Raw genomic sequence first — 113,429 nt, 5'->3', positions numbered from 1 at the left:
TCCCGCCATATGTGTGGACCGGCGACTTCATGCGCGCGTGGCCGGACTGCTACCTCGACTGGTGCGCGGGCGGCTGGGAGGGCGTCGTACCGCTGCGGCCACTCTCGCCGCCGGACGCGCCCCGGGTGAAGGCCCATCGGAAGCACGCGCGCGAGGGAAACCTGGCGCCCGTCCTCCTGTGGAGGAGTGGCGGGGGGAGTCGGAGGGGCCGGCGGCCCGGCTGCTGGAGTGGTCGGCCACAGAGCAGCACCGGCGGCGCGTGGTCCAGGGGCTCAATGACACTCTCGCCGGACTGCCGTACGAGGGGGCCCGCACGCGCTCCTGGCCGCTCCCCGGCGGCGCCCCCGCCTGGGACGCTCTGGCCGCCACTGTGATGTTTCAATGCCCTGGTGACTGACTACGACGTGCTGCGCGTCTTCTGCGCGGCCAACGGCGGATACGGCACCGAGCTCGGCGTCGTCCGCAACGGCTCACGGGTCCCCGGCCCGGACGACCGGCAGGCGTTCGCCGCGAAGCTCGGCTTCAGCGAGACGGTGTTCGTGGACGACCCCGAGCGCGGGATCATCGACATCTACACGCCCACCCTGCGCCTGCCCTTCGCCGGTCACCCCTGCGTCGGCGTGGGCTGGCTGCTGGACGTGCCCGAACTGGTCACCCCGGCCGGAGTCGTCGGCGTCCGCCTGGACGGCGAGTTCAGCTGGATCGAGGCCCGTCCCGAGTGGGCACCGCCGCACACCCTGCGACACTACGCAACCGCCGCCGAGGTCGACGCGCTGCCCGTGCCGTCGCCTGGCATGGGGGCACCTCCCACGCCTTTCGGGCAGTGGGGGAGGATCTACGCCTGGGCGTGGGAGGACGAGGCCGCCGGCCGGATCCGCGCCCGCGCCTTCCCCGGCCGGGACGACGGCATCGAGGAGGACGAGGCGACGGGCGCGGCGGCACTGCTGCTCACGGACCGGCTGGGCCGCGCCCTCAACATCACCCAGGGCTCCGGCTCCCAGATCCTCACGGCCCCGCAGCCCGGCGGCTGGGTGGAGATCGGTGGCCGCGTGTTCCTGGAACGCCAGCCGGAGCGGCCCTAGCGGGCAAGCGGCCCTAGGGCAGGGTGAGGATCTCCGTCCCCGTCTCGGTCACCACCAGCGTGTGCTCGAACTGTGCCGTCCGCTTGCGGTCCTTGGTGACCACGGTCCAGCCGTCGTCCCACATGTCGTACTCGTGCGTGCCCAGCGTCAGCATCGGCTCGATCGTGAAGGTCATCCCCGGCTGCATGACCGTCGTGGCCTGCGGGCTGTCATAGTGCGGGATGATCAGCCCGGAGTGGAACGACGAGTTGATGCCGTGCCCGGTGAAGTCCCGGACCACCCCGTACCCGAAGCGCTTGGCGTAGGACTCGATGACCCGGCCGATGATGTTGATCTGCCGGCCGGGCTTCACGGCCTTGATCGCCCGGTTGAGGGACTCCCGGGTCCGCTCGACCAGCAGCCGTGACTCCTCGTCGACGTCACCCACCAGGTAGGTGGCGTTGTTGTCGCCGTGCACCCCGCCGATGTACGCCGTGACGTCCAGGTTGACGATGTCGCCGTCCCTGAGCACCGTCGAGTCCGGGATGCCGTGGCAGATGACCTCGTTGACGCTGGTGCACAGCGACTTGGGGAAGCCGCGGTAGCCGAGCGTGGACGGGTAGGCGCCGTAGTCGCACATGTACTCGTGGGCGACCTTGTCCAGCTGGTCCGTGGTCACGCCCGGCGCGATCAGCTTGGCGGCCTCCTCCATGGCCCGCGCGGCGATGCGCCCCGCACGCCGCATCGCCTCGATGGTCTCGGGCGTCTGCACCTCCGGCCCGGTGTACGGCGTCGGCGCGGGCTTGCCGACGTACTCGGGGCGCCGGATGTTGCCGGGGACCGAACGGGTGGGAGACAGCTCCCCTGGAACGAGCAGCGACTGGCCAGACATGCCAGCGAGTCTAACCAGCGGGTGTGGGGGAACATGTCGGTGGCGAGAGGAGCTGGTCATGGCCCTGTTCAAGAAGCGGACGGCCGGGAAGCCCGGCGAGTGGTACTACTGCCTGCACCACAAGAAGGTCGAGGAGGGCCCGGAGTGCCCGGCCAAGGACCGCTTCGGCCCGTACTCCACCCGCGCGGAGGCCGAACACGCGATGCAGACCGCCCGTGAGCGCAACCTCGAATGGGAGAACGACCCGCGCTGGCACGACGCGGCGGCGGGCGGCAGCGCTGACGAGGACTGATCACGCCTGGGCAGGTGTGGCGGCCCGCCGCTCGCGCATCCGCACCGCGTGCTTGTTCGTCCGGGCGTCGTACGTCATCAGCCCCGGCAGGCACAGCGCGAGCAGCCCGACCGCGCCCGCGCACGCCAGCCCGCCGGACCAGACGGAGGTACGCACCCCCGCCCATGCGGCGAGGCCGCCGGCCCGGACCTGACCGAGCTGCGGCCCCACCGAGTACGACAGCAGTTCGATCCCGGCGAGCCGCCCGCGCAGCTCGTCCGGGATCGTCTGGTTCCACATGGCGGCCCGGAAGATCCCGCTGACCATGTCGAAGCCGCCGCCGAGGGTGAGGAACAGCAGCACCGTCCAGACGTTCCCCGAGGCGCCCGCGGCGGCCACGGCAAGGCCCCACAGCGCCGCCGACGGCACCACCATCAGCCCGTGCCGGTGGATCCGCGAGGTCCAGCCGCTGGTCAGACTCACCAGCAGGGCCCCGGCCGGGACGGTGGCGTACTCCCCCATTGCCTTAAGGGCATGGGGGGACCCCCATCGCCGTACAGCCCGAACACCACCAGCGGCACCAGTTGGACCGCGCCGATCGCACCGACCGCCGCCGCCGACCCGGTGAGGTCCTTCAGCTGCACGGGCAGCGCCACGAAGGTGAGGAAGCTGCCGAAGTTGCTGACCAGCCCCGATATTCAGAGCTTGCGGAAGTCGGCGGAGGCCCGCCAGGGGGCGAGGTCCGGGAGCAGGGCGCGGATGCCCGCGGGGCGCTTGCCGGTGGGGGGTGTTTCGACGGGGGATGTGTCGGAGGCGTCGGTCACGAGGGCGCGGCAACCGCTTTTCGCCGGGAAGCTCACCAGGGCGCGGGCGGGGGTGCGGTCAGGGCCTCCGCCAGTCTCGACAGGCGGTCGCGGAAGCGGCGGCGGGATCTCGGGGGACCGGCGTTCTCACCGGCGGCCGCGCTGACCAGGTGCTGGACGCTGTCCAGGTCCAGCTCGGCGCCCTGCGGTACGGCCAGGGTCTCGTGGGCCATGGATTCCAGCTCGCCCCCGCCGGCGCCCAGGGCCAGGACCGTCACCCCGGCCCGCCGGGCGTCGTGGACCCGCTGGAGCAGGGGGGCGGGCTCGGCCGGGGCCACGACGAGCAGGGTCTCGCCGCGCCGGGCCGCCTCGAGCCGGCCGGGGCCGACGGCGAGGTGCGCCGGGTCCGAGGGGCGCGCGTCGTGGCGCACGAGGGTCGGGGCCAGCTCGGGCGTGCCGGACCAGGCGGCCTCGTCCACCAGGTGGGCCGCCAGGTGCCAGGGCTCGTACTGAGGGGTGCCCACCAGCAGCAGCCCGCCGCCGTGCGTCACCACGGACCCGCGCAGTACGCCCGCGAACCGCCGGGTGGCGCCCAGCCACTCGGTCCCGGCGAGCACTTCGCGCAGCAGCGCGACCCGTACGGCGTCCATACGACCGCATGGTGCCGCAACCGGTCACTCGTGACGCGGAGTTCACTCCGAATTCGCTCGATTCGGGGACAGTGTCCGGTCAGCACAGGTCCGCACAGGTCCGCGCCCGCCCGAGGAGCCGCCCGATGACCGACGCCACCGTCCCCTTCCGCGCGGGCCGCGAGGGTCACGCCAGTTACCGGATCCCGGCGGTGGTGGCCACCAGGTCGGGAAGGCTGCTCGCCTTCTGCGAGGGGCGGGTCGACTCCGCGCGGGACCACGGCCACATCCGGATCGTGCTGAAGCGGTCCGCCGACGGCGGCCGCACCTGGGGCCCGCTCCAGGTCGTCGCCGACAACGGCGGCGACCTGGCCGGCAACCCCGCCCCCGTCGTCCTCGACACCGGCCGGGTCCTGCTCGTCCACGTCCGCTCCGCCGCCACCGCCTCCGAGGACGCCCTGCTGCGCGGCAAGGTCAAGGACGCCGCCGGCCGCCGGGTGTGGGTGCAGCACAGCGACGACGAGGGCGCCACCTGGTCCGCGCCCCGGGAGATCACCCGGCAGGTGAAGAAGACGGGCTGGCGCTGGTACGCCACCACCCCCGGCCACGCGATCCAGCTGAGCTCCGGCCGGGTCGTCGTCCCCGGCAACCACACGCTGCCGCCCACCGGCTCCGACAACGGCACGGAGGCCAAGTACAACAGCGGCCACTGCCTGCTCAGCGACGACCGGGGCGAGAACTGGTACCTCGGGTACGTCGACGAGAACACCAACGGCTACGTCAATGTGAACGAGACCACCGCCGCCGAACTCCCCGACGGGCGCGTCTACTTCAACACCCGCAACGACTCGCCCTCCCCGGGCAACCGGGCCGACGCCCACTCCGGGGACGGCGGGAGGACCCTGCACACCCCCTTCCGTCCGCAGGCCGGACTGGACGGGCCCGTCTGCCAGGGCAGCGTGCTCCAGCTCCGCGACCCCGACGTGCTGCTCTTCTCCGGCCCCGCCTTCCCCGGCGGCCGGGCCCTGATGACCGTCCGCGCCTCCGCGGACGCCGGCAGGACCTGGCGGCCCGTGCACACGGTCGACGGCCTGCCCGCCGCCTACTCCGACCTGGTGCGGATCGACGCCCGCACGATCGGACTCCTGTACGAAACCGGTGACTTCGGCGCCTATGAACGGATCGTGTTCCGGCGGGTGCCCGTGCCGGGGACCACCTGAGCCGGTGGGGTCCGGGCGGCGGACGTAGAGTCGGCGCATGACCTCTAGCGACAGCGCACAGAAGGCCCCCGCCAAGGACCCCTGGGACCTGCCCGACGTCTCCGGACTGGTCGTCGGCGTGCTCGGCGGCACCGGTCCGCAGGGCAAGGGCCTCGCCTACCGGCTCGCCAGGGCCGGACAGAAGGTGATCATCGGCTCGCGGGCCGCCGAGCGCGCGCAGGCCGCCGCCGACGAGCTCGGGCACGGCGTCGAGGGCGCCGACAACGCCGAGACCGCGCGGCGCAGCGACATCGTGATCGTCGCGGTGCCCTGGGAGGGGCACGGGAAGACCCTGGAGTCCCTGCGCGAGGAACTGGCCGGGAAGCTGGTCGTGGACTGCGTCAACCCGCTCGGCTTCGACAAGCAGGGCGCCTACGCGCTGAAGCCGGAGGAGGGCAGCGCCGCCGAGCAGGCCGCCGCGCTCCTGCCGGACTCCCGGGTGGCCGCCGCCTTCCACCACCTCTCGGCGGTCCTCCTCCAGGACCCGGAGATCGAGGAGATCGACACCGATGTGATGGTGCTGGGCGAGGAGCGGGCCGACGTGGAGACCGTCCAGGCGCTGGCCGGGCGCATCCCCGGCATGCGCGGGATCTTCGCCGGGCGGCTGCGCAACGCCCACCAGGTGGAGTCCCTGGTCGCGAACCTGATCTCCGTCAACCGCCGGTACAAGGCGCACGCGGGGCTCCGCATCACGGACGTCTGACCGGATGGGGGACACTGGTCGCCGAAGCAGTGTCCCCCGACAGGAGCCTCCCGAAATGCCCCCCTTGTCCCCGCCCGGCCCGACCCCGCGACTTGCCCTCTACGCCCTGGTCGTGTGCCTCCTCGCCGTGGCCGCGGCCGTCGTCTCCTTCGTTCAGGGCAGCTGGCTGGTGGGGGTCGTCTGGGTGCTGCTCGCCGGTCTGTCGTCCAACATGACCTGGTACTACCTGCGGCGGGGCCGGGCCGGCTACTCCCAGAAGCGGTAGAGGCTCCAGCCGTACGAGGTGTCGAACTCGCTCACCCCGAGCCCCCGCAGGATCGCGTCGATCACGTCGAAGAACACGTGGTTGACCGACGGCAGCCACAGCAGCGCGAACACGAACAGCAGCCCGAACGGGGCGAACGGCTCCACCTGCCGCTTGACGCCGTCCGACAGCCAGGGCTCGATCACGCCGTAGCCGTCCAGGCCGGGGACCGGCAGGAAGTTCAGGACCGCGGCCGTCACCTGGAGCAGCCCGAGGAAGGCGAGGGCGAAGCGGAACTCCAGGGGCACCCCGTCCAGCGCGTGCAGCCAGAACGGGGCCGTGCACACCGCCGCGAACAGCACGTTCGTCAGCGGGCCGGCCGCCGATATCAGGCTGTGCCGCCAGCGGCCCCGGATCCGGCCGCGCTCGATGAACACCGCGCCGCCCGGGAGCCCGATCCCGCCCATCATCACGAACACCACCGGCAGCACGATGCTGAGCAGGGCGTGCGTGTACTTCAGCGGGTTCAGCGTCAGATAGCCCTTCGCGCCGACCGAGACGTCACCGCTGTGCAGGGCCGTGCGCGCGTGCGCGTACTCGTGCAGGCACAGGGAGACGATCCAGGCGGCCGTCACGAACAGGAACACGGCGACGCCCGGCTGGTCGGCGAACCCCGTCCAGGTGGCCCATCCCGTGACCGCGGTGACGGCCAGGATCCCGAGGAACACGGGACTGATCCGCCGCTCGCTGTGGCGGGTGGTGGCGGTGGTCATGCGGCGGACTCCTGTGGTTCGGGGCTGGGTCTGGGACCGTGGACGGGTCGATCGGCGAGCCCGACCGTACCGGGCGTACGGGGAAAACGTCTCGCGGACGGGTGCCGGTTCCTAGGAAGGTGGGGGAATGGTTCTGAGGCGAGCGCTGTACGAGAGCTGGCAGATGGAGTGCTGCGGCAGGACGTTCTCGGTCGGGGACGAGGTGACCTGGCAAGTGATGCCCATGGAATCCGACGACATGCGGACCTGGGGCTGGGACGAGGAGGAGTACGCGGGACTGCTGCGGGTCGAGCACCACAGCGACGGCTGGCCCACGGCCACGGGCCGGGTCCGCGCCATCCACCTCGTCCACCAGGAGTACGCGGAGACCGCCCCCGGCTCGCGCTCCTTCACACCTGTGCCCGGCCGGCGGACCCTCGAACCGGTCGACAGCTGCCCGAAGTGGTTCGGCTGCGGCGAACCCGCCGACGGGCCGGGCCCCCGGCGCCGGCGGAACACGGACGGCGTCCTCGTCACCCTCGACGTCACCGACCTCCCGGAAGCCGTCCCCGGGAGGGGCCACCGCCGACAGCCGTCCGTCACGAGCGCCATGCCCGCCGCCCCGCCGCGTGAACCCCGTGACCGGCGGCGAGGCCGGCGGGGACAATAGAGCCCGTGCGCCATCGCATTCCCAGTGCCAACCCGGGCCTGGAGGCCGCGGGCGCCCCGCCGCGTGAACCCCGTGACCGGCGGTGAGTGCAGCGGGGAGAATAGGGCCCGTGCGCTATCGCATTCTCGGTACCACCCAGGTTCTCCGTCCCGACGGTACGTCCGTCCCCGTGGGCGGGGCGCGGTTGCGCGCGCTGCTGACCGTGCTCGCGCTCAGACCCGGCCGGACGGTGCCGGTCGGGGTGCTGGTCGACGAGGTGTGGGACGGGGATTCGCCCGCCGACGCCACCGCCGCCGTGCAGGCGCTGGTCGGGCGGCTCCGGCGGGCCCTGGGGGCCGACGCGGTCGCCTCGGCGGAGGGCGGGTACCGGCTCGCCGCCGCGCCCGACGACATCGACCTGCACCGCTTCGAACGCCTGACCGGGGAAGGGCTGCGCGCCCTGGCCGACGGCGACGCGGCGAAGGCGGCCACCGTCCTCGACGACGCCCTCGCGCTGTGGCACGGCCCCGCCCTCGCCGACCTGCCCGACCGCACCGCCGAGGCCGCCCGCTGCGACACCCGCCGCCTGGACGCCCTGCGGGCCCGGCACACCGCCGCCCTCGCCCTCGGCCACGCCGAAGGGGCGCTGCCCGAGCTGATCGCTCTGTGCGACACCCACCCCCTGGACGAGCCCCTCCAGACCCTGCGGCTGCGCGCCCTGCGCGACGCGGGCCGCACGGCGGAGGCACTGGCCGCCTACGAGGACGTACGACAGCTCCTCGCCGAGCGGCTCGGCTCCGACCCCGGGCCCGAACTACGGGCGCTGCACGTCGAGTTGCTGACCCCACGGACGGCGCCGCCGGCGGCGCGCCCGGCCGGGCCGGCCCTGGGCAACCTCCCCGCCCGCCTCACCTCCTTCGTCGGCCGGGAGGCCGACATCGAGGCACTCAGGTCGGACCTCGCGACGGCCCGGCTGGTCACCCTGCTCGGGCCCGGCGGAGCGGGGAAGACCCGGCTGTCGCAGGAGGCCGCCGAAGCCGTGCGGGGCGCGACCCGGGACGGGGTGTGGCTGGCCGAGCTGGCGCCCGTCGACGACCCGGAAGCCGTACCGGAGGCCGTGCTCACCGCGATCGGCGCCCGCGAGACCGTGCTGCACGGCGCCGGCGCCGAGGGCATGCGGGCCGTCGCCGACCGGTACGACGACCCCGTCGAGCGGCTCGTCGAGCACTGCGGCCGGCGCCGCATGCTGCTCGTCCTGGACAACTGCGAGCACGTGGTGGAGGGGGCGGCCCGTCTCGCGGAGCGGCTGCTGGCCCGCTGCCCGGAGGTCACCGTGCTCGCCACCAGCCGGGAACCCCTCGGCGTCCCCGGCGAGCTGCTGCGCCCCGTGGAACCGCTGCCCGAGCCGGTCGCGCTGCGGCTGCTCGCCGACCGGGGCGCGGCCGCCCGGCCCGGCTTCCGCACCGAGGACGACCCGGAGGCGTGCGCCGAGATCTGCCGGCGCCTCGACGGCCTGCCCCTGGCCATCGAACTCGCCGCCGCCCGGCTCCGGATGCTCACGCCCCGCCAGATCGTCGCCCGGCTCGACGACCGCTTCCGGCTGCTCACCTCCGGCAGCCGCACCGTGCTGCCCCGCCAGCAGACCCTGCGGGCCGTCGTCGACTGGTCCTGGGACCTGCTCGACGAGGGCGAACGCGAGGTGCTGCGCGGCCTGTCGGTCTTCGCGGGCGGCTGCGACCTCGCCGCCGCCGAGGCCGTGTGCGGACCGTACGCCTTCGACGCGCTGGGCTCCCTGGTCGACAAGTCGCTCGTCGTCGCCGCTCCCGCTCCCGACGGCGGGATGCGCTACCGGCTCCTGGAGACCGTCGCCGAGTACGCGGGCGAACGGCTCGACGAGTCCGGCCGGCGCAAGGAGGCCGAGCGCGCCCATCTGACGTACTTCCGCGAACTCGCCCGCACCACCGATGCGTTGCTGCGCGGCACCGGCCAGCGCACCGCCATCGAGCGGTTCCAGCAGGAGTACGAGAACCTGCGCACCGCCCTGCGCCGCGCCATCGCCGAGCAGGACGAGCAGGAGGCGCTGTGCCTGCTGCTCTCGCTGGTCTGGTACTGGCAGATGCGCGACCTGCGCATCGAGGCCCGCAATCTGTGCACCGAGGTCATGGCGCTCGGCCCCGACCCGTTCGCCGAGCCCGTCCGCCGCGCCGCACCGGTGTGGCAGCGCTGCACGGACGTACCGCCCCCGTACACCGGCGAACTGCTCGACGAGGCCCGGCGCGGTCTGCACCTGGCCCATCTCGCCTGCATAGACACCGAGCTGGACGCCTGGCAGACCCCCGAGGCCCAGGCGAAGCTCCGCGTCATCACCCAGGTGTACGAACCCGGCCTGCCGCAGACCTGCCGTCCCCCCGGCATGCTGTGGTTCTACGCCGTGCTGCTGACCGGGGGCATGGAGGAACTGCGCGACATCCTCGACGCCTGTGTGCGGACCTGCCGTCGGACACCGGGCTTCGAGTGGGAACTGGCCTCCACCCTCCAGATGCGGGCCAACATCCTCGCCAACCGCAGCGAGTGGGCGGGCGACGCCAAGCGCGACGCCGACGAGGCACTGGAGATGTTCGAGCGTCTCGGGGACGCCTGGGGCGCGGCCGAGGCGCTCGCCGCGCGCGGAGAGTCCCACGAGCGCAAGGGCGAGTACGAGTCGGCCGCCGCCGACTTCCGGGCGGCCATCGAGCAGGCCGACCGCCTCGGCGCCCGCGCCCAGACGGCGGTGCTCGGCGTCCGCCTGGCCGCCGTGGTCCTGGAGACCGGCGAGCCGGGGCTCGGCGAGCGCATGCTGCGCGAGATCATCGCCCGCCACGACGGCAGCAACAACGAGGCGAGGCCCATGGCCCGGCTCTTCCTCGCCGGCTGGCTCTCGCTCACCGACCGCGTCGCGGAGGCCCGCGAGGAACTCCGCCTGCTCCGCCAGGACTTCAGCATCGCGCACTTCGTCGTCTTCGACGCCTTCATCCTCGGCCAGGAGGCCTGGGTGGACGCCGTCGACGGCCGCCCGGACGAAGCCCTGGACAAGATCCGGAGCGCGCTGGAGCGCGCCGAGGACCCGCTGGCCCGGGCCATCGCCCCGCACCTGCGGCCCCTGTACCTGACCATCGCCGCGACGGCCCTCGCCGAGGTCGACGGCGGTGCCCGTGCCCGCGACGCCGCCCGCTGCCTGGGCGCCGCCGCCGCGCTGCTGCCGTCCGGCCATGTCGAGGTGACGCTCGAACGCGCGGTGCGCAAGCGCACCGAGGCGGCCGTCCGGGCCGTGCTCGACGAGGAGGCGTACGACTCCGCGTACGCGGAAGGCGGTGGCCTCTCCCTCGTGGAGGCCACCGCCCTGGTCTGACGTATCCAGCCGTGCCGCGTCAGCTCTTGGTACGGAACTTGTGGATCGCGACCGGGGCCATCACCGCGGTGATCGCCACCGACCAGCCCAGCGTCACCCACAGGTCGTGCGCGACCGGGCCGCCGATCATCAGTCCGCGCGCCGCGTCCGCGAGCGTGGACAGGGGGTTGTAGTCGGTGAAGGCCTGAAGCCAGCCCGGCATCGACTTCGTCGGGGCGAAGATCGACGAGCCGAACTGCAACGGGAACAGCACCAGGAAGCCCATCGCCTGCACCGACTGCGCGTTCTTCAGGATCACCCCCAGGGTGAGGAACACCCACATGATCGACGAGGCGAACACCGTGGCCAGGCCCACGGCCGCGAACAGCCCGCCCCAGTGGTGGATGTCGAAACCGACCAGCACGGCGACGACCATCAGCACGGCCGTCGCGAAAAGCATCCGCGCCAGCTCCACCGTGATCTTCGCGAAGAGCACCGAGCCGCGTCCGATCGGCAGGGAGCGGAAGCGGTCCATGACCCCGGAGTTGAAGTCCTGGCTGAAGCCGGTGCCGACGCCCTGGGACAGCGTCATGCTCATCATCGCGATCATGCCGGGGATCACGTACTGCACGTACCCGTCCTGCCCGCCGCCCAGTGCCTGCCCGATCGAGCCGCCGAAGACGTACACGAACAGCAGGGTGAAGATGACCGGCATCAGGACCGCGTCCATCATCGACTCGGGGTCCTGCTTGATCCACAGCAGGTTGCGGCGGATCAGGGCGCCGGTGTGGCGAAGGTGGCCGCGCAGCGGAATGCGTACGTCGTCGGTGCCGGCGGTGGCGGTTGCGGCGCTCATGCGGCGACCTCCTGGCGGGTGTCGGTGGGCGTGGTGTCCTGGGGGGCACTGGCGCGGTGGCCGGTGAGGGACAGGAACACCTCGTCCAGGCTGGGCAGTTCGGTGGTGATGGAGGTGATCGTGATGCCGCGCGCGGTGACCGCGCCGACCACGGCGGTCAGCTGCTCGTCGCTGAGGATCGGCACCAGCAGGGTGCCGCCGGCGCTGTCCACGGTGGTGGCGGCGAGCCCGGTGATGCCGAGCTCGTCGAGCATGCGGGCGAGCGGGCGCAGCTCCAGCGGATCGGCCGGCCGCACCCGCAGGGTGCGTCCGCCGACCTTGGCCTTCAGCTCCTCGATGCCGCCCTTGGCGATGACCTGGCCGCGGTCCACCACGGTCAGCTCCGAGGCCAGATGCTCGGCCTCCTCCATGTACTGGGTGGTCAGCAGGACGGTGACCCCGCCCCCGACCATGGCCTTGACCTCGTCCCACACCTCGTTGCGGGTACGGGGGTCGAGTCCCGTCGTCGGCTCGTCGAGGAACAGCACCTGGGGCCGGCCGATCATGGAAGCGGCGAGGTCGAGCCTGCGTCGCATACCGCCGGAGTAGGTGCTCGCCGGCCGCTTGGCGGCGTCCATGAGGGAGAACCGCTCCAGCAGTTCGTCGGCGCGGGCGCGGGCGACCTTGCGCGGCAGATCGAGCAGCCGTCCGATCATGTAGAGGTTCTCCCAGCCGGGGAGCTTCTCGTCCACCGAGGCGTACTGCCCGGTGAGCCCGATCACCCGGCGCAGCTGCCGGGGCTGCCGTACGACGTCGTAGCCGGCGACGGTCGCCGCTCCGGCGTCGGGGGCCAGCAGGGTGGACAGGATCCTTACGAGGGTGGTCTTCCCGGCTCCGTTCGGCCCGAGCACACCCATCACGGTGCCCTCGCGCACGTCCAGGTCCACCCCGTCCAGCGCCTTGGTCTCGCCGTAGTGCTTGACCAGCCCCCGCACGGTGACGGCGTGGCCCGCGCCGCTGGGGTCGTTGTCGATTCGCGTCATGCCCACGACCGTGCCACCCCCCACCGACAAACCACCGACAAGCCGCCGACAACCACCGACACCTCCCCGACACCACGCTGGGGGCTCCGCCCAGGGGGCGCGGCCTCCTGGCGACGGTGGGCAAACGCGGCGGCAGCCCGCCGACGGGGGAAGATCGGCGGGCTGCCAGTGGTGCGGGCGATGGTCCTAGTGGACGGAGTGCTCCTCCAGCGGGAACGTTCCGCCGACGACGTCCTCCGCGAACGCCTTCGCCGCGCCGCTCATGACCTCACGCAGATCGGCGTACTTCTTGACGAACTTCGGCACCCGCCCGGACGTCAGCCCGAGCATGTCGGTCCACACCAGGACCTGCGCGTCCGTCTCCGGCCCGGCCCCGATACCGACGGTGGGAATGTGCAGCACCCGCGTCACCTCGGCCGCCAGCTCCGCCGGCACCAGCTCCAGCACCACCGCGAAAGCGCCCGCGTCCTGCACGGCCTTCGCGTCCCGCAGCAGCTGCGCCGCCGCCTCCTCGCCACGCCCCTGCACGCGGTAGCCCATGGCGTTGACGGACTGCGGGGTCAGGCCGATGTGGGCCATGACCGGGATGCCGGACTCCACCAGCAGCCGGATCTGCTCGTGCGAGCGCTCGCCGCCCTCCAGCTTCACGGCGCCGACACCCGCCTCCTTGACCAGCCGGGTCGCCGAGCGCAGCGCCTGCACCGGACCCTCCTGGTAGGAGCCGAAGGGCAGGTCGCCGACGATCAGGGCACGGTTCGTCCCCCGTACGACGGCCGCCGACAGCATGGTCATCTCGTCGAGGGTGACGGGCACGGTCGACTCGTACCCGAGGTGGCAGTTGCCGGCGGAGTCGCCGACCAGCATGACCGGGATGCCCGCCTCGTCGAACACGGACGCGGTCATCGCGTCGTAGGCGGTGAGCATGGGCCACTTCTCGCCGCGTTCCTTGGCGAGGGCGATGTCGCGGACGGTGATACGGCGTGTGCCCTTGCCCCCGTACAGCGCCTTGCTGCCGTCGGAGGGCTTCGTCTGGGCAGCCGAAAGCTGCGTCATTGCAACGGCTCCTAACGTCATCTCGAGGCGCCCTTACGGCGTCCCCGGACCGCCTCCATGGTGGCACCTCGTGCCAGTCAGGGCCAGGGGGACCCCGCGTGATCCCTCGCGCACGGCTTGCGCCCCGCTTGTGGGGAGCGCCGCATTTGTATGGTGTCGGTAAAGGAATTCAGATACGAGACGGTGCCGTATTGGAATTGCCCTAGGCTCAGCCGCATGACTACTCCTGCCGTGCCTGCGCGCCGGATACCGGAAGAGGTCCACCGGCGCCGCTGGGCGATTCTCGGCGTGCTGATGCTGAGCCTGCTCATCGTGGTGCTGGACAACTCGATCCTGAACGTCGCCATCAAGACGATCTCCACCCCGGCGCCGACCGGTCTGGGCGCCACCCAGAGCGAGATCGAGTGGGCGATCAACTCCTACACCCTCGTCTTCGCGGGCCTCCTCTTCACCTCCGGTCTCATCGGCGACCGGCTCGGCCGCAAGAAGGTGCTGCTCGGCGGGCTCGTGGTGTTCGGCATCGGCTCGGCCCTGGCCGCCGAGTCCGGCTCACCGGACCAGCTCATCGCCTACCGCGCCCTGATGGCCCTCGGTGCCGCGTTCGTCATGCCCGCCACCCTCGCCGTCCTGATGAACGTCTTCGAACGCGAGGAGCAGCCCAAGGCCATCGGCATCTGGGCGGGCGGCGTCGGCCTCGCCATCGCCATCGGCCCGATCACCGGCGGCGTGCTGCTCGACCACTTCTGGTGGGGCTCGGTCTTCCTCATCAACGTGCCGATCGTGATCCTCGCGCTGGCGCTGATGGTGTGGCTGGTGCCCGACTCCCGTGACCCGAACCCCGGCCGCCTCGACCCCGTCGGCGTCGTGCTGTCCGTCGTCGGCCTGGTCCTGCTCGTCTACGGCATCATCAAGGGCGGCGAGCTGGCCGACTTCACGGACGCCAAGGTGCTGGCCACCATCGCGGCCGGCCTGGCCGTGCTCACCGGCTTCGTGATCTTCGAGAAGCGCAGCGACCACCCGTCCCTGGACGTCTCCTACTTCAAGAACAAGGTCTTCTCGGCCGCGATGAGCGCCATCGCGCTGGTCTTCTTCGCGCTGATGGGCGTGACCTTCTTCTCGGTCTTCTACACCCAGAGCGTGCGCGGCTACTCGCCGCTCCAGTCCGGTCTGCTGATGCTGCCGCTGGCCGCCGCCCAGATGATCTTCGCGCCGCGCGCCCGGCTGGTGGTCGACCGGTTCGGCAACAAGGCCACCACCACGGCGGGCCTGGTGGTGATCGCGGGTACGCTGGCCGCCTTCGCCACCTTCGAGGTCGACACGCCGATCTGGCTGCTGGAGGTCGTCTTCTTCCTCATGGGCACCGGCATGGCGCACATCATGACGCCGACCTCCGTCGTCATCATGCAGGCCCTGCCGCGGGAGAAGGCCGGTTCGGCCTCCGCCCTCAGCAACACCTTCCGCCAGGTCGGCGGCGCCCTCGGCATCGCCGTGCTCGGCTCGGTCCTGTCCACCGCCTACCGCACCGGCATCGAGGACAAGCTGAGCCTGCTGCCGGCCGGCCTCAGGGGAACGGCGGCCGAGTCCATCGAGGCCACCCTCGGTGTCGCCGAGAAGCTCGGCCCCCAGGGCAAGGCGCTCGTCGACCCGGCCAACGACGCCTTCCTGCACGCCATGCACATCACCGCGCTGTGCGGCACCGGCGTCGCGCTCATCGGCGCGGTCGTGGTGGCCCTCTTCCTGCCCGGCAGGCCGCCGGCGCGTCAGGAGGGCAAGGAGGAGCCGCAGTTGGTGGCGGCCGGAGAATAGCCCGGACACGGGGGAGACTCGATCAGCGGGGGAGGAGGCAGCTGCGTCACAATCGGCGCAGCAGGCGAAAGGACGGAACGACGTGAGCCTTGCCGACAGCCGGCCCCGGCCGTGCACCACCCCCACCCGGGGCCGCCCCCGCAGTGAGGCGGTGGAACAGGCCATCATCGAGGGGGTGATGCAGCTCCTGGAGGAGGGCGTGTCGCTGGCCGAACTCTCCATCGAGCGCATCGCCCGCACCGCCGGGGTGGGCAAGGCGACCATCTACCGCCGCTGGAGCGGCAAGGAAGAGCTGTTCGTCGACGTCATGCGCGCCGCCGAACCCGAGGACCCCGAGCTCCCCGGCACCTCGATGCGGGACGACCTGGTGGTGCTGCTGGAGGCGCTGCGTCGGCGCGGCCTGGTCAGCCGGTCCTCGGCGATCCTGCACAACGTGCACGCCCAGATGAAGAGCAGCCCCAAGATCTGGGCCGCGTACCACGCCAGTGTGATAACTCCCCGGCGCAACCTCGGACTCGAGGTCCTGCGCCGGGGGCAGCGCAACGGCGAGCTCCGCGCGGACGTCGACCTCGAACTGGTCAACGACATGTTCGTCGGCCCGATGCTCACCCGCTCCGTCCTGCGCCCCGACGCCGACCTCCCCGAGGGACTCGCGGAACAGATCGTCGACGCGGTCCTCGAAGGCCTACGGCCCGTCAGCTCGCCGGACCTCTGAAGCCGCGCCGGAATGTGCGCGTTTCGTCACAGTCCGGGTCCGTCACCCCCGTAACCGGAACTCCCCGCGCCGACTTGTTCGTCCTCGTGCCCGTACGGCCGTCATGGACGGCGGGACCGGAGCCGATCATCCCCTAGGGTCGGAAGAACACATGGGGACGACGGTGTGCACGGCAGGCAGTGAGGCAGACGGTATGGCGCAGCAGGCGTACGTGACGGAGACGGACAACGGCGGCTCGGGGCCCGAGCGTCGGGGATCTCGGCTTCGGCGCCTGGCGACCGGGTTCCTCGAAGGCTGGCGAGGTGACCCGCACGTCTGGCGCCGGGGCATCGTCCTCGCGGTGCTCGCGCTGCTGCTCGCCCTGGTGATGCTGCTGCACTCGCGCATCCCCAACCGGATCGGCAACCTCGGCAGCCTCACGGAGACCTTCCTGCCCTGGCTGGGGCTGGCCATCCCGGTACTGCTGGTCCTGGGGCTGGTGCGGAAGTCGGCGACGGCGCTGATCGCCGTGCTGCTGCCGACGATCGTATGGCTGAACCTCTTCGGGGGGCTGCTCACCGACAAGTCGGGCGGCGGCGGCGATCTGGTGGTGGCCACGCACAACGTCAACGCCGACAACCCGGACCCGTCCGGCACCGCTCGGGACGTGGCCTCCTCCGGCGCGGACGTGCTGGCGCTGGAGGAACTGAAGGCGTCCGCCGTGCCGGTGTACGAGAAGGCGCTGGCGTCGACGTACAAGTACCACTCGGTGCAGGGCACGGTCGGGCTGTGGAGCAAGTACCCGCTGAGCGACGCGCGGGCCGTGGACATCAAGCTGGGCTGGACCAGGGCCATGCGCGCCACGGTGGCGACCCCGGAGGGCCCGGTCGCGGTGTACGTCGCCCATATGCCGTCGGTACGGGTGAAGATGGAGGCCGGGTTCACCGCCCGGCAGCGCGACACGAGCGCCGACGCGCTGGGCGAGGCGATCGCCGACGAGACGGACAAGCAGATCGTGCTGCTCGGCGACCTGAACGGCACGATGAACGACCGCGCGCTCAACGCCGTCACCTCCCAGATGCGTTCGACGCAGGGCGCGGCGGGCAGCGGCTTCGGCTTCAGCTGGCCAGCGTCGTTCCCGATGGCCCGGATCGACCAGATCATGGTCAAGGGCATCGAGCCGGAGAGCTCCTGGACCCTCCCGCGAACGGGCAGCGACCATCTGCCGGTGGCGGCGCGTGTGAAGGTCACCACATCGGCAACCGGTTCTTAACCTGCTGGAATACTGGGCCTGAGCGCGTTTGTTCCGTACTTGAACATAGTGATACGACTGAGAGTACGACTGCGAAGTCGAGTCGCTGTACGGAACTGCACGGAACGCTCTGAAAGGTCCCCTCATGCCCCTGGCCCTGCTCGCCCTTGCCGTGGGCGCCTTCGGCATCGGTACGACCGAGTTCGTGATGATGGGCCTGCTGCCCGAGGTCGCGGACGACCTGAACATCTCGATCCCCACCGCCGGGCACCTGGTCTCGGCCTACGCGCTGGGCGTCGTCATCGGCGCCCCGCTGCTCGCCGCCGTCACCGCGCGGATGTCCCGCCGCACGGTGCTGATCGGCCTGATGGCCCTGTTCGTCGCGGGCAACGCGCTCTCCGCGTTCGCCCCCGGCAACGAGTCGCTGCTGGCCGCCCGCTTCCTCAGCGGTCTGCCGCACGGCGCCTTCTTCGGCGTGGGCGCGGTGGTCGCGACGACCATGGTGCCGCCGGAGCGCAAGGCCCGCTCCGTGTCCCTGATGTTCCTGGGGCTGACGGTGGCGAACATCGCCGGTGTCCCCGTCGCCACCCTCATGGGCCAGCACCTGGGCTGGCGGGCGACGTTCCTGGGCGTCAGCGTGATCGGCCTGGCGGCGATAGCCTCGCTCGCCGCGCTGATCCCCCACGACCACACCCACGCGACCGCGACGGGCGTGCGCGGCGAACTGGCCGCACTGCGCTCCCTGCCGGTCTGGCTGGCCCTCGGCACGACGGTGGCCGGCTTCGGCGCCCTGTTCTCCGCGTACAGCTACGTCACGCCGATGCTGACGGACGCCGCCGGGTTCGCCGAGTCCAACGTGACGCTCCTCCTCGCCCTGTTCGGCGTCGGCGCCACCGCCGGCAACCTGCTCGGCGGCCGTCTGGCCGACCACTCCCTGCGCGGCACCCTGTTCGGCGGCCTCACCTCCCTGGCCGCGGTGCTGCTGCTGTTCCCGGTCCTCATGCGGGCGCAGTGGAGCGCGGCCCTCGCGATCGCCCTCCTCGGCATGGCCGCGTTCATCACCGGCTCCCCGCTCCAGCTCATGGTCATGGAGAAGGCCTCCGCCGCTCCCTCTCTGGCCTCCTCCGCCAACCAGGCCGCCTTCAACCTGGCGAACGCCGGCGGCGCCTGGATCGGCGGCCTGGCCCTGGCGGCCGGTTTCGGCGCAACGTCCCCGGCGCTGGCCGGCGCGGCGCTGGCCGTACTCGGCCTGGGCGTGGCGAGCGTGGCGTACGCGGTGGACCGCCGCCGGGTCCCTGCCGGGGGGCGGAAGCGGCTGGTGGCCTCCCACGTCCCCCAGGAAGCGGAGGCGCTGCACCGCTGAGGGCGGCGACCGTCGGGCGGCGGGGGCGGGGGTGCCGCCCTTACCCTCTCCCATCCCCAGGGGCTCCGCCCCTTCGACCCTGGCAGGGGCTGCGCCCCCTGCACTCCCGGGGATCCCTGCGGCTCAGTCCCGCCCCGTCGGGCCGGCCCGCGACCGGGTGCCGCTTCGACGGAGGATGGGGGAAGAGGGCGGGTCTGCGTGGTGAAGTGTGGGCCTCTGGCAACTCCGACAGCAGGGAGCGTTTCTTCCGATGACCGCACAGCCCGCACGCCCTGAGCGCCGCGGTCCCGAGACCGCCTCGATCATGGATGTCCCGCCGTTCAAGCCTTCTCTCGTCAAAGCGGTGTTCAGGGACGTGACCCCGATGCACGTCTCTCGGTCGGCCGCATGGGCCGCCGCGGCGGTGACGCGGACAGTGCTGACGGAGATCATCGAAGGCGCGAGGAGAGCGGCGGCGGAGGAGGCCCGGAAGAAGCTGATTCCCGGGGACCTGCTCTCGGCGATCGACCGGAACGTCGAGCTCGAGGTGGGGCACAAGTGGTACGACCACAGCCCGACGTTTCGAGGTCTGACCGGTGTCCTGTACGACGCCGAGGGTGTCATTGTGCCTTCTCGTAAGCGCGGCAGGTCGCGCAGACCGAGTGCTGTGGTCGGCGCCCACAGGTTCGAGGCCGGGGTCAAGAAGCTGCTGCGGAGCCAGGGGGCGACGGCCGTCCCAGCGATGGTCCGCGACCTGGACGGAATCGCGAGCGTGTTCCTGACGGACCTCGCCCGGGACGCGGCCATGGTCGTCCGCGAGGGCGGGGTCAAACGTTTCGGTACGGTCACCCTGGTGATGTCGGACGAACCGGCCCCGCCCCCGTTCCCCGAGGATTCCCTCCGGGCCCCGTCCGCCCGCAGGGGGGACGGGCGGACCATCGGCAGGGATGACATCCTGGCCGCCACCACGATGCAGTTGTTCGGCGGCAACCTCAGGCAGCGAGCCCTCACCTCCGCCGTTGTCTCCGCGTCGGCGTCCAGCTCTTGAAGGCCTTGAACGCGTCGGTGACCGGTAGCCTTCGTCTTCGTGATGCGCGCTTGGATCCTGCCGATGCTGTTCGTGCTCTGCGGCTCAGTTGTCGCGATCGCGCTGGTTCTGAAGGGGGATCCTGGCGCTGCCGTCGTGTTCCTTCTGGTGTTCGTGCTGATCGCAGGCCTGAACTCGCCTCTCGTCTTCCCGAGGTCGATCGGAGCCGGGGAGGCGCGACGTCGCAGTGCGGCCGACGGTCGGCCGGTCGTCTTCTGGCGGCCGGGCTGTACGTACTGTCTGCGTCTGCGCGTTCGGCTGGGACGGCGGGGCCGTGAGGTGCACTGGGTCAACATCTGGCGTGATCCGGCCGGAGCCGCGGCGGTGAGGGCGGTCAACGACGGCAACGAGACCGTGCCGACCGTCCTCGTGGACGGCCGGCCTCACGTCAATCCCGACCCCGCGTGGGTGCGCGAGCAGCTCTCTCGCTCCGCGTGACCGATTGCTGCCCCGGTCGGGCCGGCTCGCACCAGACCGTCTTGCGGGCCCCGCCGTCATCCTCAGCGCCGCCGCCTGGGCCCACCGTCACCCTCACGCCTCCGGAAAGTCGAACCGGGCGAGGTCCTGGAGCCAAGCGCGGGCCGAGCTGTCGGACGGTGCCCGCCAGTCGCCGCGCGGTGAGAGCGAACCGCCCGCCGAGACCTTCGGCCCGTTCGGCATGGCCGAGCGTTTGAACTGGGCGAAGGCGAAGAAGCGGCGGCAGAAGACCTCCAGCCAGTGGTGGATCTCCCCGAGGTCGTACGTCGCTCGCTTGGCCTCCGGGAAGCCCGGCGGCCAGGCGCCGGCCTCCGGGTCGTGCCAGGCGTGCCAGGCCAGGAAGGCGATCTTGGAGGGGCGGAAGCCGTAGCGCAGCACGTGGAAGAGGGTGAAGTCGTGCAGCGCGTACGGGCCGATCTTCGACTCGGTGGACTGCATCTCCTCGCCCGGTACGAGCTCCGGGCTGATCTCGGTGTCGAGGATCGCCGCGAGGGTCTTGCCGGTCTCCTCGTCGAACTGGTCGCTGCTGATGACCCAGCGGATCAGGTGCTGGATCAGGGTCTTCGGCACCCCGCCGTTGACGTTGTAGTGGCTCATCTGGTCGCCCACGCCGTACGTGGACCAGCCGAGCGCCAGCTCCGACAGGTCACCGGTGCCGAGCACGATGCCGCCGCGCTGGTTGGCCAGCCGGAAGAGATAGTCCGTGCGCAGGCCCGCCTGCACGTTCTCGAAGGTGACGTCGTACACCGGCTCGCCGGACGCGAACGGGTGGCCCATCTCCGTCAGCATCAGCCGCGCGGTGGGCGTGATGTCCAGCTCGGCCGCGGTGACGCCGAGGGAGTTCATCAGCTTGTGGGCGTTGTCCTTGGTGTGGTCGCTGGTGGCGAAGCCGGGCAGTGTCCAGGCCAGGATGTCGCTGCGCGGGCGGCCCGCGCGGTCCATCGCGCGGGCGGCGACGATCAGCGCGTGCGTGGAGTCGAGGCCGCCGGACACCCCGATGACGACCTTGGGGCCGCCGATCGCCGCGAGCCGCTGCTGGAGGCCCTCCACCTGGATGTTGTACGCCTCGTAGCAGTCCAGGGCGAGCCGGTCGGCGTCGGCCGGCACGAACGGGAAGCGCTCCAGGCGGCGGCGCAGCCCCAGGTCGGTGAGCGGCGGATCGAGCTCGAAGGCGATCGTCCGGAAGTCGGCGGTCCGCGCGCGGTGCGTACGGCGGTTGTCGTCGAACGTGCCCATCCGCTGCCGCTCCTGCCGCAGCAGGTCGAGGTCCACGTCGGCCACCGCGTACTCGTCGCCGAGCGGGAACCGCTCGGTCTCGGCCAGCAGCGCGCCGTTCTCGTAGACCATGGCCTGGCCGTCCCAGGACAGGTCGGTGGTCGACTCGCCGAGGCCGGCCGCCGCGTAGACGTACGCGGCGAGGCAGCGGGCGGACGCCGAGCGGCACAGCAGCTTGCGGTCCTCGGCCCGTCCGACCGTGATCGGGCTGCCCGAGAGGTTGACCAGGACGGTCGCGCCGGCGAGGGCCGCCTCCGCGCTGGGCGGCACCGGCACCCACATGTCCTCGCAGATCTCCGCGTGCAGCACGAGACCCGGGACGTCGTCGGCGGCGAACAGCAGGTCCACGCCGAACGGCACGGTCTCAGCGCCGACGCGGATCGACCCGCCGCGCTCGTCGGCGCCGTCGGCGATCTGCCGGCGCTCGTAGAACTCCCGGTAGTTCGGGGGATACGACTTGGGCACGACACCGAGGACCCGGCCGCGGTGCACGATCACCGCGCAGTTGTAGATCCGGTTGCGGTGGCGCAGCGGGGCACCGACGACCAGGACCGGCAGCAGATCCGCCGATCCGGCCACCACCTCCTTCAGCGCCTCCTCGACCCGGTCGAGGAGCGCGTCCTGGAGCAGCAGGTCCTCGATCGAGTAGCCGCACAGCACCATCTCCGGGAAGACGGCGAGGGCGACCCCCTCCTCGGCGCACCGGCGCGCGTGGCGCAGGACCGCTTCGGCGTTGGCGTGCGGGTCGGCGATGACGGTGTGACCCGTGCACGCGGCGACGCGTGCGAAGCCGTGCTGATAGATCGACCAGAAGTTCAACGGAGGCACCCGCCCAGTGTAATCGTCAGAGCGACACGATGGGGTGGCGGGGCGCCCCGCCCACGCCGAAGGGGCGCGGGATGATCACATCCCGCGCCCCTCAGGTGCCGTTACCGGCGGTGCCTCAGTGCTTCATGTACCTCAGTGCTTCTTGTACGAGTCCACGTAGCCGTTCGCGGGCGTGCCCACGCCGGTCACGTCGTCGTAGCCCTTCACCGCGGACAGCGAGCTGTCCTTGCCGAGGCTGCGGACCGAGGTCAGCAGGCCGCCGGTGGCGTCGTAGCCGTTGGCGAAGTCCACGCGGGCCACGGCCAGGCCCTTGCCGGTCGGGTTGTCGGTGACGTCGTGGTACACCTTCGACCCGTACTTGGCGTAGATCGCCGGGTTGGCGAAGCCGAGCGCCTTGCCGCCGCCCGCCTCCTGGGCCAGGGCCTGGACGGCCGCGATCACCGGCGCGGCCAGCGAGGTGCCGCCGATGCGGTACTCGCTGTACTGCTCCGACCCGTCCGGGAAGGTCTGGGTCTGGCCGACCTTGAAGCCGGTGTTCGGGTCGGCGATCGCCGAGATGTCCGGGACGACACGGTTGCCGGCGGCGCCGTTGGCCTTGGCGAGCGAGTCCGGGACGACGCTCTTCTGGTAGAAGGGCTCGGCCACGGTCTTGCTGGTGCCGCCGCCCGCACCCGAGGTGAAGGCGCCGGGGAAGCCGGTCCAGCTCTTGCCGTCGGCCGACAGCGAGGCCTTCTCGGTGCCCCAGCCGGTCTCCCACTGGTACTTGTCGCCCTTGCCGACCGCCAGCGAGGTACCGCCGACCGCCGTCACCCAGGCCGAGTTGGCCGGGGTGTCGACCTGCTTCGTACCGGTGTTGGCGACCTCGTCGCCGTTGTCACCGGAGGAGAAGTAGAAGCCGATGCCCTCGACCGCGCCGAACTGGAAGACCTGGTCGTAGGCGGCGGCCAGGTCCGGCGTCTGGTTGGCCTCGATGTCGCCCCAGGAGTTGGAGACGATGTCGGCCAGGTGGTTGTCGACGACCTTGCTGAGCGAGTCGAGCAGGTCGTCGTCCATGCAGGACGCGGCGCCCACGTACGTGACGTTGGCGTCCGGCGCGACCGCGTGCACGGCCTCGACGTCGAGGGTCTCCTCGCCGTACCAGCCCGAGGCGTCGCACTCGTCGGCGCCGGTGTGCTGGTAGTTCTTGGGCAGCGACTGCTTCAGCTGGCCGGTCTTCCACGCGGCGTCGCCGTGCTTCTTCGCGTAGGTCTGCGCGTCGAAGGCGATGGTCGGCGAGGCGAACGCGTCCGTGATGGCGACGCGGACACCCTTGCCCGTGTAGCTGCCGGCACCGTAGGCGGCGCGCAGCTGCTTGCCGGTGTAGCCCTCGACGGCGTACGGGATCTTCGAGCCGTACGCGTCGGGCAGCGTGCTCGCGGTGTTCGAGCCGAAGTACGAGGAGAACGGCCCGGAGTTCTTGAACACCGTGCCCGGCCCGGGCAGTTGGTCGTCGTGGGACGCCTTGTGCGGCGCGTTGTCCAGGCCGGTGACGGTCAGGACGGCGCCGTTCAGGCTCTCCGGCGCGGAGGCCGTCTTCGACGGCGCGCGGTACGTCTTGGAGCCCTTGACGTAGTTGTGCAGCTGGGTGCCGAACGCCTTCTCGGCGGCGGCCACGTCACCGGAGACGGTGACGTAGTGCTGCGTGACCCCGGTGACCTTCAGCCCGGCCGACTTCAGCCAGGACTTGACGGCGGCCACCTGGGCCTTGGTGGCGCCGTAGCGGGCCTGGGCCTGCTTGGCGCTGAGGTACTTGCGGTACTGCGGCGAGCTCGGGTCGGACACCGCCTTGGCGTAGGCCGCGAGGCCGGACGCGTCGCGGCCGGCGAAGTAGACCCGGGCGTTGACCTGGGCGCTGTCGGAGGTGGCGCCCTTGTCCGCCTTGGCCGTGGCCCAGGCGGGCTTGGTGCCCGCGAGCGTGTCCCGGCCCGGGTTGTCCGCGGCGTGCGCCGCGGGTATGCCGAGCGCCAGCGCACCGGCGACCATGGGCAGTGTCGCTGCCAGGCTCACGGTGCGCAGGTTGGCGCGGTTGGATCTCATGTAACCCCCTGCGATGCTCCTCGCGATGTGAGGCGCATGTAGGCATGTGTGGTTGGTCATCGGCGATCCGCGCCGGGCCCGCGGCGGTTCGGCCCGATGGATCACACGATGGGGGCCACTCTTTCGATGAACCGTTCATGCCAGGGGAACGCGAAAGTCAAGAGAAACCCAAGTAACCGTAAGGTAGGGCGATTTGCGGCTTTCGTCCGTGCGGGAGCGTTAAGAACGCGCTTGCGCCCCACGCTCCTTGAGCATGTCCGCCATCAGCTGGATCTCCGACTGCTGCGCGTCCACCATGCCCTGCGCGAGCTTCTTCTCCACGCCGACGGTGCACTTCGTCACGCACCCCTCGGCCATGTGGATACCGCCCTTGTGATGGTCCGTCATCAGCTGGAGGTACAAGACCTCGGCCTGCTTGCCGCTGAGGCTCTGGAGCTTCTTCAGATCGGTGTTGGTGGCCATGCCCGGCATCAGCGCGCCGTCCTTGCCGGCGGGCATGTCGCCCATGCCCATCCAGGTCATCGGCGACTTGGCCGACACCTTGGGCAGCTCCCACAGGTCGAGCCAGCCCAGCAGCATGCCGCGCTGGTTGGCCTGTGTCTGCGCGATGTCGTAGGCGAGCCGCCGGACTTCCTCGTTCTTCGTGCGGTCGCGCACGATGTACGACATCTCGACGGCCTGCTGGTGATGGACCGCCATGTCCCGCGCGAACCCGGCGTCCGCCGACTCCGCGCCCGGGGTGCTCGTGGTGGAACCCCCGTCCTCGGCCACCGCGTACGTGATCGCCCCGGCCGCGACGAGCACCGCCGCCGCGGCGCCCGCGACCCAGCCGACGAGCCGCATCACTTCATCGTCCCGCCGGTGCACGAGGCGCCCGGCTCGGGCGTCTGCTTGCCCTGGACGTAGTTGGCGAAGAACTTGTTCACCGCCGGGTCGTCGGCGCTCTTCACGCTCAGCTGGTGGCCCCAGGCCGACAGCATCAGCGGCGCCGCCTGGTTCTCGTACGGGCTCATCAGCGTGTACGGGGTCTTCTTCACCTCCGCGGCGAGGGCGTCGACGTCCGCCTTCTTCGCCTTCGCGGTGTACGTCACCCAGACCGCGCCGTGCTCCAGCGCGTGCACGGCGTTCTCGTCCTTCACCGGCGAGGTGTAGACGTTGCCGTTGCAGTTCAGCCAGACCGGGTTGTGGTTGCCGCCCACGGGCGGGTGCATCGGGTACTTCACGGACGTGGTGACGTGGGTCCGGGACAGCTTGCCCGACCAGGTCCGCACGCCGTCCTTGCCGGTCGTGAAGTGGCCCGAGTCCCCGGAGCTCTTGGAGCCGCTCGCCGCGTCCTTGCCGTTGTCCGACTGCGAGCGCACCAGCACGACACCGCCGACGACGAGACCGGCGACCACCACCACGCTCGCGGCGATCGTGAGCACCCGGTTGCGCCGCTCGCGTGCCTGCTCGGCGCGCCGCATCTCTTCTATTCGCGCCTTGCGCGCGGCGTTGCTGGTGTTCTTCGCGGAACCCATGGCGGTGTCCTTCTGGGGAAAGGAATGGGGACGGGTGGGCTCGCTGATCGTAGTCGGGGCAGGCTCGCCCGCCGTAGGGAGGTCGGCGGAACCGGTAGGGAAACGATAATTTGAACCCTGGATGCGCATTATTTAGGCTGGCTGGTATGCGGCTGCTGCGCTCCACCGACCTCGCCCTGCGGATGCTCATGCGACTCGCCGTCGCCCAGGAGGCCACCCCCACGACCCGGGAGGTCGCGGGGGACATGGACGTGCCCTACACCCACGCGGCGAAGGTCGTCGCCGAGCTCCAGCACATGGGCCTGGTCGACGCCCGGCGCGGCCGGGGCGGCGGGCTCGCGCTGACCGAGAAGGGGCGCAGAGCCTCCGTCGGCGCCGTGGTGCGGGCCTTCGAGGGCCAGGGCGACGTGGTCGACTGCGAGGGCACGAGTGGCACCGCGCCCTGCCCCCTGAGCTCCGGGTGCCGCCTGCGCGGCGCACTGCGGCGGGCCCAGGAGGCGTTCTTCGCCACCCTGGACCCGCTCACCGTGTCGGACATGGTCACCAGCCCCACCGGGCCGCTCCTGCTGGAGATCACCCGGGCGCCGTAGACCCGAGGGGTCCTTCTCAGCCCTGCGCCGCCAGCCACAGGTCCGGGCCGAAGACCTCGTAGTGGATGTCGGCGGGGGCCACACCCTTGTCGATCAGCTGGGTGCGGATCGCGCGCATGAAGGGGAGCGGGCCGCACAGGTACGCGCGCGTGCCCTCCGGTACGGCGATGTCGCCCAGGTCCACCAGCCCGGACCGCCCGTTCGCCGGGGCCTGCTCCTCGTACCAGAAGTGCGCCGCCGCGTCCGGGAGCTTCGCCACGAACGCCTCGTGGTCGGCGCGCAGGGCGTGGTCGGCGGGGGAGCGGTCGCCGTGCACGACGGCGACCGGGGCGCGGTGGCCGGTCTCCGCCAGCCGCGCCAGCATCGCGACCATCGGGGTCACGCCGATGCCGGCGGAGGCGAGCAGCAGGGGCGTGTCCGTGGCGTCGTCCAGGACGAGATCGCCGTACGCCTCGGACAGCTCGAGGACGTCGCCCTCGCGCACGCGCGCGTGGAGGTGGTTGGAGACCTCGCCGTCGGGGGTGGCGCCGTCGCGCACCGCCTTCACGCTGATCTGCCGCACCGTCGAGCCCGGCGCGCCGGAGAGGCTGTACTGCCGGATCTGCCGGGCCCCGTCGGACAGCTCCGTGCGGACGGAGACGTACTGTCCCGCGCGGAAGTCCCGCACCGGTCCGCCGTCCACCGGGCGCAGCCGGAAGGTGACGACGTCGGCGGTCTCGGCGACCCGCTCGACGACCTCCCACTCCCGCCACCCGCGGCTGCCGCTCTCCTCGTACAGCCGCTTCTCGATGGCGATGAGGGCGTTCGCCATCAGCCAGTACACCTCGTCCCAGGCGGCGGCGACCTCCGGCGTGACGGCCTCGCCGAGGACCTCGACGATGGCGGCGAAGAGGTGCTCGTGGACGACCGCGTACTGCTCGGGCGCGATGCCGAGGGAGGCGTGCTTGTGGGCGATGCGGCCCAGCATCGCGTCCGGCCGCTGGTCCGGGTGGTCCACGAGGTACGTGGCGAAGGCGGCGATGGAACCGGCGAGGGCCTGGCGCTGGGTGCCGGCCGCCTGGTTGCCGCGGTTGAACAGGTCGCGCAGCAGTTCGGGGTGGGCGGCGAAGAGCCCGGCGTAGAAGCGCTCGGTGATCTCGCCGATGGCGGCGCCGACGACGGGGAGCGTGGCGCGGACGGTGACTGCGGACTGCTCGGAGAGCATGGCGGACTCCTCGTGGGTCGACGGGCCCGGCACGGGCCCGGCACTGATCAAAACGCTAATAAAACTTGCATCTGAGATGCAAATTTAAGGGACGTGGTGTCGCTCACGGTGGAAGCGGACGGCCCATTACGGATGTCGGTGCGAGCAGGCAAGATGGGCGAAGAGCAGTACATCCGCCGTACGCGAGGCGTTCAGGCCGTGGACGGTCGGACGATCAAGGTCGGCAACACGCGTGAAATGGTGTTGTGGTGGGATGCTCAGGTGCCCGACCGCCTCCCGTGGGACGGGGGACAGGCGGCCTGACCAGCAAGGATGGGGAAGCGGAAGATGGACAAGCAGCAGGAGTTCGTGCTCCGGACCTTGGAGGAGCGCGACATCCGGTTCGTACGCCTGTGGTTCACGGACGTGCTGGGCTTCCTCAAGTCCGTGGCCGTGGCCCCCGCCGAACTGGAGCAGGCCTTCGACGAGGGCATCGGCTTCGACGGCTCCGCCATCGAGGGCTTCGCCCGGGTCTACGAGTCCGACATGATCGCCAAGCCGGACCCCTCCACCTTCCAGGTCCTGCCCTGGCGCGCCGAGGCCCCCGGCACCGCCCGCATGTTCTGCGACATCCTCATGCCGGACGGCTCCCCCTCCTTCGCGGACCCGCGCTACGTCCTCAAGCGCGCCCTCGCCCGCACCTCCGACCTGGGCTTCACCTTCTACACCCACCCCGAGATCGAGTTCTTCCTGCTGAAGGACCGCCCGCTCGACGGCTCCCGCCCGACGCCCGCCGACAACTCGGGCTACTTCGACCACACCCCGCAGAACATCGGCATGGACTTCCGCCGCCAGGCGATCACCATGCTGGAGTCGATGGGCATCTCGGTGGAGTTCTCCCACCACGAGGGCGCCCCGGGCCAGCAGGAGATCGACCTCCGCTACGCCGACGCGCTCTCCACGGCGGACAACATCATGACGTTCCGCCTGGTCATGAAGCAGGTGGCACTGGAGCAGGGCGTCCAGGCCACCTTCATGCCGAAGCCGTTCTCGGAGCACCCGGGCTCCGGCATGCACACGCACCTCTCGCTCTTCGAGGGCGACCGCAACGCGTTCTACGAGTCCGGCGCGGAGTACCAGCTCTCCAAGGTCGGCCGCTCCTTCATCGCGGGCCTGCTCAAGCACGCGGCGGAGATCTCCGCGGTCACCAACCAGTGGGTCAACTCCTACAAGCGCATCTGGGGCGGCTCCGAGCGCACCGCGGGCGCCGGCGGTGAGGCCCCCTCCTACATCTGCTGGGGCCACAACAACCGCTCGGCCCTGGTCCGCGTCCCCATGTACAAGCCCGGCAAGACCGGCTCCGCGCGCGTGGAGGTCCGCTCCCTGGACTCCGGCGCCAACCCCTACCTCGCCTACGCCCTTCTCCTGGCCTCCGGCCTCAAGGGCATCGAGGAGGGTTACGAGCTCCCGCCCGGCGCCGAGGACGACGTCTGGGCCCTCTCCAACGCCGAGCGCCGCGCCATGGGCATCGAGCCCCTCCCGCAGAACCTCGGCGAGGCCCTCACCCTCATGGAGAACAGCGACCTGGTCGCCGAGACCCTCGGCGAACACGTCTTCGACTTCTTCCTCCGTAACAAGAAGTCGGAGTGGGAGGAGTACCGCAGCGAGGTCACGGCGTTCGAGCTGCGGAAGAACCTGCCGGTGCTGTAAGGGCAGGCCACAGCGGTTTTCCGGCTGGAGCGACGCGCGGGGCCGACGGTCGATGACCGTCGGCCCCGCGGTGTCTCACTGTTCTGGGGGACAGCCGACGCGATCAGTAACTCGATTTTGTTGCGGTGCACTGGTCGGGCGTGGCCAGTACGACGATTCCGCCGTTCGTGAGGTGTGGGGAGTCCACCGTGGATCGTGGACGACGCCTTGTGGGCGCTGGTCGAACCTCTTCTGGCGCCCCGTGGAATTGAGTACGACCGCGGATGAATCCGTCGCCGTCTCCTCATATGGTCCGCTTATGACCGTCCTACGGATCATCCTGCTCAGCCTGTGTCTGATAGCGGTGACAGCCCAGGTCGCCCTCAACATTCTCCTGGTCCGGATGGCACGTCACCGGAAGTCCGGCACCGAGATCATTGCGATGGCCTCCACGCCGATCATGCTCGTGGTGTCCTTCGTCGCCGCGCCGGGTGGTGTCTGGCTGGCCTTCGAGCTCGCCGCCGATGCCGGGTCGGCGCCGATCCGGTTCGGTTACGGTGCCGTCGGGTCGGTATTGGCTGCATACCTGGCAGTCACTCTCCTGGCCGCCGCGCTGCGTGCGGCGAGACAGCGCCGGGACCGGCGCGGCTGCGAGCGGGTGATGAGCCGGGAGGAGACCCTCGTTCTCATCAAATCCCAGGTGATCGCCGCTGTGCACCGGTCTCCTGACAGCTCGGTCACAGTCGTCTACGTCGACAACCGTTGGGCCGATGGAGCCTATGACTACCGCCGAGCCGGATATGCCGATCCGGCCGGCTGGCCCGACTATGAGGCGGCGGTCTCCCAGACATCCGGCGCGAAGTCATACCCCGGGGTTCTGCTCTACCGTCCGGACAACGCCAACCGGAACTGAAACACGCCTCAGCGCCGCCGTGTCGCGGTCCCACAAGATAGCTACTGCCCTGAGACTCGGCCTGGTGAAGCCACTTTCGCAGAGCGGCTCGACGCCTGAACCCGCTCGAGCAACCTCGCTCTGGGCCCGCTCGACGGCATCACACGCCTCCCGGTGTACGGCGTCGGCGCACGGGGGCTGGTGACGCGGGCGCTTGCTGCTCTGGACAGCTAGCGCAACAGCTCAATTCGTACGTCCACGCGGATCCGAGGCCGAGATGATCCGCGAGGGAATCCACCGCATCGCCCTGGCGCACCGGGTCTGGGATGAGCTGTTCGTCTCCGACGAGGAGACATGCCATTTCGGTGGGCCCGTCGCCGGGGAGGACGTCCGGGCCGCGGTGACCAAGGGCTACGAGGCGCGGGAACGTCGGAACGGGGGCACGCGGCTTGATCGTCATCGCCGACACCGCCGCACCCCCGGCGCTGACCGAGGTGCACCAGGTGGCCACCGTCCGAGCCGGGCGGGCCGCGGCCCGACGGAGCCTTCGCGACTTCCGTGCCGTCCGGCCGTTGGCGGGCACCCACTTCCGGATCCTCCCGGACGATCTCTGACCCGGCGCTCTCACTCGGCGAAGCGGCCGTCCGCGGCGGAGTACGAGCGGGCGCGCTCGTACTCGGCGCGGTCACGGATCTCCCAGGCCGCCTGGCCGATGGCAAGGACGCCGCGGGCCGGCAGGGCCGCGTTTCCGATACGGGGGCAGTCGGGCAGGTGGGTCGGACGCCCGAGGTCGACACCGTCGAGCACGGGCCGTGAGGTTTCGACGAAGTACATCCGCTGGGGCATGACCGTTCCGGTATGGCCGCTCGGCATGACACCGGAGAAGCGCATGTCGCCCATCCCCAGCGCGCGGGCCAGTCGCTGCCGTGCCCGGAGCCAGGCGGGACTGCGCCAGGTGGAGAGCGGCAGCGCCGCGCTGACGCTGTTCAGGAGGTCCAGGAGCCGGGTCGAGGTGGCGGTGAGGGTCCAGTCCAGAGAGGGAGCATCCATGGTCACCCGCAGGGAGGCCGGGCCGGTCCAGGTCACCTGTATGTGTGCGTATCGCGTGCGGTCGGCCGCGGCGCCGTAGTACCTGGGGCATGCGGTGTCCAGCCGTGCCCCGTCGACGTAGATCGACCAGCTGCCGCCCGGGTCGCGATGCCATACCGTGCTGTACGGGCTGAAGTCGTTCTCCGGGAAGACGCGCAGCGCGAGCACGTGACCGGAGTCGAAGGGCAGCGCGAACACGCCCCAGCCGTTGACGTACTCGTGGCCCGGCCAGGGGGCGCGGCCCCGTACCACCGGGAGGTCCGCCAACCTGGCCGACAAGTCGAGCATCTTGATCACCCCGCGAGGTCGGCTGTGCCGCGGTGGCCCCTACACCAGCGTAGGACCGTCTTCCGTGAGGGGCAGGAAGTCGGCCCAGGCGGCCGGCGTCACGGTGAGTCGGGGGCCCTGGGGATGCTTGGAGTCGCGAACGTGAACCGTGCCAGGGGTCACGGCGACTTCCACGCAGTCACTGGGATTGCTGCTGTCGCTGTAGCTGCTCTTGAACCAGGTCAGATCACGGTTCATGTCTCCCCCAGCACTTGTTCGATGAAGGCCAGTGATTCTCGTGCCGTCAGCGCCTCGGCTCGGATGATGCCATAGCGCAGCTCGAGGATCCGTAGCTGCCGGGGGTCGGAGACCGGACGGCTGCCGAACTCGTCGTCGGCTCGGCCGACCGCTGTGCCGTCTCCGAACTTGAGCACCTGGATCCGCCCTCCCGTACCGGGGTGGTCCCCGCGAGACGTCGGCATCACCTGGACTTCGACGTGCCGCAACTGCGCCACGCCCAGGAGGTGTTCGAGCTGCCTGCGCAGCACCATCCTGCCGCCGACGGGCCGCCTCAGGGTCACTTCTTCCTGTACGAAGCTCAGTTCCGGGGTCGGAGTCCGCTCGAAAATGGCCTTGCGGGCCATCCGGGCAGCGACGGCCCGCTCCAGCTCATCCTCTGACAGTGCCGGCCGGCGCGTGCCCAGCAGGGCGCGTGCGTACTCCTCGGTCTGCATGAGCCCGTGCAGGTTGTGGCTGCCGTAGGAGAGGAGCTCCACCGCTTGGGACTCCAGCTGCGCCAGCTCCCGCACCCTCTTCGGATACCGGACCTTCGCCACGTCCTCCTTCATCGCGGCGAGCAGTCCACCCGCCCCCAGTACCTCGTCCGCCTTCTCCAGGTACTCGGGCCGGGGGATCCGCTTCCCACCCTCGATCTTGTAGACGAGGTCCTCCCCGTACCCGACCGCCGCCCCGAACTCGGCCGCCCGCATCCCCACGGCCTCCCGCCGCAGCTTCAACTGCCGCCCTACCGTGGCTACTACGGCCAAACCCCATTCGTCGTCCGGGTCCACCTCCCAGCCCGGCTCGTCCGCCTCACTCCTGAGCCGTACCGCCTCGCCGTCCACCGACATCCGCACCCCTCCGCCGTACGCGTCGTATCGCGACGTAGCTCACGCTAGGTAGCGGGGAGGCCCCCGGTGACGTGAACGGACCTCTTGCACGCCATCGGGTGACACCGGCCCCGGCCTCACCCCACGTAGGCCGGGGACACCGCCGCCGTGTCGATGCGGCGCGGCTCGCCCGTGCCGTCCGCGGGCATCTCGTACAGGTCGGCGCCGTAGTCGCCGGGCAGGGCGTACACGATCGTGTGGTCGTCGCGCCACACCGCCTGGTCGTCCACGCTGCGGGTCTCGGCGAGCGGGGTCTCGCGCATGGTGCGGAGGTTCAGGACGTACAGGCGCCAAGGGGCGTCCTTGGAGAGGCCGGGGACGCGCTTCTTGTAGGCGATGCGAGTGCCGTCGGGGGAGAGGGAGGGGCATTCCACGTTGGTGTGGAGGGTGGTGACCGTGCGGGCCTTCAGGTCGCCCCGGACCAGGTACGTCTTGCCCTTCGTCGCCAGCGTCGCGTAGAACGTGCGGTCGTCGGCGGCGAACGTGACGCCCCAGAAGTTCACGTCGGAGGCCCGGTAGGCGTGGCCGTCCTTGAGGATGCGGAAGGACTCCAGGGTCGGGGTCAGCTTCCCCGTGCGGGTGTCCACGATCGCCGCGCGGGTCGAGAAGTTCGTGCCGGCGTAGGAGTCGCCTCCGACGAACGCCGTCCAGGCGGCGAAGTGGCCGGACGGCGAGACCCTGGCCCGGGACGGGATGCCTGGTACGTCGTAATGGGCCGTCACCTTCAGGTGCGCGTCCAGGAGCACCGCCCGGTACGTGTCCGAGACCGGGCCGTGCACCGCCTGGAGGCATACGCCGGTGCCGGAAGCGGCGTAGAAGCGCAGGCACTTGACGCCCGAGGCGGTGCGGGGGCCGGACGGGTCGGACGCGGGGACCGTGGTCAGCTCGTCGCGGTGCGGGCCCCAGGCCATGTTGCGGAACACCATGCGGCCGGCCTGCGTGAGGGTCACCGTCCCGGACGTGACCTTCGGGCCGCCCGCCTGCGTGTGGTCGCGGCGGTCCGCGCGCGCCGACGCGTGGAGGATGGAGGCCGCGGCGATCCCCGCCAGCACGGTGAGGGCGAGGAGCAGTACCAGGACGCGGTTCCGTACCGTCATGCCGTCGTCGTGCCTTTCGGGCGGGGAGTGTTCGGGCGAGGAGCGTTCGGGCGGAGGGTGAAGGAGAACGCCGCGCAGACCGCGAGGGCCGCCGTCGCCGTCGCCAGCGCCGTACGGTCGCCCCACAGCGTCCAGGCCGCGCCGAACCCCAGCGAGCAGGCGAAACGGGTCAGTGCCTGGCCCGTCTGGACCAGGGCCAGGCCCGAGGAGCGCAGGGCCTCCGGGACGCTGTCCGAGGCCGCCGCCATGAGGACGCCGTCGGTGGCCGCGTAGAACGCGCCGTGCAGCGTGAGGACCGCGTACGGCAGCACCGTGCCGTGCCACGACGTGAGCAGCAGCGCGTACGCGAGGAGCAGCGCGCCGTGGCCCGCCAGGAAGATCCGCCAGCGGCCCACCCGGTCCGCGAGCCGGCCCAGCGGCACCGCCAGCAGCAGGAACGCCGCCGCCGTGCCCAGCGGGAGCAGCGCGAACCAGCGGTCGGTGACGCCGAGCCTGCGCTGGAGCAGCAGGTAGACGAAGGAGTCGCTGACCGTGGCCAGGCCCAGCAGCAGGGCGCACACCGTGATGCGGCGCAGGTCGCGGTGGCGGAGGAGGGCGAGGGCGGCGCGCAGGGTGGGGCGCTCGGCCGGGGCCGCTCGGTTCCTGCTTCCCGGTACGAACAGCACCAGCACCAGGACGCCCAGCACCGCCACGCAGGAGCTCACCGTGAACACCGCGTCGTAGCCGTCCACCGTCGCCCGCAGGATCAGGAAGGCGACCAGCGGGCCGAGCAGCGCGCCCGCCGTGTCCATCGCGCGGTGCACACCGAAGGCCCGGCCGCGCGTCTCCGGCGTGGACGAGAGGGAGATCAGCGCGTCGCGGGGGGCCGTGCGCAGGCCCTTGCCGGTGCGGTCGGCGGCGAGCACCAGGCCGATGGGGGTGAGGGTGTGGGCGAGCAGAAGCAGCGGCTTGCACAGCGCCGAGATGCCGTAGCCGAGCCCCGCCACCCACTTGTGGCTGCCCCCGCCCCGGTCGGCGAGGTGGCCCCCGGCCAGCCGGACGAGCGCCGAGAAGCCGTTGTAGATGCCGTCCAGGAGACCGAAGCCCAGCGGGGAGAGGCCGAGGCCCGTCACCAGGTACAGCGGCAGCACCGCGGTGACCATCTCGGACGACACGTCGGTGACCAGGCTGACCGTGCCCAGCGCGAGCACCGTGGGGGCGACCGCGGCACGGCGCCGCCCGGCTTCTGGCCGGGCGGCGCCGTTCGCGGACGCCGGCGCGCCGGATGGGGGTCCCCCCGCGCGAGCGCTGTCGCGCGTGGGGGAGCTCGCGCGGCTGTCCGCTACGTACACCTCAGGACGCCCAGATTCCGGTGATGTCCTTGGCCGAGGCGGCGTTGCCCGCGTGCGAGGTCAGGCCCTGGGTGTCCTCCAGGGTGCGCAGCAGGTCGTAGTGGTTGTACGTGGTGGCGGACGACGACCCGGCCGTCACCGGCTGGCCGTACAGGACGGTCGGGATGCGGTTGCCGCTGAGCCGGTTGTCCTCGTCGAAGGTGACGACCAGGAGGCTGTTGTGGGTCTTGGCCCAGGTGGCGTAGGCGCCCAGGTTGTTCTTCAGCCAGGTGTCGCCGGTGGAGACCGAGCAGTCGTGCATGTCGCTGCACAGGTTCGGGACCACGAAGGACAGCTGGGGGAGGGTGGAGTAGTCGGTCGGGAACTGCGCGAAGGTCTTGGCCGACGAGGTGGGTACGTTGCTGAAGCCGAACCAGGGGTTGTGCTTGCGCGCGTAGTTGCCGCTGCTGCACGTGGTCGAGCCCTGGCTGGGCAGGGTCTCGTTGTAGCTGGCCCAGGTGCGGCCCGCGGCGAGCTGCTCGGAGGCCAGGTTGGCGGCCGAGGAGAAGCCGGGGGTGTAGCAGCTGTCGTCGGTGATGCCCTGGGTGGAGCCGGAGAAGAGGGCGAAGTAGTTCGGCTGGCTCGGGTGGGTGATGGCGTAGGACTGGGTGAGGTTTGCGCCGCCCGTCTTGAGCGAGTTGATGTACGGGGCGCTGGAGGAGCCGATGACCTGGTTGTAGGCGTGGTTCTCCATGACCACGACGATCACGTGGTCGGGGGTCGGTACGGCGCTCGCGGCGTGCGCGGAGCCGCCGCCGAGACCGGTCCACAGCCCGATCGCGGCCGCGGTGAAGGCGGTTGCCGACGCCACGGCGGTGCGGGCACGGCGGTACGCGGACTTGGCAGAACTGCCGGACACATCAACCTCCGGAGGGGGGAGCGGGGCTGGCGGTGCGGACAGAGCATGCGCACGCCAACATTACCCCGCGTCACGGCACTCAGCACGGCGAGTGAAGATCGAGTGAACTACTGCCGTGACCCCGCCCCACACGCTCCCGGGCGCCCAACGCGTCCATGGCGGGGCCCGCGTCCTTCTGCTGACGGGGCACCCGACGCGCACGCGGCCGCCCCAAACGTCTCTCGCCCCCGCCGCCCCTACCCATTCCCGTCCCCAGGGGCTCCGCCCCTTCGACCCCGCCGGGGGCTGCCGCCTCCGAACCCCCGCGGGGCTCCGCCCCTGCACCCCGCCGGGGGCTGCGCCCCCTGATCCCCGCGGGGCTGCGGGGCTGCGGGGCTGCGGGGCTGCGGGGGTGCCGGGGTGCGGAGGTGCGGGGCTGCGCCCCCGAAACCCTGGGGCCTCCGCCCCCGAACCCCAGGCGGGGCCGTGCCCCTGCACCCCGTCAGGGAATGTGCTCCCTGTAACCCGGTGAGGTTGCGTCCGGGCTGGTAGGGCCGAGGGATGTGGGTTGCGGTTAGGCTCTGGCCAGTACGAGCGTGAGCCGAGGGAGGCCGGGGATGACGGGGCCGGGACGCAGGAGCAGTACCTTCACTCGGCTGCTGCGGCACGGTTTCACTGATCCGTCGGCCGCCGAGCGGCTGCTGGACAGCGCCGAGCTGGTGCCCGTACGGGACGACCCGGTCCTGCTGGAGGCGCTGGGCGCGACCGCCGACCCCGATCTCGCGCTGCTGGGGCTCGTACGGCTGCTCGAGGCGCAGCCGGGGGCCACCGCCCGCCGGGAGCTGCTGGACACGGTGATAGCCGCCAAGCCGCTGCGCGACCGTCTGCTGGGCGTGCTCGGCGCGTCCGCCGCCCTGGCCGACCACCTGGCCCGGCACCCGCGGGACTGGGAGGCGCTGGTCACCTACGAGCCCCGGGACCTGCACCCCGGGGTGGAGGAGTTCGAACGGGGGCTGGCGGAGGCCAGTGATCTCGTCTCGCTGCGCGTCGCCTACCGGCGCTGTCTGCTCTCCATCGCCGCCCGTGACGTGTGCGGCACGACGGGCATCGCCGAGACCGCCGCCGAACTCGCCGACCTCGCCACCGCCACCCTGCGTGCCGCCCTCGCCCTGGCGGAGGCCGCCGCGCCCGACGACGCCGCCGCGTGCCGGCTCGCGGTGATCGCGATGGGCAAGTGCGGCGGGCACGAGCTGAACTACGTCTCCGATGTCGATGTGATCTTCGTGGGTGAGGCCGCCGACGGGGCCGACGAGAGCAAGGCCCTGAAGTCCGCGACCCGGCTCGCCTCGCACATGATGCGGATCTGCTCCGAGACGACCGTCGAGGGGTCGATCTGGCCCGTCGACGCCAATCTCCGGCCCGAGGGCAGAAACGGCCCGCTGGTGCGGACGCTGAGCAGCCATCTCGCCTACTACCAGCGCTGGGCCAAGACCTGGGAGTTCCAGGCCCTGCTCAAGGCCCGCCCGGTGGCCGGGGACCTGGAGCTGGGCAAGGAGTACGTCGCCGCCGTCGGGCCGCTGGTCTGGAAGGCCGCCGAGCGCGAGAACTTCGTCGCCGACGTGCAGAAGATGCGCCGCCGGGTGGTGGAGAACATCCCCGCCGCCGAGGTCGAGCGCGAACTGAAACTGGGTCCCGGCGGCCTGCGGGACGTCGAGTTCGCCGTGCAGCTGCTGCAACTCGTGCACGGCCGCGCCGACCCGTCGCTGCGCAGCGGCACCACGCTCGACGCCCTCCAGGCGCTCGCCGCCGGCGGCTACGTCGGCCGCGCGGACGCCGTGCAGCTCGACGAGGCCTACCGCTTCCTGCGCTCCATGGAGCACCGGATTCAGCTGTACCGGCTGCGCCGCACCCACCTCGTACCCGAGGACGAGGCCGACGTGCGCCGCCTGGGCCGCTCCCTCGGGCTGCGCGCCGACCCGGTGGCCGAGCTGACCCGGGAGTGGAAGCGGCACGCCGCCGTCGTGCGCCGTCTGCACGAGAAGATCTTCTACCGGCCCCTGCTCGACGCCGTCGCCCAGCTCGCCCCGGGCGAGGCCCGGCTCAGCCCGGAGGCGGCCCGCGAACGCCTGGTCGCCCTCGGCTACGCCGACCCGGCCGCCGCCCTGCGCCACCTGGAGGCCCTCGCCTCCGGCGTCAGCCGCAAGGCCGCCATCCAGCGCACCCTGCTGCCCGTACTGCTCGGCTGGTTCGCCGACTCCGCCGACCCCGACGCGGGCCTGCTCAACTTCCGCAAGGTCTCCGACGCGCTCGGCAAGACCCCCTGGTACCTGCGGCTGCTCAGGGACGAGGGCGCGGCGGCGGAGAACGTCGCCCGCGTGCTGTCGGCCGGGCGCCTCGCCCCCGACCTGCTGATGCGCGCCCCCGAGGCCGTCGCCCTGCTCGGTGACGGCGACGGCGGCGGCCTGGAGCCGCGCGGGCGCGCCCACCTGGAGCAGGAGATCCTCGCCGCCGTCGGCCGCGCAGAGAACGCCGCCCAGGGCGTCACCGCGGCCCGTGGCGTCCGCCGCCGCGAGCTGTTCCGCACGGCCGCCGCGGACATCGTCGACTCCTACGGGACCGAGGCGAACCCGGCCGAGGCCGACCAGGGCGCCCTGGTGGACCGGGTCGGCGGCGCCGTCTCCGACCTGACCGCGGCCACCCTCGCCGGCACGCTGCGCGCGGTGGTCCGGGCCGGCTGGGGCGACACCCTGCCCACCCGCTTCACGATCATCGGCATGGGCCGTTTCGGCGGCCACGAACTGGGCTACGGCTCCGACGCCGACGTGCTCTTCGTGCACGAGCCGCAGGACGGCGTGGAGGAACGGGAGGCCGCCGACGCCGCGAACAAGGTCGTCGCCGAGATGCGCCGCCTGCTCCAGCTGCCCAGCGCCGACCCGCCCCTGCTCATCGACGCCGACCTGCGCCCGGAGGGCAAGTCCGGCCCGCTGGTGCGCACCCTGAAGTCGTACGAGGCCTACTACCGCCGCTGGTCCCTGACCTGGGAGTCGCACGCCCTGCTGCGGGCCGAGCCGGTCGCCGGGGACGAGGACCTGGCCCGCCGCTTCATCGAGCTGATCGACCCGCTGCGCTACCCGGATGGCGGCCTCGGCGACGAGGCGGTGCGCGAGATCCGCCGCCTGAAGGCCCGCATGGAGTCCGAGCGCCTCCCGCGCGGCGCCGACCCCAAGCTGCACACCAAGCTCGGCCCCGGCGGCCTGTCCGACGTCGAGTGGACCGTGCAGCTGCTCCAGCTGCGGCACGGCCGGCGCGAGCCCGGTCTGCGCACCACCCGCACCCGCGAGGCCCTCGCCGCCGCCCGCGACGCCGGTCTCATCTCCGCCGAGGACGCCGCGATCCTCGACGAGGCCTGGGTGCTCGCGACCCGCGTCCGCAACGCCGTCATGCTGGTCCGCGGCCGGGCCGGCGACACCTTCCCCTCCGACGCCCGCGAACTCGCCGCCGTCGGCCGCTACCTCGGCTACGGCCCAGGTCACGCCGGCGACATGCTCGACGCCTACCGCCGCACGACCCGCAGGGCGCGGGGAGTGGTCGAGGAGCTGTTCTACCAGGACTGAAAGCCACCATCGCCGGACGGGCGCCAGGCCGACCGGCCCTCACGCCCGGTCCGCGCGGCGTCTACGCCTCGCTCGGCAGCAGCGCCGTGCCCTTCGCCGGGACCAGGCGGGGGAGGGCGTACGGCAGGGCTCCGTACCACAGCCGCGCCAGCGTGAAGCCGAAGGCCAGGCACAGGACGCCGCCGACCGCGTCGAGCCAGAAGTGGTTGGCGGTGGCCACGATCACCACCAGTGTCGACGCCGGGTACAGCAGCCCCACCACCCGCACCCACGGCACACTCGCCAGCGCGAAGATCGTCAGCCCGCACCACAGGGACCAGCCGATGTGCATCGACGGCATCGCCGCGTACTGGTTCGACATGTGCTTCAGGTCGCCGGAGGCCATCGACCCCCAGGTCTGGTGGACGGTCACCGTGTCCACGAAGTGCCCGCCGCGCATCAGCCGGGGCGGGGCCAGCGGGAACAGGTAGTAGCCGAGCAGGGCCACGCCGGTCGTCGCGAACAGCACCATCCGGGTCGCCGCGTACCGGCCCGGATGGCTGCGGTACAGCCACACCAGCACACCCAGCGTCACCACGAAGTGCAGGGTCGCGTAGTAGTAGTTCATCCCCACGATCAGCCATGTCACCGCGTTCACGGTGTGGTTGACCGACTCCTCGACGGCGACCCCGAGGTGGTGCTCGGCCCGCCAGACCCAGTCGGCGTTGCGCAGGGCGTCACCGCGCTGCTCGGGGACCGCGTTGCGGATGAGCGAGTACGTCCAGTAACTCACCGCGATCAGCAGGATCTCGAACCACAGACGGGGGCGGCGCGGAGTGCGCAGCCGGCGCAGCGCACCGGAGCCCCCTTCATCCGTGACAGGGTGCGGAACGGCCGTCTGCTCGCGACCTTCCGGCTCTGTCACGGTCGAGTCACCCATAGCAACGAAGTCTGCCAGAAAAGCCCTCAAGCCCCGATCATCCCTTGGTCGGGTTCGGGCCGCACGTTCTACTCCCTGGGTACGATCCCGGTACGTTTCCGGTCCCCAGGGGCCGAAGCGGTCGAACCGCGCACCACCAGCTCCGGCATGAACACGAACTCGCTGTGCGGTGCGGGCGTCCCGCCGATCTCCTCCAGCAGCGTGCGCACCGCCGCCTGGCCCATCGCCGGGACCGGCTTGCGGATGGTGGTCAGCGGCGGGTCGGTGAACGCGATCAGCGGGGAGTCGTCGAAGCCCACCACCGAGACGTCCCGGGGGACCTCCAGACCGAGCTGCCGGGCCGCCCGTATCGCACCCAGGGCCATCATGTCGCTGGCGCAGACCACGGCCGTGCAGTTCCGCCCGATCAGCGCGGCGGCGGCCGCCTGGCCGCCCTCCAGGGTGTAGAGGGAGTGCTGCACGAGCTCCGACTCGACGGCCGCCGCGCTCAGACCCAGCTGGTCCTGCACGGCGCGCACGAAGCCCTCGATCTTGCGCTGCACCGGGACGAACCGTTTCGGGCCGAGCGCCAGCCCGATCCGGGTGTGCCCCAGCGAGACCAGGTGCGTCACCGCCAGGGTCATCGCCGCCCGGTCGTCGGGGGAGATGAACGGCGCCTGCACCTTCGGCGAGAAACCGTCGACCAGCACGTACGGCACGCCCTGCGCCCGCAGCCGCTCGTAGCGCTCCATGTCGGCGGTGGTGTCCGCGTGCAGCCCGGAGACGTAGATGATCCCGGCGACCCCCCGGTCGACCAGCATCTCGGTCAGCTCGTCCTCCGTCGACCCGCCCGGGGTCTGCGTGGCCAGCACCGGCGTGTAGCCCTGCCGCGTCAGCGCCTGGCCGATGACCTGCGCGAGGGCGGGGAATATCGGGTTCTCCAGCTCCGGGGTGATCAGGCCCACCAGGCCCTCGCTGCGCTGCCGCAGCCGTACCGGACGCTCGTAGCCGAGCACGTCCAGCGCGGCGAGCACGGACTGGCGGGTGGTGGCGGCGACGCCAGGCTTGCCGTTGAGGACGCGGCTGACGGTCGCTTCGCTCACCCCCGCCTGCGCAGCGATGTCCGCAAGCCGTGTGGTCACAGGGGTGGACTGTACCGGCCGGGAATCGCCTTGCCCACCGATCGGACGCCGTGCGCGGGCGGTAGAACGGCCCGCCGCCGGTTGCTGCGTCATCGCGCTCCCTCGTCCTTCTGGTCGGCCTCGAATAGCAAGAGCTTGCAGAGTCTTGCACAAGTGTCCCTCTGCCCGCTGATCGGCCCCGCAACCCGGTTGCGGGCCGGTCGAGGACTGGTCACGACACGGTAACCCACCTGTTCCCTTGCACTTTTTTTCTGCAAGGTCTTTCGCAACGCTTACAACGCTGTTACGTTCCCACTCGCCCGGCGGACGCAACGGCGCGGTCGGCAAGACAGCACCGGCAAGACAGCGGAGGCGGCGGACGGGACCGCCCTCTGCCTTCCACGGGCTTAACCCTCAAGGAGAACTCATGCGGCGTGGCATAGCGGCCTCCGCGCTGGTGGCGTCCCTCGCCCTCACGGCGACGGCGTGCGGCGGGAGCGACAGCGACAGCGGAAAGTCGGACGGCCCGGTGACCATCACCTGGTGGGACACCTCCAACGCCACCAATGAGGCACCGACGTACCAGGCCCTGATCAAGCAGTTCGAGGCCGCCAACAAGAACATCAAGGTCAAGTACGTCAACGTCCAGTTCGACCAGGCGCAGAACAAGTTCGACACCGCCGCCGGCTCCAAGGGCGCCCCGGACGTGCTGCGCTCCGAGGTCGGCTGGACCCCCGCCTTCGCCAAGAAGAGCTACTTCCTGCCGCTCGACGGCACCGAGGCGCTCGCGGACAAGGACAAGTTCCAGTCCAACCTGATCACCCAGGCCCAGTACGACGGCAAGACCTACGGCGTGCCGCTGGTCACCGACACCCTGGCGCTCGTCTACAACAAGGCCCTGTTCAAGAAGGCCGGCATCACCGAGGCCCCCAAGACCTGGGACGAGCTGAAGGCCGACGCGTCCAAGATCGACGCCAAGGAGAAGGTCTACGGCTACTGGGGCTCCACCCAGGCCTACTACGCCCAGACCTTCCTCTACGGCGAGGGCACCGACACCGTCGACGCCTCCGCCAAGAAGATCACCGTCGACTCCGCCGCCGCGAAGAAGGCCTACGGCACCTGGCTGAGCACGTTCAAGGGACAGGGCCTGCACAAGGCCGACACCACCGCCGACGCCTACGCCCACATCCAGGACGCGTTCGTCAGCGGCAAGGTCGCCGCGATCATCCAGGGCCCCTGGGAGATCACGAACTTCTACAAGGGCTCGGCCTTCAAGGACAAGTCCAACCTCGGCATCGCCACCGTCCCGGCCGGCTCCACCGGCAAGGCGGGCGCCCCGACCGGCGGCCACAACCTCTCGGTCTACGCCGGCTCGGACAAGGCCCACCAGGCGGCGGCGCTGAAGTTCGTCAACTTCATGACCTCGGCGAAGTCCCAGGAGACCATCGCCCTGAAGAACTCCACGCTGCCCACCCGCGACGACGCCTACACCGCCCAGGTCAAGGCCGACCCCGGTATCGCCGGCTACCAGGGCGTCCTGGCCGCCGCCCAGCCGCGCCCGGCGCTGCCCGAGTACAGCTCCCTGTGGGGTCCGCTGGACATCGAGTTGCCCAAGGTCGCCGGCGGCAAGGAATCGCTGGACAAGGGCCTGAGCAACGCCGAGGTCGCCATCAGCAAGCTGGTGCCCGACTTCAGCAAGTGAGCCCGCGTGGCCGCCGGGTCCTCCCTGAGGGGGGAAGGATCCGGCGGCCACCGGCCTGTGCCCAGGCCCGCCCCTCCGATCTGACTTGATCTCCTTGAAGGTGTCGAACCATGACAGTCGCCATCGACCGCGCGACCGGCGAGCGCCGCGGTGACCGCGCGCCGCGGCCCGGCCTGGGCCGGCGCATCAAGAACGGATTCCAGAAACACTGGTACGCCTATGCGATGATCACGCCGGTCGTCGTGGTGCTCGGCGTGATCGTGGGCTATCCGCTGCTGCGCGGCTTCTACCTCACCCTGACCGACGCCAACAGCCTCAACTCGGCGCGCACCATCGGCGTCAACCACATCGACGCCACGTACAAGTTCATCGGGATCGACAACTACAAGGACATCCTGTTCGGCCCGTTGTCGTACGACCGGTTCTGGTCGCACTTCCTGTGGACCGTCGTCTGGACGGCCGCCTGTGTGGCCCTGCACTACACCATCGGCCTGGGCCTCGCGCTCATGCTCAACGAGAAGCTGCGCGGCCGTGTCGTCTACCGGCTGCTGCTGGTCCTGCCCTGGGCCGTGCCGACCTTCGTCACCGTCTTCTCCTGGCGGATCATGCTCTCCGACTCCGGAGTGCTCAACCAGGTCCTCCATTCGCTCCACCTGCCCGAGCCGCAGTGGCTGGAGGACACCTTCTGGCAGCGGTTCGCCGCGATCATGGTCAACACCTGGTGCGGTGTGCCGTTCATGATGCTCTCGCTGCTCGGCGGCCTCCAGTCCATCGACTCCACGCTCTACGAGGCCGCCGAGATGGACGGGGCGAGCGCCTGGCAGCGGTTCCGGTACGTCACGCTGCCGGGTCTGAGGTCCGTCAGCTCCACCGTCGTACTCCTCGGCATCATCTGGACCTTCAACCAGTTCGCCATCATCTTCCTGCTGTTCGGCCCCACCGGCGCGCCCGACGCCCAGATCCTCGTGACCTGGGCCTACTACCTGGGCTTCGGACAGCAGCCGCGCGACTTCGCCCAGTCCGCCGCGTACGGCGTGCTGCTGCTGTCGGTCCTCACCGTCTTCACCTCCTTCTACTTCCGCTGGCTGAAGCGCAATGACCAGCTCGCCGTCTGACGCCGCAGGAGCCGCCGCCATGAGCACCACGACCCTGGAGAAGACCGAGGCCGGGCCCGCCCCGACCGCGCAGTCCCCGCGCCGCACCCGCCGGCGGGGCGAACGCGGCCCGCTCGGCGCCGCCCTCCTGCACGCCGGCCTCGCCCTCGCGAGCCTCATCGCGCTCGCGCCGGTGGCCTGGCTGATCTTCCTGTCCCTCGGCCCGGACAAGGACGACTACCTGCACCCGAGCAAGATCCTGGGCCACCTGACCTTCTCCAACTACAGCTTCGTGCTCCAGCACACCGCCTTCTTCGACTGGTTCAAGTCGACGATGATCGTGGCGCTCGGCACCACCCTGATCGGCGTCTTCGTCGCCGCCACCACCGGCTACGCCGTCTCGCGCATGCGCTTCCCCGGCTACAAGTCGCTGATGTGGGTGCTGCTGCTCACCCAGGCCTTCCCGATCGCCATCCTGATCGTGCCGATGTACGAGATCTTCAGCGAGCTCGGTCTCATCGACACCTACTGGGCCCTGATCGTCATCAACTGCACCACCGCCGTGCCGTACAGCGCCTGGCTGCTCAAGGGGTACTTCGACACCATCCCCTTCGAGATCGACGAGGCGGGCCGGGTGGACGGCCTCACCCCCTTCGGCACGTTCGCCCGGCTGATCCTGCCGCTGGCCCGCCCGGGACTGGCCGTCGCGGCCTTCTACAACTTCATCACGGCCGTCGGCGAGGTGGCGTTCGCGACCACCTTCATGCTGGACGACTCCAAGTACACCTTCGCCGTCGGCCTCCAGAGCTTCGTCAGCGAGCACGACGCACAGTGGAACTACATGGCCGCCACCGCGGTGTTGATCGCGATACCCGTGTCCGTGTTCTTCTACCTTGTCCAGAAAAACCTGGTGACCGGCCTCACCGCCGGCGGCACCAAGGGCTGAATCCCGCCGCACAAGGGCTCCCGCGCGCCTGTCCGCGCGGGTGGCGGCCGCGGTGCCCATCCGACCCCGCCGGCACCGCGGCCGCCTCATCAGCGCACCCCAGAAACCCCATGACCCTGTTACGCACAAGGACGCACAAGGACGCCATGAGCCAGCACTCCGCCGACCCGGCACCGAGCCCCGTTTCCGAGTCAGCTGTCGCCACCGTCGCCCCGCGCCGCGACTGGTGGCGGGACGCGGTGATCTACCAGGTCTATCCGCGCAGCTTCGCCGACAGCAACGGCGACGGCATGGGCGACCTGGAGGGCGTGCGCTCCAGACTCGCCCATCTGCGCGACCTGGGCGTGGACGCCGTCTGGCTCAGCCCGTTCTACGCCTCGCCGCAGGCCGACGCCGGCTACGACGTGGCCGACTACCGCGCCGTCGACCCGATGTTCGGCAACCTGCTGGACGCCGACGCCCTGATCCGCGACGCCCACGGGCACGGCCTCAGGGTCATCGTCGACCTCGTGCCCAACCACTCCTCCGACCAGCACGAGTGGTTCAAGCGGGCGCTCGCCGAGGGTCCCGGCTCGCCGCTGCGGGAGCGTTACCACTTCCGCCCCGGCAAGGGGGAGAACGGCGAGCTGCCCCCCAACGACTGGGAGTCGATCTTCGGCGGCCCCGCCTGGACGCGGGTGACCGAACCGGACGGCTCGCCCGGGGAGTGGTACCTGCACCTCTTCGCCCCCGAGCAGCCCGACTTCGACTGGGAACACCCGGCGGTGGGGGACGAGTTCCGCTCGATCCTCCGCTTCTGGCTGGACATGGGCGTCGACGGCTTCCGCATCGACGTGGCGCACGGCCTGGTCAAGGCCGACGGCCTGCCCGACCTCGGCTCCCACGACCAGCTGAAACTGCTGGGCAACGATGTCATGCCGTTCTTCGACCAGGACGGCGTGCACGAGATCTACCGGCAGTGGCGGCTGATCCTCGACGAGTACTCGAATAAAAAGGGGCCCGAAGGGCCTTCGTCAGAAGGGCGGTGGTGGGAGACGGGTGGGCGGATCTTCGTCGCCGAGGCCTGGACCCCGACCGTCGAGCGCACCGCGAACTACGTCCGGCCCGACGAACTCCACCAGGCCTTCAACTTCCAGTACCTCTCCACCGAGTGGGACGCGAGGGAGCTGCGTACGGTCATCGACCGCACCCTGGAGGCGATGCGCCCGGTCGGCGCCCCCGCCACCTGGGTCCTCTCCAACCACGACGTCACCCGGCACGCCACCCGCTTCGCCAACCCGCCCGGACTCGGCACCCAGATCCGCACGGCCGGCGACCGCGCGCTGGGCCTGCGCAGGGCGCGCGCGGCCACCCTGCTGATGCTCGCCCTGCCCGGCTCGGCGTACATCTACCAGGGCGAGGAGCTCGGTCTGCCCGATGTCGTCGACCTGCCCGACGAGGTGCGCCAGGACCCGGCGTACTTCCGGGGCGCCGGCCAGGACGGCTTCCGCGACGGCTGCCGGGTGCCGATCCCGTGGACCCGCACGGGATCCTCGTACGGCTTCGGCAGCGGCGGCAGCTGGCTTCCCCAGCCGTCGAGCTGGGGGGAGCTGAGCGTCGAGGCGCAGACCGGTGCGCCGGGCTCGACGCTGGAGCTGTACCGCGCCGCGCTCGCCACCCGCCGGGACCACCCCGCGCTCGGCGCGGGCGAAGCGGTGGAGTGGCTGCGCGCCCCCGAGGGCGTCCTCGCCTTCCGGCGCGGGGAGTTCGTGTGCGTCGCGAACACCACGGGGGAGGCGGTGACGACCCCGGCGTACGGCAGGGTGCTGCTCACCAGCGGTGAGGTGACCGAGGCCGGCGGCGAGGCGAAGGTGCCGGCCGACACCACCGTCTGGTGGACGACGGCGGACTGAGGGCCCGTCTGAAAGTTCTTGCATCAACTTCACAACGGCCCGCTGTCTTTCAGACAGCGGGCCTTTAACATCTGCGTCACCGCAAGTTTGCTGAAACATTGCAGCAAGCGCCTTCAACGACGAAGGACCCCCACATGGCACGCAGAACCCTCCCCGCGGGGCTCGCCCTCGCAGCCGCCGTTACGGTTGGCATGTACCCGACTACCGCGCAGGCCTCCCCGCCCGGCACCAAGGACGTCACCGCCGTCCTCTTCGAGTGGAAGTACGCCTCGGTCGCCAAGGAGTGCACCGGCACCCTCGGCCCCGCCGGCTACGGCTACGTCCAGGTCTCCCCGCCCGCCGAGCACATACAGGGCTCGCAGTGGTGGACGTCGTACCAGCCGGTGTCGTACAAGATCGCGGGCCGCCTCGGCGACCGCACCGCCTTCAAGAGCATGGTCGACACCTGCCACGCGGCCGGTGTGAAGGTCGTGGTCGACACGGTGATCAACCACATGTCGGCGGGCTCGGGCACCGGCACGGGCGGCTCCTCGTACACGAAGTACGACTACCCGGGCCTGTATTCGAGCTACGACTTCGACGACTGCACCTCCCAGGTGACCGACTACGCCGACCGCTGGAACGTCCAGCACTGCGAACTCGTCGGCCTGGCCGACCTGGACACGGGCGAGGAGTACGTCCGCAAGACGATCGCCGGCTATATGAACGACCTGCTCACGCTGGGCGTGGACGGCTTCCGCATCGACGCGGCCAAGCACATCCCGGCGGAGGACCTGGCCAACATCAAGTCCCGTCTGACGAATCCTTCCGCCTACTGGAAGCAGGAGGTCATCTACGGCGCGAACGAGGCCGTCCAGCCCACCGAGTACACCGGGAACGGCGACGTCCAGGAGTTCCGCTACGCCTACGACCTCAAGCGCGTCTTCAACAACGAGAAGCTCGCCTACCTGAAGAACTACGGCGAGGGCTGGGGCTACATGAGCAGCTCGGGCGCCGGTGTCTTCGTCGACAACCACGACACCGAGCGCAACGGCTCCACCCTGGACTACAAGGACGGCGCCAACTACACCCTCGCCAACGTCTTCATGCTGGCCTACCCCTACGGCGCCCCGGACATCAACTCCGGCTACGAGTGGACGGACGCCGACGCGGGCCCACCCAACGGCGGCACGGTGAACGCCTGCTGGCAGGACGGCTGGAAGTGCCAGCACGCCTGGCCGGAGATCAAGTCCATGGTGGCCTTCCGCAACACCACCCGCGGCCAGTCGATGACCGACTGGTGGGACGACGGCAACAACGCGATCGCCTTCGGGCGCGGCAGCAAGGGCTATGTGGCCATCAACCACGAGTCCGGCTCGCTGACCCGCACGTACCAGACCTCGCTGTCCGCCGGGACGTACTGCAACGTGCAGAACAACACGACGGTGACGGTGAACTCCAGTGGGCAGTTCACCGCCACCCTGGGCGCCAACACGGCGCTGGCGATCTATTCGGAGAAGTCGGGCTGCTGAGCCCGCTGCCCTACTTCCAGGTGTCGCTCGTCGTGTAGCCGGACGAACTGCCCGTCGTGTACGAGCGGTTCGTCCCGGACTCCCAGGTCACGTTCCCGGAGCCGTCCTTCTTGACGTACTTGTAGGTGAAGGCCGTGCTCTTGGGGACGATGACCGGCTTGCTCCAGGTCGGGTAGGACGCCGAGGAGAGCGGGATGGCGTCGGCCGTGTTCCAGGAGCCGAGGGAGGGGACGGAGCCCACGACGTAGACGTTGGTGCCCCAGTCGGTCGTGGCGGTCTCGTTGAAGGTGACGTCGGTGGCGTCGGCGCCGGCCACGTTCCAGGAGTTGTTCAGCGAGAGCGCCGACGTGGCCGCGGTGGCCGTGCGGTTGGCGTTCGACTCCCAGGTCACATTGCCTGAACCGTCCTTCTTGATGTACTTGAACTCGAACGAGGTGTTGACCGGCACGCTCACCTCCCCCGACCAGATCGGGTAGCCGGACGAGGACAGCTTGACGGCCTTGGACGTGTCCCAGGAGCCCAGCGCCGCGATCGACCCGACGACGTAGACGTTCGTGCCGGAGGCCGTCGGCGCGTACTCGTCGAACGTCGCGTTCACCGTGTCGCCGGAGCCGCCGCCCGGGTCACCGCAGCCCACCGTGCAGGTGTAGGAGGAGTTGTAGAAGGCGACCGCGTCCTTCGCGGGGACGGTGACCGACGCGCTGCCGCCGGAGACGGTCACCGTCGTCCTCCCGCCGTCGATCACGTTCTTGTACGTGCCGTCGGCCATCCCCGTGCTGAACGTGTAGGTCGCGCCGCTCGTGCCGTTGTTCAGGGCGAAGAACCCGGCACCGCCGCGGCCGAAGCCGATCACGGAGGACGACTTGGTCTGCCAGTTCGAGACCGCGGCCGTGTCGGCGGCGTTGTGCCAGGCCACCATGCCGACGACCGCCGTGTCGCGGTCGAGGCAGTACCAGGAGCCACCGGAGCAGTCCGTGTTCGTCACGAAGCCCGAGGAGTTCGGCGGCGCCTGGTCGCTCTGGGTCCACTCCCAGCTGGCGTACACCGTCGGGGTCGCCCACTTGTAGGCCAGCTCGAAGAGGTTGGCGAGCCTGTAGGTGTCGCCGTCCTTGTAGCTCATGTGCAGGCCGTTGCGCTCGGTGTCGTGGTTGGTCACGAAGGACACCGAGTTGGCGGCGGGCAGGATCCCGGAGGAGGACAGCGACTCCAGGTCGCTCACGTTGCCCTGGAACGCCGACTTCAGCCTGCTGGCGTAGGTGAAGTCCAGGACGTCACCCGAGGCGTAGTAGTCCGAGGGCTGCGGGGTCGAGCCCGGGTAGATCTCCTGGAAGACGTACGGGGCCGAGCCGGACGTGGTGCTCGTCAGCTTGGACTCGATCGCCGCCAGGTCGGCCTCGGGGATGTGCTTGGCCGCGTCCACGCGGAAGCCGTCGACGCCCAGGGCCAGCTGGGAGTTCAGGAAGCCCGCGATGCCGGTGCGGACGGTGTCCGTACCCGTCTTGAGGTCGGGCAGGCCCAGCAGCTCGCAGTTCTGCACCTGGGTGAGGTTCGAGTAGTCCTGGATCGTCAGGTCGGAGGTCGGGCAGTCCGACGAGTCGTGGTAGTTCGCCCGGTCCCACTCCGGGGTGTCGTACTTGCTGGTGATCGTGGTGCCGTTGTAGCCGGTGCCGGTCTGCGCGGCCGTGTGGTTGATCACCGCGTCCGTGTAGACCTTCACGCCGGCCTTGTGGCAGGCGGTCACCATCGAGGCGAACTTCGCCGCCGTACCGAAGCGGCTGTCGAGGTTGTACGAGTACGGCTGGTAGACGTCCCACCAGTAGTAGCTGGACTGCTTCAGGGACTCGGCCGGCGGGGCCACCTGCACCGCGCCGTAGCCCGCCGGGCCCAGCACGTCGGTGCACTCCGAGGCGATCGAGTCCCAGTTCCACTCCCACAGGTTGGCGATGACGTCGCCTTTGGCGGTGGTGTCCGCCTGTGCGGGTGTCGCCGGCAGCGCTACGGCTCCGGCCAGCGCGAGGGCGCCCGCGACCGCGGCGGTCGCGGTGCGGCGCACGACACCCGGGGGTCGGTGTCTGCTCATGTGCGGCTCCGAAAGAAGTGACGGGGTCAACAACCCGTGAGCGTGAGGGAGTTGAGAAGGGCACGTCAAGATTGACGCTGAAACTTCTTGCTATGAATTTCAAGGGTCTTGCTGTAAACCTTTCGTCAGCGGTACGGTCGCGCGGGGTCGGACCCAAGAGAGCCGCTATCGCTAGGAGTTCATACCGGTGATACATGTCAGACGGGTCGCGGCCGTCGCCGTCGCCGCCCTCGCCGTCGCGCTGGTGCAGCCTCTCGCCGCACATGCCGACACCCCGCCCGCACCGCCCTCCGACGCGAAGCTGGCCGCCGAGCCCGCCCGGCACGACGACACCCGGGAGCAGTTCTACTTCGTCATGCCGGACCGTTTCGCCAATGGCGACACCGGCAACGACAAGGGCGGGCTGACCGGCTCCCGCCTCTCCACCGGTTACGACCCCACCGACAAGGGCTTCTACCAGGGCGGCGACCTCAAGGGCCTCACCAAGCGGCTCGACTACATCAAGGGACTCGGCACCACCTCCATCTGGATGGCGCCGATCTTCAAGAACCGCCCCGTGCAGGGCACCGGCAGCAACGCCTCCGCCGGGTACCACGGGTACTGGATCACCGACTTCACCCAGGTCGACCCGCACTTCGGCACCAACAAGGACCTCCAGACCCTCATCTCCAAGGCGCAGGCCAAGGGCATGAAGGTCTTCTTCGACGTCATCACCAACCACACCGCCGACGTCGTGAACTACGAGGAGCAGTCCTCCGGCTACCTGTCCAAGGGCGCCTTCCCCTACCTGACCAAGGACGGCAGGCCCTTCGACGACGCCGACTACGCCGACGGGACCAAGAGGTTCCCGGCCGTCTCCGGCGCCTCCTTCCCGTACACCCCGCGGGTCACCAGCCAGGCCAAGGTCCCGTCCTGGCTCAACGACCCGACGATGTACCACAACCGGGGCGACTCGACCTATGCCGGCGAGTCCACCACCTACGGCGACTTCTCCGGCCTCGACGACCTGTGGACCGAGCGTCCCGAGGTCGTCCACGGCATGGAGAAGATCTACCAGCGGTGGGTGCGGGACTTCGGTGTCGACGGCTTCCGGATCGACACCGTCAAGCACGTGAACATGGAGTTCTGGACCCGGTGGGCGACGGCGCTCGACAAGTACGCCGCCGCGCACGGCCGGAAGAACTTCTTCATGTTCGGTGAGGTCTACTCCGCCGACACCTCGATCACGTCCCCGTACGTCACCCAGGGCCGCCTCGACGCCACGCTCGACTTCCCCTTCCAGGACGCGGCCCGCTCCTACGCCTCCCAGGGCGGCAGCGCGCGGAAGCTGGCGTCGGTCTTCGGCGACGACTACAAGTACACGACGGACAAGGCCAACGCCTACGAGCAGGTCACCTTCCTCGGCAACCACGACATGGGCCGGATCGGCTACTTCCTCAAGCAGGACAACCCCAAGGCGTCCGACGCCGAACTGCTCGCCAAGGACAGGCTCGCCAACGAGGTCATGTTCCTCAGCCGCGGCAACCCGGTCGTCTACTACGGCGACGAGCAGGGCTTCACCGGCTCCGGCGGCGACAAGGACGCCCGCCAGACCATGTTCGCCTCCAAGGTCGCCGACTACCTCGACGACGACGAGATCGGCACCTCCCGCACCCACGCGAGCGACTCCTACGACACGAGCGCACCGCTGTACAAGGACATCGCCGCCCTCTCCAGGCTCCGCGAGGCCAACCCGGCCCTGACGGACGGAGTGCAGACCGAGCGGTACGCGGCCGACGGCGCCGGGATCTACGCGTTCACCCGTACGGACTCGAGGACGGGCCAGGAGTACGTCGTCGCCTTCAACAACGCGGACGAGGCGAAGACGGCCACCTTCGCGACCGGCTCGGCGGGCATGCCGTACCGGGGCATCCACGGCGCCGACGGCACCCTGAAGACCGACGGAGACCGCGAGCTCACCGTCACCGTCCCGGCCGGCGCGGCCGTCGTCTACAAGGCGACCGGCCGCCTCGCCAAGCCCGCCACCAAGCCCACGATCACCCTCAGGGCCCCGGACACCGGTGCCACGGGGACCGTCGAACTCTCCGCCGGCGTCACCGGAGGACAGCTCGACCGCGTCGTCTTCGCCGCCCAGACCGGAAACGGCACATGGCGCACCCTCGGCTCCGCCGACCACGCCCCGTACAAGGTCACCCAGACCATCGGCAAGGACGTACCCGCCGGGACCGCCCTGCGCTACAAGGCGGTCGTCGTCGACTCCGCCGGGCACACCGCGAGCGCCACCGCCGGCAGCACCACCGGCACCCCGCCCCCGGCCGAGGTCCCCACGGCCTCCTCCCGGGACTACGCGATCGTCCACTACAAGCGCACCGACGGCGACTACGACAACTGGGGCCTGTACGCCTGGGGCGACATCGCCGACGGCGAGTCCACCACCTGGCCCGCCGGCCACCCCTTCACCGGCCGGGACGCCTACGGAGCCTTCGCCTACGTCAAGCTCAAGCCCGGCGCCTCGAACGTCGGCTTCCTGGTCGTCGACAAGGACGGCAACAAGGACGTCTCCGCCGACCGGTCCGTCGACGTCACCAAGACGGGTGAGGTGTGGGTCGAGCAGGGGAAGACGGACGTACTGACCCAGAGGCCCGACCAACCCGCCCAGGACAAGACCAAGGCCGTCATCCACTACCACCGGGCCGACGGGAACTACGACGGCTGGGGCCTGCACGTCTGGACGGGTGCCGCGAACCCCACCGACTGGTCGAACCCCCTGAAGCCGGTGAAGACTGATGCCTATGGCGCGGTCTTCGAGGTACCGCTCACCGACGGTGCCACCAGTCTCAGCTACATCATCCACAAGGGCGACGACAAGGATCTCCCCACCGACCAGTCCCTGGACCTCAAGAACAACGGCTACGAGGTGTGGCTGTTGAACGGCCAGGAGAAATACCTGCTGCCGCAGCCCGCGGGCAGTGCCGCCGCCCTCGACCTGACCACCTCCAAGGCGATCTGGATCGACCGGAACACGCTCGCCTGGAACGGCGTCGACGGCGCCGTCTCCACCCAGCTGCTGTACTCCCAGGACGGCTCGATCGCCGTCAAGAACGGGGCGCTGACCAGCGACGACGAACGCTGGCTGCGGCTGTCGAAGACCACGCTCACCGACGCCCAGAAGGCGAAGTTCCCGCACCTGAGGAACTACACCGCCTTCTCCGTCGACCCGCGCGACCGGGACCGGGTGCGGCAGGCGCTGAGCGGCCAGCTCGTCGCCTCGCAGCGCGCGGCGAACGGCGCGGTGCTCACCGCGACCGGTGTGCAGATCGCGGGCGTGCTCGACGACCTGTACCCGGGCGCGACCAAGACCAGGCTCGGGCCCACCTTCCACGACGGCAAGCCGACCCTCTCCGTCTGGGCGCCGACCGCCCGGTCCGTCCGCCTCGACCTCGACGGCCGTGCCGTCCCGATGCACCGGGACGCGGCCACCGGCGTCTGGTCCGTCACCGGCCCGGCGTCCTGGAAGGGCAAGCCCTACCGGTACGTCGTGAAGGTCTGGGCGCCCAGCGTCCGGAAGATGGTCACCAACGAGGTCACCGACCCGTACTCGGTCGCCCTCACCGCGAACTCCGAGCGCAGCCTCGTCGTCGACCTGAACGACAAGTCCCTCGCCCCGAGCGGCTGGTCGGGCCTGCGCAAGCCCAAGGCCGTACCGCTGAAGGACGCGCAGATCCAGGAGCTGCACATCCGGGACTTCTCCGTAGCCGACAAGACGGTCCCGGCGAAGGACCAGGGCACCTACCTCGCCTTCACCGACAAGGGCAGCGACGGCTCGAAGCACCTGCGTGAGCTGGCGAAGTCGGGCACGTCGTACGTGCACCTGCTGCCCGCCTTCGACATCGCCGGCATCCCCGAGAAGAGGGCCGACCAGGCGACCCCCGACTGCGACCTGGCCTCCTTCGCGGCCGACTCCGACAAGCAGCAGGAGTGCGTCGCGAAGACCGCCGCGAAGGACGCCTACAACTGGGGCTACGACCCGTTCCACTACACGGTCCCCGAGGGCTCGTACGCCACCGACCCGGACGGCACCGCGCGTACCGTCCAGTTCCGCAAGATGGTCGGGGCGCTCAACGGCGACGGCCTCCGGGTCGTCATGGACGTCGTCTACAACCACACGGCGGCCAGCGGCCAGGCGGACACCAGCGTCCTCGACAAGATCGTGCCCGGCTACTACCAGCGGCTGCTCGCCGACGGAAGCGTGGCCAACAGCACCTGCTGCGCCAACACCGCGCCCGAGAACGCGATGATGGGCAAGCTGGTCGTCGACTCGATCGTCACCTGGGCCAGGGAGTACAAGGTCGACGGGTTCCGCTTCGACCTGATGGGCCACCACCCGAAGGCCAACATCCTCGCCGTCCGCAAGGCCCTCGACGCACTGACCGTCGCGAAGGACGGCGTCGACGGCAAGAAGATCATCCTGTACGGCGAGGGCTGGAACTTCGGCGAGGTCGCCGACGACGCCCGGTTCGTGCAGGCCACCCAGAAGAACATGGCCGGCACCGGCATCGCGACCTTCTCCGACCGCGCCCGGGACGCGGTGCGCGGCGGCAGCCCCTTCGACTCCGACCCCGGCGTCCAGGGCTTCGCGTCCGGGCTGTACACCGACCCCAACTCCTCGACGGCGAACGGGACGAAGGAGGAGCAGAAGGCCCGGCTCCTGCACTACCAGGACCTGATCAAGGTGGGCCTGAGCGGCAACCTCGCCAAGTACCGCTTCACCGACACCGGCGGTAAGGAGGTCACCGGAGCGGAGATCGACTACAACGGCTCACCCGCCGGATACGCGCAGGCGCCGGGCGACGCCCTCGCCTACGTCGACGCGCACGACAACGAGTCCCTGTTCGACGCCCTCGCCTACAAGCTGCCCAAGGACACCTCCGCGTCCGACCGGGCCCGCATGCAGGTCCTCGCGATGGCCACCGCGACCCTCTCGCAGGGCCCGGCGCTCTCCCAGGCCGGCACCGACCTGCTGCGCTCGAAGTCGCTGGACCGCAACTCCTTCGACAGCGGCGACTGGTTCAACGCCATCCACTGGAACTGCGCGGACGGCAACGGCTTCGGCCGGGGCCTGCCGACGGCCGCCGACAACCAGTCCAAGTGGGCTTACGCCAAGCCCTTGTTGAGCACGGTCGGCGTCGGGTGCCCGCAGATCGAGGGCGCCTCGGCCGCCTACCGGGACCTGCTGCGGATCCGTACGACGGAGCAGGCCTTCTCCCTCGGCACGGCCGACCGGGTGCAGTCGCGGCTGTCCTTCCCGCTGTCCGGGAAGGACGAGACACCCGGCGTGATCACCATGCGCCTCGGTGACCTCGTCGTGGTGTTCAACGCGACGCCCCAGAAGCAGGAGCAGCGGATCGCCGCGCTCGCCGGGGAGCACTACCGGCTGCACCCGGTGCAGGCGTCGGGTGCGGACCCTATCGTCAAGTCCTCCGCGTTCGCGGCGGAATCGGGCACGTTCGCCGTTCCGGGTCGTACCGTGGCGGTGTTCACCCGGGGCTGACGCGCGGGCACTAGCGTGGGTGGGGCGGCTTCCGTTCGGGGGCCGCCCCACCTTTCCGTACCGAGGGCCTGGGGAGATGGAAGACAGCGGCCGGCACCCCGAGACCACGATCCTGGTCGTCGACGACGCGGCGGCCAGCCGGTACGCCATGGGCGCGGTGCTGCGCCGGGCCGGGCACCGGGTCGTGCCGGTGGCCAGCGCGGGCGAGGCCCTGGTGGAACTCGACGCACGGCTGCGCGCGGGCACCCTGCCCGACGTGGCCCTGGTGGACGTCGGGCTGCCCGACATGACCGGCTTCGAACTGTGCCGCCGGGTCAAGGCGCGGCCGCCGATGGCCGCGCTGCCCGTGGTGCACTTCTCCGCCGCCGCACTGGCCCCGGGGGACCGGTGCCGCGGGCTGAACGCGGGCGGGGACGCGTATCTGACGATGCCCGCCGAACCGGAGGAGATCCGGGCCGTCGTCCGGGCCGCGGTGCGCGGGGCACGCCGGCACACCGGCGCCGAGTCGCTGGTGCGCCGGATGACGCTGCTGTCCGAGGCCACCGTCGCCGTGCAGGCGGCGCGCTGCGCGCGGGAACTGGCCGACGCGGCGGCCGAGGGCACCGCCCGGCTGACCGGTGCCCCGGCCGTGGCCTTCGTGATCGGTGCCGACGGCGAGCTGTACCGGGGGACGTCCCGTGACCGCAGTGTCCTCGCCCTGCCCGACGCCACCGCGCACGCGGCCGTGGCCCGGCTGATCACCAGGCTCGCCGAGGGGCTGACCGGGACGCACTCCACCGTCGTGCCCGCGCCGCTGTGGCCGGCCGGGTTCTTCCGGCCCGGCGCCGAGGACGACGCCCGGCTCGTGGTGGCCCGGCCCGGGTCGAACCGGACGCCGGTCTGCCTCGCCACACCGGTGTCCCGCGCGCCCGGCACCGACCCGGCGGACGAGGCGCTGCTCGCCCGGCTCGCGCAGAACACCGCCCTGGCCGCCGAGCCGCTGCTGATGTACCAGGTGGAGCGCCATGTCGCCCTCACCCTCCAGCGCAGCTTCCTGCCCCGGCCGGAGAAGCTGCGGCTGCCGGGCCTGGAGATCGTCGTCCGCTATGTGCCCGCGTCCCGGCAGACCGAGATAGGCGGGGACTTCTACGCGGCCCTGCGCACCGACGACGGGATGCTCACCGCGGTCGGGGACGTCGCCGGGCACTCGCTGGAGGCGGCCACCGTCATGGTGGAGATCCGGCACGCGCTGCGCGCCTACTGCGTCGAGGACAGCGATCCGCGGGTGCTGGCCGCGCGGCTCGACCGGATGCTCCAGCACCACCACCCGGACGTCACGGCCACCGCGTGCCTGGTCCTGGCCGACCCCGCGAGCGGGCGCGTCCGGATCGCCAACGCGGGCCACATCCCGCCGCTCCTCGTCCGGGCCGGGGGCGGCGCCGGGTACGTGGCGGCGGACGGGCCGCTGCTCGGCCTCGGCCTGGACCGGCCGCCGCCCACCGAACTGGTGCTGCGGCCCGCCGACCGGCTGCTGATGGTCACCGACGGCCTGATCGAGACCCGCGGCACGGACCTCGCGGTCTCCCTGGCCCACCTCCGCACGGCCGCCGCCGGCGCCCCGCCCGGCGTGGCCCCGCTGTGCGACACCCTGCTCGACTGCTTCGCCCACGACCGGGAGGACGACATCGCGATGCTGGCCCTACGGCTCGCGGATCACGACGACTAGGGTGACACCGTTGCCCTAGAACAGGAGTGCGTGCCCATGCCGCAGATCACCGTCGACTACTCCGCCGGGATGGCCCCGGCCTTCGACCGGGCCGGTTTCGCCCACGCCCTGCACACCGCGACGGTCGAGATCGCGGCCGCGAAGCCGGAGGCGTGCAAGACCCAGTTCCGGCCGAGTGCGTTCACGGCGTTCGGCTACGAGGACCCCGAGGACCAGCACCACGTCATCGTGCACGTGACGATCGGCCTGCTCGTCGGCCGCACCGAGGAGACCAAGGCGAAACTGACCGAGGCCGTCATCGAACTGCTCCGCGAGCACGTGGCGGACGAGGGCTTCGTCCTGCACGCCTCCGCCGAGGTGCGCGACCTCGACGCGTCGTACCGGAAGTTCGAGCGCTGACGGTTCAGGAGGCCAGCGAGATCAGCCGGTTGAGCAGGTCACCGAAGGGACCGCCGGCCGGCTCCTCCTTCAGCATGCCGCGCAGGACGGCGGACATCTCCTCGTCGTAGGCGGCGCTCACGGCGGCCAGGGCGGCGAAGTCGTGGACGAGCTGGACCTCCAGCTCGGCGCGCGGGATGCGGCGGCCGTCCAGCCAGAGCAGGGCGGTCGACTCGGCGAGCGAGATCCAGGAGCGGATGACCAGTTCCAGTCGCGCGGGCGGATCGATGACGCCCAGATGCGAAAGGATCTGGTCATACGCGGCCTGTCGTACGGAGTCGATGAGCGCGTTGGTGGCGGAGGAGCCGACGGCCGGCCCGCCGCGCATCAACGCCGAGAAACCGGGCCCGTGCTCGTCGACGAAGTCGAAGTAGCGGCGCATCACCCGCAGCAGCCGGGCGCCCGGCGGGCCCTCGTGCGGCTCCGCGAACCGGCCCGCCAGATCCTCCGCGGCCCGCTTCAACGCGGCTTCGTACAGGCTGAGTTTGCCGGGGAAGTAGTGGTAGACCAGCGGGCGCGAGATGCCCGCCGCCGAGGCTATCTCGTCGATGGACACATCATCCGGCGAGCGGCGGCTGAACAGCTCGAGGGCGACGCCGATCAGCTGCTGCCGCCGCTCCTCGACGCCCATTCTGCGGCGAACCCCGGTAGTCATACGAACACCTTACCGATCGGATTCAGCCGTCGACGTTCACATGTCGAGCGCCAGACGATCACTCCCGGCGGCGAGAGGTCCTAGTGCAGGCCGCTGATCGGGGTGCCGTCGTCCAGGGTGCCCTTCAGGTCCGCGCGGGCGCCCTCCTTGGCCTTCGCGGCGAGCAGGTTGCCCTTGGCCGAGGCGGTGACCTCGCCGGTCGTGCGGATCGACGCGGTGCCCCAGCTGCCCGCGGCCAGCAGGTACCAGTTCCCCGCGCCGGCCTTCCACAACACCCCGGCCAGCACGTGCGGATCACGCGGACCGCACGCCGTCCCGTCCCTGCCCTTGGCCACGATCACCCCGTGCCGCGAGCCCGCCGTCTGGAACTGGGCCAGGGCCGCCGTCCCGTCGCCGCGCCAGGTCTCGGACCGGGTGCACACCCAGGCGGCCTCCCCGTTCCCGTCGGGCAGCTGCTGGTCGGCGAACGACCAGGCGTTGACGCTGCGCACGCCCGCGGCGCGGTCCTGGGCCAGCGAGCAGGCGAACGGCGCCCAGGTGCGCAGGGCCTGGGCCCCGGGCCCGTCGCCCGTCTTGCCGGGCCGCCCGGAGGTGAGCCGGGCCGGAACCAACTCGCCGAGGTCGGTGGCCAGATGGGTGCCGGAGGTGTCGGTCAGCTGGAGCACGTTCCAGGAGGTGCACCTGCCCGGCCGCAGGACGGGGCTGGCCAGTGGCGCGGTGACCCCGTCGGCCAGGTTCAGGTCCATGGCTCCGGCGGCGGGCTTCATCAGGTCCCGCTCGGCCGCCTTCTCCACCCAGGGGGCGGTCAGGAACCGGACGTTCCCGTCGGACCGGCCCAGCACGAGCGCGCCGGCGTCGGCCTTCCTGGCCCCGTCGACGCGGGCGAAGTCGAGCGCTGCGCCCTGCGTGCCGTCCTTCGGCTCGGCGTAGCGGGCGATGCGCAGACCGTCGTAGAGGATCACCACGCGCGCGTTGTCGACCAGCCCCGCGTACAGCAGTTGGGGCGGTCCGGCCGGGCCGCCGGTCTGGGTGCCGGGGGTCGCCGAGACCTGGACGGTGTCCCCGGGGCGGGCCCAGACGGAGAGGGCACGGCGCAGCAGGGCGCTGTCACGGGTGAGGGCGCCGCGCGTGGGCCAGACGGAGAAGTCGGTGCGGGCGGCGGTCTTCCAGGTGCTGGGGGCGATCCGGACCAGCCGTCCCGGGTCGAGGGCTGCCTCGGCCGCCGGGTTCCGCGCGTACGGTGGGGCGGCGGGGCCGTCGGCGCCCCAGCCGCCGCCCGGGAGGGCGATCAGCGCGCCGCACACCGCGAGCGCGGCCGCCGCGGCGAGCGCCGCCTTGGTGTGCTGTCTGCGCCGCATCAGATCGGTGGGCCGGGCCTGGAGCGAGCAGGGGTCGAACTCGGCGGAGTCGAGCAGCGTGTACTGGGCCGGGATGCCGTCGGCCTCCTTCAGGGCGGTGCCCGGGTCCGGGACGCCGGCCGCCGTCAGCAGGGTCTGCACATCGGCGTCGGGGAGCTTCTCCAGCCCGCGCAGCACGTACGCGGCACGGCCCGGCCCGGACAGGGGGGCCAGCCGCTGGTCGAGCGCGAGCTCGTCGGCGCCGCCCGAGCGTGGGAAGAGGCGCAGTCCCCACACCTGGGGCAGCAGCGGCGGGAGCTGGGAGCGGGTGGGCCATGCCCTCCACTTGAGCGGCAGCCCCGCCTCCAGGGCCGTACGCACCACCTGGAGGCGGACGAAGGCGTATCCGGGGTCGCCGTCGCGGCCGGTCGACTGGGCCGGGATCACGGACGACGACTTGCGGCCCCGGGGCAGGGCGCGCTGGGTGAGCGCGTGCGCGGTCAGGACGCGCCTGCCCCGGCCGAGGCCCGGCGGCAGCACCAGATAGGCGAGCCGGACGAGCCGCGGATAGTGCTCGACGAGGGCGGCCTCGGCCTGCTCGACACCTACGGCCGAGGAGGGGACGGGGGCTTGACGGTTGGCTACATCCTGTGACTGCACGTTCGGGAAAACGAGCGAGTCGTTCGACGGTCACCCGCCGTCCGGGTGATCGGGTTCTCCGGATCGGGTGATTCGATCCGGAGAAGTCCCCCGAACCGGGTGACTCAGTCCTCCGGCTCCACCAGGGCCCGCGCGTAGTTCGCCATCGACCGCTGGTAGCGGGGGAGATGGGGGGCGAGGGCGCCGAGGACGAGGGAGAGGCCTTCGCGGTCCCGGCCGAGGCTGGACAGGCACAGGGCGAGGCAGGCCCGTACCGCGTCGTCCAACTCGTCCGAGGGCGCGTCCAGTTCGGGCGTGAGCAGCTTGACGCCGTCTTCCGCCCGGCCGATGTTGCGCAGGGAGCTGGACAGCTGGATCTTGGCCCGGCGTCCCTTGTAACCGCTGGCCTCGCTGAGACCGAGGGCGAGCGCCTCCCGGTACAGCGGTGCCGCCTTGTCCGAGTGACCGGTGGAGTCCCAGGCGCAGGCCTGCTCGAAGGGGCCCAGCGGGCTGCCCTCGGGCAGTTCGGCGACGAGGGCGTCGATCACGGCCCGGAACTCGGCCGCGCGCTCCTCGGGGTAGTCGTCGAAGGTGGCCCAGGCGGCGGTCACGCGGTCTTCCCAGTCTTGGTTCACCGGCTCACTCTCGCACAGCCGTGCCTGGGGTGACATTCGAATTGAGTGTGGCGCCGGTGAACGCCGTATCGAAGGGCAGGGCCCCGCACCGGGGCTCTCTGCGGCATGCTATTGCCCGACCTGGACCGGAGGAACAGATGAGGTTGACGCGACCGATGCTCGCCCTGACGGGCGCCGTCGCCGTACTGGCGCTCACGGGCTGCGGCTCCGGCGACACCACCGAGTCGGTGCCGCCCACGGCCACCGGCAGCCTGGAGAGCCTGGCCGCCGAGGTGAAGTGCTCGCCGAACATCCAGACGGACGCCGACGAACTCCGCCAGGCCATCTGCAAGAACAGCGCCGGCAAGTTCATCCTGGCCACCTTCGCCACCGACCGCGGCCAGCGCGAGTGGATCAACGACGCCAAGGACTACGGCGGTTACTACCTCGTGGGCCGCAAGTGGGTCGCCGTCGGCGACAACGGGGTGGTCAAGTCGCTGCGCAAGAAGCTCGGCGGCGATGTGGAGATCGGGACGAACCACAGCTCCCACGCAGCCCACAGCGGCTGACGGCAGGTGCACACACGGCGAAGGCCGGTGGCGGGAGGGACCCGCCACCGGCCTTCTTCAATGTCCCACCTCAGTGGGTCACTGGCACTGCTGACCGCTGTTGATGCAGTTGGCGATCTTGTTCGCCAGGCCGCCGGTCGTGACGCTGATGAAGTCGTCGTGGTCGGTGGCCGACTTGTGGAGCTGGTCGGGGAAACCGTCCACCGCGTAGGCGTTCTTCACCACGCCGTTCTGCACGGTCGGCGGGTTGATCTTGTAGACCAGGCGCATCGTCAGCTGCGGGATGGCCTTGAAGCCGTTGCCGCAGGTGCCGCTCGCCGGGTCGGCGAAGGCCACGTGCGTGCGGTGGTTGGCGCTGTCGATGTTCTTGCCGTCCCAGCAGCTCTGGAAGGCGAACGTGCGGACCACGTTGCTGCCCTGCGGGCAGATCGGGTACTGCTCCGTCAGCTGGACCTTGTTCTCGAAGCCGGTGCAGCTCCAGTGCGCGTTGGCGTTCCCCAGACCGTTGGTCGTGGTCTTGGCGTCACCGGTGATGATGCGCAGGAACTGCGGCATCGCGACGACCTTGCTCTGCGGGTTGCCGACGTACTTGATCTCCGCCTGGACGGGGGTCAGGATCTTGCCGACGTTGCCTTCCTTGCCACCGCCGTCCGCGTTCTGGTCGAAGTCCTGCGTACCGTCCTGGATACGCACGACCGGCCAGTAGTACGAGGACAGGTCGTTCTTGTTCTGGCAGCTGGTGCCGCCCTGAAGGAACGTCTGGTTGCTGGAGAAGGCGTTGACCTTCTGGTTGCCGACGTAGTCGTGCAGGTGGTGCGCGCCGTTGGTCACACCGGGCGCCACGATCACGTTGTCGGTGTTGTGGTTCTTGTTGGCGTTCACACCGCACTTGGTGACGAAGGTGCCCTTGGAGGCGTTGCCGCCGGCCACCGGCTTGCCCTGGACGTTCGCCGCGGCCTTCGTGATGTCCACGAAGTCGGCAGCCGTCGGACCGTTGCCGGCCTGGCCGTTGTTGCCCTGCTGCTGGCCGCCGTTGTTCTGGCCGCCGTTCTGCTGCTGGCCGCCATTGTTCTGCTGGCCGCCGTTCTGCTGGCCGCCGTTCTGCTGCTGGCCACCGTTGTTCTGCTGCTGGCCGCCGTTCTGCTGCTGGCCGCCGTTCTGCTGGCCACCGGCGGTGGTCTGGTTGGCGGTCATCGTCGTGCAGGCGGCGAGCTGCGCCAGCGAGGTGTCGAACTTGCCACCGACGCGCTGGACGTCGAGCCTGATCCGGTCGATCGTCGCGGCCCGCTTCTCCTTGAGGGGCCCGACGATCGCGTTCTGGACGAAGCTCGCGTCGTTGGTCTGTGCCTGGCGGGTGGAGGCGAGCCTCGCGTAGGCCTCGGTGACCTGCTTGTCGAGGTTCGCCAGCTCCGCTGCCACGCCCTTCTGGGCGTTTGCCGGCACGCTCGTCAGCTTCTGACCCACATCCGGGCAGGCGATAGTCGCTACCTGCGCGGCTGCGGACTTGACCTGGTTCTGAGCCGAGTTGTTCGACTCATGCGCCGAAGCGTAGAAATTCGCCCAGATCAGCCCGCCCCCACCGAGCGCTAGGGCCGCCGATGCGGCAATGGCCTTGTTGGCCAATGGCGTACGGCGCTTGCGTGTGTTGCGTCCCATGGAACTCCTCTGACTTCCTTGCGGGGCAGCATCGAGGCGCCCGACAGGAGTGAAGCGGCGCCATTTCATACGGAGCCCGCCTCAGGCGTGTTCAGCCGACTCACAAATTCATCAGAGGATCTCTGCGCGATCTGCCCCCAACCTGCTCCTGAGCAGCAGGAGTTGCAGAAAAATTGAATTCGGGTCAGCGGCCGTGGTCCAGATACGCGAGCACCGCCAGGACGCGCCGATTGTCGTCGTCCGACACCTCGAGTCCCAGTTTGCCGAAGATGTTGGCGGTGTGCTTGGCGATGGCCCGTTCCGTGACCACCAGCTGGCCGGCGATCGCCGCGTTCGACCGGCCCTGCGCCATCAGCTCCAGCACCTCCCGCTCACGCGGCGTCAGCCGGCCCAGCGGCTGCTCCTCGGCGGCCGACCGCCGGGACAGCAGCTGCTGGATCACCTGCGGATCCATCGCCGTACCGCCCGCGGCCACCCGTCGTACGGCGTCCACGAACTGCTCCGCGTCGAACACCCGGTCCTTGAGCAGATAGCCGACCCCGCCGCTGCCGTCGGCCAGCAGCTCGCGCGCGTACAGCTGCTCCACGTGCTGGGAGAGGACCAGCACCGGCAGCCCCGGCCGGTCCTGCCGGGCCCGCAGGGCGCACTGGAGGCCCTCGTCGGTGTGGGTGGGCGGAAGCCGGACGTCGACCACGGCGACGTCCGGCTTCAACTCGGCGAAGGCCCGGGTGAGTTCGGGCCCGGACTCCACGGCGGCCGCGATCTCGAAGTCGTAGGCCTCCAGCAGCCGGACCAGCCCGTCGCGCAGCAGGAACAGGTCTTCGGCTAGGACAACACGCACGGAATCTCCATGGTGACCATGGTGGGACCGCCCGCGGGAGAGCTGACGGCCAGGACGCCGTCGAATGTACCCAGTCGCCGCTCGACCCCGGAGAGTCCGGAACCGGCCCCGACCACCGCGCCGCCCTTGCCGTTGTCGGTCACCGTGATCCGCAGCATGTCCTCGGCGTGGTGGACGTCGACCCAGATCCGGTCGGCGCCGGAGTGCTTGACCGCGTTGGTGAGCGCCTCGCTCACCGCGAAGTACGCGGCCGACTCGACCGGGGCGTCCGCACGGGCCGGCATCTCCACCTCCACCTCGGTGGAGACGGGCAGCCGCAGCGCCAACGCCCTGACGGCGTCCCCGAGTCCGCGTTCGGCCAGCACCGGCGGGTGGATGCCGCGGACCAGGTCGCGCAGCTCGCCCAGGGCCTCCACGGACGCCTGCCGGGCCTGCCCGATGAGCTGCTTGGCCTTGGCCGGGTCCTTGTCCATGAGCATCTCGATGGTGCCGAGGTCCATGCCCATGGCGACCAGCCGGGCCTGCGCCCCGTCGTGCAGATCCCGCTCGATGCGGCGCAGTTCCGCGGCGGAGGTGTCGACGGCGTCCCGCCGGGTCTCCGTCAGTACCTTCACCCGCTCGGCCAGTTCGGCCTGGTTCGCGCCGAGCACGGCACGGGTGAGCTTGAAGTGGGCGGTCAGCAGGCGCGGGGCCAGGGGGGCGAGCAGGAGGAGTGCGGCGGCCAGGGCGCCCGCGCCCAGCGCGGAGCCCTGGTCGGTGACGTGCACGAAGCCGTACCAGTACCCGCCGAACTCGGAGAGCGGCCGCCACAGGCCGGCGGCCACCACGAACCCCTCCAGCGGGTACAGGAGGAGCACCGCCGGCAGCAGCGCCGTGACGTATCCCGCCGTCATGTCGACCTGGAGCCACCGCAGGTCCCGCCAGACCGCCGGGTCGCGCAGCAGCGCGTAGGTGCGCGTCCACTGGTTGGCTCCCTCGGGTGCCGGCCGGTACGCCGACGGTATCTGCACCCCGCACCACTCGGCCGCGAGCCGCCGCCGGGTGTCCGCCACGTTCCGGACGCCGCCCAGGATCCACGGGGTGGTGAAGACGCCGACGCCGATCGGGATCAGCGCGACGGAGACCAGGGTCAGGGTGAAGCAGAGAGCCGAGATCGGCAGCGTCACCACGGCCAGCACCAGCCCCCGTACGGCGGCGAGCACGACCTCCCGTGCCCTGGTACGGAAGTCCCCGCCGCTGTGCGTGTTCGTCGTCATGGCGTCAGTCTGGCGGACCGGGTGCGTGACGGGCACTGGTCCGAAGCCCCATGTCAGGGGGTGGTGTCAGGTACACCCCCGGCCGCCGTGTCCCCGGTCGCGGCGAGCACCCTGGCCTCCACCTCCGGGTCCAGGCCCTTGAGTGACCGGTCGGGCCGCAGGGGCGCCGTGCCGCCGATCTCCCGCAGCCACGCCCAGGTGTCCGCCACGGTCTCGTCCACGGGCCGGCACACCAGTCCCGTGGCCAGCGCCCGCGAGACGTCGCTGTGGTGCACCCCCGCGTACAGCTCGCCGTCCGGCGGCACCCACGCCGGCAGCTGGGTCCAGGGTTCGATCCCGGCGTCGAGGATGACCTCCGGGGCGGTCCAGCGCAGTTCGGCCGAGGCTCCGGTGGCCCGCACGCAGGCCTCCAGCAGGGTGGCCATGGTGGCGTGCCCCCGCGGGCTCACCAGGTTGTACGGTCCGCTCGACCCGCGTTCCACCGAGCCCAGGATCCACTCGGCGAGATCGCGTACGTCGATGTACTGGAGCGGCAGGTCACGCGGTCCCGGGGCCAGGACCGGGCCGCCCCGGGCGACGCGGGTCAGCCACCAGGGCAGCCGGCCGACGTTCTCGTACGGGCCGAGGATCAGCCCGGCCCGCACCAGCAGCGACCGGTCGGCGCCGAAGGCCCCCACGGCGGCCAGCTCGCCGCCCAGCTTGTCCTGCGGGTACTCGGTCTGTTCCGCGTCGGCCGAGGCGCCCTCGACGAGGGGTGCGTCCTCGGCGAAGCCGGCGGCCCGGGGCCAGGCGTAGACCGAGATGCTCGACACGTACACATACCGCCCGGCGCGGCCCCGCAGCAGCCGCGCCGTGTCCCGCACCGCGCGGGGAGCGGCCGACCAGGTGTCGACCACCGCGTCCCATTCCCCGTCCCCGGCCAGGGCGGCGAGCCCGTCCGGGTGGGTGCGGTCGCCGTGCAGCGACCGCACCCCCGTGGGAGGCGCCTGCCGCCCCCGGTTGAAGACGGTCACCTCCCAGCCGCGTCCGAGCGCCGCCTCCGCCACGGCCCGCCCCGCGAATTCCGTACCACCCAGCACCAGAAGTCTCATGCCGTGATCGTGCCCGCCGAGGGCGCGGGACGGAACGGGAATCTGCCGTCAGCAGAGGACGGAGGAGGGAGGACGGAGGGCGGGACGGCTCAGCGGCCGGTCGGCGGGGCGTACTTGTAGCCGACCCGGCGCACCGTCTGGATGGTGCCCCGGTGCGCGGCGCCGAGCTTGCGGCGCAGCCGGGCGATGTGGACGTCGACCGTGCGGCCGTCGCCCACGTGGCCGTAGCCCCAGACCGTGGTGACCAGCTGGTCGCGGGTGTGCACCCGGTGCGGGTGCGCCACGAGGTGCGCGAGCAGCTCGAACTCCAGGTAGGTGAGGTCGAGTTCACGCCCGTCCACGCTGGCGGTGCGCTGCACGGCGTCGATCCGCACCAGCTGGTCGGCACCGGTGTCGGTGGCGCTCGCGGCGGTGCCGGCGGGCTGGTCGGGCACCGCGACGGGCAGGAACGGCGGCTGCTGGTCGGCCGGGACGAGCACCAGGTAGCCGATCATCGGCGGCCGGCCCGGCAGGGTGGGCAGGGTGTGCTGCGGGGCGGGCAGCCAGGTGGCGCCCGGCGGCAGGAAGTCCGCGACGTCGACCACCTCCTCCCGGTCGACGGCACGCAGCCGGTGCCGGGAACCCTGGGCGGAGGCAGTGGCGGTGGTGGAGAGAGAACGAGTGGTTGCCATGAGAGGTCAGCTCTTTCGCGCGAGGAGGTCGTCGGGGAGGACGTACGTCGTGTCGCGCTGGCCGAAGGCCGGGTGTACGGCTTTAGAAGGCCCGCGCGTTCGTCGCGCGGCAACACACCCGGTCGAAGTCGTGGTGCTGACGGGAGGGCCAGAAGGGCTCGAGGTCATGGCGACCTGTCGCGGTGTACTTCTGGAAACTGGCCATGTCCTTATTGAAGCAGACATGGGCCCGTGACAGGAGTCTTCTCTCACTCCTCGGACGGCAAGCGGACGGCAGGCGGACGGCAAGCAGCAGGGGCGCCCGCCGTGACGGCGGGCGCCCCTGAAGGGAAGTGCGGCGGATCAGGCCTGGCCGGCCTTCTCCAGCGCGGCGCAGCAGGTGTCGACGATCAGACGGGTCACCACGTACGGGTCGACGTTGGCGTTGGGACGGCGGTCCTCGATGTAGCCCTTGCCGTCCTTCTCGACCTGCCACGGGATGCGGACCGAGGCGCCGCGGTCGGAGACACCGTAGGAGTACTCGTTCCACGGGGCGGTCTCGTGCAGACCGGTGAGGCGGTCGTCGATGCCGGCGCCGTAGTTCTTGACGTGGTCCAGCGGCTTGGAGCCCTCGCCGAGCGACTCGCACGCGGTGATGATCGCGTCGTAACCCTCGCGCATCGCCTTGGTGGAGAAGTTGGTGTGCGCGCCGGCGCCGTTCCAGTCGCCCTTGACCGGCTTGGGGTCGAGGGTGGCGGAGATGCCGAAGTCCTCGGCGGTGCGGTAGAGCAGCCAACGGGCCACCCACAGCTGGTCGGCGACCTCGAGCGGGGACAGCGGGCCGACCTGGAACTCCCACTGGCCCGGCATGACCTCGGCGTTGATGCCGGAGATGCCCAGGCCCGCCTTGAGGCAGTTGTCCAGGTGGGCCTCGACGATCTCGCGGCCGAAGATCTCGTCGGCGCCGACACCGCAGTAGTAGCCGCCCTGCGGGGCCGGGAAGCCGCCCTCGGGGAAGCCCAGCGGGCGGGAACCGTCGAAGAAGGTGTACTCCTGCTCGATGCCGAAGATCGGCTCCTGCGCGGCGAACCGCTCGGCGACCTCGCCCAGCGCGGCGCGTGTGTTGGACGCGTGCGGGGTGAGGTCGATGTTCTGGACCTCGCACAGGACGAGGATGTCGTCACCGCCGCGGATCGGGTCCGGGCAGGAGAAGACCGGCTTGAGCACGCAGTCGGAGGCGTGCCCCTCGGCCTGGTTGGTGGAGGAGCCGTCGAAGCCCCAGATCGGCAGTGCCTCGACCCTGACTCCCTTTTCGGAGTCCCCGAAGATCTTCGTCTTGGAACGCAGCTTGGCCGTCGGCTCGGTGCCGTCGATCCAGATGTACTCAGCCTTGAAGCTCACGGGGCCACATCCTTCGGGGTGTGTCTAGGCGCACTTGCGGGTGCTGCGGCGCTGCGGCACTGGGGCGCCGCCGTTCTTGCCCGGCAGCCTGTCAACAGGCGATTTCCCGATCATTGCCCGAGTGTGAACCCCGTGTTACCTGGTGGTTCTGTGCCCAGGCTCACGTTGTGAGGGCGGCCCGGCGGGGTAGGGGGGTCGCTCACCCGGTCATGCGCCCTGTCATTCACCCCCGGTGGCCGCCTCCCGCACCCCGCCGAGGAAGTCCCGGATCGCGGCCAGCTGGCGTTCGTCGTAGCCGCGCAGCAGCTCCACCGACCGCTCGATCAGCGGCCCGAAGAAGGCCCACCCCAGCTCGACCGCGCGCTCGTCCACCTCGACGGCGACCTTCCGCCGGTCCCGTTCGCCGCGCACCCGCCGCACGTGTCCCGCCCGCTCCAGCCGGTCCAGCAGTGCCGTGGTCCCCGCCGAGTTGAGCCCCAGCGCGGCCCCCAGCCGCCCGGCGGTCATCTCCTCCCCGGCGCGGCGGGCGTCCATCAGGGCGATCAGCGCGCGTACGTCGGTGGGGTGCATGCCGTTGCGGTTCGCGAACCGCGCGCTGTGCAGCCCGAGTTCGACCGCCACCGCGCGCAGCAGGTGGACGATCTCCAGCTCGGGGCCTGGTTCCACGGCCGGCATGCGGTGTCCCTCCGGGGTCCGGCTATCATTTCGTCTCGCTCGGCGAGTATCTCGCTCAACGAGATAATAGGGGAGGTTCGCATGGCCGGACACGACAGTGACGCCTTCCGGGTCGCGTACGACGAGGTCCTGGCGAAGTGGCCGGCGGAGCGGGAGGCCCTGACCGTCGGTACGCCCTTCGGCGACACCCACGTCAACGCCTGCGGTCCGCGTGACGCGCCCCCGTTGCTGCTCCTGCCGGGCGGTGGCGGGGAGACCTCCGCCTCCTGGTACGGCCAGGCGGCCGAGCTGGCCCGCACCCGCCGCGTCCTCGCCGCCGACCTGATCGGAGCCCCCGGCCGCAGCGTGCCGGCCGCCGGCCGTCACCCCCGTACGGTCGCCGACCTGGCGGCGTGGCTGGACGCGCTGCTGGACGGACTCGGTGTGGCGGAGACGGACCTGGGCGGGCATTCGTACGGCGCCTGGATCGCCCTGCACTACGCGCTGCGCGCGCCGGACCGGGTGCGCCGCCTGTTCCTCCTGGACCCGACCCAGTGCTTCGCCGGGTACAAGGCGGCGTACCTGATCCACGCGCTGCCGATGCTGCTGCGGCCCTCACCCCGCCGGGTCCGCGCCTTCCTGGACTGGGAGACCGGGGGAGCGGCCCTGGACGCCGACTGGCTGCGCCTTCAGGAGGCGGCCGCCGGTTTCCCCGCCGTGAAGCCGGTGACGGGGCCGCGTCCGGCGCCGGACGCGCTGCGGGGTCTGGACATGCCGGTCCTGCTGCTCCTGGGCGGGAGCAGCAGGACTCATGACACGTACGAGGTGGCGGACCGGGCCGGCGCGCTGCTGCCGCGCGTCGAGACGGTCGTACTCCCGGAGGTCTCGCACCACGCGCTGCCGCAGGCGGCACCCGCCGGCCTGACCGGTCACCTCACCCGGTTCCTGTCGGCCTGAGCGTCACCCCACCTTCTCGATCACCGCACGGCGGATGAGGAACTTGCCGGACTCGCGGACCTGTTCGAAGGCCGCGTTGTTCAGCAGCACACAGCTGCCGGAGACCGAGGTGACCTTCACCGTCGTGGACTTGTTGTTGTCCAGGTTGGTGACCTTCAGCGTGGTTCCCGCCGGGAACTGGTTGCTGGAGGCCGCCGGGGCGCCGCCCTCGCCGGACAGCGTCACGGTGGAGCCCTTGCAGACCTGCTGGCCGGAGGCCGCGGCGGCACCGCCGGTGTCTCCCGCGGCGGCGCTCTGCGAGGGCTGCGCGGTCTGCTGACCGGCCGCCTGACCCGCCGCCTGACCGGCCTGCTGGTCACCCTGCTGGCCGGCCTGCGCCGACTGCGTCGCCTGGGAGTCCTGAGCCGACTCCCCAACGACGCAACCGGACGCCTTCTGCTGCACCTTGATCTGTTCGATGACCGCCGTGCGGTTGGCGATCCTGGCCTGCGACTGCGCGTCCGGGTTGGCCTTCTGGCCGTCGATGAACTTCTGGTTGTTGCCGAGGGCCGTGGCCAGCCCCTGGCAGACGGTCGAATCCGCGGCCGAAGACAGGGTGTTCGCCTTCTGCGGACTCGGCGCGGCGTTCGAGGTGGTCGCCAGGACGAAGGCGCCGCCTCCCGCCACCGCCGCGGCACTGGCCAGCAGCGCGATCGTCTTCTTCGTACCGAGTTTTCTCCTGCGGGACATGCGCGCCTCCTGAAGAGGTAGGGGTGCGTACGCCGCTATGTACGAGATACCGAACGGAGTTACTCAGCGGTTACACGAGTCTCCTCAAGTGGCCTGCGTCACAGAGCAGTTCACTTCCTGGTCAGGGCGTCCTGCACGGCCTCGTCCGTGCGGGCCACCACCGCCGTGCCGTCGTCCGCCGTGATGATCGGGCGCTGGATGAGCCCCGGGTGCTCGGCGAGGGCGGTGATCCAGCGGTCACGCGCGGAGTCGTCCCGCGGCCACTCCTTGAGCCCGAGCTCCTTGGCGGCGGCCTCCTGGGTGCGGGTGATGTCCCACGGTTCGAGCCCGAGCCGCTCCAGTACGCCCCTGATCTCGTCCTCGCTCGGCACGTCCTCCAGGTACCGGCGGACGGTGTAGTCGGCGCCCTCGGCGTCGAGCAGACTGATGGCACTGCGGCACTTGGAACAGGCCGGGTTGATCCAGATCTCCATGGGGCCAACGTTACGCGAGGTGTCCCCGTCTCCGGCCTCGGCGGGATCCCGTCGCGGCCGGGCTTCCAGGGCCGGTCTGTTCGAATTTCTGGCGCCTCACGGTCAACTCGCAAACCTGGTGTGTCACGGTGTCAATTCACCTGCTCACCTGGTTGTTTGCTGCCACTTATGGCCTCCCTGGATGTCAGTGCCGGGCAGTAGACTGGAGGCAGTGTTCGAGGGCTTGACCCGGTCCCCGGTGCAACGCCCTGACCGCGACAGGAGGATGCCTGTGCCCGCTGCCGCCCCGTCCGTCATGAAGCGCCCGTTGCCGTCCGGACGTCCCCGTGAGTGGTACGTCACCCACAACCGCCGCCTCAAGGCCATGCGCCTCGCCATCGCCCTGCTCGACTCCGGCGTCTACGTGCCGAACCAGGCCCGCAACGAGACGATCCGGAGCACGGCGGAGCGCATCGGAATCCACCCGCCGTCCGACACCACGTGCCACATGGTGCGGGCGCTGATGCGGTACTCGCGCTGACCGGCCGGCGCGACTGCCCGCGGCCGCAATGGCTGAGGGTGGTCGCGCCGAGCCACGATCCCGGGCGGCGTCAAGCCGACAGCTCCCGTTCCAGCGGTGTCCGGAACCGCGGGGTCACCCTGGCGTCGCCCAGCCACCCCCGCAGCCGTTCCGCCTCCGCCGCCACCGCGGGCTCCGCCGCACGGCGCACCCCCTCGTCCAGGAACCGCCAGACGATCTCGCCGGACGCCCGCTGGGCCCAGCCCCCCACGACCCGCCCGTCCCACCACACCGTCGGCCCCACGTTCCCGCTGCCGTCGAACAACGGTGGCCGCGACTCCGGCGCGAGGTACCAGTCCCGCTGCTGCCACCCCATCGCCGTCGGGTCCAGCCCGGGGAGGAGCGCCGCCCAGGGAGCATCCGGCCCGGCGACGGGACCGGAGTCGCCCGGGACGACGTACCCCACCCCCTCGTCCACGGAGACCTCCTCCGCACCGATCGCCCGCAGCGCCGCCCGTACGTCGGTCACCCGCCAGCCCGTCCACCACTTCAGGTCGGCCTCGGTCGCCGGACCGCACGCGGTGAGCCAGCGGCGCAGCAGCGCGGTGCGGGCCTCGGCGGGGTCCAGCTCGGGGTGCGGGGGTGCCACCGCCCAGCGGAACTGGCTCGAGGTCCAGGAGCCGAGCGGCCGGCCGCGGACCACCCTGCCCTCCACGCCCAGGACCCGCAGGAGGCGGCCGGAGACCGTGTGCATCGCCTCGTAGCCCTTGCCGGCCGCGTAGACGAACCGCTCACGCAACCTGGGTTCGTCCTGGGCCAGTTGCGCCGCCGTGGCCTGGCCGCGCCGGGCCAGCGCGGCCAGGGCCGACGCCTCCACCTCCGCCAGCCACGCGGCGTCCGGACCGCCGCCCTTCGCCATGTCCTTGATCAGCGCGGCACGGGCGCGCGCGGCCACGTCCAGAGCCGTCGACGCGTGCACCACGGCCGTCAGGTCCGTCGGGAACACGAACACCGTGTGCCGCATGCCGTGCATCCGCACCAGCGTCCGGTCCTCGTACAGCGCCCGTTCCGTCTTCGGCACGGTCTTCGCCGCCTCGGCCAGCCGCGCGCCCACCGCCACGAACACCGTCGCCGGGTCCGTGCCGTGCAGTGCCACCAGCGAGGCGGCGACCTCCTCGGGGTCCGCCGCCCGCTCCGTACCCGCCAGCCGGTGGCGCAGGGCCAGCCGGGCCCGCCGTTCCGCCACGTCGATGTGGCGTCGCCGTCCGCCGCTCATCTCCGACCTCCGCCCGTCGCTCGTCGATGCCCGCGTCCATCTTCGCCGAGCCCACTGACAACCGAGGCCGGGCCCCTCCCCTCACCCGTTCGCCGTATCGGGACATGCGGTCACCCGGTCGCCCGCCTTCACTTCGATCAGAAGGTGTCGCGAGACGTGAGCGGAGGGAGGCGGATCACCCCATGACCAGCCCCACCACGGCCAGTCCCGCCACGGCCAGTCCCGCCGACCGCGCCCAGCGCGGCAGGGCCGCCCGCAAGCACGTCTCCCGCTCCGCGCACGCCCATTGGCTGCCGGCCGCCGACCGGCACGACCCCGTCGCCGTACTGGAGCGGCAGGGACGCGACCGGCTGCCGGAGCTGCTGCCGGTCCGGTACGGGCGGATGACCGCCTCGCCGCTCGCCTTCCTGCGCGGCGCCGCCGCCGTGATGGCCGCCGACCTGGCCGCGCGGCCGCACACCGGGCTGACCGTGCAGCTGTGCGGCGACGCCCACCTGCTCAACTTCGGCCTGCACGCCTCCCCGGAGCGGGTGCTGATGTTCGACCTCAACGACTTCGACGAGACCTTCCCGGGCCCCTTCGAGTGGGACGTGAAGCGGCTCGCGGCCAGCGTGGCCGTGGCCGCGCACGAGAACGGCCACCCGCAGGAGAAGACGCGCCGGGCCGCCGCCGAGGCCGTGGCCGCCTACCGCACGACGATCCGCCGGCTGTCCGGGCTGGGCGAGCTCGAGGTCTGGTACGAGCGCACCGACGCCCACAGCCTGCTGCCCCTCCTCCACTCCGCCCGGCGGCACCGGCGCCTCGGGTCCAGCCTCACCCGCGCCCGCCGCCGCACCAGCCTCCAGGCGCTCGGCAAGCTGACGGAGGCCGTCGACGGGCAGCGGCGCATCGTCCACGACCCGCCGCTCCTCGAACCCGCCGGCGTCCCCGACATGGCCACCCTGCGCAAGGCCTTCAGCGACTACCGCTCCACGCTCGCCGAGGAGCGCCGCCTCCTCCTCGACCGCTACCGCTTCGTCGACGCCGCCCGCAAGGTCGTCGGCATCGGCGGCCTCGGCCTGCGCTGCTTCGTCGTGCTGCTCGCCGGGCGGGGCTCCGACGACCCGCTGCTCCTCCAGCTCAAGGAGGCCAGGCAGGCCGTCCTGGAGGACCACCTGCCCACCGGGCCGTTCGTCCACCCCGGGCACCGGGTCGTCGCGGGGCAGCGGCTGCTCCAGGCCTCCGGTGACATCTTCCTCGGCTGGATGACCGGGCCGCAGGGCCGCGCCCTCTACTGGCGCCAGTTGCGCGACAGCATGGTCGACGCCGACGTCGCGGGGATGTCCCCGGGCGACCTCACCGCGTACGCCCGGCTGTGCGGCACCGCCCTGGCCCGCGGCCACGCCCGCTCCGGCGACCGCATCGCCATAGCCGCCTACCTGGGGTCCGCCGGCACCTTCGACCGCGCCGTCGCCGACTTCGCGCTGAGCTACGCCGACCAGACCGCCGACGACCACGCGGCCCTCGGCGCGGCCGTCGCGGCGGGCGTGGTACGGGCCGCCCCGGGCGTCTGACCGCCGACGGCTCAGCCGTACCGCTCCAGCAGCCCCCGCACGTATGCCTCCAGCCGCCCGGACAGTGCCTCCGGTGTCAGGTCGGTCCGGCCCAGTTCGCGCCAGGGACCGGCCAGCTTCGCCGCGTCGGGGGAGTAGGCCAGGGCATCGAGCAGGCGCCAGTACAGGTGGTCCCGGCCGGTGGCCAGTGGACGGCCGCCGTGCGCCTCGTACCGGTCCCGGAACCGCAGGCCCTGCTCCGGGCCGTGCAGCAGCGCCAGGGCGGTCGAGCAGTGGGCGACGTCGAGGTCGGCGGGGCCCCAGGAGGTCTCCACCCAGTCCACGACCCCGGTCACCCGCAGGTCATCCCCCGCGCCGGTGAACAGCACGTTCCCGGGGTGGAAGTCCCGGTGCAGGAAGCAGCCGTCGTACGGGGGCGGGTCGCGCCGGATGACGTCCACGGCCCGGTCCCACAGGGCGCCCCCGGGCGTGCGCACCCTCCCCCACTCTCGGCTTCGCTCGAGCGGGGGGACCCCCATGGGGGAGGTCCACGCCTGGTACGGGCGCGGCCGCTCGGTGGGAACCACCCGGTGGATCCGGACCAGCTGGGCGGCGAGCAGGTCCAGGCGGTGCTCCAGCTCCGCCGCGCCCGGCTCGTCGGCCCTGACCCCGCCGGGCAGCCTGGTCATCAACAGGGAAGGGTGATCGCAGAGTTCGGCGGTGGCGTCCACCGCCACCAGGGCGGGCGCCGGGATCCCGTCCTCCCCGGCGAGCAGCGTCAGCACGGCGGCCTCGCGGGCCAGCAGACCGGGCGCGTGGCGGCGGAAGAAGGGCTTCACGAACGTGCGCAGGACCAGCCCGGTGCCGTCGTCGAGGGTGAGATCGCGCATCTGGGCGCTCCAGCCGCCCCGCAGGAAGCGGGAGCCGGTGACCGTACGGCCCTCGGGCAGTTGCTTGGCCGCCCAGCCCAGGGTGGCCGTCCAGCCCCGGTCGCCGAGGCCGGTCAGCAGGGCCTCCGCGAAGTCCCGCCGGTCGTCCGCGTGGTCGCGGAACCACAGGCCCAACGCATGGTCGGCTGCAGGGAGTTCGAAGCAGGTGAACTGGGCGTGCGCGGACAGGGCGTCCTGTACGGCCTCCGTCACCTCCGGCGGGATGACCGCGTCCGTGCCGGGCACCGCGAGCACCGCCCGGCCCGCGTAGGCCCGCAGCGTCTCCAGGGCGGCCGACCGGCGCCAGCCGCCGGGCGTGCGGATGATCCCGCTGAACCGCCCGTCCCCGTCGCCGAAGGGCTCGTCCCAGGCCTCGGGCGCGTACACCGCGGGTGCGCACAGCCCGAGGGCGACCACCCGGTTCCCGTAGTACCGGGCGAGGTCCGCCACCGTCTGGCCGCTCATGCTGAAGCCGACCAGCACCAGCGGCTCGGCCGCCGGCACCCGCGCGTCGATCACCGCGACCGCCTGCTCGAAGCGCCGGCGCAGGCTCAACTCCCGCAGTGCGCCCGTGCTGTCGCCGTGCCCGGAGAAGTCGAGGGCGAGCCCGCGGCAGCCCCGGGCGACGAACTCCCCGAGCAGCGGCCGTAACCGCTCCTCGCTGCCCCGGCCGGCGCCGTGCAGCAGGACGACGGCCGCCCGGCCGGGCCCTCCGCCGTGGACACCGGCGAGTCGTTCACCGTCGTACGCGTACGTGAAAGGTGCGAGGGGCGAGAGAGCGGTCATGGCGCTCATTCACTCACGGAAAACGGGATGCACGCCCAGTGATCGCCTCCCTACGCTGAAATGCGAACCCACGGAAACGGAGGCCCGAGATGGGCACCATCGTCATGTCCGGGGCGGTCGTCCTGGTCGTCCTGGGATTCGGAAACCACACCTGGTGGCTCGCCGCGGCCGCCCTGCTCTTCCTGTACGTGCGGTACGGCGTGAGCGCGTCGTCGGCATCGTCCACGGGCGGTGCCGCCCCGTCCGCCGGGGGAGCGGGCGCGCCCGCGACGTACCGGGCGTACCGCGAGCGCCGTGACCGCCAGGCCAAGTGGGAGCGCCGCTACCGCCGCGAGCGCCCCTTCGAGGCCCGCCGTCAGGAGCGCGCGAAGAAGAACTGACAGGCCCGGCCCTGACGGGAGCCTCCGGTCACAGACCGGGGGCTCCCCACACCGGGAACCAGCGGCTCAGGTCCTGCTCGATGCGCAGATCGTTCGTGAGGGTCGCCTTGACCCGCAACTCGAGGGCGTTGTCGCGCCGCTGGGACGTGCCGGGCAGCGGGGCGAAGGGATAGAAGGTGCCCCGCTTGTAGAGGTACACCAGCGCCAGCCGGTGCTCCGAGTCGTCCCGGAAGGCCGCCAGCGAGCACAGCAGCTGCGGGCCGAAGCCGTTGACCTCCATGGAGCTGTTCACCGCGTGCAGGTCGTTGACCAGCTGGGGCAGCTGGTCGGGGGTCCGCTCGGAGACCAGCCAGGAGTAGCCGTAGTCGTCCTGGCGCAGTTCCACCGGTGGGCCGGTGCGGTCCGTGTCCGCGTCGAGGAGCGCCTGGACCTCCCGGTGCGTCTGCTCGAAGGCCGCGCCCTCGACCGTCGCGAAGCACACCGCGCCGCTCCCGGTCGGCGTGAACCCGGCCGCCGCCTCCAGGGTGACGGCCGCCGCCGGCAGCGCGAACAGCTGGTCGAGGTCGGGGGCGACCGGCTTCGTCCGGCCGAGCAGGATGTCCAGGAGCCCCATGCTCACCCCGCCTTGCCCGGCCGCGCCGCCTCACCCAGCTCGCCGGAGATCCGGGCCAGCTGCTCCAGCCGCTGCTCCAGGCTGGGGTGGGTGGAGAAGATCCGGGACAGTCCGGGCTCGGAGCCCAGCGCGGGGGTGAAGTAGAAGGCGTTGAAGGCCTGGGCCGTGCGCAGGTCGTCCGTCGGGATCCGGGCGATGTCGCCGGTGACCTTGGTGAGCGCTGAGGCCAGCGCCGACGGACGGCCGGTCAGCAGTGCCGCCGCGCGGTCCGCGGCCAGCTCCCGGTAGCGGGACAGCGCCCGGATGAGCAGGAAGCTGATGGCGTACACGGCTGCCGAGACCGCCATCACGAGGGCGAGGACGGCGGCGGTGTTCTGGTCCCTGCGGCCTCCGCCGAACAGACCCGAGTAGAACGCGAACCGCACGATCAGGCCCGCGATCACACCGAGGAACGACGCGATCGTGATCACGGCGACGTCCTTGTGCGCCACGTGCGACAGCTCGTGCGCGAGCACGCCCTCCAGCTCGGCCGGCTCCAGTCGTCTGAGCAGCCCGGTGGTCACGCAGATCACGGCGTTGTCGGCGTTCCGGCCGGTCGCGAACGCATTCGGCATGTCCATGCTGGACACGGCGACGACCGGCTTCGGCATGTCCGCGATGGCGCACAGCCGGTCGATCACCACGTGCAGCTCGGGATACTCCTCCCGCTCCACGACCCGTCCGTGCATCGCGAACAGCGCGATCCGGTCGGAGAACCAGTACTGGGCCCCGAGGAGCGCCGCCGCGACCACCGCGACCAGCACCCAGGACTTCAGCAACACGATCAGCGCCGCGACGAACCCCACGTACAGCAGTCCCAGCAGGAACAGCGTGAGCCCCATGCGCGCGGTCAGCCGCCGGTCGCTCCGGAAGCGGCTCTGCATCTTGCATCACCCCGCAGTCAGGCACTCGTCCCGCTGTCCAGTGTGCACCCGCGGATTCCCATGAAGAGGTTCCGAACGGTCCTAGGAGCCGCAAAAGGTCACCGGTAGGCCCGCATCTGTGCGTAACCGAGCAGAACGATCACCGCGGCCACGCAGCCCAGCACCACGGCCGTAGATATCCACGACGACCGGCGCGGCGCCACGGGGTCCGGGTCCGCGCGGAACGGTGCCGGGTTCGGCGGGTTCTCCTTCCACCGGGCGGCCAGCATCCGGGCTCGGGCGGACGGCTCCTTGTGCTCGGCCGAGCTCGCCCACCTGTGGTCGAACTCCCGCTCCCAGTCGTCCTGTTCAGTCATCCCCGTGCAACCTCTCTCGTCCGGCTCTCGTCCGTCTCTCGTCCATCGGCGTCGGGAGGGATGCTCCCCCGACAATAGGAAGCCTGGGAGGCGCGGAAGGTTGCACGGGATGCCGGGTGGTCGATGCGCGGCTAGGCTTTTCAGGTGAGAGCCGCTCCGGGGGCTGCGTTCAGCCCTGCTTCTGACTGCGGCCGCGGCCATCCGTCTCGTGCCCACGAAATCGCACGAGGGGATGGAAGGAGGTTCACTCATGAAAGCACCACGCGCGAGGCGACTCCTCGCGGTCTCCGCGATCAGCGTTCTGATGGCCGGCGGTGCCACGATCGGGGCGGCGGGCGCGGCCTCGGCGGCCGCCCCGTCCAAGGCGACCCAGGCACCCACCAACTTCGGCTGCTTCGACCACAGCAATCGCTTCTTCAACAACTGCGGCTTCAACGGCTTCAACAACGGCTTCGGCTTCCGCAACGGCTTCAACAACGGCTTCAACAACGGCGGCTTCGTGGTGATCGTGGTCAGCTGAGAGCGCAACGGTGAGGGCCGCCACCCGTGGGGGTGGCGGCCCTCATCCGTCTCGCGGCCCTCATCCGTCCCGGGTGTTGCTCCGACCGGCAAGGACGTCGTGTTCAGCCTTCGGAAGGACGCGGAGCGCGCAGATGCGCCCGCTCCTTCAGCTCCTCCTCGTCGACCAACGTGAGCATCGGCTGACCCGGCGCGCACACCATCGTCACCAGGTACTTGGTCGGTGCGTCCGACAGAGCGTTGCCGTCCTGGTAGTGGATCACGTCACCGCCTGGCTCCCAGAACGACCCACCGGACTCGACCACACGCTCCGGCTCACCCTCCAGCTCGAAGCGGAGCGCGCCCTCCATCACGTAGCCGAACGCCGGGCCCGAGTGGCGATGCGGAGGGAGCCCGGGGTGACCGGGAGGCCACTCGACGAGAATGGTCATTCCCGAACCGCCTTCAGGAAAGAAGGGCGGAGTGACTTCCTGTAGCAACGTGACTTCGGACGGCAGGGAGACCTCGTGGGCGGTCCCGTGCTCCGGGTTCTTCTTCGACATGTGCCACACCTCCGTGTCAGGTCCCGATGCCTACCCACACAAAGGCCGATACCGGCACATGCACGGTCACACCCCTCGTATGTGTGACCCCGGCCCGCCGGACAGGCTCTGAGCCCCGGAGCCGAAAAGCCGCCGGCCGGCCTCCCGCGCTGGGAGGACCGGCCGACGGCCCAGAGACGGCCCAGGAAAGCGGCTACCCGCTTTGACCTGGGGCGATATCACACGTCGAAGTAGAGCTCGAACTCGTGCGGGTGCGGACGCAGCTGGAGCGGAGCGATCTCGTTCGCGCGCTTGAAGTCGATCCACGTCTCGATCAGGTCGGACGTGAAGACGTCACCGGCGAGCAGGAACTCGTGGTCGCGCTCCAGGGAGTCGAGGACGGCCGGGAGCGAGGTCGGGACCTGCGCGACGTTCGCGTGCTCCTCGGGAGCGAGCTCGTAGAGGTCCTTGTCGATCGGCTCGGCCGGCTCGATCTTGTTCTTGATGCCGTCCAGACCGGCGAGCAGCAGGGCCGAGAAGGCCAGGTACGGGTTGCCGGAGGAGTCGGGCGCGCGGAACTCGACACGCTTGGCCTTCGGGTTCGAGCCCGTGATCGGGATACGCATCGCGGCGGAGCGGTTGCGCTGCGAGTACACCAGGTTGATCGGCGCCTCGAAGCCCGGGACCAGACGGTGGTACGAGTTCACCGTCGGGTTGGTGAAGGCCAGCAGCGACGGGGCGTGCTTGAGGATGCCGCCGATGTAGTAGCGGGCGGTGTCCGACAGGCCGGCGTAGCCCTGCTCGTCGTAGAACAGCGGGTCGCCGTTGCTCCACAGCGACTGGTGCACGTGCATGCCGGAGCCGTTGTCACCGAAGATCGGCTTCGGCATGAAGGTCGCGGTCTTGCCGTTGCGCCAGGCGACGTTCTTCACGATGTACTTGAAGAGCTGGAGGTCGTCGGCGGCGGCGAGCAGCGTGTTGAACTTGTAGTTGATCTCGGCCTGGCCGGCGGTGCCGACCTCGTGGTGCTGGCGCTCGACCTTCAGGCCGTTCTTCTCCAGCTCCAGGGAGATCTCGGCGCGCAGGTCGGCGAAGTGGTCGACCGGCGGGACCGGGAAGTAGCCGCCCTTGTAGCGGACCTTGTAACCACGGTTGTCCTCGAGGGCGCCGGTGTTCCAGGCACCCGCCTCGGAGTCGATGTGGTAGAAGGACTCGTTCGCGGTGGTCGCGAAGCGGACGGAGTCGAAGACGTAGAACTCGGCCTCGGGGCCGAAGTACGCGGTGTCCGCGATCCCGGTGGAGGCGAGGTACGCCTCGGCCTTCTTCGCCACGTTGCGCGGGTCACGGGAGTACTGCTCGCCCGTGATCGGGTCGTGGATGAAGAAGTTGATGTTGAGGGTCTTGTCCCGGCGGAACGGGTCGACCCGGGAGGTCGACAGGTCCGCGCGCAGCGCCATGTCGGACTCGTGAATGGCCTGGAAGCCGCGGATCGAGGATCCGTCGAAGGCGAGCTCCTCGTCCGGGTCGAACGCCTCGACGGGCACCGTGAAGTGCTGCATGACGCCCGGCAGGTCGCAGAAGCGGACGTCGATGAACTTGACGTCCTCGTCCGCGATGAACTTCTTGGCCTCGTCGGCGTTCTGGAACATCCAGCTCCTCCTACTCCCGGCCGTTCCCGTGCCGGGGTGGTAGTTCGGTCGTGCGGCCAGTGCGGTGGCACACGCTGTCCTCGACCCTAGGGACGGGTGATTTCTCGGGCGTGACCCATTTGTTTCGCAGAAGTTAACCGATCCTGGTTCCACCGTAGCCCTGACCACCCCTTGAGACACCCCGCCGTCCGGCGGGCATATACGGGCGCAGTACCGTGGACGGGTGGACAACAGACAGGCAATCGGATCGTGGCTTTCCGGGCCGCGTGCGGCCATGGAAGACGCCGGTGCCGAGTTCGGATACCGGGGCGAGCAACTCGGTCTCCCGGAGGACGGGCCGGGCTCGATCGCCCGCCCGGGACGGCGGCTCGGAGCGCTGGCCGTGGACTGGGCCCTGTGTGTCTTGATCGCATACGGCCTGATCACGCACGGCTACAGCCCCGCCACCAGCAACTGGGCCCTGCTCGTCTTCCTGGTCCTGAGCGTCCTGACCGTCGGCACGGTCGGCTTCACGCCCGGTAAGCGCCTCTTCGGCGTCCGCGTGGTCGCCGTGGACAGCGGCCGCGTCCAGCCGCTGCGCTCCCTGGTCCGCACGATCCTGCTGTGCCTGGCGATCCCGGCCCTGATCTGGGACCGCGACGGCCGCGGGCTGCACGACCGGATGGCCAGGACGGTCGAGGTCCGCATCTAGGGGCCGGTCGCCTCACGGGTGCGACCGGCACGACGAAGGGGGCGGCCCGGATCACTCCGGGCCGCCCCCTTTCTCGTACGGGGAGGTTCAGCGCGCCTTCGGGCCGCCGCGCGGCATCCGCATGCCCTTCGGCATCGGGCCCTTCGGCAGCGGCATGTTGCTCATCAGGTCGCCCATCGCGCGCAGCCGGTCGTTGGTGGCGGTGACCTGGGGGCCGGTGAGGACCCGCGGGAGCTTGAGCATCGTGGTGCGCAGCTTCTTCAGCTCGACCTGGCCCTCGCCCGTGCCGACGATCAGGTCGTGCACCGGGACGTCCGCGACGACGCGGTTCATCTTCTTCTTCTCGGCGGCCAGCAGGCTCTTCACCCGGTTCGGGTTGCCCTCGGCGACCAGCACGATGCCGGCCTTGCCGACCGCGCGGTGCACCACGTCCTGGCTGCGGTTCATCGCCACCGCGGGGGTGGTCGTCCAGCCCCGGCCGACGTTGTCGAGCACGGCCGCGGCGGCGCCCGGCTGGCCCTCCATCTGACCGAAAGCGGCCCGCTCGGCCCGGCGGCCGAACACGATCGCCGTCCCGAGGAAGGCGAGCAGCAGGCCCAGGATGCCCAGATAAACGGGATGCCCGATCAAGAAGCCGATCGCGAGGAAGACACCGAGGATGCCGATGCCGACGGCTGCGAGTACAAGACCGATCTTGCTGTCGGCCTTGCGGGTCATCTTGTAGGTAAGGGCGATCTGCTTCAGTCGCCCGGGGTTCGCAGCATCCGCTGCGGTTTCCTTCCTCGCCATGCCAGGAAGTCTACGTGGCCCCGGGAGTGCCCACGACGGCAGTGTCCCGGAGGGTGGGATTCAGGGGGGTGCTCAGGGGCGGGGGGTGAGCGTCTGCTCGAGGACGCGCTGGGCCTCGACCCGGTCCTTGGCGCGGCGGCGGTCCTCCAGGACCGAGGTCCAGGCGTTACGGCGGGCGGTGCGCTGGCCGCCGCTCATGAGCAGGGACTCGACGGCGCGGAGTGCGTCGGTGAACGACGGGATGGCGGTGGCGCGAACGGGCGCGGCCTGCATGTGGTGGTCCCCCTCGATACGGCTGCGGATACGGGGTGTACGTGGCGTGAGTCCAGCGTCACTGATTGGTGTTACCAGGGTGTGACCGACCGGTCAAACGGCAATGAAGCCTCGTTGGACCAGGTAGAAACGACGACGCGATCCTGACGGGTGTCCTCATCTGCGAGGACTGTCAGGACCGCGTCGTATCGGTCACTACTGGCCGGTAGTTTCTTGTGCGTGAATTCACACGCTTGTCCGACGCCCGGACGGTGTAACCCGGGCGAGCGTGCGTCAGACGGCCTGCGAGGCGATGTAGGCGCCCCGCTTCTCGATCGCCATCTGGTAGAGCCGCCCGGCCCGGTACGAGGAGCGGACCAGCGGGCCGGACATCACGCCGGAGAAGCCGATCTGCTCGGCCTCCTCCTTCAGCTCCACGAACTCCTGCGGCTTGACCCAGCGCTCCACCGGGTGGTGGCGCACGGTCGGGCGCAGGTACTGCGTGATGGTGACCAGCTCGCAGCCGGCCCCGTGCAGCTGCTTCAGCGCGTCGCTGACCTCCTCACGGGTCTCGCCCATGCCGAGGATCAGGTTGGACTTGGTGACCAGGCCGTAGTCGCGGGCCTCGGTGATGACCTTCAGCGAGCGCTCGTAGCGGAAGCCGGGGCGGATCCGCTTGAAGATCCGGGGGACCGTCTCGACGTTGTGCGCGAAGACCTCGGGGCGGGAGGAGAAGACCTCGGCCAGCTGCTCGGGGACCGCGTTGAAGTCGGGGGCCAGCAGCTCCACCTTGGTCCGGCCGCCCTCGCGGTCCGCCGTCTGCTGGTGGATCTGGCGCACGGTCTCGGCGTACAGCCAGGCGCCGCCGTCCTCCAGGTCGTCGCGGGCGACGCCGGTGATGGTGGCGTAGTTCAGGTCCATGGTGACCACGGACTCGCCCACGCGGCGCGGCTCGTCGCGGTCCAGCGCCTCGGGCTTGCCGGTGTCGATCTGGCAGAAGTCACAGCGCCGCGTGCACTGGTCGCCGCCGATGAGGAACGTCGCCTCGCGGTCCTCCCAGCACTCGTAGATGTTCGGGCAGCCGGCTTCCTGGCAGACCGTGTGCAGGCCTTCGCTTTTGACGAGGTTCTGCATCTTCGTGTACTCGGGGCCCATTTTCGCCCGGGTCTTGATCCACTCGGGCTTGCGCTCGATGGGGGTCTGGCTGTTGCGGACCTCCAGGCGCAGCATCTTGCGTCCGTCGGGTGCGACTGCGGACACGACCGGCTCCCTAGCGATTGATTCTTCGGCGTGCTCAAGGGTACGCCCGTGGTTTTGATGGTTGCCCGGCGCTGGGGCGGGCCTCTCCGGGGGCTGCCGCCCCCAGACCCCCGCTTCGGTCTGAACGGCCTCGTCCTCGAACTCCCCCAGAGGGGGCACCCCCGGACGGGCTGATTTCATGCCGGCCGGTGCCGAGAAGTCACGCCGCCGGCGTCCGCTCGATCTCCCGCGGCTTCAGCTCCGCATTCTCGAGTACGTCCCTCAGGTGCCGCTCGGCCACCGGCAGGACCTCCTCGATGGTCACGTCGCGGTCCAGCTCGCCGGCGAGGGAGGCCACCCCGGCGTCCCGGATCCCGCAAGGGATGATCTTGTCGAACCAGCGGTTGTCGGGGTTCACGTTGAACGAGAAGCCGTGCATCGTGACGCCCTTGGCCACCCGGATGCCGATCTGCGCGATCTTCCGGTCCTCGCGCCGCTGGCCGGCGTTGGAGGGCGCGTACTCGGGCCCGTTCAGCCGGGGGTCGAACTGGTCGTCGGTCAGCCGGGGGTCGAAGTCCAGTGCCAGCCCGCCGAGCGCCGGCCGCTGCCCGACCGGGTCGCCGAGCACCCACACCCCGCTGCGGCCCTCGACCCGGGTCGTCTCGAGGCCGAACTCCGCGCAGGTGCGGATCAGGGCCTCCTCCAGGCGCCGGACGTGCGCGACCACGTCCACCGGGCGCGGGAGCTTCTGGATCGGGTAGCCCACCAGCTGGCCCGGACCGTGCCAGGTGATCTTGCCGCCGCGGTCCACGTCGATGACCGGAGTGCCGTCGAGGGGACGCTCGCTGTCCTCGGTGCGACGGCCCGCCGTGTAGACGGGGGGGTGTTCGAGGAGCAGGACGGTGTCGGGGACCTCGTCGGCGAACCGCGCCGCGTGCACCCGGCGCTGCTCGTCCCAGGCCACCTGGTAGTCCACTGCCCCGGCACCGAAACCCATGCGGACGAACCGCAACTCACTCACGGCAAGCGCCTCCCTAGAAGCTCGTAAGGCACGTAACGCGCCTACGCCACTGTACGTCCGGCCGCTGGACGTCAGCTCGGGGGTCAATCCTCACACGATCGGATGAATGCACGCCAAAGTATGTGATCAGCTGCTCACTCTCCGCTACATTCGCGCCGTTCATGAGGCCATAAGGGCTGCTCACAGGCAATCCGGGCGCAAGCGGCCACGCTGCTTGGGTTCGAAAGGCAGGAGACCGCACCGCAGATGACGGACCGACCCGCGCAGCGCACCCCCAACCGACAGCTCGCCGCGCTCATCGCAGAAGCGGGGTTCTCCAACGCGGGACTGGCCCGTCGCGTGGACCAGCTGGGTCTCGAACACGGGCTGGATCTCAGATACGACAAGACATCGGTGACCCGGTGGCTGCGCGGCCAGCAGCCGCGGGGAACCACTCCCGCGCTCATCGCCGAGGTCTTCACCCGGCGTCTCGGCCGCCGTCTGACCGCCCAGGACCTGGGCCTGGACGCCTGCGCGCCGGTCTACGCGGGCCTGGAGTTCGCGGCCAGCCCCGAGGAGGCCGTCGACATCGTCAGCGGGCTGTGGCGCAAGGACTCCGGCAGCCACGCCGAGCTGCGCAAGATCGCCTTCACCCCGGCGGGCCTCGTCGTGCCCAGCCGGGACTGGCTGATCGGCCGGGCCGACGACAAGGTGGCCCGCGGCGAGCCGCCCGCCCGGGTGCCCGCACAGGGCCGCCCGGTGCTGCCCCGCCAGCGCGGGCAGGCCGAGCGCGGCCCCGGCCAGCGGGTCACCGGCGGCGACATCGCCGCGCTCCGCTCCGTCGGCGAACTCTTCCGCACCCTCGACGACGCCTACGGCGGCGGCCACGCCCGCCAGGCCCTGGTCCGCTACCTCGAGCACGAGTGCGAGCCGATGCTGCGCGGCACCTACGGCGAGCAGACCGGCCGCCGCCTGTTCGCCGCCGCCGCCGACCTCACCCGCCTCGCGGGCTGGACCTCGTACGACATCGCCGCGCACGGGCTCGCCCAGCGCTACTTCGTACAGGCGCTGCGGCTCGCCCAGGCGGCCGGGGACCGGGCCTACGGCTCCTACGTGCTGGTCACCATGAGCCGCCAGGCCGTCTACCTCGGGCACGGCCGGGAGGCCGTCCAGCTGGCCCGCGTGGCGCAGCAGGGCGTCGGGGGCGGCGCCCCGCCGGTCGTACAGGCGCTGCTGCACGCGTCCGAGGCACGGGCGCACGGCGTGCTGGGGGAGGTGCGGGCGTGCACCGGTGCGCTGGTGCGGGCCGAGCGCGCCCTGGAGGCGGCCCGGCCCGGGGACGAGGTGCCGTACTGGGCGCGCTTCTTCGACGAGGCGCAGCTCGCCGACGAGTTCGGGCACTGCCACCGGGATCTCCAGCAGTTCCGCGCCGCGGCCCAGCACGCCGAGCGCTCCCTGCAACTGCGCGCCCCCTCGTACGCCCGCAGCCGGCTGTTCTGCCGGGTCGTCCTCGCCACCGCCCGCCTCGGCCTCGGCGAACTCGACCAGGCCTGCGCGCTGGGCGCGGAGGCGGCCGGGCAGGCGGCGGAGATGCGCTCGGTCCGGGCGGTCGAGTACGTCAAGGACTTCGAACGCCGGCTGGAGCCCTACAGGGACGCGGCACCGGTCAGGGGCTACCGCGACAGGATCGCGGCGCTCGGGTGAGCCCCTGACCTCTTGCGCGCCCCGGGGATCAGGCCGCCTTCCGCAGGGTGGCCGGCGGGTCCGCCCGGTGCATCGAGCCCGCCGCCCCCAGGTCCGCGAGGACCGCGGCGGCGGCCCGGTGGGCCGAGTGCAGCGCGCCCTGGACGGTGCTGGTGTCGCGGTGGTCGCCGCACACGTAGAGCCCCGCCATCAGCCGCACCGGCCGCCGCAGGTCGTGCGGCGGGCGCATCGCGGGGACGGCCTCGGCCGTGTGGTGCACGGCCAGGGTCTCCCAGCGGCGCGTCGAGGTGCCGTACAGCCGGGACAGGTGCATGCGTACGGCGGTGTCGACGCCCTCGGGAGGAGTGCCGAGGACGGTGGAGGAGACCAGTGCCCGGCCCGCGGGCGCGCGGCTCGGGTCGACGTTGCTGACCACCGCGGTGTGCGCGACGGGGCCGCCGCGGTCGGCCTCCAGCAGGAGCGAGGCGCCCGTCGTCGGCGGCTCGTCCGTCGTGTGGTGGACCACCGTGACGGGGTGGAAGTCCGGCACGCGCAGACCGGGCAGCAGTTCGGCCGCGGCACGCGCGTCGGTCGCCAGCAGGACCGCGCGGCAGCGGAACTCGCCGTGTTCGGCGGTGGTCACGGCCGTGGTGGCGACGGAGGTGGCCCGGACGCCGGTGTGCACGGTACCGGGGGGAAGGGACCGCGCCAGCAGTTCCGGCAGCACGTCGGCGCCGCCCTCCGGCACGCACAGCCGGCCGCTCGCGAAGGAGCGCAGCGCGAGGTCGGCGCACCGGCTGGAGGTGGTCAGCTCCGGGTCGCACAGCAGGGCGGCGAGCAGCGGGCGCAGGAAGCCGTCGATGGTGCGGGCGGGCACCCCGCGGGCGGCGAGGGCCTGGGCGGCGGGGAGTTCGGGACGGGCCAGGATGCGTTCGACGGGCGTACCGGCGATCCGGGCGAGAGATGCCTGGAGGCGGGCCTGGTCGACGGCGCCGCCGACCGGGGCGCCGGCCTTGCGCGCGGGCGACACGGCCGTGCTCCTGGGGGCGCTTGCCAGGGCGCGTACAGCATGGAGTGCGCCCCTTGCGCTCCCTCCGACCGCCGATGCGCCCGCGCGCTGCCGACGGCCGTCGCGGTGCAGCAGGACGCCGGGTGCGAAGGGGCGCAGGACGAGGGCGTCGAGCCCTGGTGTCAGGCGTAGTTCCGGATACGACGTGGACAGGAACTGGCCGATCCGGTCGAGCCGGAAGCCGTCGACCTTCTCCGTCGACATGCGGCCGCCCACGTAGGGGGCGGCTTCCAGGACCGCGGTCGTCACTCCTGCGCTGGTCAGCCGATGTGCCGCGGAGAGACCGGCGATCCCGGCTCCCACGATGACGACGTCCACCTGGTACACGGGCTCAAGCACGAGGCCCCTCCTCGAGGTTGTGCGGCCGGTGGAGACGTCATGCCCCCAACAGGCTCCAGGGATACCCGAGTTCAGATCGAGGTTAGGGCCGTGATCGGTCAGGGACAGTCGCGCATGGACAGGGCACGGTCGCACGGCGGTCGCATATGGTCACAGGAGTTCATCAGGCCGCCCGGATCGCGTCCTCGATCCCCGGAAACGCGAAGGTGAACCCCGATTCCAGCAGTCGCTTGGGCACCACCCGTTGGCTGCCCAGCACGTCCCCCGCCATCTCGCCCAGCGCGGCCCTGAGCACCGGCGCCGGGACCGCGAACGCCGTCGGCCGGTGCAGCACGCGCCCCATGGCCTCGGTGATCTCCCGGTTGGTCAGCGGCTGCGGTGCGGTCAGGTTGAACGGCCCCGACAGCCCGTCCCCGGCGATGAGATGGCGCAGCGCGGCCACCTCGTCGTGCAGCGCGATGTACGACCAGTACTGCCGCCCGTCGCCCATCCGCCCGCCGAGTCCGGCCTTGAACAGCGGGAACAGCCGCCCCCACGCGCCGCCGCCGCGCGCCACCACCAGCCCGGACCGCGCGAACACCGTCCGTACGCCCGCCTCCTGAGCGGGCGCGGTGGCCTCCTCCCACTCCGTGCACAGCGACGGCAGGAAACCGTCCCCGGGCGGGGTGTCCTCGTCGACCACCCGGTCCCCGGTGTCGCCGTAGATGCCGATCGCGCTGCCGTTGACCAGGACGCGCGGCGGCTCGTCGAGCGAGGCGACGGCCTCCGCCAGCGCCGCCGTGCCCAGCACCCGGCTCTGCCGGATCCGCCGCTTGTACTCCTCCGTCCAGCGGCGGTCGCCCACGCCGGCCCCGGCCAGGTTGACCACCGCGTCGCAGCCGATGAGCCCGACCGCGTCCACGTACTGCCCCTCCGGGTCCCAGCAGACCTCGCCCTCGCCCCGGGCCGCGCGGCGGACCAGGCGCACCACCTCGTGTCCGTCGGCGGTCAGGGACCGCACCAGAGCGCTGCCGATGAGACCGGACGCGCCGGTCACCGCGATCCTTGATCGTTGCATGCCGCCCATCCTGCCCGTTCCGCAGGTGAAAACCCCGTGAAGCGCTTGGAACCCCGCCGTAGGGTGACCGGCATGCCCGACCCCTCCATACGTACCGCCCGGCCCGAGGACGACGAGGCGCTGACCCTCGTCGACGTGGCCACCTGGTCGCATCTGCACGCGGTGATGCCCGAGCCGCAGCCGCCGTACCGGCCGTTCTTCTCCGAGCGGCACGCCGTCGAGGACACCCTGGTCGCCGAGTGGGACGGCCGCGTCGTGGGGTACGTCCGCATCGGCTTCCCCACCTCGCTGGACTGCAACGCGCACGTACGGCAGATCCAGGGCCTCGCCGTCGCCGACGAGGCCCGCGGCCGGGGCGTCGGCCGCGCGCTGATCCGAGCCGCCGTCGCGGAGGCCGGCCGGTGCGGCGCCCGCCGCATCACCCTGCGCGTCCTCGGGCACAACACCCCCGCCCGCAAGCTGTACGAGTCCGAGGGCTTCGTCGTCGAGGGCGTGCTGCCGGAGGAGTTTCTGCTGGGCGGGGAGTACGTGGACGACGTGTTCATGGGCCGCCCCCTCTGACGCGCGCCGACGCGCGGGCGGCCCGGGTCGCTCAGGAGGTGACCAGCTCCCCGGTGTCCACCGGCGTCGTCGCGTCCTTCGCGCGCGCGGCGTCGGAGGACACCTCGTCCGCCGTCAGCACGTACCCCGTCTCGCCGTCCGAGGTGGAACGGGCGAAGACCACGCCGAACACCCGGCCCCCGGTGGTCAGCAGCGGGCCGCCGGAGTTGCCGGGCCGGACCGTCGACCGTATGGAATAGATCTCGCGGGTGACGGTGGCGTCGCTGTAGATGTTCTGGCCGGTCGCCCGCACCCGGTTCGCCACCGTGGCCGCCTGGAGGTTGAGGTCGCCGTCCTGCGGATAGCCCGCGACGACCGCCGAGTCACCGCGTGAGGCGTTGTCGTCGAAGCGGAGCACGGGGGCACGCAGATACGGCACGTACAGCACCGCCACGTCCCGGTTCGGGTCGAAGAGCACCACGCGCGCCTCGTACGACTGCCCGACGCCCCCGAGGCGTACGGTCGGGTCGTCGATGCCCGCCACCACGTGCGCGTTGGTCATCACATGCTCCGGCGCGTACACGAACCCGCTGCCCTCGCGTCCCTGGGTGCCGGAGACCCCCTCGATCTTCACCGTGCTCGTCTTGGCGGCGTTCGTGGCCCTGGGCGTGACGCTGTCGCCGGAGGGCTTGGCGACCCGGGCCGTCGACTCGTTCTCGAAGGGGTTGAAGACCTGCGGGAAGCCCGCTTCCGTGAGGGCGGACGTCGCCCGCGAGAACCAGGTCGGCGTGGTGTCCGGCATCGCGTTCTGCACCGCGCCCAGCAGCGCCGAGTCACGTATCGCCGTCGTCACCGTCACGGACGAGGACGCGCCCAGCACACTCGCGGCCACCCACGCCACGATCAGCACGGCGACCGAGTTCGCCGCCGCCCCGCCGACCCCGTCGGCCACCCGCAGCGGCCCGTCGTCCAGTTCGCGCCGCAGCCGCAGCGCCAGCCGCCCCGCCAGCTCGTGCCCCACCACGCCCGGGACCAGCACCGTCAGCACCGCGGCGACGGTCGCCCCCGGCGTCCCGCGCGTGACGAGATCCATCACCCACGGCAGCACCCACACACCCACGACCGCCCCGCCCACGAACCCGGCCAGCGAGACGCAACCGGCAACCAGCCCACGCCGGTATCCGGAAGCCGCGTAGGCCAGGATCACCAGCACAAGCACCAGGTCGAGCAAGTCCACGGAGCCGCCTTTCTCTCGGACCCCCTAGTACGGGTGGGACGGGCCCAGTGATCAGTTACACGCACCCGACACCTCGGGATCCGGCCACGCGTGCGTGTACCCCCAGAAACGTCCTGGACCAGGACGATGGTTCCGCCAGGTGGCACATCGCACATCGCGGGCGGAGCGGACCCCGCCGACATTGGGACCATGGACGCACGCGCCGCCGCCCGTACCGTGCTGGGCTGCCTGCCCGCCCTCGCCGCCGTCCTCGCGCCCGCGCTGTGCGCCCGGGGAGTCGAGGACACGGTCGCCGAGGCGCGGCACGTCCAGAGCGCGGAGGCCCGCTCCGGGGCGGGCCGGGCGGAACCCGTGGCCCACCACCGCGCCGCCCGCCCCCGCATCATGCCGCGCACCGCCTGGCTGGACATCGCCATCGCCCGGCACACCCAGCCGCCACCGCGCTACGACGACAAGGTCGTCGCGGTCTTCGTCCACCACACCGACTCGCCCAACGGCTACGACTGCGCCGAGACGCCCCGCATCATCCGCGACCTCTACTCCGGCCAGACCGGCGCCCGCAGCTGGGACGACATCGGCTACAACTTCCTCGTCGACCGCTGCGGCACCATCTACGAGGGCCGTGCGGGCGGCGCCGACCGCGCCGTCACCGGCGCCCACACCCTGGGCTTCAACCACCGCACCGCCGGCATCGCCGCCCTCGGCACCTTCACCGCCGGGATCCCCGTCCCGCGGGCCATGACGGACGCGATCGCCGCACTGACCGCCTGGAAGCTCGGCCTGGCCGACGTCGACCCGCGATCACGGGTGACGCTGGTCTCCAGCAGCAGCCACAGCCGCTTCAAGAGCGGCACCACCGCCATCCTCCCCACCGTCGCCGGCCACAACGAGGGCTACATGACGACCTGTCCGGGCGCGGCCCTCACCGCGAAACTCCCGGCGATCCGGGAGGCGGCGGCACGACTTCAGGGTCGGCGAAAGTAGAACTTCCCCTTCCGTGTTTGCCAACGGAAGGTGAATTATTTCCGCCGTCAAGGTGTACAACCTTTCGCCGTCGGTCCCTGTCGAACTGGCCAAACAAGCGAGAAGACAGAATTCCGGGGGGAATCCTTGTCCATGCCGATCCGTTGGCTTTGCGCTGCCCTGCGGGTGCGCGGGAAGACCGAGCTTTTCCTGGTGCTGCTGTTCGGCGCCGGTTTCGCGGCGCTGCCCGTCTTCGCTCTGCTGCCGTCCCTGTGGGGATTCGCCGCGGCGTCGGCGGTGACGTACCTCGCGGACGAGGTGCTGCACGCCCGCGCCCCCGGCTTCGTACGCCGGCTGGCGACGCTCCAGCTCAGCCGCACCATGCGGTTCGCCATCAGGACGGTGATGCTGCTCGCCCTGGCCGACCGGATGGACGCGCCGGACGCGGTGCTCATCGCCGCACTGGTCGTCTTCAGCGTCCACTTCGCGCTGGTGATGCTGTACTCGGCGCTGCACCGCGCCATCAGCATCCGGCGCGGCCTGCCGGTCGTCGTACGCAACCTCGACATGAGCGGGGCGGGCATCCCGCAGAGCCCGCCCGCCCTCCTCAACCGGCGCGTCCTGCGCAAGCTCCTCCACCTCGACCTGCCGGCCCACGCGGGGCTGCTGACCGCGCTGGCGACGGGGGAGCGGTACCCGGCGGGCATCGGCTACGCGCTGACGGCCGGCTTGTCCCTGGCGGCGGTACTGGCACTGCTCCGGCACTTCCGCGCGGCCCGCCGGACCCCCGGCCGGGACGAGGTGATCGCCGAGGTCAACCGGCAACTGGCCGGATACCGCCCCGAGGTGGCCCTGTACTTCAGCTTCGCCGCCGTCTCCCGGGACTTCATGTACCAGGTCAACATGTGGATCGAGACGCTGGAGCGGCTCGACCGCCGCCCGGTGATCATCCTTCGCGAGAAGGCCTCGTTCCGTCACCTCAGCCGCACCTGGATACCGGTCGTCTGCGTGCCCAAGGCCGACGACCTGGCCGAACTGGACCTGTCCGGCGTCCGCGTCGCGCTCTACCCCGGCAACGCCGGCAAGAACGTGCACATGCTGCGGATCGCCGAGGCCAAGCACGTCTTCATCGGCCATGGCGACAGCGACAAGCTCGCCAGCAGCAACCGGGTCAGCAAGGTCTACGACGAGATCTGGGTGGCCGGCCGGGCGGGCCGCGACCGCTACCAGCGCGTACGCCACGCCATCAGCGACGAGGCCATCGTCGAGGTGGGCCGCCCCCAGCTGTCCTCGATCCGCCTGCACGCCGACCACACGCCCGGCCCGCTGCCCGTCGTCCTGTACGCCCCCACCTGGGAGGGCTGGAGCGACGACGACTGCCACACGTCCCTGATCCCGATGGGCGTGCCCCTGATCGAGAAGCTCCTCGCCGAGAACGTCCGCGTCATCTACAAGCCCCACCCCCTCACCGGCAAGCGCTCGGCGGAGGCCGCCGCCGCCGACCAGGCCATCCGCGCCCTGCTGCGGGCCGACAACGAGCAGCGGGACGCCGAGCGGACGGAGGCCGCGGTGGCCGCGGCCACGCCCAGGCTCCAGGAGATCCAGGCCCGCCTCGACGAGCTGTCCGGCCGGGGCGAGGGCGACTACACCCAGCAGACCCGTGACGCCCGTATCCCCGACCGGAGCGGCGCCGACGAGTGGCAGGCCCTGCGCGCCGAGTGGCACCGCGTCTTCTGGGAGTCCCGCGGCCCCGTCCGCCACAACGTCATCCTCAAGCAGCTCCCCACCCTCTACGAGTGCTTCGACCAGGCCGACATCCTCATCAGCGACGTCTCCTCCGTGGTCGCCGATTTCGTCGCGAGCCTCAAGCCGTACGTCCTGACCAATGCCCACGATCTTCCCGACGAGGAATTCCGCGCCGCGTACACCACGGCGGGCGGCGCGTATCTCCTGGACCGCGACTGCGCCCGTCTGCCGGAAATTCTCGACGCGGTACGCGAGCCGCACCACGACCCGATGGCCGCGTCTCGTCGCACCCTGAAGGAATACGTTCTGGGTCCGGATCACCCGACCTCCATGGAGCGATTCAATGCGGCCGTCAACGCGCTGACCGAAAAGGCCGTACGCGATCTGCCGGAGCACCACGCGGACCCGGACCCGAGCCGCATGTTCCCGCAGCAACGCACCGCTTCGGATGCCCCTGCCTCCGCCTCTGCCGGGCTGCTGGACCTGGGCAGGGCGGGCAGCGCCTGAGTACGCCGACGGCCGGCGCGCTTGCATAAGCGGAACCCCGTTCCGTATGGTTCCGGAACGGGGTTCCGTTTGTTTTGCGATGCAAGGAGACACGGTCATGCAGTACCGCACCTTGGGCCGGACCGGTGTGCAGGTCAGCACCCTCGCGCTGGGCGCGATGAACTTCGGCGCGATCGGACGCACCACCCAGGACGAGGCCACCGCCCTCGTCGACGCCGCCCTGGAGGCGGGGATCAACCTCATCGACACCGCGGACATGTACAGCGACGGCGAGTCGGAGGTGATGGTCGGCAAGGCCATCGCCGGCCGCCGCGACGACATCGTGCTGGCCACGAAGGCGGGCATGCCGATGGGCGAGGAGCGCAACCACCAGGGCAGTTCGCGCCGCTGGCTGATCACCGAACTGGACAACAGCCTGCGCCGCCTCGGGGTGGACCACGTCGACCTCTACCAGATCCACCGCTGGGACCCGAGGACCAGCGACGAGGAGACACTCTCGGCCCTGACCGACCTGCAACGCGCGGGCAAGATCCGCTACTTCGGCTCCTCGACCTTCCCCGCACACCGCATCGTGCAGGCGCAGTGGGCCGCCCACGAGCATCATCTGAGCCGTTACGTCACCGAACAGCCCAGCTATTCGCTCCTCCAGCGCGGGATCGAGACCCACGTCCTGCCGGTGACCGAGCAGTACGGACTCGGTGTGCTGGTGTGGAGCCCACTGGCCTCGGGCTGGCTGTCGGGCGCGATCCGCGCGGGCCGGGACATCACCACCAGCCGCTCGGCCTTCATGCCGCAGCGCTTCGACACCACCATCCCCTCCAACCGCGCCAGGCTGGACGCCGTCGAGCAACTGGCCAAGGTCGCCGAAGAGGCCGGCCTGACCCTGATCCAGCTGGCCCTGGCCTTCGCGGCCACCCACCCCGCCGTGACCAGCGCCCTCATCGGCCCCCGCACCCTGGACCACCTGCACGCACAACTGGCCGCCGCCGACACCGTGCTCCCCGCCGACGTACTCGACGCGATCGACACGATCGTCACCCCCGGCACCGACCTGGCCCCCGACGAGAAGTTCGACACTCCACCCGCCCTACTGGACCCGTCCTTGCGCCGCCGCTGACCGCCCGCGGGGCAACGATGTCGCCACCGTGACCGGGCGCTCCCGGCCATTCATCGCGGAGACCAAGTACGACAGCCGCGGCCTGGCCGTCGAGGCCAACGCCGACTACAGCGACAGCAAGTCCGCGTCCGGCTCCCTCGCCACCATCACCTCCGCCGTCCCCGCCCAGACCCTCACCACCTACGACGGTGCGGGACGTCCCACAGCGGCCGACTTCTACGCGAACGGCACCAAGCGCTGGACCACCTCGACCGCGTACGGCGGTGACCGGACCACGGTCACCCCGCCCAAGGGCGGTATCGCCACCACGGCCCTGACCGACACCCTCGGCCGCACCACCGAGACCCGGCAGTACGACAACGGCACCCCGTCCGGCTCGTACACCTCCATCAAGTACTCCTACGACGCGAAGAGCCGGCTGAAGACGGTCGTCGACGACGACGGCAACACCTGGTCCTACGGCTACGACCTGATGGGCCGCAAGACCAGTTCCACGGACCCGGACACCGGCAGGACCACCACCGCCTACGACGAGTTGGACCAGGTCGCCTCCACCACGACCGCCGTGGGCACCTCCGAGGAGAAGACCCTCAGCTACTCGTACGACGTCCTCGGCCGCAGGACGGACATGTACGACGGCGCCACCAAGGACGCCGCCCACCAACTCGCCAAGTGGACGTACGACTCCGTCGCCAAGGGACGTCCGACCTCCTCGATCCGCTACGTCGGCGGCTCCGGAACCGACGGCAAGGCCTACAGCAGCCAGGTCGGCACCTACGACTCCCTGTACCGGCCGACGCTCACCCGCGTCACCATCCCCTCGGTCACCGGTGAAGAGGCACTCGCGGGCTCGTACACGTCGACGACCGGCTACAACCTGGACGGCACCGTCCAGTCCACCTCCGACCCGGCGGCCGGTGGCCTGCCCGGGGAGTCCCTGGAGGTGGGCTACAACGAGCTGAGCATGCCGACCACGCTCAAGGGCGCCACCGGCTACGTTCAGAACACCGAGTACACCAAGCTGAGCGACGTCAGCAAGATCACTCTGGGTGTCTCCGCCGCCGACACCGCCAAGTGGCTCCAGATCACGAACACCTACGAAGACGGCACCCGTCGCCTCAAGCGCGAACTGGTCGTGGACGACGCCCACACCGCGCCGGTCCAGGACACGTCGTACGACTACGACGACGCCGGCAACCCGACCAAGGCCGCCACCCACGCCGACGGCACCGACGACGTGCAGTGCTACCGCTACGACGGCCATGACCGTCTCACCCAGGCCTGGACCGCCACCGACGGCTGCTCGGCCGACCCGTCGACCGCCGTCCTCGGTGGCCCGGCACCGTACTGGCACACGTACGCCTACGACGACCTGGGCAACCGCACCACCCAGGTCGACCACGCGACGACCTCCGGCGGCGACGACACCACCACGACCTACCACTACCCGGCGAAGGGGGCCGCCCAGGCCCACACCCTGTCCTCGTCGACGTCCACCAAGGGCAGCACCACCACCACGAACTCCTACACCTACGACGCCTCGGGCAACACGCATACCCGGACCGTCGACGGCAAGACCCAGACCCTCGACTGGGACGACGAGAACCATCTCGCCAAGGCCACCAACGCCGACGGCACCTCGGTCTCCTACCTGTACGACGCCGACGGCAACCGACTGCTCTCCCGCGACGACTCCGGCACCACGCTCTACCTGGGCGACACCGAGGTCCACCTGGCCAAGGGCACCTCGACGACCACCGGCACGCGCTACTACACCTGGGCCGGCCAGACCGTCGCCGTCCGTACCAGCTCAGGCAGCCTGCAATGGCAGGTGAGTGACGCCCACAACACGGCCGAAACCGCCGTCGACGCCACCACCCAGACCGCGACCCGCCGCCGCCTCGACCCCTTCGGCAACCCCCGCGGTCCCCAGCCCGCTTCCAGCGCCTGGCCCGGCGACAAGGGCTTCGTCAACGGCATCCAGGACACCACCACCGGCCTCACCCACCTCGGGGCCCGTGAATACGACCCGACGATCGGCCGCTTCGTCTCCGACGATCCCGTTCTCGAACTCACCGACGCCCAGCAGATCGACGGATACACCTACGCAGGCGACAACCCCGTCACACACAGCGACCCCACCGGCCTGTCGATCGCGGAGGGGAACAACGGCGGCCTGATAGACACCGGCGGCACGGGCGGAACCAAGACCGTCCAGAACCGCGACCGAGCCCGCGCGGGAGGCGGCCTCAACCAGCCCAGCTTCAGTCCCGATGAGGGCGAAAGCTCCCACCACAGCTGCGGCTGGTCGCTTTCCTGCCACGTGTCCCACTTCGCGCATAAGGCGTACCACGTGATCCAGCGGCACCCCGTGATTGCGGCGGTCGTGGCTACCGCTGTGGTGGTGGGGGTGGTTGCCTGCGTCGCGGCAACAGCGGGTGGTTGTGGTGCCGTACTCGCGGCCGGGGCCGAGGGCTTCACCGCAGGTGCCGAAGCGGGCAGCCTGGGCGCTGCTGCGGTCGGCGCCTCCGTGGGAGTCATCGGTGAAGGCGGCGCGGTCATAGCCGGGACGGCGGGTATCGCCGGGGCCGGCGCGGCAGCCGTCGCCGAGGGAACAGAAACGGCTGCCGCGTCCAAGGCAGCAACCTCTTCCGGAGCCAAGGCGGCTGACCGCGCAGCCGAAGCAACCGCCAGTTCCGGAGCAGCCAAGGGCGGTACGCGCGCGGAGACCGCCGAGCCCAAGAGCGGCGCCAGTGCCTGCAATCACAGCTTCCTCCCGTCGACCAAGGTCCTCATGGCCGACGGCCACGAAAAGCAGATCAAGGACATCAAGAAGGGCGACAAGGTCCGGGCAACCGACCCGGAGACCGGAAAAACCAAGTCGCGCACCGTCGAGAAGCTGATCACCACCAAGCACGACAAGGACTTCGCCACCCTCACCATTCGGGACGGCGGCAAGTCCTCGAAGATCGTCGCCACGGTGACGCATCCCTTCTGGGTTACCTCGAAGCACTCGTGGATCGACGCCGGTGACATCACGGCTGGTATGAGCCTGCGGTCCGCGTCGGGTGCTGCTGTCACGGTTTCTTCCGTCGCGATCTGGCACCGGCAGCATCTGACTCACGACCTGACCGTTGACGTCACGCATACGTACTATGTGCTGGCGGGGGTCACGCCGGTCCTTGTCCACAACTGCAATACCACGCTCACAGCGCGCCAGGCGAGTCTGATACGCCCCGGCCCACACGCGGACGAATCCGTGCCCGCCACTGGCGCCGAGGTTACCGCCGAACAATCCGAGGCGATGCAGGGAATGCTGTGCCATTCCTGCGGTAGTACGGCAGAAGGCGAAACCATGGTTGGCGATCACCAACCTGCTACTGGGCTGAATCCCGAAGCTGATCAGCAGCTTTACCCGCAGTGTCCATCATGCAGTAATGACCAGTCCCGGGCGGTGTTGAGAGCGCAGAAGCTCATGCGTGACCACTTCAATATGCCCGACCCAAGAGCGGCAGGGTATTACGGTAGACTCATGTCGATCATTGACAGTCATATCGATGGATAGTTCTCGCTGGCCGGGGTGAGTCATGTATATCGGGGAAGCTCAAGTCTTGCTTAATCATCCTATGGTGATGATCGGTCCTACGGGGGAGATGGAGGATTTCGTCAATACTCCACTGTCCGGGCCAATGCCTCCAGGTGTTTCACACTTGGCGGTCCCGGCGCGCGCTCAGATTTCCACCGTTCTGGTGCGAGTGTGGAACGGCGCGCACCCGAATATCGGATCAGTGGTCTTCGATTCCTCTATGGAGCTTCCTGATGGCGCACTCGCAGTCTTCGACGTCGACAGGGTCAGTCGATTCGTGAGACATGTCGGGAAATCCGGAGTTCAACACTTGACGATTCGGGTGGACGACCCTGTGCGAGCCTCAAGGGTCGATCTCGTGGTGAATCGTGGCCCGGATAAGGCAAGTCTCAACAGAGTTCCCGGTTACGATCTCCCGGAAATTGATGGGTTGTCGGGTGAGCTCACTCCTGCCGACGCGCTGAGCCTCATTCTGGCTGGCACGAGCCTCCCTGAGGCTCGCCTGGTTACCGCGCTCGATCTGGTGATCTCCGAGGGTAATGCCGACGATTCTCCACGTTGTATGCGATTGAAATCATATCGCCTCCAGCGAATCATGGAATGGCTTAAAGATGCATACCCGGAAAATCGAAGTGAATTTTGGCTCGATTTGTTTGCCTTTATTCAAGCGCGGGTGGTGCGCGACAGTAGTCCCGTTGGTGAAGCGGCGGCAGTGTCAATTGCGCAGTCGGTGATCCATCAAGCAGAAAAATTTCATTGATCTCAAATTGTGCAGGAGTGATGGTGAGTAGTGAGGCAACGGTAAGCAGAGAGGGAGTGGAGGCTGTTCCCTCGATGGTTGCCAGAGCGATGGGGTGAGAGTGGTACAAGGGGCACCTGGCCAATATGGACCCCTTGCGGGGGCAGCGGCCTGACGGGGCGACGGTCGTGTATGTGCTCGATGAGAGTGCCGCTGCTTGTGCGGTAGGCAGGCCGGTGTTTCCGTTGCCGTCTCACGGGCGGAGGACCGTGGCGCGCCTGGTGGACACGGTCATAGCGTCCGTGTTCGCACTTTTCGGTTTCATGGCCGCAGCGGCCTCGACCGACGACGTCGCGATGTTGTTCGCCATCCCGGTGGGACTTTGCGCAGGCGGCCTGCTGTACTACCTCCCGCTCGTGCACTGGTGGGGGACCACGGTCGGCAAGCGGATGTGCGGGTTGAGAGTCGTGCGGCTGTGGTCGGACGGGACGCTTCCGCCGTCCTGGAAGGACACGTTCATCAGGGAGCTCGACCGGGGAGCCTTCATGGCGCTCCCGGTGCTGAACATCCTGGTCGGCGCGATCCTGCTGGCGCAGATGGCCAAGGACCGGGGGGCGTATCACCAGAGCAAGTCCGACCGCGCGGCCCGCACAGTTGTTGTGCGGTGGCCGGCGATTAGGGGATAGGCCCCATCCGGCATTTCGGTTTTGCATGATCTTTTGGTGCGTTTCAGGGGCTAGTCGCCAGTACTGGCGGTGACAGTCGATCCCAGCGGGCGGGGCCGTCCTGATCCGTGCCCCGTCGCAGCGCCTGAGGCATGTTGGCGATGTACCGTGTTCATGTATATCGCCAACAGGGAAGGGTTGATCAACGTGTCCGTGACTCAGATCGACCTCGACGACGAGGCGCTGGCCGAGGCCATGCGGCTCATGGGTACCACGACCAAGAAGGAAACCGTCAACGCCGCCCTGCGTGACTACGTGGCACGGATCAAGCGGCTGGAGGCTGCCGAGCGGCTGGCTGAGCGAGGAGCCAGGGGTGAGTTCGAGCAGGCCTCGGCCGCCTACGACGCGATGAAGCGGGCGCGGCGGGCGGCCTTCGAGTGATCACCTACCTGCTCGACACTTCGGCGCTTTGGCACTTGTTCCGGACCCCGGGAGCACTGGGGTCCTGGGAAAGCCACATCGCCGCCGGCATGTTCCACATCTGCGAGCCGACGCGCGTCGAGTTCCTGTACTCGGCCACCGGTCCGTCTCACCGGGACGAGCTGGCTGAGGATCTGGACGCGCTGTGCCGCCTCTCCCCGGTCCCGAAGAACGCCTGGCGCTGGGTGGACGCCGCCCAGTACAAGCTGACGCAGCAAGGTCAGCACCGCGCGGCCGGAGCCATCGACCTGCTTGTCTGCGCCACCGCGGTTCACCACGGGCACACCGTCCTCCACGTGGACAACGACTTCGTCACCGTGGCCGGGGTGCTCAAAGAGCTTCAGCAGAAGGACGCTCGTTCCAGGTGAACACCACGACGGACGTGACGAGCTGTCCAGGGACAGCTGCGTAACTTCGGCGCGGAGGATTACGACACCGCCCAAGGTGGGCGCGAAGTCGAGGTGAAAGGAGAGCTGGGATGCAGAAGGCGCGGCGTGCTGCGGGGACGGAGACGGGGTTGGATGTGCTCTTACGGTGGGCGCGGATCCGGCGGCGTACCTCCGAGGGAGACATCGAGGATTTCAAGAACGGCCAGGCACTTCAGGTTTTTGGCTTGACTACCAGCATCGGTGGGGCAGTCATGGTCACGGTCGGGAGAGGCAAGCAGATCGCGAGATCATGCCGACCGAGGTTGAGTCGCATGCCGGGTTCAATGGAGCCTGGACGCCGCTGGAGACGCCCGGACGGGAATGGGCGGCGTACGTTGAAGGGCAGGCCGGAGGTCTTGTGATCGAGGACCGCAAGAGGTGAGCGAACTGGTCACGCGGTTTGGCATGATCCGGTCCCAGGCCCTCCCGCCGGGGGAGTCCGCGAAGCTGATCGAGGGGATGACGAGCGCGCTATGAACACCGGGCATCTGACGTGGTTCAAGTCCAGTTACAGCGGCGACGCGGGTGGGCAGTGCCTCGAAGCCGCCCACGAACCCTCCGCCCCCACCGTCCACATCCGCGACTCGAAAGCCAACTCCCGCCTTACCCTCGCCTTCTCGGCGGACGAATGGACGACTTTCGTAAAGTTCGCCGCCCGGACGGCGGTAGAGTAATCGCGCCATCACGCTCCGTGCGCCAACACGGAGCGGCCCTCAGTGGTGCGCCAACACCGCTCTGAGGGCCTTCACCGACGAGTGGAATAGAGGTCCACCGCGATGCTCAAGCATGCTATCCCTCCCGCCCGGTTCTTCTCCCAGACCCCGAACGAGATCATCCGGCATCCCCGGCTGAACGGGACCGCCGTACGGCTTCTGCAATGGGCGCTGTCCCTCCCCGAGGGCTCACGCGAGACCGTCCAGAGCATCGGCGAGAAGATGCCGGAAGGGCGTCTCGCGGTGCGCAAGGCCCGGCGGCAGCTGGAAGAAGAGGGCTACCTCCATACCCGGCGGACGCAGGACCCGGAGACCGGCCGGTGGTCCACGCAAGTGCTCGTCTCCAACGTCGCGTTGACGACCGACGCCGAGATCGCCGCCGCCTTCAACGTCGTACGGGCTTCGAGTGACCAGGACCCGCCCGCCGGTGACGAGACCGGTCAGGCCGTCGGCGCATCCCCTGTCGGGGAGAACACCGAGGAGAACACCTCCAACCCGGCCGCCGCGGCCTTCCTGGTCCGGCTCGGCGATCACACGCCCGCCCTTCGGCTCGGTGCCCGTGAGGTCGAGCGGCTCGCACCTCTCGCCGCGCGCTGGCTCGCTACGGCCGGTGCCACGGAGGCCGAGCTCCGGCATGCTCTGACCGCGGACCTGCCCCGGCCCGTACGGGCCCCGGCCGCGCTCCTCGCGTACCGCCTGGAGAGCCGCACCCCCGCGCCACGCACGCCGGTCGAGCGGCTGGTCGAGTGCGGCGAGTGCCGGGATCCGCTGCCCCGGGGTGTGGGGACGGGCATCTGTCGCCGTTGCGTGGGACTGGTCCCGTCGCCCCCTACCGCGCAGGCCCCGGCCGCACTCCACGGCATCGCCCTCGTCCGCGCCGCGCTCACAGGTTGCTCGTAGGTGGCTCACTGATCTCGCTGAGCGGGGCGCCCTAGCGTCAGGGGTACGTACTGACCGAAGGTGGGGATCAAGATGAGCAGCGAGATGAAGAAGAGTGCCTGGACCGTCGTCTGCGCCGTTGCCGCGGTCGTCCTGGGTCCGGCCGCCGTCACCGCTTCCGCGCTGGAGCAGGCCAACGCGGCGCCGATGCACCACACGGTGCGGGCCGAGCCGGCGCAGGCGTACATCCCGGCGGACAGTACCGGCCGGCGCCGCGCCGCCGCGTGAGCCTCACTCCTTGAAGCGGGCCCACAGACGCGGATACCGCTCGGCGAGGGCCGACTCGTTCTCGAAGTCGACCGGGGTGCCCTCCGGCTCCGCCGGTGCCGGGGCGATGCCCAGGTCGGGGGCCACCGTGCCGGTGAGCTGCTCGTACGCCTCGTCCGCCGCGTAGCCCAGTTCCTCGCCGTCGCCGTCGATCTCCTCGTCGAAGTCGTCCAGGAGCTCGGCCAGGGAGTCAGGGACGTGCACCGCGCCCTCGTAGATCTCGCGGCCCTGGCCGATCAGCCAGCAGCGGAAGAAGTCGAAGGCGTCGTCGCTCGCCCCGTCCAGGAGCACCCAGGCGGCGCCCCACAGGTCCCAGGTGTACGCGCGGTTGTAGCGGGCCTCGAAGTGACGGGCGAAGTCCAGGATCATGTCCGGGTCAAGCTGGAGAAGCCGGTCCACGAGCACGTCGGCCTGCTCCTCGGGATCGCCCTCGGCGGCCTCACGGGTGGCGTCCACCAGCTCCCAGAACTCCATCTCGTCCATCACGGGTCCAGCATCGGCCCTCGGGCACAGGGGCGCACGTGGAGTGCGGCGGATCGTTATGCGGAGGGGTACAGCTCGGCCAGCCGCCTCGCGTCCCGCGCGAAGGCCGCCCGCAGCGACTGAGGCGCCAGCACCTCCACCTCCGGGCCGAGCCCGGTGAGCTGGCTGTGCGCGACCTCCTCGGACTCCACCCGCAGGGTCAGGGTCACCCATCCGTCGTCGCCCGCCTCGCCCGCCGCCCGTATCGCGTCCCGCGCGGACACCGGATCGACCGCCCACGGCAGCTTCCGCACCCCCTCCGCCGTCAGCCGGACCACCACCTCCGCCCGCAGGATCGAACGGGCGAAGCCCTCCGCCCGCTCCGCCCAGTGGCCCGGCAGGTCGAAGTCCTCGTCCCGGTGGAAGCGGGTCGGCGAGACGTCCACGGCGGTGAAGCGGTCCATGCGGTACGTCCGGAAGGCGCCCGCCTCCGGGACCCGCGCGCACAGGTACCAGACCCCCGCCTTCAGCACCAGCCCGTACGGCTCCAGCTCCCGCTCCGCCTCCGAAGTACCGTCCCGCCGGTAGCGGGCGGTCACGCAGCGGTCGTCCCACACCGCCTGGGCCACCGCGGGCAGCAGCGCGGGTGTCTCCGGCTCACGGAACCAGGCCGGCGCGTCCAGGTGGAAGCGCTGGGCCGCGGTGCGCGGGGCGTCACGGAAGGCGGGGAGCAGGGCCGCGGACACCTTCAGATGGGCCGCCGAGGCCACGTCCTCCAGGCCCATCTCGCGCAGCGCCCCGGGCACCCCGGACAGGAACAGCGCCTCCGCCTCGGTGCGGGCGAGGCCGGTCAGCCGGGTCCGGTAGCCGCCGATCAGCCGGTAGCCCCCGGCCCGGCCCCGGTCCGCGTACACCGGCACGCCCGCCTCCGACAGCGCCTGCGCGTCCCGGGTGACCGTGCGCTCCGACACCTCCAGCTCGCGCGCGAGTTCCGCGGCGGTCATGGAGGGACGGGACTGGAGCAGGAGCACCATCTTGATCAGGCGGGCGGCGCGCATGCGTTCATGATGCCGGGGGCCACTGACAATGAGCATCGACGACGAAGGGGCACGGCGATCACGCCGTGCCCCTTCCAGCAGCCAGGGACTATTACAGGCCGTACTTCTCCCGCGCTTCCTTCACCGCCGTGGCCTTGACCTCGCCGCGCTTGGCGAGCTGGGCCAGGGCCGCGACGACGATCGACTCCGCGTCGACGCCGAAGTGACGGCGGGCCGCGTCACGGGTGTCCGAGAGGCCGAAGCCGTCGGCGCCCAGCGAGGACCAGTCCTGCTCGACCCACTGCGCGATCTGGTCGGGGACCTGGCGCATGTAGTCGGAGACCGCGAGCACCGGGCCCTCGGCGCCGTGCAGCGCCTGGCGGAGGTACGGCACCCGCTCCTCGCCGCGCAGCAGGGCCGCGTCGGCCTCCAGCGCGTCGCGGCGCAGCTCCGTCCAGGAGGTGGCCGACCAGACGTCGGCCGCCACGCCCCACTCCTCGGCGAGCAGCCGCTGCGCCTTGAGCGTCCAGTGGATCGCCGTGCCGGAGCCCAGCAGCTGGATGCGCGGGGCGTTGGCGGGCGGGGTGATGCCCGCCGACTCCGCCGTGTTGAAGCGGTACAGGCCCTTGACGATGCCCTCGTCGATGCCGAGGCCCGACGGCTTGGCGGGCTGCGGCAGCGGCTCGTTGTAGACGGTCAGGTAGTAGAAGACGTTCTGGTCCTCACCCGGGGCCGCCTCGCCGTACATCCGGCGCAGACCGTCCTTGACGATCGCCGCGACCTCGTACGCGAACGCCGGGTCGTACGTCAGCGCCGCCGGGTTCGTCGCCGCGATCACCGGGGAGTGGCCGTCGGCGTGCTGGAGGCCCTCGCCCGTCAGCGTCGTACGGCCCGCCGTGGCGCCGACGAGGAAGCCGCGGCCGAGCTGGTCGCCGAGCTGCCACATCTGGTCGGCCGTGCGCTGCCAGCCGAACATCGAGTAGAAGATGTAGAACGGGATCATCGCCTCGCCGTGCGTCGCGTACGCGGTCGACGCGGCGATGAAGTCGGCCATCGAACCGGCCTCGGTGATCCCCTCGTTGAGGATCTGGCCGTTCTTGGCCTCCTTGTAGTACATCAGCTGGTCGCGGTCGACCGGCTCGTACGTCTGGCCCTTCGGCGAGTAGATGCCGAGGGACGGGAAGAGGCTCTCCATGCCGAAGGTGCGCGCCTCGTCGGGGACGATCGGCACCCAGCGCCTGCCCGTCTCCTTGTCACGGACCAGGTCCTTGATGAGGCGGACGAAGGCCATGGTGGTGGCCACGTTCTGGGAGCCGGAGCCCTTGTCGAAGGAGGCGAAGGCCTTCTCGGCGGGGGCGGGCAGCGGGGCCGGCGCATGGGTGCGGCGGGCCGGGGCCGGGCCGCCGAGGGCCGCGCGGCGCTCCTGGAGGTAGCGGACCTCGGGGGAGTCGGCGCCCGGGTGGCCGTAGGGGACCACGCCGTCGGCGAAGTCGCTGTCCTTGATCGGCAGTTCGAGCAGGTCGCGCATCGCCTTGAACTCGTCCACCGACAGCTTCTTCATCTGGTGGTTGGCGTTCTTCGAGGCGAAGCCCTGGCCGAGGGTGTGGCCCTTGACCGTCTGGGCCAGGATCACGGTCGGCGCGCCCTTGTGCTCGACGGCGGCCTTGTACGCGGCGTAGACCTTGCGGGCCTCGTGACCACCGCGCGAGAGGTGGAAACACTCGAGGATCTTGTCGTCGCTGAGCAGCTTCGCCATCTCCGCGAGCGCCGGGTCGGCGCCGAAGAAGTCCTGGCGGATGTAGGCGGCGTCGCGGGTCTGGTACGTCTGGACCTGCGCGTCCGGTACCTGGCGCAGGCGGCGTACGAGCGCACCCGTGGTGTCGAGCTGGAACAGCTCGTCCCAGGCGGAGCCCCACAGCGTCTTGATGACGTTCCAGCCGGCGCCGCGGAACTGGGCCTCCAGCTCCTGCACGATCTTGAAGTTGGCACGGACCGGGCCGTCGAGGCGCTGGAGGTTGCAGTTGATGACGAAGGTGAGGTTGTCCAGCTCCTCACGGGCGGCGAGCGCGATGGCCGCCGTCGACTCCGGCTCGTCCATCTCGCCGTCGCCGAGGAAGGCCCAGACGTGGGACGCGGAGACGTCCTTGATGGCGCGGCTGGTGAGGTAGCGGTTGAAGCGGGCCTGGTAGATCGCGGAGAGCGGGCCGAGGCCCATCGACACCGTCGGGAACTCCCACAGCCAGGGCAGGCGGCGCGGGTGCGGGTAGGAGGGCAGGCCGTTGCCGCCGGCCTCCTGGCGGAAGTTGTCGAGGTGCGCCTCGTTCAGCCGACCGTCGAGGAAGGCGCGGGCGTAGATGCCGGGGGAGGCGTGGCCCTGGATGTAGAGCTGGTCGCCCGAGCCGTCGGCCTCCTTGCCCTTGAAGAAGTGGTTGAAGCCGGTCTCGTACAGCCAGGCCGCGGAGGCGAAGGTGGCGATGTGGCCGCCGACGCCGTGCTTGCTGCCCCGGGTGACCATCGCGGCCGCGTTCCAGCGGTTCCACGCGGTGATCCGGGCCTCCAGCTCCGGGTCGCCGGGCAGGCCCGGCTCGGCGGAGGTGGGGATGGTGTTGACGTAGTCGGTCTCGAGGAGCTTCGGCAGCGCGATGCCGCCCGCCTCGGCGCGCTCCAGCGTGCGCCGCATCAGGTACGCGGCGCGGTGCGGCCCGGCCTCCTTGGCGACGGCGTCCAGGGAGGCCTGCCATTCGGCGGTCTCCTCCGGGTCGCGGTCCGGGAGCTGGTCGAGCGCGCTCGGCTGGATGGCGTTGGGGTCGGTCATGTCGCCGCCTTCCTCAGTCGAAGGGGGTTCCCTCATCGGTAAGGGTTCGGGGTTGCCCTTGGTCTTTGGCAGGACAGGGCGAAGGACCCCGGTAGAGGTCCGTCGGTGACTTTAACTCCCTGATCGATGATCGATCAAAGGGTTGAGGGGCAAAACCTCTTGATTTCGAGAAAGTCGGCACGGGGTGCCTCCGGCGAGGGCACCGAGTGTCGTGATCGGGCGGAGTTTTCGCAGGTCGGGCGGCGTTTGAGCGGGTGAGTGCTCTGCTGTTCGGCAGGGCTCAGGCGCGTGGCGCGTGGGCCGAGGCGTGGGGCTTCGCCTGTTCCGTGATGCGGGGGTTGTGGCGCGGGGCGGTGGGGTTTGGGCGGGGGGTGTTTCGTGGTGCGGGAGGAGGTCAGGCGCGTGGCGCGCGGGCCAGGCGTGGGGCTCAGCCTGTTCCGTGATGCGGGGGGCGCGCGGGGCCCGGCGTTCGGGCCGCGGGTGTTTCGTGGTGCGGGAGGAGGTCAGGCACGCGGCGCGCAGCCCAGGACGTGGGCCTTCACCAGCTCCGCGATCCGCGGATCCCGGCGCTTGAAGGCCTGCACCAGCTCCTCGTGCTCCTCCGCGTACGACTGCTGGACCGTGCCCAGCCAGCGGATGGACAGGGCGGTGAAGACCTCGATGCCGAGCCCTTCCCAGGTGTGCAGCAGCACCGAGTTGCCGGCCGCGCGGACCAGTTCGCGGTGGAAGGCCACCGTGTGCCGCACCTGGCCCGTGCCGTCGGCGTCGCGGTCGGCCTCGTACAGGGCCAGTACGTGCGGCTCCAGGGCCGAGCAGTCCTCCGCGAGGCGGTCGGCCGCCAGTTCCGCCGCGATGGCCTCCAGGCCGGCTCGGACGGGGTAGCTCTCCTCCAGGTCGGCCGCGGTCAGGTTCCGTACGCGTACGCCCTTGTTCGGCGCGGACTCGATCAGGCGCAGGGACTCCAGCTCCCGCAGCGCCTCGCGTACGGGGGTCTGGCTCACCTCCAGCTCGGTGGCGATCCGGCGCTCCACGATGCGCTCGCCCGGCTGCCAGCGCCCGCTGACGATTCCCTCCACGATGTGCTCGCGGATCTGCTCGCGCAGCGAGTGGACGACGGGCGCGGTCATGGGGGCTCCTTAGGGAGGGGCCGTGCTGCGGCCCCCGGGGGGCTTTGACGTTTAGACAATACGGCGGGTTCGCTCCGCGGGAGGGGCGCACGGGGGCGCTTTTGTGCAGGTGAGACGAGCCTTACACGGTGAGCGCCCCGAGAAGCACGAACACCCCGCCCGGAAGGATCCGGACGGGGTGCGGTGCTGCCTGAGCAGGAGACTCAGAGGCCGAGCTCGACCTCGAACTCGCCCGCCTCCAGGATCGCCTTGACCGCCGTCAGGTAACGGGCCGCGTCGGCGCCGTCGACCAGGCGGTGGTCGTAGGAGAGGGTCAGGTAGGTCATGTCGCGGACGCCGATGACCGTGCCCTCCTCGGTCTCGATGACGGCCGGACGCTTGACCGTGGCACCGATGCCGAGGATCGCGACCTGGCCCGGCGGCACGATGATCGTGTCGAACAGGGCGCCGCGCGAACCGGTGTTGGAGATGGTGAAGGTCGCGCCGGACAGCTCGTCCGGGGTGATCTTGTTGGCCCGGACCTTGCCCGCGAGCTCGGCCGTGGCCTTGGCGATACCGGCGATGTTGAGGTCGCCCGCGTGCTTGATGACCGGGGTCATCAGGCCCTTCTCGGAGTCCACCGCGATCCCGACGTTCTCGGAGTCGAAGTAGGTGATCGTGCCCTCGGCCTCGTTGATCTTGGCGTTGATGACCGGGTGGGCCTTCAGCGCCTGGGCCGCCGCCTTCACGAAGAACGGCATCGGGGAGAGCTTGACGCCCTCGCGCGCGGCGAAGGAGTCCTTGGCCTGGGTGCGCAGCCGCATCAGGCGGGTGACGTCGACCTCGACGACCGACGACAGCTGGGCCTGCTCGTGCAGCGCCTTGACCATGTTGTCGCCGATGACCTTGCGGATGCGGGGCATCTTGACGGTCTGGCCGCGCAGCGGGGAGACCTCCAGCGCCGGGGCCTTCTTGGCCGGAGCGGCGGCCGCGGCCGGAGCCGGGGCAGCGGCGGCGGCCTTCGCGGCCTCGGCGGCGGCGATGACGTCCTGCTTGCGGATGCGGCCGCCGACGCCGGTGCCCTTGACGGTGGACAGGTCGACGCCGTTCTCGGCGGCGAGCTTGCGCACCAGCGGGGTGACGTACGCGCCCTCGTCGGTCGCCTGGGTGGCGGTCGGAGAGGTCGGCGCGGTGGCCGGCGTGACCGGGGCCGGGGCGGGCACCGGAGCGGACGGCACCGGCTCGGGGGCCGGGGTGGTCACCTGCTGCGGGGCCGGAACCGTGGGCGCCTGCGGGGCCGGAGCGGGCGCGGGCGCCGGAGCAGCGGGGGCGGCGGGCGCGGCCGGGGCGGGAGCCGGGGCCGGGGCGGCGGCGGGCGCCGGGGCGGCCGGAGCCGGAGCGGCGGCCGGGGCGGCACCCGGGGCGCCGATGACGGCGAGCTTGGCGCCGACCTCGGCGGTCTCGTCCTCGCCGACCACGATCTCCAGCAGCACACCGGAGGTGGGCGCCGGGATCTCGGTGTCGACCTTGTCCGTGGAGACCTCGAGCAGCGGCTCGTCGGCCTCGACGGACTCGCCGACCTCCTTCAGCCAGCGGGTGACGGTGCCCTCGGTGACGGACTCACCGAGCGCGGGCAGGACCACGTCCGTGCCCTGGGCGCCGGAGGCACCGGCGGCGGCCTCGGCGGTCGGGGCCGGGGCCGGGGCGGCCTGCTCGGTGGAGGGGGCGACCGGGGTCTGGGCGGCCGGGGCGGCCGTGGGGGTCGGCGCGGGGGCCGGGGCGGCCTCGGCGGCGGGGGCCGGGGCAGCCGCGGGGGCTCCGGTGCCGTCGTCGATGACGGCCAGCTCGGCGCCCACCTCGACGGTCTCGTCCTCGGCGACCTTGATGGAGGCCAGCACACCGGCGGCGGGCGAGGGGATCTCGGTGTCGACCTTGTCGGTCGAGACCTCGAGCAGCGGCTCGTCGGCCTCGACGCGTTCGCCCTCGGCCTTCAGCCAGCGGGTGACAGTGCCCTCGGTGACGCTCTCGCCGAGCGCCGGAAGGGTTACGGAAACCGCCATGGTTTCGGTTGCTCCTTACGAGTTGCGGAAGTCTGTGTCGTCGCTTCGACGTGTTTCGACCGAGGGTCAGTCGTGCGAGTGCAGGGGCTTGCCCGCGAGGGCCAGGTGGGCCTCGCCGAGCGCCTCGTTCTGCGTCGGGTGGGCGTGGATGAGCTGCGCGACCTCGGCCGGCAGCGCCTCCCAGTTGTAGATCAGCTGGGCCTCGCCGACCTGCTCGCCCATGCGGTCGCCGACCATGTGGACGCCGACCACCGCGCCGTCCTTCACCTGGACGAGCTTGATCTCGCCCGAGGTGTTCAGGATCTTGCTCTTGCCGTTGCCCGCCAGGTTGTACTTCAGAGCGACGACCTTGTCCGCGCCGTAGATCTCCTTGGCCTTGGCCTCGGTGATACCGACGGAGGCGACCTCCGGGTGGCAGTACGTCACCCGCGGGACACCGTCGTAGTCGATCGGAACGGCCTTCAGACCGGCCAGACGCTCCGCCACCAGGATGCCCTCGGCGAAGCCGACGTGCGCGAGCTGGAGCGTGGGGACCAGGTCACCGACGGCGGAGATGGTCGGGACGTTCGTCCGCATGTACTCGTCGACCAGGACGTAACCGCGGTCCATCGCGACGCCCTGCTCCTCGTAGCCCAGGCCCTGCGAGACCGGGCCGCGGCCCACGGCGACGAGGAGGACCTCCGCCTCGAACTCCTTGCCGTCGGCGAGGGTGACCTTGACGCCGTCCTGCGTGTACTCGGCCTTCTGGAAGAAGGTGCCGAGGTTGAACTTGATGCCGCGCTTGCGGAAGGCGCGCTCAAGAAGCTTGGAGGAGTTCTCGTCCTCGACCGGGACGAGGTGCTTCAGGCCCTCGATGACCGTGACGTCCGAGCCGAAGGACTTCCACGCCGAGGCGAACTCGACGCCGATGACACCGCCGCCCAGGATGATCGCGGACTTGGGCACGCGGTCCAGGACGAGGGCGTGGTCGGAGGAGATGATCCGGTTGCCGTCGATCTCCAGGCCCGGCAGCGACTTCGGCACGGAGCCGGTCGCCAGCAGGACGTGACGGCCCTGGATGCGCTGGCCGCCCACGTCGACGGAGGTCGGGGAGGACAGCCGGCCCTCACCCTCGATGTAGGTCACCTTGCGGGAGGCGATCAGGCCCTGGAGTCCCTTGTACAGGCCGGAGATGACACCGTCCTTGTACTTGTGGACGGCGGGGACGTCGATGCCCTCGAAGGTGGCCTTGACGCCGAACTGCTCGCTCTCGCGGGCCTGGTCGGCGATCTCGCCCGCGTGCAGCAGGGCCTTGGTGGGGATGCAACCCCGGTGCAGGCAGGTGCCGCCGACCTTGTCCTTCTCGATCAGGGCGACGTCCAGGCCCAGCTGCGCCCCGCGCAGGGCCGCGGCGTAACCGCCACTGCCACCGCCGAGGATCACTAGGTCGAAAACGGTGCTGGCGTCGTTCGCCACGTCACGTCCTCCATGCATTGCGCCGTACGCCGGTCTGCGTCGACCGGGCGGCGGCTGGTGTCCGGCCGCTCTTTCTTCGGCCCTGTGGTGGGGGCCCTGTCCTGCCGTGCCCCATCTTCGCACTTGTCGCTTGAGTTCGAGACGCGGGGCCGGTGTGTGAGACGTCCCACGTTCAGATGTGCAAGGGGGTGTGGGGGGGGGGCCGGCGCCCCCCCCCCCCCCCCCCCCCCCCCCCCCCCCCCCCCCCCCCCCCGCCCCCCACGGAGAACGACACCCAGCACAAAACACAACA

General features: G+C 70.8%; 100 protein-coding genes and 1 pseudogene. 47 read left to right on the top strand and 54 right to left on the bottom strand.

Translation table 11 applies throughout. The annotated features are described in order from the left end of the window. The first annotated feature begins 389 nt into the window (after window positions 1–389). Window positions 390–1,082, top strand: a complete 693-nt coding sequence (locus ABZ915_RS31800; protein WP_361810384.1) for a PhzF family phenazine biosynthesis protein — start codon at window positions 390–392, stop codon at window positions 1,080–1,082. 13 nt (window positions 1,083–1,095) lie between these two features. Here the strand turns inward: ABZ915_RS31800 and map are convergent, their stop codons facing one another. Then, window positions 1,096–1,953 (bottom strand): type I methionyl aminopeptidase, encoded by an 858-nt coding sequence (map, locus tag ABZ915_RS31795; RefSeq protein WP_361810382.1) that lies wholly within the window; start codon window positions 1,951–1,953, stop codon window positions 1,096–1,098. Between the two features lie 58 nt (window positions 1,954–2,011). Here map and ABZ915_RS31790 point away from each other — a divergent pair, with 58 nt between their 5' ends. Further along, complete coding sequence (locus ABZ915_RS31790) at window positions 2,012–2,245, top strand: hypothetical protein (protein ID WP_361810380.1); 234 nt, start codon at window positions 2,012–2,014, stop codon at window positions 2,243–2,245. Here the strand turns inward: ABZ915_RS31790 and ABZ915_RS31785 are convergent. From ABZ915_RS31785 to ABZ915_RS31775, 3 genes and pseudogenes are all read right to left on the bottom strand, one after another. Continuing rightward, window positions 2,246–2,922: pseudogene (locus ABZ915_RS31785) on the bottom strand (hypothetical protein). Further along, window positions 2,923–3,048 carry a hypothetical protein gene (locus ABZ915_RS31780; RefSeq protein WP_361810378.1) on the bottom strand — a complete coding sequence of 42 codons (126 nt, stop codon included), beginning with the start codon at window positions 3,046–3,048 and terminating at the stop codon, window positions 2,923–2,925. A gap of 32 nt (window positions 3,049–3,080) precedes the next feature. Further along, a complete protein-coding gene (locus tag ABZ915_RS31775; protein ID WP_361810376.1) occupies window positions 3,081–3,677 on the bottom strand; it encodes a hypothetical protein in 597 nt (198 codons plus the stop codon). Between the two features lie 125 nt (window positions 3,678–3,802). On the opposite strand from ABZ915_RS31775, the gene ABZ915_RS31770 reads away from it, so the two are divergent. Genes ABZ915_RS31770 through ABZ915_RS31760 form a run of 3 tightly spaced genes read left to right on the top strand, consistent with a single transcriptional unit; the run spans window position 3,803 to window position 5,883 of the window. Further along, entirely contained in the window at window positions 3,803–4,876 is a 1,074-nt protein-coding gene (locus ABZ915_RS31770; protein WP_361810374.1) for a sialidase family protein, read from the top strand. A gap of 37 nt (window positions 4,877–4,913) precedes the next feature. Beyond that, window positions 4,914–5,618, top strand: coding sequence for an NADPH-dependent F420 reductase (gene npdG / locus ABZ915_RS31765; protein ID WP_361810372.1), 705 nt, complete (start codon window positions 4,914–4,916; stop codon window positions 5,616–5,618). 4 nt (window positions 5,619–5,622) lie between these two features. Next, window positions 5,623–5,883, top strand: a complete 261-nt coding sequence (locus tag ABZ915_RS31760; RefSeq protein WP_361810370.1) for a hypothetical protein — start codon at window positions 5,623–5,625, stop codon at window positions 5,881–5,883. On the opposite strand, the gene ABZ915_RS31755 is transcribed toward ABZ915_RS31760, so the two are convergent. Continuing rightward, entirely contained in the window at window positions 5,865–6,635 is a 771-nt protein-coding gene (locus tag ABZ915_RS31755) for a site-2 protease family protein (RefSeq protein WP_361810368.1), read from the bottom strand. The genes ABZ915_RS31760 and ABZ915_RS31755 overlap by 19 nt on opposite strands. A gap of 127 nt (window positions 6,636–6,762) precedes the next feature. On the opposite strand from ABZ915_RS31755, the gene ABZ915_RS31750 reads away from it, so the two are divergent. Together ABZ915_RS31750 and ABZ915_RS31745 are read left to right on the top strand one after the other, a co-directional pair. Further along, complete coding sequence (locus ABZ915_RS31750; RefSeq protein ID WP_361810366.1) at window positions 6,763–7,284, top strand: DUF6578 domain-containing protein; 522 nt, start codon at window positions 6,763–6,765, stop codon at window positions 7,282–7,284. Window positions 7,285–7,384: 100 nt separating this feature from the next. Then, window positions 7,385–10,651, top strand: a complete 3,267-nt coding sequence (locus tag ABZ915_RS31745) for a BTAD domain-containing putative transcriptional regulator (protein WP_361810648.1) — start codon at window positions 7,385–7,387, stop codon at window positions 10,649–10,651. Between the two features lie 19 nt (window positions 10,652–10,670). Here ABZ915_RS31745 and ABZ915_RS31740 read toward each other — a convergent pair whose 3' ends face one another. The 3 genes from ABZ915_RS31740 to panB all read right to left on the bottom strand — a co-directional run bounded on the left by ABZ915_RS31740 (window position 10,671) and on the right by panB (window position 13,561). After that, on the bottom strand, window positions 10,671–11,486 hold the full coding sequence (locus tag ABZ915_RS31740) for an ABC transporter permease (RefSeq protein WP_361810364.1): 816 nt from the start codon (window positions 11,484–11,486) through the stop codon (window positions 10,671–10,673). Further along, window positions 11,483–12,508 carry an ATP-binding cassette domain-containing protein gene (locus tag ABZ915_RS31735; protein WP_361810362.1) on the bottom strand — a complete coding sequence of 342 codons (1,026 nt, stop codon included), beginning with the start codon at window positions 12,506–12,508 and terminating at the stop codon, window positions 11,483–11,485. Before ABZ915_RS31735 ends, ABZ915_RS31740 begins: the two co-directional genes overlap by 4 nt. Before the next feature lie 186 nt (window positions 12,509–12,694). Then, window positions 12,695–13,561 (bottom strand): 3-methyl-2-oxobutanoate hydroxymethyltransferase, encoded by an 867-nt coding sequence (gene panB / locus ABZ915_RS31730; protein ID WP_361810360.1) that lies wholly within the window; start codon window positions 13,559–13,561, stop codon window positions 12,695–12,697. Between the two features lie 216 nt (window positions 13,562–13,777). Between panB and ABZ915_RS31725 the strand changes: the two genes are divergently transcribed. From ABZ915_RS31725 to ABZ915_RS31700, 6 genes are all read left to right on the top strand, one after another. Continuing rightward, the gene (locus tag ABZ915_RS31725; RefSeq protein WP_361810358.1) at window positions 13,778–15,367 is read left to right on the top strand and encodes an MFS transporter; all 1,590 of its coding nucleotides are present in this window, start codon (window positions 13,778–13,780) and stop codon (window positions 15,365–15,367) included. Between the two features lie 82 nt (window positions 15,368–15,449). Then, the gene (locus ABZ915_RS31720) at window positions 15,450–16,082 is read left to right on the top strand and encodes a TetR/AcrR family transcriptional regulator (protein WP_361810356.1); all 633 of its coding nucleotides are present in this window, start codon (window positions 15,450–15,452) and stop codon (window positions 16,080–16,082) included. 193 nt (window positions 16,083–16,275) lie between these two features. Beyond that, the gene (locus ABZ915_RS31715) at window positions 16,276–17,334 is read left to right on the top strand and encodes an endonuclease/exonuclease/phosphatase family protein (protein ID WP_361810354.1); all 1,059 of its coding nucleotides are present in this window, start codon (window positions 16,276–16,278) and stop codon (window positions 17,332–17,334) included. Window positions 17,335–17,458: 124 nt separating this feature from the next. Then, window positions 17,459–18,676 carry an MFS transporter gene (locus ABZ915_RS31710; RefSeq protein WP_361810352.1) on the top strand — a complete coding sequence of 406 codons (1,218 nt, stop codon included), beginning with the start codon at window positions 17,459–17,461 and terminating at the stop codon, window positions 18,674–18,676. Between the two features lie 250 nt (window positions 18,677–18,926). Then, on the top strand, window positions 18,927–19,703 hold the full coding sequence (locus tag ABZ915_RS31705) for a hypothetical protein (protein ID WP_361810351.1): 777 nt from the start codon (window positions 18,927–18,929) through the stop codon (window positions 19,701–19,703). Between the two features lie 39 nt (window positions 19,704–19,742). After that, window positions 19,743–20,180 carry a glutaredoxin domain-containing protein gene (locus ABZ915_RS31700; RefSeq protein ID WP_361810349.1) on the top strand — a complete coding sequence of 146 codons (438 nt, stop codon included), beginning with the start codon at window positions 19,743–19,745 and terminating at the stop codon, window positions 20,178–20,180. Between the two features lie 93 nt (window positions 20,181–20,273). Here ABZ915_RS31700 and ABZ915_RS31695 read toward each other — a convergent pair whose 3' ends face one another. The 4 genes from ABZ915_RS31695 to ABZ915_RS31680 form a co-directional block, all read right to left on the bottom strand. Continuing rightward, window positions 20,274–22,322: an NAD(+) synthase gene (locus ABZ915_RS31695; protein ID WP_361810347.1), complete on the bottom strand. Its 2,049-nt coding sequence runs from the start codon at window positions 22,320–22,322 to the stop codon at window positions 20,274–20,276. Between the two features lie 132 nt (window positions 22,323–22,454). Continuing rightward, on the bottom strand, window positions 22,455–24,398 hold the full coding sequence (locus ABZ915_RS31690) for a S53 family peptidase (RefSeq protein ID WP_361810345.1): 1,944 nt from the start codon (window positions 24,396–24,398) through the stop codon (window positions 22,455–22,457). 219 nt (window positions 24,399–24,617) lie between these two features. Beyond that, entirely contained in the window at window positions 24,618–25,241 is a 624-nt protein-coding gene (locus ABZ915_RS31685; protein ID WP_361810343.1) for a DUF305 domain-containing protein, read from the bottom strand. Next, window positions 25,241–25,915 (bottom strand): DUF3105 domain-containing protein, encoded by a 675-nt coding sequence (locus tag ABZ915_RS31680; protein ID WP_361810341.1) that lies wholly within the window; start codon window positions 25,913–25,915, stop codon window positions 25,241–25,243. Before ABZ915_RS31680 ends, ABZ915_RS31685 begins: the two co-directional genes overlap by 1 nt. 146 nt (window positions 25,916–26,061) lie before the next feature. On the opposite strand from ABZ915_RS31680, the gene ABZ915_RS31675 reads away from it, so the two are divergent. Continuing rightward, window positions 26,062–26,505, top strand: coding sequence for an Rrf2 family transcriptional regulator (locus ABZ915_RS31675; RefSeq protein ID WP_361810339.1), 444 nt, complete (start codon window positions 26,062–26,064; stop codon window positions 26,503–26,505). Window positions 26,506–26,521: 16 nt separating this feature from the next. Here ABZ915_RS31675 and ABZ915_RS31670 read toward each other — a convergent pair whose 3' ends face one another. Continuing rightward, complete coding sequence (locus tag ABZ915_RS31670; RefSeq protein ID WP_361810337.1) at window positions 26,522–27,709, bottom strand: globin domain-containing protein; 1,188 nt, start codon at window positions 27,707–27,709, stop codon at window positions 26,522–26,524. Window positions 27,710–27,802: 93 nt separating this feature from the next. Here ABZ915_RS31670 and ABZ915_RS31665 point away from each other — a divergent pair, with 93 nt between their 5' ends. The 4 genes from ABZ915_RS31665 to ABZ915_RS31650 all read left to right on the top strand — a co-directional run bounded on the left by ABZ915_RS31665 (window position 27,803) and on the right by ABZ915_RS31650 (window position 30,883). Further along, complete coding sequence (locus tag ABZ915_RS31665) at window positions 27,803–28,012, top strand: hypothetical protein (RefSeq protein ID WP_361810335.1); 210 nt, start codon at window positions 27,803–27,805, stop codon at window positions 28,010–28,012. A gap of 24 nt (window positions 28,013–28,036) precedes the next feature. Then, complete coding sequence (gene glnA, locus ABZ915_RS31660; RefSeq protein WP_361810333.1) at window positions 28,037–29,398, top strand: type I glutamate--ammonia ligase; 1,362 nt, start codon at window positions 28,037–28,039, stop codon at window positions 29,396–29,398. Window positions 29,399–29,696: 298 nt separating this feature from the next. Then, window positions 29,697–30,290 (top strand): hypothetical protein, encoded by a 594-nt coding sequence (locus ABZ915_RS31655; protein WP_361810331.1) that lies wholly within the window; start codon window positions 29,697–29,699, stop codon window positions 30,288–30,290. 428 nt (window positions 30,291–30,718) lie between these two features. Continuing rightward, on the top strand, window positions 30,719–30,883 hold the full coding sequence (locus tag ABZ915_RS31650) for a hypothetical protein (RefSeq protein WP_361810329.1): 165 nt from the start codon (window positions 30,719–30,721) through the stop codon (window positions 30,881–30,883). Between the two features lie 10 nt (window positions 30,884–30,893). Here the strand turns inward: ABZ915_RS31650 and ABZ915_RS31645 are convergent, their stop codons facing one another. The 6 genes from ABZ915_RS31645 to ABZ915_RS31620 form a co-directional block, all read right to left on the bottom strand. Next, a complete protein-coding gene (locus ABZ915_RS31645; RefSeq protein ID WP_361810327.1) occupies window positions 30,894–31,646 on the bottom strand; it encodes a hypothetical protein in 753 nt (250 codons plus the stop codon). A 39-nt stretch (window positions 31,647–31,685) separates the two neighbouring features. Then, complete coding sequence (locus tag ABZ915_RS31640) at window positions 31,686–31,883, bottom strand: DUF397 domain-containing protein (protein WP_361810325.1); 198 nt, start codon at window positions 31,881–31,883, stop codon at window positions 31,686–31,688. Further along, entirely contained in the window at window positions 31,880–32,755 is an 876-nt protein-coding gene (locus tag ABZ915_RS31635) for a helix-turn-helix transcriptional regulator (RefSeq protein WP_361810323.1), read from the bottom strand. Before ABZ915_RS31635 ends, ABZ915_RS31640 begins: the two co-directional genes overlap by 4 nt. 116 nt (window positions 32,756–32,871) lie before the next feature. Continuing rightward, a complete protein-coding gene (locus ABZ915_RS31630) occupies window positions 32,872–33,891 on the bottom strand; it encodes a TolB-like translocation protein (RefSeq protein WP_361810321.1) in 1,020 nt (339 codons plus the stop codon). Then, window positions 33,888–35,222 (bottom strand): MFS transporter, encoded by a 1,335-nt coding sequence (locus ABZ915_RS31625; RefSeq protein ID WP_361810319.1) that lies wholly within the window; start codon window positions 35,220–35,222, stop codon window positions 33,888–33,890. Before ABZ915_RS31625 ends, ABZ915_RS31630 begins: the two co-directional genes overlap by 4 nt. Window position 35,223: 1 nt before the next feature. After that, entirely contained in the window at window positions 35,224–36,120 is an 897-nt protein-coding gene (locus tag ABZ915_RS31620; RefSeq protein WP_361810317.1) for an alkaline phosphatase family protein, read from the bottom strand. Window positions 36,121–36,716: 596 nt separating this feature from the next. On the opposite strand from ABZ915_RS31620, the gene ABZ915_RS31615 reads away from it, so the two are divergent. Beyond that, window positions 36,717–39,713, top strand: coding sequence for a bifunctional [glutamine synthetase] adenylyltransferase/[glutamine synthetase]-adenylyl-L-tyrosine phosphorylase (locus ABZ915_RS31615; protein WP_361810315.1), 2,997 nt, complete (start codon window positions 36,717–36,719; stop codon window positions 39,711–39,713). A gap of 61 nt (window positions 39,714–39,774) precedes the next feature. Here ABZ915_RS31615 and ABZ915_RS31610 read toward each other — a convergent pair whose 3' ends face one another. Then, the gene (locus tag ABZ915_RS31610; RefSeq protein ID WP_361810313.1) at window positions 39,775–40,632 is read right to left on the bottom strand and encodes a phosphatase PAP2 family protein; all 858 of its coding nucleotides are present in this window, start codon (window positions 40,630–40,632) and stop codon (window positions 39,775–39,777) included. 68 nt (window positions 40,633–40,700) lie between these two features. Continuing rightward, the gene (locus tag ABZ915_RS31605) at window positions 40,701–41,753 is read right to left on the bottom strand and encodes a LacI family DNA-binding transcriptional regulator (RefSeq protein WP_361810311.1); all 1,053 of its coding nucleotides are present in this window, start codon (window positions 41,751–41,753) and stop codon (window positions 40,701–40,703) included. A gap of 406 nt (window positions 41,754–42,159) precedes the next feature. On the opposite strand from ABZ915_RS31605, the gene ABZ915_RS31600 reads away from it, so the two are divergent. From ABZ915_RS31600 to ABZ915_RS31580, 5 genes are all read left to right on the top strand, one after another. Beyond that, a complete protein-coding gene (locus ABZ915_RS31600) occupies window positions 42,160–43,434 on the top strand; it encodes an extracellular solute-binding protein (protein WP_361810309.1) in 1,275 nt (424 codons plus the stop codon). A gap of 110 nt (window positions 43,435–43,544) precedes the next feature. Further along, window positions 43,545–44,549 carry a sugar ABC transporter permease gene (locus ABZ915_RS31595; RefSeq protein WP_361810307.1) on the top strand — a complete coding sequence of 335 codons (1,005 nt, stop codon included), beginning with the start codon at window positions 43,545–43,547 and terminating at the stop codon, window positions 44,547–44,549. 19 nt (window positions 44,550–44,568) lie between these two features. After that, window positions 44,569–45,474, top strand: coding sequence for an ABC transporter permease subunit (locus ABZ915_RS31590; protein WP_361810305.1), 906 nt, complete (start codon window positions 44,569–44,571; stop codon window positions 45,472–45,474). A 146-nt stretch (window positions 45,475–45,620) separates the two neighbouring features. Beyond that, complete coding sequence (locus tag ABZ915_RS31585) at window positions 45,621–47,366, top strand: glycoside hydrolase family 13 protein (RefSeq protein ID WP_361810303.1); 1,746 nt, start codon at window positions 45,621–45,623, stop codon at window positions 47,364–47,366. Between the two features lie 134 nt (window positions 47,367–47,500). Further along, window positions 47,501–48,877 (top strand): alpha-amylase family protein, encoded by a 1,377-nt coding sequence (locus tag ABZ915_RS31580; protein ID WP_361810301.1) that lies wholly within the window; start codon window positions 47,501–47,503, stop codon window positions 48,875–48,877. Between the two features lie 10 nt (window positions 48,878–48,887). Here ABZ915_RS31580 and ABZ915_RS31575 read toward each other — a convergent pair whose 3' ends face one another. Continuing rightward, the gene (locus ABZ915_RS31575) at window positions 48,888–50,957 is read right to left on the bottom strand and encodes a carbohydrate-binding module family 20 domain-containing protein (RefSeq protein WP_361810299.1); all 2,070 of its coding nucleotides are present in this window, start codon (window positions 50,955–50,957) and stop codon (window positions 48,888–48,890) included. Window positions 50,958–51,144: 187 nt separating this feature from the next. On the opposite strand from ABZ915_RS31575, the gene pulA reads away from it, so the two are divergent. The 3 genes from pulA to ABZ915_RS31560 all read left to right on the top strand — a co-directional run bounded on the left by pulA (window position 51,145) and on the right by ABZ915_RS31560 (window position 58,612). Then, window positions 51,145–56,508 (top strand): pullulanase-type alpha-1,6-glucosidase, encoded by a 5,364-nt coding sequence (gene pulA / locus ABZ915_RS31570; RefSeq protein ID WP_361810297.1) that lies wholly within the window; start codon window positions 51,145–51,147, stop codon window positions 56,506–56,508. 76 nt (window positions 56,509–56,584) lie between these two features. Beyond that, window positions 56,585–58,213, top strand: a complete 1,629-nt coding sequence (locus ABZ915_RS31565; RefSeq protein WP_361810295.1) for a fused response regulator/phosphatase — start codon at window positions 56,585–56,587, stop codon at window positions 58,211–58,213. A gap of 36 nt (window positions 58,214–58,249) precedes the next feature. After that, complete coding sequence (locus tag ABZ915_RS31560; RefSeq protein ID WP_361810293.1) at window positions 58,250–58,612, top strand: isomerase; 363 nt, start codon at window positions 58,250–58,252, stop codon at window positions 58,610–58,612. A 4-nt stretch (window positions 58,613–58,616) separates the two neighbouring features. Here the strand turns inward: ABZ915_RS31560 and ABZ915_RS31555 are convergent, their stop codons facing one another. The 3 genes from ABZ915_RS31555 to ABZ915_RS31545 form a co-directional block, all read right to left on the bottom strand. Then, window positions 58,617–59,306, bottom strand: coding sequence for a TetR/AcrR family transcriptional regulator (locus tag ABZ915_RS31555; RefSeq protein WP_361810291.1), 690 nt, complete (start codon window positions 59,304–59,306; stop codon window positions 58,617–58,619). A gap of 80 nt (window positions 59,307–59,386) precedes the next feature. Then, window positions 59,387–61,303, bottom strand: coding sequence for a hypothetical protein (locus ABZ915_RS31550; protein WP_361810289.1), 1,917 nt, complete (start codon window positions 61,301–61,303; stop codon window positions 59,387–59,389). Between the two features lie 104 nt (window positions 61,304–61,407). Beyond that, a complete protein-coding gene (locus tag ABZ915_RS31545) occupies window positions 61,408–61,953 on the bottom strand; it encodes a tetratricopeptide repeat protein (RefSeq protein WP_361810287.1) in 546 nt (181 codons plus the stop codon). Between the two features lie 101 nt (window positions 61,954–62,054). Here ABZ915_RS31545 and ABZ915_RS31540 point away from each other — a divergent pair, with 101 nt between their 5' ends. Beyond that, window positions 62,055–62,465: a hypothetical protein gene (locus tag ABZ915_RS31540; protein WP_361810285.1), complete on the top strand. Its 411-nt coding sequence runs from the start codon at window positions 62,055–62,057 to the stop codon at window positions 62,463–62,465. Between the two features lie 78 nt (window positions 62,466–62,543). Here ABZ915_RS31540 and ABZ915_RS31535 read toward each other — a convergent pair whose 3' ends face one another. The 7 genes from ABZ915_RS31535 to ABZ915_RS31505 form a co-directional block, all read right to left on the bottom strand. Next, complete coding sequence (locus ABZ915_RS31535) at window positions 62,544–64,121, bottom strand: DUF1996 domain-containing protein (protein WP_361810283.1); 1,578 nt, start codon at window positions 64,119–64,121, stop codon at window positions 62,544–62,546. 184 nt (window positions 64,122–64,305) lie between these two features. Continuing rightward, window positions 64,306–64,962: a response regulator transcription factor gene (locus ABZ915_RS31530; RefSeq protein WP_361810281.1), complete on the bottom strand. Its 657-nt coding sequence runs from the start codon at window positions 64,960–64,962 to the stop codon at window positions 64,306–64,308. Then, on the bottom strand, window positions 64,947–66,218 hold the full coding sequence (locus ABZ915_RS31525; protein WP_361810279.1) for a sensor domain-containing protein: 1,272 nt from the start codon (window positions 66,216–66,218) through the stop codon (window positions 64,947–64,949). Before ABZ915_RS31525 ends, ABZ915_RS31530 begins: the two co-directional genes overlap by 16 nt. Window positions 66,219–66,271: 53 nt before the next feature. Next, window positions 66,272–67,309, bottom strand: coding sequence for an NAD-dependent epimerase/dehydratase family protein (locus tag ABZ915_RS31520; protein ID WP_361810277.1), 1,038 nt, complete (start codon window positions 67,307–67,309; stop codon window positions 66,272–66,274). 89 nt (window positions 67,310–67,398) lie between these two features. Beyond that, entirely contained in the window at window positions 67,399–67,980 is a 582-nt protein-coding gene (locus tag ABZ915_RS31515) for a winged helix-turn-helix domain-containing protein (RefSeq protein WP_361810275.1), read from the bottom strand. Window positions 67,981–68,322: 342 nt separating this feature from the next. Continuing rightward, window positions 68,323–69,360, bottom strand: a complete 1,038-nt coding sequence (glnII, locus tag ABZ915_RS31510) for a glutamine synthetase (protein ID WP_361810273.1) — start codon at window positions 69,358–69,360, stop codon at window positions 68,323–68,325. A gap of 219 nt (window positions 69,361–69,579) precedes the next feature. Beyond that, window positions 69,580–70,035 (bottom strand): helix-turn-helix domain-containing protein, encoded by a 456-nt coding sequence (locus ABZ915_RS31505; RefSeq protein ID WP_361810271.1) that lies wholly within the window; start codon window positions 70,033–70,035, stop codon window positions 69,580–69,582. An 81-nt stretch (window positions 70,036–70,116) separates the two neighbouring features. On the opposite strand from ABZ915_RS31505, the gene ABZ915_RS31500 reads away from it, so the two are divergent. After that, on the top strand, window positions 70,117–70,971 hold the full coding sequence (locus ABZ915_RS31500) for an alpha/beta fold hydrolase (RefSeq protein WP_361810269.1): 855 nt from the start codon (window positions 70,117–70,119) through the stop codon (window positions 70,969–70,971). A gap of 3 nt (window positions 70,972–70,974) precedes the next feature. Here the strand turns inward: ABZ915_RS31500 and ABZ915_RS31495 are convergent, their stop codons facing one another. Then, on the bottom strand, window positions 70,975–71,700 hold the full coding sequence (locus tag ABZ915_RS31495) for a hypothetical protein (RefSeq protein WP_361810267.1): 726 nt from the start codon (window positions 71,698–71,700) through the stop codon (window positions 70,975–70,977). Between the two features lie 110 nt (window positions 71,701–71,810). Further along, window positions 71,811–72,173: an arsenate reductase family protein gene (locus tag ABZ915_RS31490; protein ID WP_361810265.1), complete on the bottom strand. Its 363-nt coding sequence runs from the start codon at window positions 72,171–72,173 to the stop codon at window positions 71,811–71,813. 265 nt (window positions 72,174–72,438) lie between these two features. Here ABZ915_RS31490 and ABZ915_RS31485 point away from each other — a divergent pair, with 265 nt between their 5' ends. After that, window positions 72,439–72,693 (top strand): hypothetical protein, encoded by a 255-nt coding sequence (locus ABZ915_RS31485; protein WP_361810263.1) that lies wholly within the window; start codon window positions 72,439–72,441, stop codon window positions 72,691–72,693. 70 nt (window positions 72,694–72,763) lie between these two features. Here ABZ915_RS31485 and ABZ915_RS31480 read toward each other — a convergent pair whose 3' ends face one another. After that, window positions 72,764–73,948 (bottom strand): winged helix DNA-binding domain-containing protein, encoded by a 1,185-nt coding sequence (locus ABZ915_RS31480; protein ID WP_361810261.1) that lies wholly within the window; start codon window positions 73,946–73,948, stop codon window positions 72,764–72,766. Between the two features lie 182 nt (window positions 73,949–74,130). On the opposite strand from ABZ915_RS31480, the gene ABZ915_RS31475 reads away from it, so the two are divergent. After that, window positions 74,131–75,501 (top strand): DUF2252 domain-containing protein, encoded by a 1,371-nt coding sequence (locus tag ABZ915_RS31475; RefSeq protein ID WP_361810259.1) that lies wholly within the window; start codon window positions 74,131–74,133, stop codon window positions 75,499–75,501. Between the two features lie 11 nt (window positions 75,502–75,512). Here ABZ915_RS31475 and ABZ915_RS31470 read toward each other — a convergent pair whose 3' ends face one another. Then, window positions 75,513–77,204 (bottom strand): alpha/beta fold hydrolase, encoded by a 1,692-nt coding sequence (locus tag ABZ915_RS31470; protein ID WP_361810257.1) that lies wholly within the window; start codon window positions 77,202–77,204, stop codon window positions 75,513–75,515. Between the two features lie 80 nt (window positions 77,205–77,284). Between ABZ915_RS31470 and ABZ915_RS31465 the strand changes: the two genes are divergently transcribed. After that, entirely contained in the window at window positions 77,285–77,575 is a 291-nt protein-coding gene (locus tag ABZ915_RS31465) for a hypothetical protein (RefSeq protein WP_361810255.1), read from the top strand. Between the two features lie 28 nt (window positions 77,576–77,603). Here the strand turns inward: ABZ915_RS31465 and ABZ915_RS31460 are convergent, their stop codons facing one another. The 3 genes from ABZ915_RS31460 to ABZ915_RS31450 all read right to left on the bottom strand — a co-directional run bounded on the left by ABZ915_RS31460 (window position 77,604) and on the right by ABZ915_RS31450 (window position 79,467). Then, window positions 77,604–78,188: a hypothetical protein gene (locus ABZ915_RS31460; protein WP_361810253.1), complete on the bottom strand. Its 585-nt coding sequence runs from the start codon at window positions 78,186–78,188 to the stop codon at window positions 77,604–77,606. A 2-nt stretch (window positions 78,189–78,190) separates the two neighbouring features. Continuing rightward, window positions 78,191–79,111: a zinc metalloprotease HtpX gene (gene htpX, locus ABZ915_RS31455; RefSeq protein WP_361810251.1), complete on the bottom strand. Its 921-nt coding sequence runs from the start codon at window positions 79,109–79,111 to the stop codon at window positions 78,191–78,193. Between the two features lie 98 nt (window positions 79,112–79,209). Beyond that, window positions 79,210–79,467: a hypothetical protein gene (locus ABZ915_RS31450; RefSeq protein ID WP_361810249.1), complete on the bottom strand. Its 258-nt coding sequence runs from the start codon at window positions 79,465–79,467 to the stop codon at window positions 79,210–79,212. Window positions 79,468–79,717: 250 nt separating this feature from the next. On the opposite strand from ABZ915_RS31450, the gene ABZ915_RS31445 reads away from it, so the two are divergent. After that, window positions 79,718–79,987 (top strand): hypothetical protein, encoded by a 270-nt coding sequence (locus ABZ915_RS31445; RefSeq protein ID WP_361810247.1) that lies wholly within the window; start codon window positions 79,718–79,720, stop codon window positions 79,985–79,987. Between the two features lie 103 nt (window positions 79,988–80,090). On the opposite strand, the gene ABZ915_RS31440 is transcribed toward ABZ915_RS31445, so the two are convergent. Both ABZ915_RS31440 and glnA (ABZ915_RS31435) read right to left on the bottom strand, forming a co-directional pair. Beyond that, a complete protein-coding gene (locus tag ABZ915_RS31440; RefSeq protein WP_361810245.1) occupies window positions 80,091–80,528 on the bottom strand; it encodes a cupin domain-containing protein in 438 nt (145 codons plus the stop codon). 218 nt (window positions 80,529–80,746) lie between these two features. Beyond that, complete coding sequence (gene glnA / locus ABZ915_RS31435) at window positions 80,747–82,156, bottom strand: type I glutamate--ammonia ligase (RefSeq protein ID WP_361810244.1); 1,410 nt, start codon at window positions 82,154–82,156, stop codon at window positions 80,747–80,749. Window positions 82,157–82,379: 223 nt separating this feature from the next. On the opposite strand from glnA (ABZ915_RS31435), the gene ABZ915_RS31430 reads away from it, so the two are divergent. Further along, window positions 82,380–82,847: an RDD family protein gene (locus ABZ915_RS31430; RefSeq protein ID WP_361810242.1), complete on the top strand. Its 468-nt coding sequence runs from the start codon at window positions 82,380–82,382 to the stop codon at window positions 82,845–82,847. Window positions 82,848–82,934: 87 nt separating this feature from the next. Here the strand turns inward: ABZ915_RS31430 and ABZ915_RS31425 are convergent, their stop codons facing one another. The 4 genes from ABZ915_RS31425 to lipB all read right to left on the bottom strand — a co-directional run bounded on the left by ABZ915_RS31425 (window position 82,935) and on the right by lipB (window position 86,235). Next, window positions 82,935–83,636 carry a DUF4191 domain-containing protein gene (locus ABZ915_RS31425; RefSeq protein WP_132850905.1) on the bottom strand — a complete coding sequence of 234 codons (702 nt, stop codon included), beginning with the start codon at window positions 83,634–83,636 and terminating at the stop codon, window positions 82,935–82,937. A gap of 72 nt (window positions 83,637–83,708) precedes the next feature. Further along, entirely contained in the window at window positions 83,709–83,909 is a 201-nt protein-coding gene (locus ABZ915_RS31420; protein ID WP_361437647.1) for a hypothetical protein, read from the bottom strand. Between the two features lie 273 nt (window positions 83,910–84,182). Beyond that, entirely contained in the window at window positions 84,183–85,148 is a 966-nt protein-coding gene (gene lipA, locus ABZ915_RS31415; protein WP_361810239.1) for a lipoyl synthase, read from the bottom strand. Window positions 85,149–85,347: 199 nt separating this feature from the next. After that, complete coding sequence (gene lipB / locus ABZ915_RS31410) at window positions 85,348–86,235, bottom strand: lipoyl(octanoyl) transferase LipB (RefSeq protein ID WP_361810237.1); 888 nt, start codon at window positions 86,233–86,235, stop codon at window positions 85,348–85,350. A gap of 159 nt (window positions 86,236–86,394) precedes the next feature. Between lipB and ABZ915_RS31405 the strand changes: the two genes are divergently transcribed. Further along, a complete protein-coding gene (locus tag ABZ915_RS31405; RefSeq protein WP_361810235.1) occupies window positions 86,395–87,831 on the top strand; it encodes a regulator in 1,437 nt (478 codons plus the stop codon). Between the two features lie 28 nt (window positions 87,832–87,859). Here ABZ915_RS31405 and ABZ915_RS31400 read toward each other — a convergent pair whose 3' ends face one another. Next, window positions 87,860–89,218, bottom strand: a complete 1,359-nt coding sequence (locus ABZ915_RS31400; protein ID WP_361810233.1) for an NAD(P)/FAD-dependent oxidoreductase — start codon at window positions 89,216–89,218, stop codon at window positions 87,860–87,862. A gap of 163 nt (window positions 89,219–89,381) precedes the next feature. Beyond that, window positions 89,382–90,275 carry a TIGR01777 family oxidoreductase gene (locus ABZ915_RS31395; RefSeq protein ID WP_361810231.1) on the bottom strand — a complete coding sequence of 298 codons (894 nt, stop codon included), beginning with the start codon at window positions 90,273–90,275 and terminating at the stop codon, window positions 89,382–89,384. Between the two features lie 72 nt (window positions 90,276–90,347). Here ABZ915_RS31395 and ABZ915_RS31390 point away from each other — a divergent pair, with 72 nt between their 5' ends. Next, window positions 90,348–90,836: a GNAT family N-acetyltransferase gene (locus ABZ915_RS31390; protein ID WP_361810229.1), complete on the top strand. Its 489-nt coding sequence runs from the start codon at window positions 90,348–90,350 to the stop codon at window positions 90,834–90,836. A gap of 31 nt (window positions 90,837–90,867) precedes the next feature. Here ABZ915_RS31390 and ABZ915_RS31385 read toward each other — a convergent pair whose 3' ends face one another. Further along, on the bottom strand, window positions 90,868–92,052 hold the full coding sequence (locus ABZ915_RS31385; RefSeq protein WP_361810227.1) for a MarP family serine protease: 1,185 nt from the start codon (window positions 92,050–92,052) through the stop codon (window positions 90,868–90,870). Window positions 92,053–92,241: 189 nt separating this feature from the next. Between ABZ915_RS31385 and ABZ915_RS31380 the strand changes: the two genes are divergently transcribed. From ABZ915_RS31380 to ABZ915_RS31330, 11 genes are all read left to right on the top strand, one after another. Further along, complete coding sequence (locus ABZ915_RS31380; protein ID WP_361810225.1) at window positions 92,242–93,036, top strand: peptidoglycan recognition protein; 795 nt, start codon at window positions 92,242–92,244, stop codon at window positions 93,034–93,036. A 132-nt stretch (window positions 93,037–93,168) separates the two neighbouring features. After that, on the top strand, window positions 93,169–95,268 hold the full coding sequence (locus ABZ915_RS31375; RefSeq protein WP_361810223.1) for a hypothetical protein: 2,100 nt from the start codon (window positions 93,169–93,171) through the stop codon (window positions 95,266–95,268). Window positions 95,269–95,365: 97 nt separating this feature from the next. Beyond that, window positions 95,366–96,385, top strand: coding sequence for an aldo/keto reductase (locus tag ABZ915_RS31370; protein WP_361810221.1), 1,020 nt, complete (start codon window positions 95,366–95,368; stop codon window positions 96,383–96,385). A 28-nt stretch (window positions 96,386–96,413) separates the two neighbouring features. Beyond that, a complete protein-coding gene (locus tag ABZ915_RS31365; RefSeq protein ID WP_361810219.1) occupies window positions 96,414–99,950 on the top strand; it encodes a polymorphic toxin-type HINT domain-containing protein in 3,537 nt (1,178 codons plus the stop codon). A gap of 61 nt (window positions 99,951–100,011) precedes the next feature. Further along, window positions 100,012–100,731: a hypothetical protein gene (locus ABZ915_RS31360; RefSeq protein WP_361810217.1), complete on the top strand. Its 720-nt coding sequence runs from the start codon at window positions 100,012–100,014 to the stop codon at window positions 100,729–100,731. Window positions 100,732–100,856: 125 nt separating this feature from the next. After that, window positions 100,857–101,396, top strand: a complete 540-nt coding sequence (locus ABZ915_RS31355; RefSeq protein ID WP_361810215.1) for an RDD family protein — start codon at window positions 100,857–100,859, stop codon at window positions 101,394–101,396. 186 nt (window positions 101,397–101,582) lie between these two features. Further along, window positions 101,583–101,816, top strand: coding sequence for a type II toxin-antitoxin system VapB family antitoxin (locus ABZ915_RS31350; protein WP_361810213.1), 234 nt, complete (start codon window positions 101,583–101,585; stop codon window positions 101,814–101,816). Beyond that, window positions 101,813–102,223 carry a PIN domain nuclease gene (locus ABZ915_RS31345; RefSeq protein ID WP_361810211.1) on the top strand — a complete coding sequence of 137 codons (411 nt, stop codon included), beginning with the start codon at window positions 101,813–101,815 and terminating at the stop codon, window positions 102,221–102,223. The genes ABZ915_RS31350 and ABZ915_RS31345 overlap by 4 nt, the downstream gene beginning before the upstream one ends. A 533-nt stretch (window positions 102,224–102,756) precedes the next feature. Beyond that, window positions 102,757–102,957: a DUF397 domain-containing protein gene (locus ABZ915_RS31340; RefSeq protein ID WP_361810209.1), complete on the top strand. Its 201-nt coding sequence runs from the start codon at window positions 102,757–102,759 to the stop codon at window positions 102,955–102,957. 102 nt (window positions 102,958–103,059) lie between these two features. Beyond that, a complete protein-coding gene (locus ABZ915_RS31335; RefSeq protein WP_361810207.1) occupies window positions 103,060–103,896 on the top strand; it encodes a hypothetical protein in 837 nt (278 codons plus the stop codon). Window positions 103,897–103,968: 72 nt separating this feature from the next. Continuing rightward, a complete protein-coding gene (locus ABZ915_RS31330) occupies window positions 103,969–104,163 on the top strand; it encodes a hypothetical protein (RefSeq protein WP_361810205.1) in 195 nt (64 codons plus the stop codon). Window positions 104,164–104,166: 3 nt separating this feature from the next. Here the strand turns inward: ABZ915_RS31330 and ABZ915_RS31325 are convergent, their stop codons facing one another. The 6 genes from ABZ915_RS31325 to lpdA all read right to left on the bottom strand — a co-directional run bounded on the left by ABZ915_RS31325 (window position 104,167) and on the right by lpdA (window position 113,137). After that, window positions 104,167–104,685 carry a DUF4240 domain-containing protein gene (locus tag ABZ915_RS31325; RefSeq protein ID WP_361810646.1) on the bottom strand — a complete coding sequence of 173 codons (519 nt, stop codon included), beginning with the start codon at window positions 104,683–104,685 and terminating at the stop codon, window positions 104,167–104,169. 56 nt (window positions 104,686–104,741) lie between these two features. Then, complete coding sequence (locus ABZ915_RS31320) at window positions 104,742–105,722, bottom strand: WYL domain-containing protein (RefSeq protein WP_361810203.1); 981 nt, start codon at window positions 105,720–105,722, stop codon at window positions 104,742–104,744. Window positions 105,723–105,813: 91 nt separating this feature from the next. Beyond that, entirely contained in the window at window positions 105,814–108,516 is a 2,703-nt protein-coding gene (gene aceE, locus ABZ915_RS31315) for a pyruvate dehydrogenase (acetyl-transferring), homodimeric type (RefSeq protein ID WP_361810202.1), read from the bottom strand. A 503-nt stretch (window positions 108,517–109,019) separates the two neighbouring features. Then, complete coding sequence (locus ABZ915_RS31310; RefSeq protein WP_361810200.1) at window positions 109,020–109,643, bottom strand: GntR family transcriptional regulator; 624 nt, start codon at window positions 109,641–109,643, stop codon at window positions 109,020–109,022. A 203-nt stretch (window positions 109,644–109,846) separates the two neighbouring features. Continuing rightward, window positions 109,847–111,682 carry a 2-oxoglutarate dehydrogenase, E2 component, dihydrolipoamide succinyltransferase gene (sucB, locus tag ABZ915_RS31305; protein ID WP_361810198.1) on the bottom strand — a complete coding sequence of 612 codons (1,836 nt, stop codon included), beginning with the start codon at window positions 111,680–111,682 and terminating at the stop codon, window positions 109,847–109,849. A gap of 66 nt (window positions 111,683–111,748) precedes the next feature. After that, window positions 111,749–113,137, bottom strand: a complete 1,389-nt coding sequence (lpdA, locus tag ABZ915_RS31300) for a dihydrolipoyl dehydrogenase (RefSeq protein WP_361810196.1) — start codon at window positions 113,135–113,137, stop codon at window positions 111,749–111,751. Window positions 113,138–113,429: the final 292 nt, after the last annotated feature.

It is taken from the genome of Streptomyces sp. NPDC046915 (assembly GCF_040644935.1).
Taxonomy (GTDB): Bacteria; Actinomycetota; Actinomycetes; order Streptomycetales; family Streptomycetaceae; genus Streptomyces.
This window is presented reverse-complemented; position numbering and strand designations above follow the sequence as displayed.

Excerpts from the sequence above, each read along its gene's own strand:
- ABZ915_RS31590 (WP_361810305.1), top strand. The coding sequence starts at position 44,569 with ATGAGCACCACGACCCTGGAGAAGACCGAGGCCGGGCCCGCCCCGACC.
- aceE (WP_361810202.1), bottom strand. The coding sequence starts at position 108,516 with ATGACCGACCCCAACGCCATCCAGCCGAGCGCGCTCGACCAGCTCCCG.
- ABZ915_RS31310 (WP_361810200.1), bottom strand. The coding sequence starts at position 109,643 with ATGACCGCGCCCGTCGTCCACTCGCTGCGCGAGCAGATCCGCGAGCAC.
- ABZ915_RS31750 (WP_361810366.1), top strand. The coding sequence starts at position 6,763 with ATGGTTCTGAGGCGAGCGCTGTACGAGAGCTGGCAGATGGAGTGCTGC.
- ABZ915_RS31335 (WP_361810207.1), top strand. The coding sequence starts at position 103,060 with ATGCTCAAGCATGCTATCCCTCCCGCCCGGTTCTTCTCCCAGACCCCG.
- ABZ915_RS31540 (WP_361810285.1), top strand. The coding sequence starts at position 62,055 with ATGAGGTTGACGCGACCGATGCTCGCCCTGACGGGCGCCGTCGCCGTA.
- ABZ915_RS31630 (WP_361810321.1), bottom strand. The coding sequence starts at position 33,891 with ATGACGGTACGGAACCGCGTCCTGGTACTGCTCCTCGCCCTCACCGTG.
- ABZ915_RS31470 (WP_361810257.1), bottom strand. The coding sequence starts at position 77,204 with ATGAGCGCCATGACCGCTCTCTCGCCCCTCGCACCTTTCACGTACGCG.
- glnA (WP_361810333.1), top strand. The coding sequence starts at position 28,037 with ATGGACAAGCAGCAGGAGTTCGTGCTCCGGACCTTGGAGGAGCGCGAC.
- ABZ915_RS31325 (WP_361810646.1), bottom strand. The coding sequence starts at position 104,685 with ATGGACGAGATGGAGTTCTGGGAGCTGGTGGACGCCACCCGTGAGGCC.
- ABZ915_RS31360 (WP_361810217.1), top strand. The coding sequence starts at position 100,012 with ATGGTGATGATCGGTCCTACGGGGGAGATGGAGGATTTCGTCAATACT.
- ABZ915_RS31675 (WP_361810339.1), top strand. The coding sequence starts at position 26,062 with ATGCGGCTGCTGCGCTCCACCGACCTCGCCCTGCGGATGCTCATGCGA.
- ABZ915_RS31725 (WP_361810358.1), top strand. The coding sequence starts at position 13,778 with ATGACTACTCCTGCCGTGCCTGCGCGCCGGATACCGGAAGAGGTCCAC.
- ABZ915_RS31390 (WP_361810229.1), top strand. The coding sequence starts at position 90,348 with ATGCCCGACCCCTCCATACGTACCGCCCGGCCCGAGGACGACGAGGCG.
- ABZ915_RS31685 (WP_361810343.1), bottom strand. The coding sequence starts at position 25,241 with ATGCGGCTCGTCGGCTGGGTCGCGGGCGCCGCGGCGGCGGTGCTCGTC.
- glnA (WP_361810244.1), bottom strand. The coding sequence starts at position 82,156 with ATGTTCCAGAACGCCGACGAGGCCAAGAAGTTCATCGCGGACGAGGAC.
- ABZ915_RS31450 (WP_361810249.1), bottom strand. The coding sequence starts at position 79,467 with ATGACTGAACAGGACGACTGGGAGCGGGAGTTCGACCACAGGTGGGCG.
- ABZ915_RS31515 (WP_361810275.1), bottom strand. The coding sequence starts at position 67,980 with ATGGCAACCACTCGTTCTCTCTCCACCACCGCCACTGCCTCCGCCCAG.
- ABZ915_RS31555 (WP_361810291.1), bottom strand. The coding sequence starts at position 59,306 with ATGACTACCGGGGTTCGCCGCAGAATGGGCGTCGAGGAGCGGCGGCAG.
- ABZ915_RS31370 (WP_361810221.1), top strand. The coding sequence starts at position 95,366 with ATGCAGTACCGCACCTTGGGCCGGACCGGTGTGCAGGTCAGCACCCTC.
- ABZ915_RS31525 (WP_361810279.1), bottom strand. The coding sequence starts at position 66,218 with ATGACGACGAACACGCACAGCGGCGGGGACTTCCGTACCAGGGCACGG.
- ABZ915_RS31755 (WP_361810368.1), bottom strand. The coding sequence starts at position 6,635 with ATGACCACCGCCACCACCCGCCACAGCGAGCGGCGGATCAGTCCCGTG.
- ABZ915_RS31440 (WP_361810245.1), bottom strand. The coding sequence starts at position 80,528 with ATGTCGAAGAAGAACCCGGAGCACGGGACCGCCCACGAGGTCTCCCTG.
- ABZ915_RS31770 (WP_361810374.1), top strand. The coding sequence starts at position 3,803 with ATGACCGACGCCACCGTCCCCTTCCGCGCGGGCCGCGAGGGTCACGCC.
- ABZ915_RS31405 (WP_361810235.1), top strand. The coding sequence starts at position 86,395 with ATGACGGACCGACCCGCGCAGCGCACCCCCAACCGACAGCTCGCCGCG.
- ABZ915_RS31705 (WP_361810351.1), top strand. The coding sequence starts at position 18,927 with ATGACCGCACAGCCCGCACGCCCTGAGCGCCGCGGTCCCGAGACCGCC.
- panB (WP_361810360.1), bottom strand. The coding sequence starts at position 13,561 with ATGACGCAGCTTTCGGCTGCCCAGACGAAGCCCTCCGACGGCAGCAAG.
- ABZ915_RS31575 (WP_361810299.1), bottom strand. The coding sequence starts at position 50,957 with ATGAGCAGACACCGACCCCCGGGTGTCGTGCGCCGCACCGCGACCGCC.
- ABZ915_RS31535 (WP_361810283.1), bottom strand. The coding sequence starts at position 64,121 with ATGGGACGCAACACACGCAAGCGCCGTACGCCATTGGCCAACAAGGCC.
- ABZ915_RS31380 (WP_361810225.1), top strand. The coding sequence starts at position 92,242 with ATGGACGCACGCGCCGCCGCCCGTACCGTGCTGGGCTGCCTGCCCGCC.
- ABZ915_RS31595 (WP_361810307.1), top strand. The coding sequence starts at position 43,545 with ATGACAGTCGCCATCGACCGCGCGACCGGCGAGCGCCGCGGTGACCGC.
- ABZ915_RS31775 (WP_361810376.1), bottom strand. The coding sequence starts at position 3,677 with ATGGACGCCGTACGGGTCGCGCTGCTGCGCGAAGTGCTCGCCGGGACC.
- ABZ915_RS31460 (WP_361810253.1), bottom strand. The coding sequence starts at position 78,188 with ATGGGGCTCCTGGACATCCTGCTCGGCCGGACGAAGCCGGTCGCCCCC.
- ABZ915_RS31425 (WP_132850905.1), bottom strand. The coding sequence starts at position 83,636 with ATGGCGAGGAAGGAAACCGCAGCGGATGCTGCGAACCCCGGGCGACTG.
- ABZ915_RS31490 (WP_361810265.1), bottom strand. The coding sequence starts at position 72,173 with ATGGAGATCTGGATCAACCCGGCCTGTTCCAAGTGCCGCAGTGCCATC.
- ABZ915_RS31580 (WP_361810301.1), top strand. The coding sequence starts at position 47,501 with ATGGCACGCAGAACCCTCCCCGCGGGGCTCGCCCTCGCAGCCGCCGTT.
- ABZ915_RS31475 (WP_361810259.1), top strand. The coding sequence starts at position 74,131 with ATGACCAGCCCCACCACGGCCAGTCCCGCCACGGCCAGTCCCGCCGAC.
- ABZ915_RS31760 (WP_361810370.1), top strand. The coding sequence starts at position 5,623 with ATGGGGGACACTGGTCGCCGAAGCAGTGTCCCCCGACAGGAGCCTCCC.
- ABZ915_RS31375 (WP_361810223.1), top strand. The coding sequence starts at position 93,169 with ATGCCGATCCGTTGGCTTTGCGCTGCCCTGCGGGTGCGCGGGAAGACC.
- ABZ915_RS31355 (WP_361810215.1), top strand. The coding sequence starts at position 100,857 with ATGGACCCCTTGCGGGGGCAGCGGCCTGACGGGGCGACGGTCGTGTAT.
- ABZ915_RS31330 (WP_361810205.1), top strand. The coding sequence starts at position 103,969 with ATGAGCAGCGAGATGAAGAAGAGTGCCTGGACCGTCGTCTGCGCCGTT.
- ABZ915_RS31735 (WP_361810362.1), bottom strand. The coding sequence starts at position 12,508 with ATGACGCGAATCGACAACGACCCCAGCGGCGCGGGCCACGCCGTCACC.
- sucB (WP_361810198.1), bottom strand. The coding sequence starts at position 111,682 with ATGGCGGTTTCCGTAACCCTTCCGGCGCTCGGCGAGAGCGTCACCGAG.
- ABZ915_RS31320 (WP_361810203.1), bottom strand. The coding sequence starts at position 105,722 with ATGCGCGCCGCCCGCCTGATCAAGATGGTGCTCCTGCTCCAGTCCCGT.
- ABZ915_RS31420 (WP_361437647.1), bottom strand. The coding sequence starts at position 83,909 with ATGCAGGCCGCGCCCGTTCGCGCCACCGCCATCCCGTCGTTCACCGAC.
- ABZ915_RS31500 (WP_361810269.1), top strand. The coding sequence starts at position 70,117 with ATGGCCGGACACGACAGTGACGCCTTCCGGGTCGCGTACGACGAGGTC.
- htpX (WP_361810251.1), bottom strand. The coding sequence starts at position 79,111 with ATGCAGAGCCGCTTCCGGAGCGACCGGCGGCTGACCGCGCGCATGGGG.
- ABZ915_RS31640 (WP_361810325.1), bottom strand. The coding sequence starts at position 31,883 with ATGAACCGTGATCTGACCTGGTTCAAGAGCAGCTACAGCGACAGCAGC.
- ABZ915_RS31600 (WP_361810309.1), top strand. The coding sequence starts at position 42,160 with ATGCGGCGTGGCATAGCGGCCTCCGCGCTGGTGGCGTCCCTCGCCCTC.
- ABZ915_RS31610 (WP_361810313.1), bottom strand. The coding sequence starts at position 40,632 with ATGGGTGACTCGACCGTGACAGAGCCGGAAGGTCGCGAGCAGACGGCC.
- ABZ915_RS31340 (WP_361810209.1), top strand. The coding sequence starts at position 102,757 with ATGAACACCGGGCATCTGACGTGGTTCAAGTCCAGTTACAGCGGCGAC.
- ABZ915_RS31670 (WP_361810337.1), bottom strand. The coding sequence starts at position 27,709 with ATGCTCTCCGAGCAGTCCGCAGTCACCGTCCGCGCCACGCTCCCCGTC.
- ABZ915_RS31690 (WP_361810345.1), bottom strand. The coding sequence starts at position 24,398 with ATGAGATCCAACCGCGCCAACCTGCGCACCGTGAGCCTGGCAGCGACA.
- ABZ915_RS31485 (WP_361810263.1), top strand. The coding sequence starts at position 72,439 with ATGCCTGTGCCCGCTGCCGCCCCGTCCGTCATGAAGCGCCCGTTGCCG.
- ABZ915_RS31480 (WP_361810261.1), bottom strand. The coding sequence starts at position 73,948 with ATGAGCGGCGGACGGCGACGCCACATCGACGTGGCGGAACGGCGGGCC.
- ABZ915_RS31645 (WP_361810327.1), bottom strand. The coding sequence starts at position 31,646 with ATGCTCGACTTGTCGGCCAGGTTGGCGGACCTCCCGGTGGTACGGGGC.
- map (WP_361810382.1), bottom strand. The coding sequence starts at position 1,953 with ATGTCTGGCCAGTCGCTGCTCGTTCCAGGGGAGCTGTCTCCCACCCGT.
- ABZ915_RS31585 (WP_361810303.1), top strand. The coding sequence starts at position 45,621 with ATGAGCCAGCACTCCGCCGACCCGGCACCGAGCCCCGTTTCCGAGTCA.
- npdG (WP_361810372.1), top strand. The coding sequence starts at position 4,914 with ATGACCTCTAGCGACAGCGCACAGAAGGCCCCCGCCAAGGACCCCTGG.
- ABZ915_RS31635 (WP_361810323.1), bottom strand. The coding sequence starts at position 32,755 with ATGTCGGTGGACGGCGAGGCGGTACGGCTCAGGAGTGAGGCGGACGAG.
- ABZ915_RS31560 (WP_361810293.1), top strand. The coding sequence starts at position 58,250 with ATGCCGCAGATCACCGTCGACTACTCCGCCGGGATGGCCCCGGCCTTC.
- ABZ915_RS31655 (WP_361810331.1), top strand. The coding sequence starts at position 29,697 with ATGACCGTCCTACGGATCATCCTGCTCAGCCTGTGTCTGATAGCGGTG.
- ABZ915_RS31710 (WP_361810352.1), top strand. The coding sequence starts at position 17,459 with ATGCCCCTGGCCCTGCTCGCCCTTGCCGTGGGCGCCTTCGGCATCGGT.
- ABZ915_RS31565 (WP_361810295.1), top strand. The coding sequence starts at position 56,585 with ATGGAAGACAGCGGCCGGCACCCCGAGACCACGATCCTGGTCGTCGAC.
- ABZ915_RS31445 (WP_361810247.1), top strand. The coding sequence starts at position 79,718 with ATGAAAGCACCACGCGCGAGGCGACTCCTCGCGGTCTCCGCGATCAGC.
- ABZ915_RS31465 (WP_361810255.1), top strand. The coding sequence starts at position 77,285 with ATGGGCACCATCGTCATGTCCGGGGCGGTCGTCCTGGTCGTCCTGGGA.
- ABZ915_RS31790 (WP_361810380.1), top strand. The coding sequence starts at position 2,012 with ATGGCCCTGTTCAAGAAGCGGACGGCCGGGAAGCCCGGCGAGTGGTAC.
- ABZ915_RS31615 (WP_361810315.1), top strand. The coding sequence starts at position 36,717 with ATGACGGGGCCGGGACGCAGGAGCAGTACCTTCACTCGGCTGCTGCGG.
- ABZ915_RS31680 (WP_361810341.1), bottom strand. The coding sequence starts at position 25,915 with ATGGGTTCCGCGAAGAACACCAGCAACGCCGCGCGCAAGGCGCGAATA.
- ABZ915_RS31715 (WP_361810354.1), top strand. The coding sequence starts at position 16,276 with ATGGCGCAGCAGGCGTACGTGACGGAGACGGACAACGGCGGCTCGGGG.
- ABZ915_RS31395 (WP_361810231.1), bottom strand. The coding sequence starts at position 90,275 with ATGCAACGATCAAGGATCGCGGTGACCGGCGCGTCCGGTCTCATCGGC.
- ABZ915_RS31545 (WP_361810287.1), bottom strand. The coding sequence starts at position 61,953 with ATGTCACCCCAGGCACGGCTGTGCGAGAGTGAGCCGGTGAACCAAGAC.
- ABZ915_RS31505 (WP_361810271.1), bottom strand. The coding sequence starts at position 70,035 with ATGCCGGCCGTGGAACCAGGCCCCGAGCTGGAGATCGTCCACCTGCTG.
- ABZ915_RS31495 (WP_361810267.1), bottom strand. The coding sequence starts at position 71,700 with ATGTCCCGCAGGAGAAAACTCGGTACGAAGAAGACGATCGCGCTGCTG.
- ABZ915_RS31740 (WP_361810364.1), bottom strand. The coding sequence starts at position 11,486 with ATGAGCGCCGCAACCGCCACCGCCGGCACCGACGACGTACGCATTCCG.
- ABZ915_RS31520 (WP_361810277.1), bottom strand. The coding sequence starts at position 67,309 with ATGAGACTTCTGGTGCTGGGTGGTACGGAATTCGCGGGGCGGGCCGTG.